Source organism: Pseudomonas sp. S2_A02 (assembly GCF_054668495.1).
This window is the reverse complement of record NZ_CP162776.1, coordinates 5,113,648-5,228,990: the sequence shown is the minus strand read 5'-3', so window position 1 is coordinate 5,228,990 and position 115,343 is coordinate 5,113,648. Positions and strand designations below refer to the sequence as shown.

Sequence of the window (115,343 nt, the reverse complement as noted above, 5' to 3'; positions counted from 1 at the left end):
AGGCAAAGGTGCACGGTTCAACCGTAATCGAAGGCATGATGTTTGTTCTTTTATCAAGTTAAGCTACAAATACCTTTTTTCAAGGCATCACTCAAGGGAAAATGTAGTAATAACCACAACATTTTCGCAAAATACAGATTCCGAGTGGTGGTCAGTCGGAGCCATCAGTAGGATAGGCCACCGTTATGGGCCGCATCAAAGGCCCAATTTGCATTAGCCGAACGCTTATTTGTGCTGCTGACCTAAGGAACATGTAATGGACCGCGTGCGAAATTTACTGGAACAGATCCAGAGTCGCCTTGAAGACCTGAACAAGGCAGAACGCAAAGTCGCCGAAGTGATCCTGCTCAACCCAGAGCAGGCCACCCGGTTCAGCATCGCCGCCCTCGCCCAAGCCTCTAAGGTCAGCGAGCCGACAGTCAACCGTTTCTGTCGTTCGTTCGGTGTCAGCGGCTACCCGGAACTGAAACTGCAACTGGCCCAGAGCCTGGCCAGTGGCGCGGCGTATGTCAGCCGGGCGGTTGAAGCCGATGACAATCCGGAAGCGTATACGAAAAAGATTTTCGGCAGCGCCATCGCCTCTTTGGACAGTGCGTTGCAGGCGCTTGACCCGAACCTGATCAGCCGTGCCGTCGACCTGTTGATCCAGGCCCGGCAGATCCACTTCTTCGGCCTCGGTGCCTCGGCCCCGGTGGCGCTGGATGCGCAGCACAAATTCTTCCGCTTCAATCTGGCGGTGACCGCTCATGCCGACGTGCTGATGCAGCGCATGATTGCCTCGGTGGCTCATACCGGTGAGTTGTTCGTGATCATTTCCTACACCGGTCGCACCCGCGAACTGGTGGAAGTGGCGCGCATTGCCCGGGAAAACGGCGCCTCGGTGCTGGGCCTGACGGCCGAGGGTTCGCCGCTGGCCAAGGCCAGTACCTTGAGCCTGAACATCCCGTTGCCGGAAGACACCGATATCTATATGCCGATGACGTCACGGATCATTCAGCTGACCGTGCTCGATGTGCTCGCCACCGGCATGACCCTGCGCCGGGGCGTGGATTTCCAGCCGCATTTGCGCAAGATCAAGGAAAGCCTGAATGCCAGTCGGTATCCGGTTGGCGATGAGTTTAATTAACCCATGCCGATCGTTCCCACGCTCTGCGTGGGAATGCCTCTAGGGACGCTCCGCGTCCAGTGACGCGGAGCGTCACGGGCTGCATTCCCACGCCGGAGCGTGGGAACAATCATCACGCCCCCACCCGCGCCTGCAAACTCAAATGCGCCCGCTCCCCCGGCGGCAGGCACAGGCTGTCGGTCCCGCCGCTGGCCGCTTCCACGCAGACAAACTCTAAAACCTCGTTCCAGCTCACGCCCAGCAACGGCCGCGAGCCCGGATGCCAGACCACCGTGTCTGCATGGTCACCGGTGTCGATGCACAACTCGCGCTGCCAGGCGTGGTCCTTGAGCTGCAATTCACCGTCATGCTGGAACACTCGCTGACAACCGCCGTCGACCCGCAACTCGCCTTCTTGCTGGCAAACCTGGCGGCTCAACTGGTCGTAACCGTGCGCGCCGTCGAGCCCAGACAGCGCTACCTCGCCCACGTCGCCAATACGCCAATAGGCGTGCAACGCCTGGCTCAACTGGCACGGCATGTCGTCCTGATGCTCGGTGCTCAGATGCAAATCCATGCGTTCACCCAGGTGCGCGTGCAAGTCCACTTGCCAGTCGCACAGCTGTAACTGCCAGTGCAGGTGCACGCCATCGTCATCACTGCTGCTGTCGAGCAGTTTCCAGTCGAGCAAACGCGCCCAGCCATGGGACGGCCAGGCGTTTTCGCTCGGATGACGGCCATACCACGGCCAACACACCGGCACGCCGCCGCGAATCGCACCGACATGCGGCCACTTCGCCGCGCACCACAGCCAGGGTTTCTGACCCTTTGGCTGGAAGTGCAGCAATTGCGCGCCCTGCCGACTGAACACCGCCTGACACAACGGATGGTCGATCACCAGCACATCGCGCATCTGATAGCGCTCCCACGCAAACACCGGACGTTCGCGCAAGGATTTGAAGAAGCGTTGTAGCGGATGCTCAAGCATGTGCCACGGTCCTGAAAATCATTTTTCTACCTGATCGTTCCCACGCTCTGCGTGGGAATGCATCCCGTGACGCTCTGCGTCACATACGATGGACGCAGAGCGTCCAGAGCGGCGTTACCACGCAGAGCGTGGGAACGATCTGTCCAAGGGGTGTGCTGCCCCCAAAAAAGCGGACAGCCTTGGCCGTCCGCAAATATGCGCACATAGAGAGGAGCTTATCGCAACAGCGTTAGAACACCGACTGAATTTTCAGGCCGGCGACCAGCGCGTTATCAACTTCATCCACACCGCCCGGGTGAGTGATGTATTGCAGGTTAGGACGTACGGTCAGCCAGTTGGTAACGTGGAAGCCGTAGTTGATCTCGTAGTTGTACTCGGTGGTACGCAGCGGCGAGAACAGCGGATCTTCGTAGTCGCTGACACCATTGGCGGCGTTGACCAACTCGGCGTTTTTCTTCACGTCATCGTTGACATGGATACGGGAGAAACCGATCCCGACGTCGTCTTTTGGACGAGCATCAAACGGGCCTTTGTACACAAACATCAGCGACTGGTAGTTGTCGACGAAGTTGGTGTCCTTGTCGTGGAAGGTGGCGTTGGCCGCGATGTTCAAACCGCGAGAAGCGTCGCCATTATGGGTCGTGAGTTGCTGCTGCGCGACGAACCAGTAGCCGTGCTTGCTGTTGTGGCTGCGATAGGCGTTACGAGTGGTCGCTGCATCATCACCGTTGTCATCTTTACGGACGTCATCGGCATCGGCTGTGCTCTTGTAGTAACCGACGCGGTATTCGCCCGGCAGGTTGTTGACCTTCGGCGACCAGACCAGTTCGACCGGCAAGACGGTGCCCTTGGTACCACTGCCGCTGAGCTTGAAGCCGTTACCGTGCTCCAGTTGCGATGGGTTCTGGTTGTACGCGCCGATCTGCGCATAGAACTCAGGCGTGATGTTGTACTTCACGCGAACCGCCGCCTGCATGACCGGCCAGTTGTACCAGATACCCGTCGCCCAGTTACCCGCTTGTGAACCGCAGAACGCCAGGTTCTGGAACTCGCAAGGGAAGGTGTTGAAGTCTTCGCCTTCGCCGAAGTAACCAGCCTTGACGTCCAGTTTACCGTCAAGGAACTGGTGCTTGATCCACAATTGGGTCAGACGGACCATGTGGCCACGGCCGTAGACTTCCTGGGAGGAACTCAAGGTGCCGGCACGCGGGTCGCCGACACGGTCATTGGAGATGTTCTGACCGTTACGGTTGGTGAGCTGGATCTTGGCCTGGGTGTTATCCCAGCCCCAGAGTTTTTCCAGGTCCAGCGCCACGCCCAAGCCAAACTGGTCGGCGTAACGCGCCGTCTTGTCGTCGTTGTAGCCGCCATGCAGGTTGGCGCCCACTTCACCGACGTAGTCGGCCTTGATGTCGATACCCTGTTCGATCAGCTTGGTCCGCTCGCCGCCCCAATCACCGGTCATCCACTGCGAGTCGGCACTGAACGCGTCAGCCGCGTGTACGCTACCGGCCATAGTCATCACCGCAAGAGCCGACAACTGGCAGATAAGCTGAGCGTTGTTCTTCTTCTTCATCCCTACATCCTCGTCTTTATTGTTATTAACTGTTTTTATCTAACGCGGTTTACATCGATTGCGGCAGATGTCCCCATCTGCCGCGAATCCCCCCTGTGGGAGCGGGCTTGCTCGCGAAGGCGGTGTGTCAGTCGACATCAGTGTTGAATGTCAGACCGCTTTCGCGAGCAAGCCCGCTCCACATTTGATCTTTATCTGCCTTTGAACTGCGCGACGTTAGCGCTGTGAGCTTCGGTTTTTGGCAGGCCGGCCACCCCCAGGCGTTCACCGGTCTTGGCATCGAACAACAGCACTTTCGAAGGATCGAATTGCAGGGTCAGGGTCTCGCCCACGGCCGGCGCGACGTCCGGTGCCAGGCGGCAGCAGACTTTGGTGTCGTTGAGATTGACGAACACCAGGGTGTCGGGACCGGTCGGTTCGGTGACTTGCACTTCGGCACGAATGGTCGGCAAACCATTCGGCTCGCTGCCCGCCAGCACGATCTGCTCCGGGCGCATGCCGAGGATCACTTCGCGGTCTTCGAGCCCGGCGTCCTGCATGCCCAGCGGCAATTCGCAGCGCGCCTGACCGCTGTCGAGCAGCGCTACCAACCGACCTTCCTTACGCTGCAATCGCAGAGGGATGAAGTTCATTGGCGGCGAACCGATAAAGCTCGCCACGAACAGGTTGGCCGGGTTGTTGTAGATGTCTTTCGGCGTGCCGAATTGCTGAATGATCCCGTCCTTCATCACCGCCACTTTGTCGCCCAGGGTCATGGCTTCGATCTGGTCGTGGGTCACGTAGACCGTGGTGGTTTTCAGGCGCTGGTGCATCAGTTTCATTTCGGTGCGCATCTCGACCCGCAGCTTGGCGTCGAGGTTGGACAGCGGTTCGTCGAACAGGTAAATCTTCGGCCGCCGCGCCAGCGCCCGGCCCATGGCCACGCGCTGTTGTTGGCCGCCGGAGAGCTGACCCGGTTTGCGACTCAGCAGGTGTTCGATTTGCAGCAGCTTGGCCACGCGAGCGACTTCTTCGTCGATTTCGGCGGTGGGCATTTTGCGAATCTTCAGGCCGAACGCAATGTTGTCGCGCACGCTCATGGTCGGGTACAGCGCGTAAGACTGGAACACCATGGCGATGTCGCGATCTTTCGGGCTCATGCCGCTGATGTCGGCGTCGTCCACCAGGATCGCCCCGCCGCTGATGTTTTCCAGACCAGCGATGCAGTTCATCAAGGTGGATTTACCACAGCCCGATGGACCGACCAGGATCAGGAACTCACCGTCATTGATCTTCAGTTCGATGTTTTTCAGGGTGTCCGGCAAACCGGCACCGTAGGTCTTGTTGACGTTGCGTAATTCGAGAGTTGCCATGTTCTACCCCTTGACCGCGCCGGACGTCAGCCCACGCAGGAAATACTTGCCAGCGAATATGTAGACCAGCAGTGTCGGCAGCCCGGCGATCATCGCGGCGGCCATATCAACGTTGTATTCCTTGGCCCCGGTGCTGGTGTTGACCAGGTTGTTCAGGGCCACGGTAATCGGCTGGGCATCGCCACTGGCGAAGACCACGCCGAACAGGAAGTCATTCCAGATTTGCGTGAACTGCCAGATCAGGCAGACCATCACGATCGGAATCGACATCGGCAGCAGGATCTTCCAGAAAATCGTGAAGAAGCCCGCACCATCCAGCCGCGCCGCCTTGACCAGCGCATCTGGAATGCTCACGTAGTAGTTGCGGAAGAACAGCGTGGTGAACGCCAGGCCGTAGACCACGTGCACCAGCACCAGGCCCGTGGTGGTGTTGGCCAAACCGATCTTGCCGAGGGTGAACGAGGCTGGCAGCAGCACGGTCTGGAACGGCAGGAAGCAGCCGAACAACAACAGGCCGAAGAACAGTTGCGAACCACGGAAGCGCCACATCGACAGCACGTACCCATTCATGGCACCGATGAAAGTAGAGATCAGTACCGCCGGCACGGTGATTTTCACCGAGTTCCAGAAGTAGCTGCCGACACTGTCCCAGGCCTTGATCCAGCCGATGCCATCAATCACTTGCGGCCAGCTCAACAGGTTGCCGGTGCGGATGTCTTCCGGCGATTTGAAACTGGTCAGCAGCATCACCACCAGCGGCACCAGATAGATCGCCGCGGCCAGCAACAGGGTTGCGTAAATGGCGATGCGGCTGAAGCTGATGCCCGACTTGCCAAGTTGATTACTCATGGCGTTTGCCTCGCAATTCGGAGTACAGGTACGGCACCAGAATCGCCAGGATCGCGCCGAGCATCATCATGGCGCTCGCCGAACCAATGCCCATCTGGCCACGGCTGAAAGTGAAGGAGTACATGAACATCGCCGGCAGGTCGGACGAGTAACCCGGACCACCCGCAGTCATTGCTGCCACCAGGTCGAAGCTCTTGATCGCGATGTGCGCCAGGATCATGAAGGCGCTGAAGAACACCGGGCGCAGGCTTGGCAATACGATCTTCAGGTAGATGGTCGGCAGGCTCGCACCGTCGACTTGCGCCGCGCGGATGATCGATTGATCGACGCCACGCAGGCCGGCCAGGAACATCGCCATCACAAACCCGGAGGCTTGCCACACGGCGGCGATCACCAGGCAATACACCACGCGATCCTGATCCACCAGCCAGTCGAGACGGAAGCCTTCCCAGCCCCAGTCGCGCAGCATCTTGTCCAGACCCAGGCCTGGGTTGAGCAGCCATTTCCACGCGGTACCGGTAACGATCATCGAGAGCGCCATCGGGTACAGGTAAACGGTGCGGATGAAGCCTTCCTTGCGAATGCGCTGATCCAGCAGTACGGCGAGGAACACGCCCAGCACCAGGCTGATGCCGATGAACATGCCGCCGAACACCGCGAGGTTCTTGCTCGCGACCCACCAGCGATCGTTGTCCATCAGGCGAATGTATTGCTGCAGGCCGACCCACTTGTAGCTCGGCATGAAGCTGGAATTGGTGAAGGACAGAACAAATGTCCAGATGATGTAACCGTAAAAACCAACCAGGACGATCAGCATGCTTGGCGCCAAAACCAGCTTGGGGAGCCAGCGCTGCAATGCGTCGAACGGTGAGGCTTTGCTGAAAACCGCCACAGAGCTCATCGGGATAATCCAGGTGAAGAGAAAAGAAATCGGCACGGCGCCCCCTTGTGGGAGCGGGCTTCTGTGGGAGCTGGCTTGCCTGCGATGGCATCAACTCGGTTTGAAATTAAACCGAGTCGCCTGCATCGTGGGCAAGCCCGACTCCCACATAAACCCATTCCCACAGGGGACACGCGGTGTCAGGAGTTACTGGGCAGCTTTGACGGCCGACGCCAGTTGCTTGCTGGCCGTCGCCGGGTCAGCGTTCTTGTCGTTCATGAAGTTGGTGACCACATCGAAGATCGCGCCCTGCACGGCCAGGGAGGTGGCCATGTTGTGCGCCATGCTTGGTTGCAGGCCGCCAGTCTTCTCGTCAGCCAGGAAATCCTTGGCGGACGCTTGAGCGCAAGAATCGAAGCCCAGCGCGCTCATGTCGTTAAGCATGTCGGTACGCACCGGGATCGAGCCTTTGTTGATGCTGAAGACTTTCTGGAAGTCTTTGCCCAGAGCGACCTTGGCCAGGTCTTGTTGGGCGGCGATGTCGCCTTTGCGATCGGCTTTGAGCTTGAATACAGCCATCGAGTCGATGTTGTAGGTGAAGGCTTTTTCGGTGCCCGGGAACGGCACGCACTGGTAGTCCTTGCCTGCGACTTTCTTCGCGGCGGTCCATTCGCTCTTGGCCCAGTCGCCCATCATCTGCATGCCGGCCTTGCCGTTGATGACGTCGGCGGCCGCGATGTTCCAGTCACGACCGGCGCGGTTCGGGTCCATATAGCCGGTGATTTTTTTCAGCTCGGTGAAGGCCTTGGCCATCTCGGGGCCCGAGAGGGTTTTCTGATCCAGGTCGACCAGCGCTTTCTTGTAACCGTCTGCGCCCATGACCGAGAGCACCACATCTTCAAACACAGTGCTGTCCTGCCAAGGCTGGCCACCGTGAGCGAGCGCGATGAAGCCGGCGGCTTTGAGCTTGTCGCCAGCGGCATAGAATTCTTCGAGGGTGGTCGGTGCTTTTTCGATCCCGGCTTTCTTGAAGACTTCCGGGTTGATCCACAGCCAGTTGACGCGGTGGATGTTCACCGGCACGGCGACGTAATCGCCTTCGTATTTCACGGTGTCGGAGACTTTCTTGATCAGCAGGTTATCCCAGCCTTCGGACTTGGAAACCTCTTTGAGGGTGTCGGTGCTGAGCAGGCCTGTGCTGCCCCACTCCTGGATGTCCGGCCCCTTGATCTGGGCAACGCCCGGCGGGTTACCGGCCACGGCGCGGCTTTTGAGTACGGTCATGGCTGTGGAGCCGCCACCGCCGGCGACTGCGCCGTCTTTCCAGGTGAAGCCGTCTTTTTCGACTTGAGCCTTGAGTACATCGACGGCCGCTTTTTCACCACCAGACGTCCACCAGTGAACGACTTCCACCGAACCTTTGGCATCGGCGGCAAGGGCACTGACGGGGAATGCAGCAACGGGAAGCAGTGAAGCGAGAGAAATGACAGTAGCGAGGCGAGAAATCGCATTCATCTAGTAGTACCTTTCTTGTTGTTATGCATGCAAGTCTGGTGCTTGCGCTGCATAGGATTCTAAACAGGGGATGCCCCTTCGCAGGTAACGAAGGGACGCGTGAATGTCACCACATGGTTACACAGCAACGCTCTGCGACAATTGCGCCAGCGCCGTGGCCATGCTCGGGGCCAGCGGCAGGCGTGGGATCAAAACGGCTTGCCAGGCGTGATACAGGTCGGGTTTGCCGGCCCAGATATCGGCACTCGGACGGTTCAGCGGATCGAGTTCGTGATGCCAGCTGCCATCGCAGCGGTCAATGAAGTGACTGTCACAAAATTCCCAGAACAGTCGGTACCAGTGCTCGTATTGCTCGTCACCGGTGCGTTTGAGCAGCGCACTGGCGGCGGCGCTGGCTTCGCAATGAGTCCAGTGCAGGCGATGACGAACCACTGCGCGATTATCCCAGTCGAGGGTGTAGACAATGCCCGGCGCACCGTCGACATCCCAGCCGTGACGGCAATTGTGCTCGAAGAGTTTTTGCGCATCGGTGGCGAGCCAGCCCGGCGTGAGTATCCCGGCCTGTACACGCGCTGCTTCAAGATGCAGCAACAGCCGCGCCCATTCGAAACCATGGCCCGGCGTGGTGCCGTAAGGGCGAAAACCGTCGGCCGGATTGTCGTGGTTGTATTCGCGCAGCGGCTGCCAGTCGCGGTCGAAATGCTCGACCACCAGATAGTCATTGGCCGCGGCGTGATCGTGAATGACGCGCTCGACGATGCGCTGGGCGCGAATCAGCCAGCGGTTGTCCTCGGTGACATCGGCCAGGGCGAGAAAGGCTTCGGTAGCGTGCATGTTGCTGTTCGCGCCGCGATAGGCTTCCTCGTCACTCCAATCGCGGTTGAAGGATTCGCGCATGGCGCCCTCCTCCTCGCACCAGAAATGCGTGTCGATGATATGGATCGCATCATCGAGCAAGGCTTGTGCACCGGGGCGTTGAGCGACCACTGCAGAACTCGCGGCCAACGCCACGAACGCATGCAGGTAAGCGGCTTTGCCGGTATTGCCATCGCGGTGTTCGGGCGTGGCGAACCAGCCTCCGTGTTTGGCATCACGTAGCGGCCCACTGAGGGCCTGGATGCCGTGATCCACCAGCTCGGCAAAACCCGGCATACCCTGGATGTGGGCCATGGCGAAGCTGTGGGTCATGCGGGCGGTGTTCATGGTTTCGGCTTGCGCGTTCGCCGGCAGGCGACCCTTTTCATCGAGGTTGCCGAAACCTTCGGCACGCTTTGAAGCCTTGGCGAATCCCAGCAGGCGCAGGCCTTCAGCGGCGAGCCATTGCTGATGGGCAGGCGCGTTCAGCCAACTGCTGAAGGCGGGTTGGAAGGTGTCCATGGGAGTACCTTTTTTGTTGTTATGACTGGGGGCAGTCTAAACAACGAGCGGTGACGGGCAGGTAACGAAGGGGGCGAGTTATGTCACCGAGTTGTGACATTTGCCTTGGAGAATGCGTTGATTGATCTGACGCCATCGCGGGCAAGCCCGCTCCCACAAGGTTATGCACATACCTTGAAAATGCAGGTAATCCTGTGGGAGCGGGCTTGCCCGCGATGAACGATAACGCGGTCTTTAGTCAACACTGCGCGGCAACTGCAACGTCACCCGCAACCCGCCTTCACGCAGGTTTTGCAGGCTGACTTCACCGCCATGGCTGTGGGCAATGTTGCGCGCGATCCCCAGCCCCAAGCCATAACCCTGCTGCTGCCCGGCCAAGCGGAAGTGCGGCTCGAACACTTGCTCCAACCGCTGCTCCGGTACGCCCGGCCCTTCATCGTCGACATGCAGGACAAACGCGCTCTCGTCATCATCGATATGCAAATGCGCGTTCTGCCCATACTTCAAGGCGTTGTCGATCAGGTTGCCGATGCAACGCTTGAGCGCCAATGGCTTACCGGGATACGGCGCCAGCGCGCGCCCCTGCTGGGTCACGCGGCCATTGCCGTTGGGCGCCAGATACGGTTCCACCAGACAGTCGAGCACATGGTTGAGGTCCACCGGTTCGATGTTTTCATGGATGTCAGTGTCTTTCACGCATTGCAACGCGCCTTTGACCAGCAACTCCAGCTCATCCAGATCACGGCCGAACTTGGCTTGCAGCTTTTCGTCTTCAAGCAATTCGACCCGCAGTCGCAGCCGGGTAATCGGCGTGCGCAAGTCATGGGAAATCGCGCTGAACAATTGGCTGCGTTCGGTCAGGTAACGGCTGATGCGCTCACGCATCGCATTGAAGGCGCGGCCCACTTCCACCACTTCACTGCCGCCGCCCTCGGCCACCGGTTCGACTTCGGCACCGAGAGACATATCCCGCGCCGCTCGCGCCAGTCGCTTGAGCGGTCGGCTCTGCCAGTGCACCAACAGGCCGATGAACAGCAGCAGGAAACCGCTGGTGAGCACGATGAACCAGACCTGCTGCGCCGGCAGGCCTTGTTCTTCAAGGCTGGTGTAGGGCTCCGGCAACAGTGAGGCGATGTACAGCCATTCACCCGGTGCCATCTGGATTTGCGTGACCAACACCGGCGGGTTCACCGGTTCCAGGGTCAACGCGTAATGCGCCCAGGAGCGCGGCAACTCATCGAGTTTCAGGCCACCGTTGAAAATCCGCAGGTCTTCGGGGCTGACGAACGTCACTGAGATATCGATGTCCTGACCCAGCGACTCGCGCAGCACTTCACCCACCGCTTTGAGCACCGCTTCTTTGCGCGGGGTGATCGGCAGCACTTCCATGCCCAAGGGTTTGTCGTTGAGCGTCACCACGAATCGGGTGCCACCCATGCTGCGCAATTGATCAAGCACCAGCGGTCGAAACGCCACCGGCAACGAGCGGAAATAACTGACGCTGGCCGTCATCGAATGGGCCAGGCTGCGGGCACTGGTGACCAGGCCTTCAAGCTGCGTGGCGCGCAATTGCGAAACCCAGATCACGCTCGACAGCGCCTGGGCGAACAGCACCGCCAGCAGGGTCAGCAACAACATTCGTCCGAGCAGCGAGCGCGGCACCGGCACCCGCCCGGCGAGCTTGCGCAGGAACTCAGTGACCATTGCTGGCAACCACGTTGGCTGCCAATTGGTAGCCACTGCCACGCACGGTGCGGATCAGCCGTGGCGGTTTTTCGGTGTCACGCAGGCGCTGGCGCAAACGGCTGACCGCCATGTCGACGATGCGATCCAGCGGCATCAAGTCACGGCCACGGGTGGCGTTGCCGATGGTGTCGCGGTCGAGGATTTCCTGAGGGTGATCGAGGAACAGTTTCAGCAGCGCAAAATCGGCGCCTGAGAGAATCACTTCCTCGCCGTCGATGTGGAACAGTCGATGGCTGACCATGTCCAGACGCCAGTCGTCGAAAGCCAGCACTTCGCTGCCGGAACGCTCCTGGCCGAACTGCGCGCGGCGCAACAAGGCTTTGATGCGCGCCTGCAATTCACGGGGGCTGAAGGGTTTGCCAAGGTAGTCGTCGGCGCCCAGTTCCAGGCCGATGACGCGGTCGGCCTCGTCGGAGCTGGCGGTGAGCATGATAATCGGCACCTGGGCCTGACGCGGGTGCTGACGGATCCAGCGACAGAGGCTGAAACCGTCTTCGTCCGGCAGCATCACGTCGAGAATCACCAGATCGCTCGGTGCCTCGTTCAAGGCCTGACGAAAACCTGCTCCATCAGGCGTGGTGCGCACCTGGAAACCGGCCCGGGTCAGGTAGGTGTCCAGCAACTCGCGTATCTCTTGATCGTCATCGACCAACAAAATCGACTTGTTGACTGAGCTCACGGGGCGGCGTCCTTGTTGTTTGAATTGGGCGGATTATGCCTGATCGTGCGTAAATTCGATCGTTCCCACGCTCTGCGTGGGAATGCTTCAAGGGACGCTCCGCGTCCAGTGACGCGGAGCGTCACGGGCTGCATTCCCACGCAGAGCGTGGGAACGATCATTACTGCGCCTGATCCAGAGCCACACCCGCGCCCACCAACCCGGAATACGGCGCCGTCACCAGCCACACCGGAATGCCTTTGAAGTAATCGCTCATGCAACCCTTGTCGGCGAAGCACCGGGCGAAACCACTTTCAATGAAGAAATCGGCAAACCGTGGAATCACGCCGCCAACGATGTACACACCACCCCGTGCACCGGTGGTCAGCACGTTGTTGCCGGCCACGCGACCGAGCCAGCAGCAGAACTGCTCGAGCACTTCCAGGGCAATCGGATCGCCCGCCAGCCCGGCCGCCGTAATCGACTCAGGCGTGTCGAGCACAGGCGTGTGACCGTCCACCGCGCAGATCGCCCGGTAGACTCGCGGCAAACCACTGCCGCTCAATGCCGTTTCAGCACTGACATGGCCGATCTCGTTGAAGATGTGCTGCCACAGTTGGGTTTCTCGCGGGCTGCTCAGCGGCAGGTCGACGTGACCGCCCTCCCCCGGCAACGGGGCAAAACGGCCCTCGCCCAGATCGAGCAATGTGCCCACGCCCAGGCCAGTACCCGGGCCGATCACTACCGCCGGCCGCAACGGTTCCGGCGTGCCTTCGCAGACCACCCGAAACTCGCCCGGTTGCAAGCGGGTCATGCCTAGCGCCATTGCCGAAAAATCGTTGATCAACAGCAGTTGATCCACCTGCAAGGTCTTGCAGAAACCCTTGCGACTGAGCCGCCAGTGATTGTTGGTGAACTTGAATTCATCGCCGCTCACGGGGCCTGCCACCGACAGGCACACCGAACCGATCGAACCCGGCGCCAGACCGAGCCCGCTCAGGTAAAGCGCAATGGCTTCCTCCGGGCTGGCGTGGTCTGCCGTCGCCAGCACCTGGACCGATTCCAGCTGCTGGTTTTTCCACAACGCGAAACGTGCGTTGGTGCCACCGATGTCACCGACCAAAGCCAGTTTCAATTAAGCGTCTCCAGGGCAGAAGTAAAGGCGCTGGCGCCCTGCTCTGCGGAGCTGAAGGCCATGCGCATGAAACCAAACAGTTCGCGACCGCTGCCAATGTTGTTGCCCAACAGGCCCTTGGCAGGTTCGCGCGCTGCGAATTCTTCGGCGTCCACCTTAAGCTCCAGGGTGCCTTTGACGCCATCGACGCGGATGATATCGCCCTCTTGCACCCGCGCCAAAGCGCCGCCCACATAAGCTTCGGGGCTGACGTGAATCGCCGCCGGGATTTTCCCCGAGGCGCCGGACATGCGTCCATCAGTCACCAACGCGACTTTGAAGCCGCGATCCTGCAGCACGCCGAGGAACGGCGTCATCTTGTGCAGTTCCGGCATGCCGTTGGAGCGCGGCCCCTGGAAGCGCATCACCGCGACGAAATCCTTCTCCAGCAGACCGGCCTTGAACGCATCGGCCAGGTCCTGTTGATCCTGGAACACCATCGCCGGTGCTTCGACGACCTGGTTTTCCAAAGCGACGGCGGAAACTTTCATCACGCCGCGGCCGAGGTTGCCTTCCATCACGCGCAAGCCACCCTCTGGCGAGAATGCGCGAGCGACCGGACGCAGAATGTTTTCGTCGAGGCTTTCGATCGGACCTTCGCGCCAGACCAGTTCACCGTTATCGAGGAACGGTTCCTTGGTGTAGCGGCTCAGGCCGTGGCCCAGCACGGTGTTGACGTTTTCGTGAAGCAGGCCGGCTTCCAGCAGTTCGCGGATCAGGAACGACATGCCGCCCGCCGCCTGGAAGTGGTTGATGTCGGCTTTGCCGTTCGGGTACACGTGGCTCAGGGTCGGCACCACCTCGGAGAGGTCGGCCATGTCCTGCCAGGTCAGTTGAATGCCCGCGGCCATGGCGATGGCCGGCATGTGCAGCGTGTGGTTGGTCGAACCGCCGGTGGCGTGCAGGGCCACGATGGAGTTGACCAGCGAACGCTCGTCGACGATTTCGCCGATCGGCATGAAGTCGCCGTTCTGCTTGGTCAAGCGGGTGACCTGGTGCGCCGCTTCACGGGTCAAGGCATCGCGCAACGGGGTGTTCGGGTTGACGAACGAGGCGCCCGGCAAGTGCAGGCCCATGACTTCCATCAGCAACTGGTTGGTGTTGGCGGTGCCGTAGAAAGTGCAGGTGCCAGGGCTGTGATAGGACTTCATCTCCGATTCCAGCAGCTCTTCGCGAGTCGCCTTGCCTTCGGCGTAACGCTGACGCACATCGGCTTTCTGCTTGTTGGAAATGCCCGAAACCATCGGCCCGCCCGGCACGAAAATCGTCGGCAGATGACCGAACCGCAACGCGCCCATCATCAGGCCCGGCACGATCTTGTCGCAGATGCCGAGCATCAGCGCACCATCGAACATGTTGTGGGACAGCGCTACAGCGGTGGACAGCGCGATCACTTCGCGGCTCGGCAGGCTCAGTTCCATGCCGGGCTCGCCCTGGGTCACGCCATCGCACATCGCGGGGGTGCCACCGGCGAACTGGCCGACGGAGCCGATTTCGCGCAGGGCTTTTTTGATCTGTTCCGGGAAGACTTCGTACGGCTGGTGCGCCGAGAGCATGTCGTTATATGACGAAACTATTGCGATGTTGGCGGAGTTCATCATCCGCAGGCTGTGCTTGTCGTCGCTGCCACACCCGGCCACGCCATGGGCGAAGTTGGCGCATTGCAGCTTGCCGCGCATCGGGCCGTCGCTGGCGGCGCCGCGGATCAATGCAAGGTAAGCCTCACGCGTGGTGCGGCTGCGGGCGATAAGCCGTTCGGTGACCTCAAGGACGCGGGGATGCATGTGTAGAACTCCAGGCTAACGGATGTGGCGACCTGATTGTCTATGCTGATCAAGCACCGCTGTGATTGGGATGACAGACGGTTTTCTTGATCATTCGGACCAGTTGATTCAGGTCACTCGTTGTAGATAAAACAAAATATTGCCACTAAAAAGGCTTGTTTTCTATTTTTTTGCGAATAATCTTGTAATTCCAACAACAAAACGACGGCGGCGCTGTAAATGACTCTTCGAATTGCAATCAATGGTTTTGGCCGTATCGGCCGTAATGTCCTGCGCGCACTGTATACCCAAGGTTATCGTCAGGATCTGCAGATCGTAGCGATCAACGATCTGGGCGACAGCTCGATGAATGCCCATCTGCTCAAGTACGACACCGTTCACGGCACATTCGATGCCGATGTCCAGCACGATCAGGAAAGCCTGACCGTCAACGGCGACCGTATTTCGGTCAGCGCCATTCGCAACCCGGCCGAACTGCCTTGGGCCGCGGAAAAGGTCGATGTCGTGTTCGAATGCACCGGTCTGTTCACCGACCGTGCCAAAGCCGCCGCGCATATTACGGCCGGCGCGCGCAAAGTGATCATCTCGGCCCCGGCCAAAGGCGCTGACGCCACCGTGGTATATGGGGTTAACCACGACATTCTGCGCCAATCGCACCAGATCATTTCCAACGCCTCGTGCACCACCAACTGCCTGGCCCCAGTGGCCCAGGTGCTGCATCGCGAGCTAGGCATCGAAAGCGGTCTGATGACCACCATCCATGCCTACACCAACGATCAGAACCTGACCGACGTCTACCACACCGACCCGTACCGCGCCCGTTCCGCCACCCAGAACATGATCCCGAGCAAGACCGGCGCCGCTGAAGCGGTAGGCCTGGTGCTGCCGGAACTGGCGGGCAAACTGACCGGCATGGCGGTGCGTGTACCGGTGATCAATGTGTCGCTGGTGGACCTGACCGTGCAGCTCAAGCGCGAAGCGTCGGCCGATGAAGTCAACGCGATGCTCAAACAAGCCAGCCAGCACTCGAAGATCCTGGGTTACAACACCCTGCCGCTGGTTTCCAGCGACTTCAACCACAACCCGCTGTCGTCGATCTTCGACGCCAACCACACCAAGTCCAGCGGCAAGCTGCTCAAAGTGCTGGCCTGGTACGACAACGAATGGGGCTTCTCCAACCGCATGCTCGATAACTGCCTGGCGCTCTGCAACGCCGAGTAAGCGTCTCACTCTACGTTGAGCGCGGTGAAACGCCGAAAAATGCGTCGTCCCAGGCGCATTCTCGGCAGGAGAAGCAAGCGATGATCGGTATCAGCTTTACGCAAAAAACCCTGGCCGCGCGCAAGCGTATCGCCCTGGTTGCCCACGACCACTGCAAAGTATTTTTGCTGGATTGGGCCGAGCGGCAGAAAGACAAACTCGCGCAACATGAACTGGTCGCCACCGGCACGACGGGGTTGTTGTTGCAACAACGCCTCGACCTGCCGGTGGAAAGCATGATCAGCGGTCCGCTGGGCGGTGATCAGCAACTGGGCGCGCGTATCGCCGAGCAGCGGGTCGACATGCTGGTGTTCTTCTGGGACCCGTTCGAACCGCAGCCCCATGACCCGGATATCAAGGCGCTGCTGCGGGTCGCGGCGGTGTGGAACATCCCGGTGGCCTGCAACGAATGCAGCGCCGATTACCTGCTCAGCAGCCCGTTGATGGATCAGGCTCACGAACACCGCATCCCGGATTACGCGACCTATCTGCTGGGGCGTGGGTAAAGCGTGACCCGTTCCGGGCGTAGCAACAATCACAAATCCTGTGGGAGCTGGCTTGCCTGCGATGGCGGTGTGTCAGCCGAATCTCTATTGGCTGATACACCGCCATCGCAGACAAGCCAGCTCCCACAGGGTCAAGTATTCGGCCGGCGATCGGCGTTTTCATCTAATCGAGCGGTATTTTGATCTATGCTCGGGCTCTCGTTCCGGAGGGCCTTCGATGACTGATTTACTCACGTCCATTCAAGCCACACTCGGCTTGCCGCACACCCCAATCCCGTTCAAATCGAGCGGCGCCCTGCCCTCGGCGTTTGCCGTCACTGACCTTGCCTGCGCGAGCATTGCCGCTGCCGGTCAGGCTGTCAGTGAGTTACTGCAACAACACACCGGCCGTTTGCCTGCCCTTGAAGTCGACCGCCGCCTGGCGTCGTTCTGGTTCGCAACGTCGATCCGCCCCGTGGGCTGGAGCGTCCCGCCGTTGTGGGACCCGGTTGCCGGTGACTATGCGACCAAGGACGGCTGGATCCGCCTGCACACCAACGCGCCTCATCATCGTGCCGCTGCTGAAAGCGTGCTCGGCGCCTGTGTCGACCGCGCCGCGATGGCGAGCAAGGTTGCGCAATGGGTGAAAAGTGATCTGGAGCAGGCCGTTGTTGATGCCGGTGGATGTGCGGCCGAAATGCGCAGCTGGGCGCAATGGCAAGCGCATCCCCAAGGTTTGGCGGTGAACGCCGAGCCGTTGATTCAGTTCAGCGCCGACAACAGCCAAAACCTCAAACCGTGGAGGGGTTCGGTGGCGCAACCGCTGGCCGGGATCAAGGTGCTGGACCTCACGCGCGTGCTCGCGGGGCCCATCGCCAGCCGCTTTCTCGCAGGGCTCGGCGCCGATGTTTTGCGCATCGACCCACCAACCTGGAACGAACCGGGCGTGGTGCCGGAAGTCACTTTGGGCAAACGTTGTGCGCGTCTGGATCTGCACGACAAGACTGATCGCGCGGTGTTCGAAAGCCTGCTCAAGGACGCCGATATCTTGCTCCACGGCTACCGCGCCGACGCATTGGAAAGGTTGGGCTACGGCGTCGCCGTGCGTCGAAAACTGGCGCCGGGCCTGATTGATGTGTGCCTCAACGCCTACGGTTGGAGCGGCCCCTGGCAGAACCGTCGAGGGTTCGACAGTTTGGTACAGATGAGCAGCGGGATTGCCGAAGCAGGGATGCAGTGGAAGAAGGCAAACAAACCGACACCGCTGCCGGTACAGGCGCTAGATCACGCCACCGGGTATTTGATGGCAGCTGCGGCAATCAAGTTATTGGGACGTGGCGGGTCGGCCAGGTTGTCGTTGGCGCGGACCGCCAAGTTGCTGATTGAACATGGCGCGGGGACCGATGAGGCGTTGCGGGCGGAGGATGACAACGATCAAGGGATGTTGGTTGAGCAGACACCTTGGGGGCCGGCCCATCGGCTGCAGGTGCCACTGAAAATCACCGGAACTCCGTTGCAGTGGGCACTGCCGGCCGGGGAATTGGGTTCCCATCGCGCGCAGTGGTGGTGACTGTTCTGCCCCCTTCGCGAGCAAGCCCTCTCCCACATGTGATCGCATTCCTTCAAGGAAACTCGGTCAACTGTGGGAGCGGGCTTGCTCGCGAAGGGAGCCGAAAAGTCACTACACATCTCAGCTCAGCTCAATCCGGTCGGCTCAGCGATGTCCAAAGCACCTGCGCCGCATACCCTCGCCAGGGCCGCCAAGCCTCGGCCCGTGCCCACAACTCCCGAGCCGTCACCGCTCGACCTTCCAGCGCCGCCAGCGAATTGATCAACCCCACATCCCCACTCGGAAATGCATCCATCTCCCGCAACTGTCGCAAGGCAATGTATTGCGCCGTCCAGTCACCAATCCCGTGCAATGCCAGCAACCGCGCCACACCGCCTTCCCTCGGCTCAAACAACAAGGGATCATCCAGCAACGCCTGAGCCACGCCGGACAAGGTCCGACCGCGACTTTTCGGCATCCCCAACATTGCCAGATCCGCAGCTGCCAATGTGGCAGCATCAGGAAACACATGACTCAACCCCGGCATCGGCGACTGCAATGGCTGTCCATATTGCACCACCAGTCTCCCCGCCAACTTAATCGCCGCGACCACGCTAATCTGCTGCCCCAACACCGCACGAATGGCCAACTCCAGCCCATCCCAAGCCCCGGGCACTCGCAGCCCCGGACGGGCGGCAATCAAGCGCGCCATTAACGGATCAACCGCCAGTTGTCGATGAATGGCTGGCAAATTTGCGTCCAGATCAAACATCCGCCGTAGCCGCGCGACAATCTCCGGCACTGCCGCTGAATCAGGAAAATCCAGCGTCACTTCCAGCACATCGCCCGTCCCTGGCCTGACCGAAATCACCCCGTGAACACCGTTCAAGCCGATGCTGCGCGAGTACACCCCATCGACCACGGTTTCCATCCCGACCACCGCCCGCGCCGACAAGAAGCTCTGCATCGCCGACCAGTCATAAGGCGGTTGATACGCCAGCAATAACCTCACAACGACAACAATCCGCTATACAAGCCATAGGCCGCCAACCCCGCCCCGGCAACCACACAGCTGAAAATCCCCTTCTCCACCAACGTAAACAGCGGCTCGCCCTGTTCCCGCTTGGCCTTTGCAAACAGAATCACCCCCGGTGCATACAACAACGCCGAGAGCAGCAGGTATTTCACCCCGCCGGCGTACAACAACCAAACCGCGTAACACAGGGCAATGCCGCCGATCAGCAAGTCTTTCGTGCGCTCGGCCGAAGCATGCTCATAGGTTTCCCCTCGACCGCTCAACAACACCGCATACGCCGCCGACCACAGATACGGCACCAGAATCATTGATGAAGCGAGGTAAATCAGGCTGGTGTAAGTGCCGGCGGAAAACAGCGTAATCAGCAGAAAAATCTGGATCATCACGTTGGTCAGCCACAGCGCATTGACCGGCACATGGTTGGCGTTTTCCTTTTGCAGGAACGCCGGCATGGTCTTGTCCCTGGCCGTGGCGAAGAGGATTTCGGCGCACAGCAGCGCCCACGACAACAACGCCCCCAGCAGCGAAACAGCCAGACCGACGCTTATCAGCACCGCGCCCCAATGACCGACCACGTGTTCCAGCACCGCGGCCAGCGACGGGTTCTGCAACGTGGCCAATTCCGGTTGGCTCATGATCCCAAGAGATAACACATTCACCAGCACCAGCAATGCCAACACACTGATAAAACCGATGACCGTCGCCCGGCCCACGTCCGAACGTTTCTGCGCCTTCGCCGAATACACGCTGGCGCCTTCAATGCCGATGAACACGAACACGGTGACCAGCATCATGTTGCGCACCTGATCCATCACACCGCCGAAATTCGGGTTGCTGCGGCCCCAGATGTCACGGGTAAAGATGTCCGCCTTGAAGGCCACGGCGGCGATGACGATGAACATAATCAGCGGCACGATCTTGGCCACGGTGGTCAGTTGATTGATGAACGCCGCTTCCTTGATCCCGCGCAGCACCAGAAAATGCACCGCCCACAGCAGCACCGACGCGCAGCCGATGGCGATTGGCGTGTTGCCCTGGCCGAAGACCGGAAAGAAATAACCGAGGGTACTGAACAGCAATACGAAATAACCGACATTGCCCAGCCAGGCGCTGATCCAGTATCCCCAGGCAGACGAGAACCCCATGTAATTGCCGAATCCGGCCTTGGCGTAGGCGTACACCCCGGAGTCCAGTTCGGGTTTGCGATTGGCCAGGGTCTGAAAGACGAAGGCCAGGGTCAGCATGCCCACGGCAGTGATCGCCCAACCAATCAATATCGCCCCGGCATCGGCTCGCGCCGCCATGTTTTGCGGTAAGGAAAATATCCCGCCACCAATCATCGATCCCACCACCAAAGCGATCAGCGCACTCAGGCGAAGCTTTTGCGTCGGTTGCGACATTCGTGCCTCTCCATTTCCCCGCTGCACTATCGCCGCGAGACCATCACATAGTCGGTTTTTAACTAAATAGATAAAGCGTAATAACGTCTATCAATTAACGCCAATGCTGTCTTTTTATAACTGATCACGCTATCGAACCTATTTGGAAATAGCGGTTTTATCGGAAAATCCTAATAATTCCATGCCCCTGCAAAATCAATGACCAATACTTGCCAAAACAAGAAAACAAACTAGCGTGTAAATCTCAACTGATACGCTTTATTTCTTTCACTTTTTAACCGAGGCCTCTGGAAAGGGCTTTCCGGGATTTAGCCTTATGCCTGCCAAAGAGGCATAAGTCTTTAGTTAACAATGGAATGTGACCATGAATTGATCTAAGTCAGATGATTGAACAGCTAACGAAATTAACCTGTTGTTTCTCTTCTCCTGCATTGGAGTCATGCAATGTCTGAATCCCCCGGAAAACTGAAACTCGGCGCACTGGTTGCTCTGGTTGTCGGCTCGATGATTGGTGGCGGGATTTTTTCCTTGCCCCAGAACATGGCCGCCAGTGCCGACGTCGGCGCCGTTCTTATCGGTTGGGCAATTACCGCGGTGGGCATGTTGACCCTGGCCTTCGTGTTCCAGACCCTCGCTAATCGAAAACCTGATCTGGATGGTGGTGTTTACGCCTACGCCAAGGCCGGTTTCGGCGATTACATGGGTTTCTCGTCTGCATGGGGTTACTGGATCAGTGCCTGGCTGGGCAACGTCGGTTACTTCGTTCTGTTGTTCAGCACCCTCGGCTACTTCTTCCCCATTTTTGGGGAGGGCAATACTGTAGCTGCCGTGATCGGTGCGTCGGTGCTGCTCTGGGGTGTGCATTTCCTGGTATTGCGCGGCATCAAGGAAGCGGCGTTCATCAACCTGGTGACCACCGTCGCCAAAATCGTACCGTTGCTGCTGTTTGTCCTGATCGCTGTTTTCGCGTTCAAACTGGACATCTTCACCGCCGACATCTGGGGCGTGAAAAACCCGGACCTGGGCAGCGTGATGAACCAGGTGCGCAACATGATGCTGGTCACTGTGTGGGTGTTCATCGGTATCGAAGGCGCAAGCATTTTCTCGGCCCGTGCGGAAAAACGCAGCGATGTGGGTAAAGCCACCGTCATCGGTTTCATCACCGTGCTGCTGTTCCTGGTGCTGGTGAACGTGCTGTCGCTGGGCATCATGACCCAACCGGAATTGGCGAAACTGCAGAACCCGTCCATGGCCGCGGTGCTGGAACATGTGGTCGGTCATTGGGGCGCAGTGCTGATCAGCGTTGGCCTGATCATCTCATTGCTCGGTGCTCTGCTGTCATGGGTGTTGCTGTGTGCGGAGATCATGTTCGCCGCCGCCAAGGACCACACCATGCCGGCCTTTTTGCGCCGCGAAAACGCCAATCATGTGCCGGTCAATGCGCTGTGGCTGACCAACGCCATGGTCCAGTTGTTCCTGATCATCACGCTGTTCTCGGCCAGCACTTACCTGTCGCTGATCTACCTCGCCACCTCAATGATTCTGGTGCCATACCTGTGGTCGGCGGCTTACGCGCTACTGTTGGCGGTACGCGGCGAAAGTTATGAAAACGCTATAGCCGAGCGCAGGAAAGACCTGTTCATCGGCGCCGTCGCGTTGATTTACGCGGTCTGGCTGATCTATGCCGGTGGCGTCAAATACCTGCTGCTCTCCGCCCTGCTCTATGCGCCCGGCGTGATCCTGTTCGCCAAGGCCAAGCTTGAAGTCAACAAACCGGTTTTCACCAACGTCGAGAAGCTGATTTTCGCAGCAGTCGTCGTGGGCGCCCTGGTGGCAGCTTACGGGCTGTATGACGGCTTCCTGACTCTGTAACACCTCACCCATTTGTCATCTGGAGGATCACTGTAATGACCACCGAAAAAGTTAAGTACGGCGTCCATTCCGAAGCCGGCAAACTGCGCAAAGTCATGGTTTGCTCCCCAGGCCTGGCCCACCAGCGGCTGACCCCGAACAACTGCGACGAACTGCTTTTCGATGATGTGCTGTGGGTTGCCCAAGCCAAGCGTGACCATTTCGACTTCGTCACCAAGATGCGTGAACGCAACATCGACGTACTGGAAATGCACAACCTGCTGACCGACATCGTTGCCATCCCTGAAGCGCTGGACTGGATTCTGGAACGCAAGATCACCGCCAACTCGGTCGGCCTTGGGCTGGTCAACGAAACCGGTTCCTGGCTGCGTAGCCTGGAGCCGAGGAAAATTGCCGAATTCCTGATTGGCGGTGTCTCCGCCGATGACCTGCCGGACAGCTTCGGCGGCAAGACCATTCAGATGTTCCGCGAATTTCTCGGTCACTCCAGCTTCATTCTGCCGCCGCTGCCCAACACCCAGTTCACCCGCGACACCACCTGCTGGATCTACGGTGGCGTGACGCTCAACCCGATGTACTGGCCGGCGCGCCGTCAGGAAACGTTGTTGGCCACGGCCATCTACAAATTCCATCCGCAATTCACCAACGCCGACTTCCAGATCTGGTACGGCGATCCGGATCAGGACCATGGCAGCGCCACCCTTGAGGGCGGCGATGTGATGCCGATCGGCAACGGCGTGGTATTGATCGGCATGGGCGAGCGTTCGTCCCGCCAGGCCATCGGTCAATTGGCGGTCAATCTGTTCAAGAACAAAGCGGTCGAACGTGTGATTGTCGCCGGCCTGCCGAAGTCCCGCGCAGCGATGCACCTGGACACCGTGTTCAGCTTCTGCGACCGCGACCTTGTGACCATTTTCCCGGAAGTGGTGAACCAGATCGTCGCTTTCAGCGTACGCCCTGATGAAAGCAAACCGGGCGGCGTCGATATCCGCCGCGAAGAAACCAGCTTCCTCGACACCGTGGCCAAGGCCCTCAACCTGAAAGCGTTGCGCGTCGTCGAAACCGGCGGCAACAGCTTCGCCGCCGAACGCGAGCAATGGGACGACGGCAACAACGTGGTGGCCGTGGAGCCCGGTGTGGTGATCGGTTATGACCGCAACACCTACACCAACACCCTGCTGCGCAAGGCTGGCATCGAGGTCATCACCATCAGCGCCGGTGAACTCGGTCGCGGGCGTGGCGGCGGCCACTGCATGACCTGCCCGATCATTCGCGACCCTATCGACTATTAACTTTCAAACCCTGGCCGCCGCTTATCCAGCGCGGCCCGGGGGATAACCGATACCAAAGGAGATCCAATCATGGCTTTTAATATGCGCAACCGCAGCCTGCTGAGTTTGATGCACCACACCACTCGCGAGCTGAACTACCTGCTGGACTTGTCCCGTGACCTCAAACGCGCCAAGTACACCGGCACCGAGCGTCCACACCTGCAAGGCAAAAACATCGCGCTGATCTTCGAAAAAACCTCGACCCGCACCCGTTGCGCCTTCGAAGTCGCGGCCCACGATCAGGGCGCGCACGTCACCTACATCGACCCGGTGTCGTCGCAGATCGGCCACAAAGAAAGCATGAAAGACACCGCCCGCGTGCTCGGGCGGATGTTCGATGCCATCGAGTACCGTGGCTTTGAACAGGAGATTGTCGAAGAGCTGGCGAAGTTCGCCGGCGTGCCGGTGTTCAACGGTTTGACCGCTGAATTCCACCCGACGCAAATGATCGCCGACACCCTGACCATGCGCGAACACAGCGACAAGCCGCTGCACGACATCAGCTACGCCTACCTCGGCGATGCCCGCTACAACATGGGCAATTCACTATTGATGATCGGCGCCAAACTCGGCATGGACGTGCGCATCGCCGCACCGAAAGCGCTGTGGCCACATCAGGACTTCATCGATCAGTGCAAAGCCTTCGCCGAGGAAAGCGGCGCGCGCATCACCATCACCGAAGACCCGAAAGAAGCGGTCAAGGGCGTGGACTTCATCCACACCGACATCTGGGTGTCGATGGGCGAGCCGGTGGAGGCGTGGGACGAGCGCATCGAGCAACTGCTGCCCTACCAGGTCAACGCCGACATGATGAAAGCCTCGGGCAACCCGCGCGTGAAATTCATGCACTGCCTGCCGGCGTTCCACAACAGCGAAACCAAGGTCGGCAAAGACATCGCCGCGCGCTATCCGCACCTGGCCAACGGCGTCGAAGTGACGGAAGAAGTCTTCGAATCGCCGGCCAACATCGCCTTCGAGCAAGCGGAAAACCGCATGCACACCATCAAGGCGATTCTGGTGTCGGCGTTGGCGGATATCTAAAGACCGATCCGGTTCCTCCTGCAGGAACAAAGCCCCTGTGGGAGCTGGCTTGCCTGCGATGGCATCGCCTCGGTCTGTCAGATACACCGAGGTGATGCCATCGCAGGCAAGCCAGCTCCCACATTGACCGAGTTCCAACCGGGGCCGAATCGCCCGCAACCTCTGTTTAGAAGGACTGCATTATGCGTATCGTCGTTGCTTTGGGCGGTAACGCCCTGCTCCGCCGGGGTGAACCCATGACCGCGGACAATCAGCGCGCCAACATCCGGATCGCCACCGAACAGATCGCCAAGGTTTATTCCGGCAACCAACTGGTGATTGCCCACGGTAATGGCCCGCAGGTCGGCCTGCTGTCGCTGCAAGCGGCGGCCTACACCCAGGTTTCCGCTTATCCGCTGGACGTGCTCGGTGCCGAAACCGAAGGCATGATCGGCTACATCATTGAACAGGAACTGGGCAATCTGCTGGACTTCGAAGTCCCGTTCGCCACCCTGCTGACCCAGGTCGAAGTCGACGCCAACGACCCGGCGTTCCAGGCCCCCAGCAAACCCATCGGCCCTGTCTACACCAAGGCTGAAGCGGAAAAACTCGCTGCCGAAAAAGGCTGGGCGATTGCTCCGGACGGCGACAAGTTCCGCCGCGTGGTGGCCAGCCCAAGACCGAAACGCATCTTCGAAATCCGCCCGATCAAGTGGCTGTTGGAAAAAGGCAGCATCGTGATTTGTGCCGGTGGTGGCGGCATCCCTACGATGTACGGTGCCAGCGGTAAACTGCAGGGCGTGGAAGCGGTGATCGACAAAGACCTGTGCTCGGCGCTGCTGGCCGAACAGCTTGAAAGCGATCTATTGGTGATCGCCACCGACGTCAGCGCGGCGTTCATCGACTTCGGCAAACCCACCCAGAAAGCCATCGCCCAGGCCCATCCGGATGACATGGAAAAACTCGGCTTCGCGGCCGGCTCCATGGGACCAAAGGTCCAGGCGGCCTGCGAGTTCGCCCGCCATACTGGAAAAACCGCAGTGATCGGCTCACTCTCGGACATCGAAGCGATCGTCCAGGGCAAGGCCGGCACACGTATCAGCACGGCGACACCTGGCATAACTTACTTGTAAGGAGAGACGTCAATGGCAACGTTTGAGCCCGGTCATCTGCACATCGAGCGCCACGCGCTGACCCCGGATGATGTCAGTTACAACGTCCGCCTCGACTATGAGGTCATGCAGGATCCCAAGAAAGGCAAAGGGATACAGTTCACCCTGCACGGCAGCATGCAGGGCAAGGACATGTCGGAGACCTTCTTTCTACCCAAGGAGGAGGCTTACAACTTCGCCAACAATGTGACGAAAATCGCCGAGAAGTACGGAATCCCGAAGGCACACAGCCAGATCGGCTCGGTTCACAAGCATTACGATTTAATGTTTGAAGACATCCGGAAGCAGTTGGACATGAAATCCGGCGACCCGGTAAACCTCGAGAACTTTGAGTAAACCCGCCCTGCACCGGGCACACATTTCATGTACGCCATCAATCAACTGTGGGAGCGAGCCTGCTCGCGATGACGATCTGACCATCAACATGAACGTTGATTGATAGACCGCATTCGCGAGCAGGCTCGCTCCCACATTTGGTTCTGTGGTGACGTGAAGTCCTGCGCAGGATTTCACCATTGGCCCGCCCCAAGGCATACTTGCCACCCTCCGCACTCCAGAACCCAACCGCCCCATGCGTATCCACGTCAGCTTCATCGACCGCGTCGGCATCACCCAGGAAGTCCTGGCCCTGCTCGGTGGGCGCAATCTCAATCTGGATGCGGTGGAAATGGTGCCGCCCAACGTCTACATCGACGCCCCGACCTTGAGCCCGGCAGTGCTCGAAGAGCTGCGCGACGCGCTGTTCAGCGTGCACGGCGTGCAAGCGGTGACGGTGGTCGACATCCTTCCCGGCCAGCGCCGTCACTTGCAACTCGATGCGTTGCTCGCCGCCATGACCGACCCGGTGCTGGCTCTGGACAGCGCTGGCAAGGTGCTGCTGGCCAACCCGGCGCTGATTGCCCTGTACGGCCGCGAACCGGCGGGTGAAAGCATCAGCGAGCTGTTTGCCGACCCGGCGCTGCTCGACACGTTGCTGGAAAACGGCTTCCGCCTGCCGCTGCGCGAGATCACCGTCAACGGCCAGACCCTGCTGCTGGACGCCACGCCGATCACCGATGCCGGCGCCCTGCTGACCCTGTATCAACCGAACCGCATCGGTGAACGCCTCTCGGCGCTGCACCACGACCACGCCGAAGGTTTCGATGCCTTGCTCGGCGAATCCCCGGCCATCCGTACGCTCAAGGCTCGCGCCCAGCGAGTCGCAGCCCTCGATGCACCGTTGCTGATCCAGGGCGAAACCGGCACCGGTAAAGAACTGGTGGCCCGCGCCTGCCACGCCATCAGCGCCCGCCACAGTTCGCCGTTCCTGGCCTTGAACTGCGCGGCACTGCCGGAAAACCTCGCTGAAAGCGAACTGTTCGGCTACGCCCCCGGCGCCTTCACTGGTGCGCAACGGGGCGGTAAACCGGGGCTGATGGAACTGGCCAACCAGGGCACGGTATTTCTCGACGAGATCGGTGAAATGTCGCCGTACTTGCAGGCGAAATTACTGCGCTTTCTCAACGACGGCAGCTTCCGACGGGTCGGTGGCGATCGCGAAGTGAAGGTCAACGTGCGGATCCTCAGCGCGACCCACCGCGACCTGGAAAAAATGGTTAGCGAAGGCGCCTTCCGCGAAGATCTGTTCTATCGCCTCAACGTGCTGAACGTCGAAGTCCCGCCCCTGCGCGAACGTGGTCAGGACATTTTGCTGCTGGCGCGCTACTTCATGCAGCAGGCCTGCGCGCAGATCCAGCGCCCGGTCTGTCGCCTGGCCCCCGGCACCTACCCGGCGCTGTTGGGCAATCGTTGGCCGGGTAATGTGCGGCAATTGCAGAACGTGATCTTCCGTGCCGCGGCGATTTGCGAAAGCAGCCTGGTGGACATCGGCGACCTCGATATCGCCGGCACCTCCGTGGCGCGCCAGAGCGACAGCGAGGTCGACAGCCTTGAACAGGCCATGGAAGAGTTCGAGAAAACCCTGCTGGAAAAGCTCTACGTCAGCTACCCCTCGACCCGCCAACTGGCCAGCCGCCTGCAAACCTCCCACACCGCGATTGCCCATCGGTTGCGTAAGTACGGCATACCCAATAAGCCGTAAGACTTGTGGCTGAAACACAAATCCTCTCAACGCCACAAAACCCTGTGGGAGCGGGCTTGCCCGCGATGGCTATCTAACATTCGGCAGAGGTTGAATGTAATGGCCTCATCGCGGGCAAGCCCGCTCCCACAGGTTCTGCGCTGTTTTCAAAATCGTCTTTAAAAGCGACCTCCATCTGTACTGAAAGCGCTACAGTGGAATGATATCGCTACACCCTCTCCCGATCACCGCTGTCGCAAGGCTTTGATCCACCTCAGCTTTTTTATTCAGTCCGCGCTGTAGCGATTTCGCTACAGCCAGCTTTTTCAAGTCTTTCATAAAAACAAATAACTTATTGATTTATAAAGAATAAATAACATTGGCCGCGTTTTTGCTTAGTAACCACCCATAAAGCAGGGCTTTTTGCCCAAGCATTCAATCGCGCCCACCAGACGAGTCTGGCCCCCTTAGGAGTTTCCATGAGCGAGTTGCGTTTTACTGAAGATCACGAATGGCTGCGCACCGAAGCTGACGGCACCGTCACAGTCGGCATCACTGCTTTCGCACAGAACGCCCTGGGCGACGTGGTTTTCGTACAACTGCCTGAGCTGCAGTCCTACGACAAAGGCGCTGAAGCCGCCACCGTGGAATCGGTAAAAGCCGCTAGCGGCGTGTACATGCCACTCGACGGCGAAGTGCTGGAAGTGAATCCGGCGCTGGACAGCAGCCCTGAACTGGTCAACGAAGATCCGCTGGGCGAAGGCTGGTTCTTCCGCTTCCAGCCAAGCGACGCCTCGGCTGTCGGCCAACTGCTGGATCAAGACGCTTACGACCGTCTGATCAAAGCCAACGCTGAAGCCTGAGGAGCGCTGACATGACTCAAGTCAATCTGACGACCGCCAACGAATTCATCGCGCGCCACATCGGCCCGCGTTCCGGCGACGAGCAAGCCATGCTCAACAGCCTGGGTTTTGACTCCCTGGAAGCCCTGAGCGCCAGCGTCATTCCCGACAGCATCAAAGGCACCAGCGTCCTCGGCCTGGAAGACGGCCTGAGTGAAGCGGATGCCCTGGCGCTGATCAAATCCATCGCCGGTAAAAACCAGCTGTTCAAAACCTACATCGGCCAGGGCTACTACGGCACTCACACGCCATCGCCGATCCTGCGCAACCTGTTGGAAAACCCGGCCTGGTACACCGCTTACACCCCATACCAACCAGAAATTTCCCAGGGCCGTCTCGAAGCGCTGCTGAACTTCCAGACCCTGATCAGCGACCTGACCGGCCTGCCGATCGCCAACGCCTCGCTGCTCGACGAAGCCACCGCCGCTGCCGAAGCCATGACCTTCTGCAAACGCCTGAGCAAGAACAAAGGCAGCCACGCGTTCTTCGCCTCGGTGCATTGCCACCCGCAAACCCTCGACGTGCTGCGCACCCGTGCCGAGCCGCTGGGCATCGACGTGGTGGTCGGCGATGAGCGCGAACTGAGCGACGTGACGCCATTCTTCGGTGCTTTGCTGCAATACCCGGCCAGCAACGGTGACGTGTTCGACTACCGCGAACTGACCGAACGCTTCCACGCGGCTAATGCGCTGGTCGCAGTCGCGGCTGACCTGCTGGCGCTGACCGTGCTGACTCCGCCAGGCGAATTCGGCGCTGACGTGGCCATTGGCAGCGCGCAACGCTTCGGCGTGCCGCTGGGCTTCGGTGGTCCGCACGCGGCCTATTTCTCCACCAAGGACGCGTTCAAGCGTGACATGCCGGGCCGTCTTGTCGGCGTTTCCGTGGACCGTTTCGGCAAGCCGGCCCTGCGCCTGGCCATGCAGACCCGCGAGCAACATATCCGTCGCGAGAAAGCCACCAGCAACATCTGCACCGCCCAAGTGCTGCTGGCCAACATCGCCAGCATGTACGCCGTGTACCACGGCCCGAAAGGCCTGACGCAAATCGCCAAGCGCATTCATCACCTGACCGCGATCCTCGCCCAAGGCTTGAGCGCATTGGGCCTGACCGTCGAGCAAACCAGCTTCTTCGACACGCTGACGCTCAAGACCGGCGCGCAAACAGCTGCCTTGCACGACAAGGCGCGTACTCAGCAGATCAACCTGCGTGTTGTAGATGGCGAGCGTCTGGGCCTGTCCCTGGACGAAACCACTTCGCAAGCTGATGTGGAAACCCTGTGGACCCTGCTGGCCGACGGCAAGGCGCTGCCAGACTTCGCCGCATTGGCCGCAAGCATTGAAAGCACGATCCCGGCCGCGCTGGTGCGCCAATCGCCGATCCTCAGCCACCCGGTGTTCAACCGTTATCATTCGGAAACCGAGTTGATGCGCTACCTGCGCAAGCTCGCCGACAAGGACCTGGCCCTCGATCGCACCATGATCCCGCTGGGTTCCTGCACCATGAAACTCAACGCCGCCAGCGAAATGATCCCGGTGACCTGGGCCGAATTCGGTGCCCTGCACCCATTCGCCCCGGCCGAGCAAAGCGCCGGTTATCAGCAGCTGACCGATGAACTGGAAGCGATGCTCTGTGCCGCCACCGGTTACGACTCGATCTCCCTGCAACCGAACGCCGGTTCCCAAGGTGAATACGCGGGCCTGCTGGCGATCCGTGCGTACCACCAGAGCCGTGGCGAAGACCGTCGCGACATCTGCCTGATCCCGTCGTCCGCTCACGGTACCAACCCGGCCACCGCCAACATGGCTGGCATGCGTGTGGTCGTGACCGCCTGCGATGCCCGCGGCAACGTCGACATCGAAGACCTGCGCACCAAGGCCATCGAGCACCGCGAACACCTCGCGGCATTGATGATCACTTATCCGTCGACCCACGGCGTGTTCGAAGAAGGTATCCGCGAAATCTGCGGGATCATTCACGACAACGGCGGCCAGGTGTACATCGACGGCGCCAACATGAACGCCATGGTCGGCCTCTGCGCACCGGGCAAGTTCGGCGGCGACGTGTCCCACCTGAACCTGCACAAGACCTTCTGCATTCCACACGGCGGTGGCGGCCCGGGCGTCGGCCCAATTGGCGTCAAGTCGCACCTGACCCCATTCCTGCCGGGCCACGCCCAGATGGAACGCAAGGAAGGCGCGGTCTGCGCGGCACCGTTCGGCAGCGCGAGCATTCTGCCGATCACTTGGATGTACATTCGAATGATGGGTGGCGCGGGTCTCAAGCGTGCTTCGCAATTGGCGATCCTGAATGCCAACTACATTTCCCGTCGCCTCGAAGAGCATTACCCAGTGTTGTACACCGGCAGCAACGGCCTGGTGGCGCACGAATGCATCCTCGACCTGCGTCCGTTGAAAGACAGCAGCGGCATCAGTGTCGATGACGTCGCCAAGCGCCTGATCGACTTCGGTTTCCACGCCCCGACCATGTCGTTCCCGGTGGCCGGCACGTTGATGATCGAACCGACCGAAAGCGAATCCAAGGAAGAACTGGACCGCTTCTGCGACGCCATGATCCGCATCCGCGAAGAAATCCGCGCGGTGGAAAACGGCACGCTGGACAAGGACGACAACCCGCTGAAAAACGCACCGCACACCGCCGCGGAAATCGTCGGCGAGTGGACTCACCCGTACAGCCGCGAGCAAGCGGTGTATCCGGTTGCGTCGCTGATCGAAGGCAAGTACTGGCCACCGGTCGGCCGCGTCGACAACGTCTTCGGCGATCGCAACCTGGTTTGCGCCTGCCCGTCGATCGAAAGCTACGCTTAAATCTGCGTGGGGCGGTTAATCCGCCCCACTCAAGAACACCGCATATCCCCTTGTGGGAGCGGGCTTGCTCGCGAAAGCGGTGGGTCAGACAACATTGATAGTGACTGATCCACCGCTTTCGCAAGCAAGCCCGCTCCCACAGGGATTTGTGCCAAGCCTCAACTTCCGCCAATTCCTATAACAAGAAACCGGAGAACAACCATGTCGTTAAGCGTGTTCGACCTGTTCAAGATTGGCATCGGCCCCTCCAGCTCCCACACCGTCGGCCCGATGCGTGCCGCTGCGCGTTTCGCCGAAGGTCTGCGCCGTGAAGGGCTGCTGGCCGCAACCACCTGCCTCAAAGTCGAGCTCTACGGCTCGCTCGGCGCCACCGGCAAAGGCCACGGCAGCGACAAGGCTGTGTTGCTGGGCCTGGAAGGCGAACACCCGGATACCGTAGACACCGAAACCGTCGCCGCTCGCCTGCAAGAGATTCGCGGCAACGGTCGCTTGAACCTGCTCGGCGAACACAGCATTGCGTTCAACGAGAAAGAACACCTGGCGATGATTCGCAAACCGTTGGCCTATCACCCCAACGGCATGATCTTCCGCGCGTTCGATGCCGCGGGTCTGCAAATCCGCAGCCGCGAGTACTACTCGGTAGGTGGCGGCTTCGTGGTCGATGAAGACGCCGCCGGCGCCGATCGCATCGTCGAAGACGCCACACCGCTGACCTTCCCGTTCAAAAGCGCCAAGGACCTGCTCGGTCATTGCAGCACCTACGGTTTATCCATCAGCCAAGTGATGTTGACCAACGAAAGTGCCTGGCGCCCCGAAGCGGAAACCCGTGCTGGCTTGCTGAAGATCTGGCAAGTGATGCAAGACTGCGTCACCGCCGGTTGCCGCAACGAAGGCATCCTTCCTGGTGGACTGAAGGTCAAACGTCGGGCCGCGGCGCTGCATCGGCAACTGTGCAACAACCCGGAATCGTCGCTGCGCGATCCGCTGTCAGTGCTGGACTGGGTCAACCTATACGCTCTGGCGGTCAACGAAGAAAACGCCAACGGCGGACGCGTGGTTACGGCGCCCACCAATGGTGCAGCCGGAATCATTCCGGCGGTGTTGCATTACTACATGCGCTTCATCCCAGGCGCCAACGAAGATGGCGTCGTGCGCTTTCTATTGACGGCCGCCGCGATCGGCATTCTGTACAAGGAAAACGCCTCGATCTCCGGCGCCGAAGTCGGCTGTCAGGGCGAGGTCGGCGTCGCCTGCTCCATGGCCGCCGGCGCCTTGTGTGAAGTACTGGGCGGCACGGTGCAGCAGGTGGAAAACGCCGCCGAAATCGGCATGGAGCACAACCTCGGCCTGACCTGCGACCCGATTGGCGGGCTGGTGCAAGTGCCTTGCATCGAGCGCAACGCCATGGGTTCGGTCAAGGCCATCAATGCGGTGCGCATGGCCTTGCGCGGCGACGGTCAGCACTTCGTCTCCCTCGACAAAGTCATCCGCACCATGCGCCAGACCGGCGCCGACATGAAAAGCAAATACAAGGAAACCGCCCGTGGCGGTTTGGCGGTCAACATTATCGAGTGCTGATGCGCGCATCAGCACTATTTTCAGGAGCTGGATATGTCCACCGAACAATTGTTGAAAACCCCGTTGCACGCACTGCACCTCGAACTCGGCGCCCGCATGGTGCCGTTTGCCGGCTACGACATGCCGGTGCAATACCCCTTGGGCGTGATGAAAGAACACCAGCACACCCGTGATCAAGCCGGGCTGTTCGATGTTTCGCACATGGGCCAGATCCGCCTGACCGGCGCCAACGCGGCCAAAGCTCTGGAAACCCTGGTGCCGGTGGACATCATCGACTTGCCAGTGGGCATGCAGCGCTACGCGATGTTCACCAACGAGACCGGCGGCATCCTCGACGACCTGATGGTCGCCAACCTCGGTAACGACGAACTGTTCCTGGTGGTCAACGCGGCCTGCAAGGACCAAGACCTGGCGCATCTGCGCAAGCACATCGGCGACCAGTGCACCATCGAGCCACTGTTCGAAGAGCGCGCGTTGCTCGCGCTGCAAGGCCCGGCCGCCGTCACTGTGCTCGCACGCCTGGCGCCTGAAGTTGCGAAGATGACCTTCATGCAATTCGCCCGCGTGAAGCTGTTGGGCGTGGACTGCTTTGTCAGCCGTTCGGGCTACACCGGTGAAGACGGTTTCGAAATCTCCGTACCAGCGGCCAACGCCGAGGCTCTGGCGCGCGCCCTGCTGGCCGAACCGGAAGTGGCCGCTATCGGCCTCGGCGCTCGCGACTCCCTGCGCCTGGAAGCCGGTCTGTGCCTCTACGGCCACGACATGAACACCGAAACCAGCCCAATCGAAGCGAGCCTGTTGTGGGCCATCTCCAAGCCTCGTCGTGCCGATGGCGCGCGGGCCGGCGGCTTCCCTGGCGCTGAAACCGTGTTCGCCCAGCAGCAAGCGGGTGTCAGCCGCAAACGCGTTGGCCTGCTGCCGCAGGAACGTACGCCAGTGCGCGAAGGTGCGGAAATCGTCAACGAAGCCGGCGAAATCATCGGCAGCGTATGCAGCGGCGGTTTCGGTCCAACCCTCGGAGGTCCTTTGGCCATGGGTTACCTCGACAGCGCTTACATCGGTCTGGATACGCCAGTTTGGGCAATTGTTCGTGGGAAAAAGGTGCCTTTGCTTGTAAGCAAAATGCCATTTGTTCCACAACGCTACTATCGCGGTTGATTGACTGTTTCTATAAGTAACGCGGCTGCGTTAACAATGCACTAATCTGTAACGCAGCCGCCATAAAACAGTGCGTACGTTTCGTTTATGAACGTTACTTATAACGATCGAAAACAACTGAACAACTCTATCGAATAAGCCTGCGTTAGTGCCCCCCTTGATTGTCACAACCCGAGGAAATCCGGGCCTTCGCAGGGCTTGTTTTTTCTCCCGTAGTTGGCGTAGAGTTTGCTCACTGTGTTTGCATGGGTCGCTTGGAATCGTGACCTGGGCAGTAGCCTACAAGTTAGCTACATCCCGTTCGACGTCTTCTTACTCTCCTGCAACCAGCCCCAGTACTCTTTCATCGGAAGGAGACTGTCATTCATTTTTGCGTCAAAGGAAATAAGAAATGTCCCAACGTCAGAGCGGTACCGTCAAGTGGTTTAACGACGAGAAAGGTTTTGGTTTTATCACTCCAGAAAGCGGTCCGGATCTGTTCGTACATTTCCGCGCTATTCAGGGCAACGGCTTCAAGAGCCTGAAAGAAGGCCAGAAAGTGACTTTCGTTGCTGTGCAAGGCCAGAAAGGCATGCAGGCTGACGAAGTACAAGCAGAAGCCTGATCTTCTGTAACGAAAAAGCCCCTGATACTGATATCAGGGGCTTTTTTGTGCGCGTAAATCCGTAAAATGGCTTCTTTTTCCGCTCAGAGGCTGCCATGTCGAAACACCTGCTCAACCCACGGGGCGACTTCCCCGCCGTCGGCCTGGGTCGTCGCCTGGCAGCGATGTTCTACGACTTCCTGTTATGCACCGCCCTGCTGATCGTCACCAGCGGCGTTTATAAAATGACCCAGATGGCGATCATCGGCGAAGAAAAAATGCGCGCCCTGACCGAAGCCGGCGCGCTGGATGGTGATCCATTGCTGTCGACGGTGCTGCTGTTCGTGCTGTTCGGCTTCTTCGCCAAGTTCTGGACTTGGTCGGGGCAGACACTGGGCATGCAGGTCTGGGGCATTCGCGTGCAAAACGCCGATGGCTCATCCATCAGCCTGTGGCAGGCGCTGCTGCGCTTTGTGCTGTCGATCGCGTCCTGGCTATGTATCGGGCTGGGTTTCTTCTGGTCGCTGCTCGACAAGCAGAAGCGCAGCTGGCATGACATCTACTCCAATACCCAGCTTGTACGCATTCCGAAGAAAACCAAGTAACTGTGGCGAGGGAGCTTGCTCCCGCTGGGGTGCGAAGCGCCCCCAAATGCGGCTGCTGCGCAACCGAGCGGGAGCAAGCTCCCTCGCCACATTAGCTCTCGCCACAGTAAGTGTCAGGCGTTGCCCGCCAACTTCATTCGCGCCGCCTGCGTGAAATCAAGCATCCGCTTCAACGGCCGCACCGCCTGCGGAATCAATGCTGGATCAACAAAGATCTCGTTGGTCCCTTCACGCAAGCTCTTCAGCGTGCGCTCAAGCGTATTCATCGCCATCCACGGGCAATGCGCGCAACTTCGGCACGCTGCGCCGTTACCGGCCGTTGGCGCTTCGATAAAGACCTTGTCCGGGCACAGCTGCTGCATCTTGTAGAAGATGCCGCGGTCGGTGGCGACGATCAGGGTCTTGTTCGGCAGACTTTGCGCGGCAGCGATCAGTTGACTGGTGGAACCCACCGCGTCGGCCAATTCGATGACGGCGGTCGGCGACTCCGGGTGCACCAGAATGGCCGCGTCCGGGTACAGCGCCTTCATGTCTTCGAGCTGCTTGGCCTTGAACTCTTCGTGGACGATGCAGGCACCGTCCCACAGCAGCATGTCGGCGCCGGTCTTGCGCTGGATGTAAGTGCCAAGGTGCTTGTCCGGGGCCCAGATGATGGTTTCGCCGTTATCCATCAGGCTTTCGACGATTTCCAGCGCACAGCTGGAAGTCACCACCCAGTCCGCACGTGCCTTGACCGCCGCCGAAGTGTTGGCATACACAACCACCGTACGTTCCGGGTGCTGATCACAGAACGCCGAGAATTCGTCCACCGGGCAACCCAGGTCCAGCGAGCAAGTCGCTTCCAGGGTCGGCATCAGCACACGTTTTTCAGGGTTGAGGATTTTCGCGGTTTCGCCCATGAACTTCACACCGGCGACCACCACGGTCTTGGCCGGGTGGGCATTGCCGAAGCGGGCCATCTCCAGAGAGTCGGAGACGCAGCCACCGGTTTCTTCGGCCAGGGCCTGAATGACCGGATCGCAATAGAAGTGGGCAACCAGCACCGCGTCCTGAGCCTTGAGCTCGGCAGCGATGGCAGTACGGTAATAAGCCTCTTCCTCGGCGGTCAGCGGTTTGGGCTGCTTGGCATCGAGGTGGGCTTGAACCAGAAGGCGTTCGGAAATCTGCGTCATGTTCGCAAGACCTGCAGGCGCTTTCGCGCGAAAGTCGAGTATACACCCGGCTCCGGACCCTTCAGGGTACCGCCGGGAGAGTGAGTGTTCATCAGGCGTGGACAGCGTTGAAGCTGCGCAAGGCTACAGAATATCCCGTGGATGCAAAAGATGATTCTGACCTGCGCCACACGGACTGAGCCGAGCTCAAATCGCGGGCAAAAAAAAACCCGGAAATCCTCACTTACGTGGGCCTTCCAGATTTTTTAAAATGGTGGGTCGTGTGGGATTCGAACCTACGACCAATTGGTTAAAAGCCAACTGCTCTACCAACTGAGCTAACGACCCGCTGTGTGGTGGCGCGTATAATACTGATTTTTAAGGACTATTCAACACCTAATTTTAAATAAATCAAAAATAAGGTGTTGGGTCAGTCACACCGGCCGCCGCGAAGCCTTCTGCACGCAGGCGGCAGCTGTCGCATTTACCGCAGGCACGGCCATTATCGTCTGCTTGATAGCAGGAAACGGTCAGCCCGTAATCGACGCCAAGCTTCACGCCTGCCTGAACGATCTGCGCCTTGCTCAGGTTCTGCAGTGGCGCCTGGATGCGGAAGCCCTGCCCTTCTACCCCAGCCTTGGTCGCCAGGTTAGCCATGCGCTCGAAGGCTTCGATGAACTCGGGGCGGCAATCCGGGTAACCGGAGTAATCCACCGCGTTGACGCCGATAAAGATGTCACGCGCGCCCAGCACTTCGGCCCAGCCCAGCGCCAGAGACAGAAACACGGTGTTGCGCGCCGGCACGTAAGTCACCGGGATACCTTCACCCGGCGTTTCCGGCACATCGATGCTAGGGTCGGTCAGGGCCGAGCCGCCGATACCATTCAGGTTCAGGCCGATCACCTTGTGCTCGACCACACCAAGGCCTTGGGCGACACGTGCGGCGGCGTGCAATTCGGCGTGAGAGCGCTGACCGTAATCGAAGCTCATGGTGTAGCAGCTGTAGCCTTCGGCACGGGCCATAGCCACGACAGTCGCGGAGTCGAGGCCGCCGGACAGCAAGATGACCGCACGTTTTTCTGCAGTGTTCGTTTGTTCAGTCATTTCAGCGCCCCGGCTCGTCATTCCAAAGATATTTATGCAGCTGCAATTGCAGACGCACAGGCAGATTGTCCGCCACCACCCAGTCCGCCAGATCACGCGCGTTCAGGTCATGGTGACTCGGCGAGAACAGGACTTCGCCAGCACGTTGATCCAGACCGTACTGAATCAGCTTGGACACGGCCCAGTCGTAGTCTTCCCGCGAGCAGATGACAAACTTTACCTGGTCGTTAGGGGTGAGCAGCTCGATGTTCTCGTAGCGGTTGCGGTGTGCTTCTTTCGAACCCGGGGTTTTCAGGTCGACGACGCGACTGACCCGTGGATCGACCGCCGAGATGTCCAGCGCGCCACTGGTTTCCAGGGACACTTCGTAGCCGGCGTCACACAACTGCTTGAGCAAGGGAATGGCATTCGGTTGCGCCAGGGGTTCGCCTCCCGTGACACACACATAACGCGGGCGAAAACCGGCCACTTGCTCGAGGATGTCATCGAGCGTGCGAATGGTGCCGCCAGTGAACGCGTAGGCGCTGTCGCAGTATTGGCAACGCAATGGGCAACCGGTCAGGCGCACAAAAACAGTGGGCAGCCCGGCAGTCCGCGTTTCACCCTGCAACGAGTAGAAAACTTCGGTGATTCTCAATGTGTCTTGCATAGTCGCCACGGGCGTAACAGCTAAACAGGCTGTCCGCCTCCGTCAGGCACTTCAAGGAACCTCGCCAACGCGCAGATCCCAAAAAGCGTGTTTCATAAAAAGGGCGTGAATTCTAACGAAAAAACCCGCGACAAGCGCGGGTTTCTTCGAAACGGGTCAAGCAGCCTTTACATTTTTTGCAGATCACGCTGGGCCAACTGAGCGGCGGAAGTGCCCGGATATTGGGACACGACCTGCTGCAGAATGCCTTTGACCCTGTCGGTATGACCGAGACGACGCTCTACATCAGCGAGCTTGTACAGCGAATCAGGCACTTTAGGGTGCTTGGGGTACAGCTGCGAAACCTTGGCAAATGCCTGACCTGCACCTTGCAGATCGCCTTTGGCCAAGTTCACTTCACCCAACCAGTACTGAGCGTTGCCCGCGTATTGGCTGCTCGGGTATTTGCGCAGGAATGCGGCGAAAGCCTGGCTGGCCTTGTCGAAATCCTTGGCTTTGATCAGGTCGAAGGCTGCATCGTAATACAGTTTTTCCTTCGCCGGATCTGCCGGTTCGCCACCCGCGGCAGGCGCTTGTGTGGAAGTGGCAGCGGCTGCCGCTCCGGCACCTGCGCCGGCTGCAGCACCGGGGGCATTCAAATTGCCACCGGTGGAAGAATTATCAGGAGTCGCGGCTGGTGCAACGCCGGTTCCTATGCGCCGATCAAGATCCTGATATCGCTCCAGGTTCTCTTGCTTCATGCGCGCTACATCATTTTGCAGAACTTCGATCACACCCTGTTGGCGCGAGATCTGCTCCTGCATCGATTGCAGTTGGTTGAACAGCTCGCCCTGTGCCGAGACAGGGGCCGAAACCCTCCCCCGGCATAGGCGCCGTTCGTACCGTAACCCGCAGGCGGATAACTACTCCCGCTATTGTTATAGCCGGAGTTGTCCTCGACCACAGGAACCGCAGCCCACACCGCAAGCGGTGCGAGGCTGAGAGCCAAAACAGTTACAGCACGACGGCACGTTCGCATGACGAATTACTTACGCAGTTCGACGCGACGGTTTTGAGCCCAGGACTGCTCGTCGTTGCCGGTAGCAACTGGACGCTCTTCGCCGTAGGAAACCAGTTCCAGCTGAGCTGGGGAAACACCTTGCAGTACCAGGTAGCGCTGAACGGCTTTCGCACGACGCTCGCCCAGTGCCATGTTGTACTCACGAGTACCACGTTCGTCGGTGTTGCCTTCCAGAACAACGCGAGCGCCGTTTGCTTTCAGGTCTTTGGCGTGAACGTCCAGAGCGCGCATGGCTTCTGGCTTCAGGTCCGAGCTATCGTATTCGAAGTAGAAGGTGGTGATTGCGCGCAGAGCAGCTTCTTCGCTCAGGGAGCCGTCAACAGCACCAGTGTTAGCGCCGTAACCAGCGTTTGGATCAACAGCGCCTTCACCGGCGTTGTCGCCGCCTTTGGACGAGCAACCTACAGCTACAGCCATGGCCAGAGCCAGCGCAGCAAATTTACCAAACTTCAGCATTTCCATCGTGAAACTCCTAATGAACCCCAGTGTGTTAAGTACAACGTGTAGCGCCGCGTCAGTTCAGGTAAGGGGACCAGGACGGTTCTCTGACTTCGCCTTGTGCGGTAGGAAGCGGGAGCCTCACGCGTCCATTAATGGACACGAGCATCAAGACTCCCCGGCCCTGCTGGCGGGTGGCGTAGATTACCATGGTGCCGTTGGGCGCAACAGTAGGCGACTCGTCCAGAGTGCTATCAGTGAGGATCTTTACACTACCTCGCTGCAAATCCTGGGCCGCCACCTTGAAATTAGTGAAGCCTTCCTGACGATGGATCATCACCAGGGTCTTTTCATCAGCCGACAGTTTAGGGTTGGCGTTGTAGTTACCGATGAAGGTCACACGCTCCGCACCACCACCGCTTGCGCTGGTCTTGTAGATCTGTGGCTTGCCGCCACGGTCGGAGGTGAAGTAAATGGTCGAACCATCCTTACCCCAGAACGGTTCGGTGTTGATACCTTGACCGTTGGTGACGCGACTGATCTGACGCGAACCCAGGTTCATCACATAGATGTCCGGGTTGCCATCTTTCGACAATACGAATGCCAGACGCTGACCATCCGGCGACCATGCTGGCGCACCATTCAGGCCTTCGAAGTTGGTGATCTGCTCACGGCGACCGGTGTCGATGTTCTGCATGAAAATGCGCGGACGCTTCTGCTCGAACGACACATAGGCAATGCGCTTGCCATCCGGTGCAAAACGCGGCGACAGGATCGGCTCGCGCGATTGCAGCAGGGTCACGGCACGGGCACCGTCATAGTCCGAACGTTGCAGCGTGTAGCGAGTGTTCTTCTCGGAGAACCGCTCGGCTGTCACGTACAGCAGACGTGTCGAGAACGCACCTTTGATACCGGTGAGTTTCTCGAACGACTGGTCGGAGATGTAGTGCGCCATGTCGCGCAGTTGATCGACGCTGCCCGACACGCTGCCGGTCAGCACTTGCTGCTCGGTGGCGACGTTGAACAGTGCGTATTGAACCTGCAGGCGACCGCCCGCTGGAACGATACTGCCGACCATAATGTACTGGGCACCAACAGCCTTCCAGTCACGGTAAATGATTTCGCTCGCCTGGCTTGGCTGGCTGATCATGTTCTGTTTTGGAATCGGCGAGTAGTAACCCGAGTTGCGCAGGTCGTTACCGATGATTTCGGCCATGTCGTCCGGCAGCACGCTGCCACCCTGGTTGCCGAACGGAACGACTGCAATCGGGGTGGCCCGATCACTGCCGCTGGTGACCAGAATGTTTTTTTCATCTGCCGCCGCTATCCCTGCCAGGCAGCAGATAACGACAAGCATTCCTCGAAGAAGGTTTCTCACAAGGCTAGATCCTCAGGTGTGAATGTCATCTTGAATGAACGATACGGAGCGAAATCACTCGGCTTCATTCCCTGCATTTCTGTCAAACGTCCAATGTTCTTGACCGCCGCTACAGCGGAAGCGTCAAACGGACCATCGCCGCTGGACTTGGCCACGCCAACCGAAGTCACCGTACCGTCCGGCAACATGCCGATTTGCAACACGACCGTCATGCCTTTGCGTGCCGAAGGTGGACGAGCCCAGCCTTCCGCTGCACGAGCACGAATCAGATCATCGAAACTGCCGGCGACTTCGTCACCCTGCTCATCGGCCAAGGCCTGCTGACGCTGCGGCGTGTCGGAAAGCAAATCTGCCAGGGCCTGAGCCTTTTTCTCATCGACGGATTTACGTGCCGCTTCCTGCGATTTTTTCTTCGCGGCATCGGCAGCAGCTTTCTTCTTCGCGTCTTCGGCGACTTTCTTCTTCGCCTCTTCAGCTTCAGATTTCTTCTTGGCGTCTTCGGCGGCTTTCTTCTTCGCGTCTTCGACGATCTTTTTCTTCGCTTCTTCAGCGGCCGCTTTCTTGGCCTCTTCTTCAGCAGCTTTCTTGGCTTCTTCTTCAGATTTCTTCTTGGCTATATCAGCCAATTGTTTCTCTTCGGCCTTTTTGGCTTCGGCGGTCTTCTTGGCTTCATCGGCTTTCTTGGCTTCATCAGCCTTTTTTGCCTCTTCCGCTTTCTTCGTCTCGTCGGCCTTCTTGGATTCTTCGGCTTTTTGAGCCGCATCTTCCTTCTTTTGTTCCGCGGCCTTGATCGCTTCCTGCTCGATCTTTTTCTGTTCCATCTGTTCGACTTCGGTCTGGCGCGCAGCGGATTTCTGCGCTTCACCCGCAATCTTCTGATTGGTCTGGGTGGTCGCCCGACTTTTCGATTTCAACTGGTACAGGGTCGCCTGGACGATCGGCTTGGCCGGCGGCAGCTCCGGTGTGAAGGCGAAACTGACAAACAGCATGCCGAAAACCAGCACGTGCAAGACAATCGCCCAGACACTAGGCCAGAAGTAGCTTTCCGAGGCGGACGGCTCTCGCATTTGCTGCATCAGGGTGCCTCGGTAATCAAGCCAACATTACCGACCCCGGCTTTCTGCAACCCGCCCATCGCGCCCATGACGGAGCCGTAATCGACAGTCTTGTCGCCGCGAATGAATACCTGGGTACGCTTGCCGCCTTCAGTACCGGCGCGAATGATCTTGGTCACCGCGTCGGTCATTTGCGGCAAGGTCATGGCCTTGTCCTGCTGCTTTTCGGTGTCGACTTCGCTGCCAAGGTTCCAGTAGTAGGTCTTGTCAGCCTTGATCGAAATGGTCAGGACCTGGGTGTTGTTGTCCTGCGGCAAGGCTTCGCTGGAAACCTTGGGCAGATCAACTTTCACGCCCTGATTGAGCATCGGCGCGGTCACCATGAAGATGACCAGCAGTACCAGCATCACGTCGATGTAAGGCACCACGTTCATCTCGGCAACCGGCTTGCGCTTTTTGCGAGCTCGAGCGATTAAAGCCATTGGAAATTACCTGCTTATTCTTCGCTGGTGTGCACTTTGCGGTGCAGGATCGCCTGGAATTCATCGGCGAAGGTGTAGTAACGGCCCAGCAGGGTTTCGCTGCGGGCAGCAAAACGGTTGTACGCGATAACGGCCGGGATGGCAGCGAACAGACCGATCGCGGTAGCGATCAGTGCTTCGGCAATACCGGGGGCCACGGTGGCCAGGGTCGCTTGCTGGGCAGTTGCCAAGCCACGGAAGGAGTTCATGATGCCCCAGACCGTACCGAACAGACCGATGTACGGGCTGACGGAACCGACGGTGGCGAGGAACGGCAGGCTCTGCTCGAGCTTTTCTTCCTCACGGGAGATGGCTACGCGCATGGCACGGGCCACGCCTTCCATGACCGCTTCCGGGTCAACGCCTGACTGCTGACGCAGACGGGAGAATTCCTTGAAGCCAGCACGGAAGATCTGCTCGACGCCCGAATCCGGATCAGGGTTGCTGCCGGCCTGACGGTAGAGTTTGGACAGGTCGATACCCGACCAGAAGCGCTCTTCAAAGCTCTCCAGGGCACGTCGACCGGCACGCAGCAAGTTGCTGCGCTGAAAGATCATGATCCATGAGGTCACCGATGCGGCTACCAGGATCAGCATTACCAGTTGCACCACGATACTGGCATTGCTGACCAGGCTCCACATGGAGGAATGGTCGACGACGTTAGCTTCCACGCTTTATCTCCTGCTTTGAGTGTGTACCCGCGCCGCTCACGTCGGCAAAGGCCGCACGTAGAGCTTCGGGAATGGCCCGGGGTTTTAAACTGTTAGTGCGCACACAGGCCACCAGAAACTGCCCTTCGCAGAGCAGCACATTATCCGTAGCCCGCCTGACCTGCTGTTTGAAGCGCAGGCTGACCCGGTTCAATTCAATAACTTCAGCGCTTACCAGCAGTTCATCGTCCAGTCGCGCCGGCGCGTGGTAACGCGCTTCGCTGGAATGCACGACGAACAACAGGTCCTCCCCTGCCAGCGCCGACTGGGCAAAGCCCAGCTCCCGGAGCCGCTCGGTTCGAGCCCGTTCCATAAACTTGAGGTAATTGACGTAATACACGATGCCGCCCGCATCGGTGTCCTCGTAATAAACGCGACAACGATGTGCGAACGGCTCAAGCCCGTTTTGCGCGCGCATACTCTAGTGCTTACTCCTCAGGTTGCCAATCCGGCCAGGCAACTGTTTTTCATTGATTCGCGGCTTTCTGGCGAAAGTACGGTCCTGGGACAGCACAAACCCCGAATAAATCAGCGCGCAAAGGTTACTAATCGTCCACGGCATCGATGAACTCGTCTACCACGGGCATCTCGCCTAATCGTGACGGGATGTTTAAACCGAAGTGCAGGTACGCATGCCGAGTGACCACCCGCCCCCGCGGAGTGCGCATGATATAGCCCTGCTGGATCAAATACGGCTCCAGCACGTCTTCAATGGTGTGACGCTCTTCGCTGATCGCCGCCGCCAGACTGTCCACCCCCACCGGCCCACCGTCGAATTTCTCGATCATGGTCAGCAGCAGGCGTCGGTCCTGATGATCAAAGCCTCGCTCGTCGACATCCAGCAGGTTCAGTGCCAGGTCGGCGATCGGCTTGGTGATGTGGCCCTTGGCGCGGACCTCGGCAAAATCCCGGACCCGACGCAGCAAGCGGTTGGCGATCCGCGGCGTGCCACGGGCACGGCGGGCGATTTCGAAGGCGCCTTCCGGGTCCAGCGGCAAACCGAGAATGTTCGCCGAACGGCTGACAATCGTCGCCAGGTCGGCGGTGTTGTAGAACTCCAGGCGCTGGACAATCCCGAAACGGTCGCGCAACGGGTTGGTCAGCATGCCGGCCCGGGTGGTTGCGCCAACCAGGGTGAATGGCGGCAGATCGAGTTTGATCGAGCGCGCGGCCGGCCCTTCGCCAATCATGATGTCGAGCTGGAAATCTTCCATGGCCGGGTACAGCACTTCTTCGACGATCGGCGATAACCGATGGATCTCGTCGATAAACAACACGTCATGGGGTTCAAGGTTGGTCAGCAACGCCGCCAGATCACCCGGACGCTCGAGGACCGGCCCCGAGGTGCTTTTGATCGACACGCCCATTTCCTGCGCAATGATGTTGGCCAGGGTGGTTTTACCCAAGCCCGGCGGGCCGAATATCAGCGTGTGGTCCAGGGATTCGTTGCGCCCACGCGCAGCCTGGATGAACAACTCCATTTGCTCGCGAACGGTTGGCTGGCCAATGTACTCGGCCAGGCTGACAGGACGAATCGCCCGGTCCTGGACTTCCTCGCGGTCACGGGGACCACCCGTGGCGGCGATCAGACGATCAGCTTCAATCACTTAGATCATTCCCTTAAGGGCACGACGAATCATGTCTTCACTGCTCAAACCTTTCTCCTTGATCGCGGAAATCGCCTTGCTGGCTTCCTGCGGCTTGTAGCCCAGGGATATCAGCGCGCTGACCGCGTCATTTTCGGCGGTGGCGACCGGAGGCGCATCTGGCCCACCCGGCTGGTTTGGCACCAACGCGAACATCGCCGGCACGGTTTCCCACGCCTTGAAGCGGTCCTTGAGTTCCACCAGCAAACGTTCGGCGGTCTTCTTGCCCACGCCCGGCACCTTGGTCAACGCCGAAGTGTCCTGGGACTGCACGCAACGAACCAGCTCGTCGACTTCCAGGCTCGACATCAAGGCCAGCGCCAGTTTCGGCCCTACACCATTGAGACGGATCAACTCGCGAAAAAAGTCTCGCTCGCGCTTGCCAAAGAAGCCATAGAGTAACTGCGCGTCTTCGCGTACGACCAAATGGGTGTGCAAGGTCAGCGGTTCACCGACCGACGGCAAGCGATAAAGCGTGGTCATCGGTACTTCCAGCTCATACCCCAGACCGTTTACATCCAGAATCAGGTGCGGCGGCTGTTTCTCAGCCAAAGTGCCGCGCAAGCGTCCAATCACGTTTCAGATCCTTGAGCCTTGGCCAGATCAGTGCTGGCGACTGACAGAACAAGGGTTTTGCACCGACAACACAGGCGCAAAACCCTCATTCCATAAAAAATGATTGCTGATGCTATCAGAGACGCAGGCGCCCGCCACGACTGCGTGCTGCACCCAGACCATGAGGCAACAGACTGGAACGGGTGTGCGCGTGGCAAATCGCGATGGCCAGGGCATCCGAAGCATCGATTTGCGGCTTGCTGGTCAATTTCAGCATGTGCATGACCATCATTTGCACTTGTTCCTTGTTCGCCCCGCCGGTGCCGGTCACCGCCTGTTTGACCTGGGTCGCGGTGTATTCGGCGATTTCCAGGCTTTCCTCGGCACCGGCCACAATGGCTGCGCCGCGGGCCTGACCGAGCTTGAGTGCGGAGTCGGCATTGCGCGCCATGAAGACTTTTTCAATGCCCATGGTCACCGGGCCGTAGGTCTGAATGACTTCACGCACACCCCGATAGACGATTTGCAGGCGCTCGTGCAACTCGCCGGAGCCCGTGCGAATGCAGCCCGACGCCACGTACACGCAACCACGCCCGGTATCGCGTACCACGCCATAACCGGTGATACGCGAACCGGGGTCGATACCAAGAATTAAAGTCATAACGCCTGCGGGTTAGGTAAGAGCACGATATTCATTACAGCGAATAACAAATGTGGGAGCTGGCTTGCCTGCGATGGCGTAGGCACATCAAACAATGATGTAGCCTGACACGCCGCCATCGCAGGCAAGCCAGCTCCCACACTGAATCTTAGTCGCCCTTATCCGAGCTGTGCGGCCACCGACTCTGGAATGTCGGCGTTGGAATACACGTTCTGCACGTCATCCAGGTCTTCTAGCATGTCGATCAGCTTCAGAACCTTCTCGGCGCCTTCCAGGTCCAGTTCGGCACTGGTGGTCGGCAGCATGACGATTTCCGCATCATCGCCCTTGAAGCCGACAGCCTCCAAAGCGTTGCGCACGGAATAGAAGCCGGCGAACGAGGTAAACACGTCGATCGAACCGTCTTCGTGGGTCACCACGTCATCGGCGTCGGCCTCCATGGCCGCTTCCATCAGCGCATCCTCATCCACGCCTGGCGCGAAGGAAATCTGCCCCTTGCGCTCGAACAGGTAGGCCACCGAACCGTCGGTGCCTAGGTTGCCGCCGCACTTGCTGAACGCATGGCGAACAGCGGCTGCGGTACGGTTGCGGTTGTCGGTCATGCATTCGACCATCACCGCCACACCGCCCGGGCCGTAACCTTCATAGGTCAGCTCGACCATGTCGTCGGTATCGGCGGCGCCGGCACCGCGAGCAACCGCGCGATCGATGATGTCGCGGCTCATGTTCGCGCCCAGCGCTTTATCCAGCGCCAGACGCAGACGCGGGTTGGAGCCTGGATCACCGCCGCCCTGACGGGCGGCAACCGTCAGTTCACGAATCCACTTGGTGAAAATCTTGCCCTTCTTGGCATCCTGACGTTCTTTGCGGTGCTTGATGTTCGCCCACTTGGAATGACCCGCCATAACTCGCTCCGAATTATCTTTGAAACATTGCCCGCCACGCCATGATGCGCCGGCCAGCAAAAAAAAATCTCGACCCTGTCTATAAAAGAAGGGGCGCATCCGCAGATGCGCCCCTTAGGTCAGCCTTACTCAGCCTTTGGTGTTTCGCGCAGACGAATGTGCAATTCGCGCAATGCCTTGGCATCCACCAGCCCTGGTGCCTGAGTCATGACGCAGGCAGCGCTCTGGGTTTTCGGGAAGGCGATCACTTCACGGATCGACTGGGCGCCGGTCATCAGCATCACCAGACGGTCCAGACCGAAGGCCAGACCACCGTGCGGCGGCGCGCCGTATTTCAGGGCGTCGAGCAGGAAGCCGAACTTCTCTTCCTGTTCCGCTTCGCTGATACCCAGCAGACGGAACACCGACTGTTGCATTTCCTTGCGGTGGATACGGATCGAACCGCCACCCAGTTCGGTACCGTTCAGGACCATGTCGTAGGCACGGGACAGCGCGGTTGCCGGGTTGGCTTCCAGTTCTTGCGGGGTGCACTTCGGCGCGGTGAACGGGTGGTGCAACGCGGTGAAGCTGCCGTCGTCGTTCTCTTCGAACATCGGGAAGTCGACAACCCACATCGGAGCCCATTCGCAGGTCAGCAGGTTCAGATCGTGACCAACCTTGATCCGCAGCGCGCCCAGGGCTTCGCTGACGATCTTGGCTTTGTCGGCACCGAAGAACACGATGTCGCCGTCAACCGCGCCAACGCGATCAAGGATCACATTGAGATTGGCTTCAGGGATGTTCTTGACGATCGGCGATTGCAGACCTTCAACGCCTTTGGCGCGCTCGTTGACCTTGATGTATGCCAGGCCCTTGGCACCGTAGATACCGACAAACTTGGTGTAGTCGTCGATCTGCTTGCGCGGCATGCTTGCCGCACCTGGGACGCGCAGAGCGGCAACGCGGCATTTCGGGTCGTTGGCAGGGCCGCTGAACACCTTGAAGTCGACTTCTTTCAATTGATCGGCAACGTCAACCAGTTCCAGCGGGTTACGCAGGTCCGGCTTGTCGGAACCGTAACGACGCATGGCCTCTTCGAAGGTCATGTGCGGGAAATCACCGAATTCCAGGTCCAGCACTTCCTTGAACAGGTTGCGGATCATTTGTTCGGTGATGCCCATGATCTCTTTTTCATCGAGGAAACTGGTCTCGATGTCGATCTGGGTGAATTCCGGCTGACGGTCGGCACGCAGGTCTTCGTCGCGGAAGCACTTGGCGATCTGGTAGTAACGGTCGAAGCCGGCGACCATCAGCAGTTGCTTGAACAGCTGCGGCGATTGCGGCAAGGCGAAGAAGGAACCGGCGTGGGTACGGCTTGGCACCAGATAGTCGCGCGCGCCTTCTGGCGTGGCGCGGGTCAGAATCGGCGTCTCGACATCGAGGAAGCCGTTCTCGTCCAGGAAGCGACGGATGCTGGTGGTCATGCGCGAACGCAGACGCAGCTTCTCGAGCATTTCCGGGCGACGCAGGTCGAGGAAGCGATAACGCAGGCGGGTTTCTTCGCCGACGTCGGAGAACTCGTTCAGCGGGAACGGCGGGGTTTCCGCTTCGTTCAACACTTCCAGCTCATAGCCCAGCACTTCGATCATGCCCGACGCCATGTTGGCGTTGGTGGCACCGGCCGGACGCAGGCGAACCTTGCCCGTGATCTTGACCACGTATTCGCTGCGCACGCGATCGGCGGCGGCGAAGGATTCAGCGCGGTCCGGGTCGAACACCACCTGGGCCAGACCGTCACGATCACGGATATCGAGGAAAATCACCCCACCGTGGTCACGGCGACGGTGAACCCATCCGCAAAGGGTAATTTCCTGGCCTTCCAGGCTTTCGTTCAGTTGGCCGCAATAATGGCTGCGCATCATGGTCGTGGTTTCACTTCTCGTAATTCGAAATTCGGTTGGAGGTCTTGCCGCACCCTCGCACTTAAACAAGGTGCCAGATGATGCAAGAGCTCGCGCGTGTCATTCAGCCCGGGCGCTAGACCCTAGTCAGCTTTGTCGCCACCGGCCAGATTCTTCTTGGAACCGGTCTTGAAATCGGTTTCGTACCAGCCGGTGCCGCTGAGCCGGAAGCCCGGCATGGACAGCATCTTTTTCAGCTCTGGCGCCTGGCAGGCAGGGCAGTCGACCAGCGGTGCTGCGCTGATCTTTTGAATGGCTTCCAACTGATGACCACAGGAAGCACATTGATAGTCGTACATCGGCATGGGGGTTGTCTCGGCGATCAGATTGCTACCGCGCATGCTGGGCTTTGCGGCAAAGGGCGGGATTATATCCATTAAATGCAGCCTGTGCAGCCGTAAGACTGCACAGACCGACACTCGACCCGATCAACCGCCAATCGCTAAGCCATGACGAGGCAACTTCCCTCCTTCAGGCTGTGCACGACGCAGACAACCCGCACCAGCCCGGTGAAGTTCTTCACCCCGCCATGACGCAAATGCACTTCGCGATCCACGCGGGACAACAGCGCACTGACCGAGCAGCAATTGACCTTGGCCATATCACCCAAAATATCCCAATAGACCTGCTCCAGCCGCAAGCAGGTCGCAAAGCCATTCAAACGCACAGACCGGGACAATGGCTGGGCCAGGCCCATATCGAATTCGCTGACTAATGAATCAATCCTTACGTCCTTGAGTGGACCGACCCTCCCCTCGTTTCGCCTGTCTTCATGAACCATTCCGTTGACACTCCTTTGCCATCCTTGCTGCTTATAAGAGTCCTATTCCGTTTCCTTATAAAAGCGCAGGCGCACAGGCATATCCAGATGACTTTATGACCATCAACGTAGGATAAGCCAACAACGGAAGGGAGATCATGGAGCACGTCCTAGGCCGGACGTTTTCCCACAATAACTGACGCAACATCACTCAGTGAAAAGGTAAAAGATCCGAGGAACACTGCGCGCGAACAGCACTCAGCAGGCGTCATTCGCATACCGGCCAGTGGAAAGCACCGCTGGACTGCCTGATTTGAGTAGCCGCGGGCTTTGCTGTTAAATAGGCAGTGTGTCGCTATCGCCTATTTTCCGGGGATTGCGCATAGGCTGATACCGGGTACGTGTCCAACGCCTCTTATTGTTCTGAAGCGAACCGTGCTCCATCAGCTCTTCCTTGTGATCCGTCTTAACGTGAGTTAATCAAAATGTTGAAAATCGTCCACCTGCTAATGGGCGCAGCAGCCCTGCTGCTGTCCTTCATCCCTAGCCTGCGATCCGAAGCGCTACCTTACCTGCAACAACCTGATGCGCTGTACCTGGCCTTTTTCGGCCTGCTCAACCTCACCCTTGCACCTGTTATCCCTTACTGGAACAAAGGCCCGCGTCATCAACTGCAAAACCTGGTCAGCGCCCTGCTGGTTCTGGCTGTCGTGCTGCAAACCCTGACGCTGATCGCTCCGATGCCTGTCATCGCCGGTCAACCTGCCGTTCTGTTCAGTCTGGTCGCTGCCCTGATCGCCATTCTTCTGCACCTGGCCGTCAGCTTCTACAAATCTTCACCGGCCGCCGCCTCGCCAAGCTATGACATGAGCAACCGCGATACTGGCACCGTTAAATGGTTCAACACCTCCAAAGGCTTCGGCTTTATTTCCCGTGATTCCGGTGATGATATTTTTGTGCACTTCCGGGCAATTCGCGGTGAAGGCCACCGTGTTCTGGTCGAAGGCCAGCGCGTGGAGTTCTCTGTCATGAACCGTGACAAAGGCCTGCAAGCCGAAGATGTGATCGCCGCGCTGCCGCGTCGCTGATTCAAGGCTAAAAAAACCGCGAACAGCCCGGGCTGTTCGCGGTTTTTTTATGACCTGCTTTTCTCTAATGTGGCTCAGTAATGCGGCGGCGGGGCCTCTTCTTCGAAGGACTCGAACTGACCGACCATTTCCTCCTGCCGCTTGAGCAGCGCCATCATTTGTAGTTGCAGACGCTCAACCGCATGTTGCTGCGCAGCCAGCACATCATTCAACGTCTGGATGGTGTCATCCTGAAACGCCAGCTGGCTTTCCAAATCGGTAACGCGCTCTTCCAGGCTCATGACTCAACCCTCCAGAAACGTGAAATCATCGGTCAACACCAGGCGCAGCCGTTCACGAATCGTCGCGATCTGCTCTGGACTGTAGGGTAAAGCCTGCTGCTTGCCCCAGACCGGAGCAGGCCAGGCGGCGTCCTCACGCTTGCGCACAATCACATGCATGTGCAACTGACTGACTACATTACCCAAGGCCGCGACGTTCAACTTGTCCGCATCGAATGAGTCCTTGAGCATTTCCGCCAGCGCGGTCGTTTCCTGCCACAGCTGCTGCTGATCTGCGACATCTAACTGAAATATCTCACTGATATCCTCGCGGCGTGGCACGAGGATGAACCACGGGTAGTTCGAATCATTGGACAACAGCAACCGACAGAGCGGGAAATCGCCGATCGGCAAGGTGTCTTGTTGAAGTCGTGGATCTAAAGCGAACACAGCGCGCACTCCCCTCTGGTGATCTTTTTTCAGCTTAGCGCCCATACCAAAAGACGGCGGCACCAAGCGACAGGACGGCAGCATACCTGCGAATGCCACGCGCTTCACAACGACTTGCCGCCTGCAGCGTCGCCCCGACATGAGCCATCTTGATCCGGCATGCACCATGACAGAACCAGCCATCGTACAAAAAAAGCCGAAATGACCGATAAACAACGGGCTGCTCGATTCGACCACAAAGCGACACTGTGTGAATTCGGTACAGCAATTGAAATTTTTGCACCAAAACCGCACAACGCGTCTACGCTCAGTGCGTCAGCATCCGCTAACTACTCACTGGCGGGGTGAACCGGTAACGTTTTTGGTTGTCGCCCCCATCAGTTCGATGTGGTAAACACGATGCGAAGCATGGCGTCAAGCCCAAGTAACACGAGCTTGAACCCCCCGGTTTTATGGGGTTTTTACAGCAGCAGGCAGGCCTTTGAAAAAAAACAGCAACAGAATTCCGATTTGTGCACGCTTGTTGCATTCACACCTATATCGTCTATAAGGCGTCCGCTGGAAGTGGAAGCCTTAAGGCCAATAAAAACAGTGGCAGGATTGCCCGATGGAGATTCAAGTGCAGGACCAGGGACTCTTTTTTACCGATGCGCAAGCCATGGAAAACAACGCTAAAGTTGTCAGTCCGATTGCGTCGGGATTGTGAATTTGCGACATCTACCCAGCCATTTGCGACAGGGTCGTAAAGAAGCTGAAAGGTTAGATGCGCAAGTATCGCCAACATGGTCGGCGTGATATAAGTTTGCGCCGACACAAAAGAAAGAGCCGCCCGGATAATAAAACAGGCGGGACGGCAGTACTCTTCTAAAAACCAAAGGAGCAAATCACGATGCGCGTGATGAAGTGGAGCATGATCGCACTGGCAGTTGCTGCAGCAGCCAGTACTCAATTGGCTACGGCCGCACCTTTCGTAAGTGACCAGGCTGAAGCCAAAGGTTTTGTTGAAGACGCCAAGTTCGACTTGCTGCTTCGCAACTATTACTTCAACCGTGACAAGAAAGACCGCGCAGTCGACGACAAAGACTGGACCCAGGGTTTCCACGGTGTATTCAGCTCTGGCTACACCCAAGGTACTGTAGGCGTCGGCGTTGATGCGTTCGGTTACCTGGGTATCAAGCTGGACGGCGAAGACAAGTACTCCGGTTCGGGCAACCTGAGCCGCGATTCCCAAGGCCGTAACCACGACGACTTCGGTAAAGCCGGTGGAGCTGTCAAACTTCGTGTCTCCAAGACTGAACTGAAGTTCGGTGAGATGCAGCCAAGCACCTCTCCAGTGTTCGCCGTCGGTGGCTCCCGCCTGCTGCCTCAAACCGCTACCGGTTTCCAACTGCAGAGCAGCGAAATCACCAACTTGGACCTGGAAGCCGGTCACTTCTACTCGTCCTCCAGCCAGGACGAGATGAACAGCGACGGTGAGTTGCACTCCCAGTACGCGAGCTTTCCTGATGACGGTCAACCTGTAACCGGCAGGACCATGGACTATGCCGGTGGCAAATACGGCATCAACGACAACCTGAGCGTTTCGCTCTACGGTTCCAAGTTCAAAGACATCTGGAACCAGTACTACGCCAACGTGAACTACACCATTCCAATGGGTGGCACTCAGTCGGTCAACCTGGACGGCAACATCTACCGCACCACCGATTCCGGTAGCGCCAAAGCGGGCGACATCAGTAACACCACGTACTCGCTGGCAGCCGCTTATTCGTTCCTGAAGGCTCACACCGTTACTCTCGCCTTCCAGAAAGTTAACGGCGACACCCCGTTCGACTACGTCGGTGTAGGCGATAACAACCGTGGCGGCGACTCGATCTTCCTCGCCAACTCCATCCAGTACTCTGACTTCAACGCTCCAAACGAAAAATCTGTACAAGTTCGTTATGACCTGAAGATGGCTGAGTACGGCGTTCCTGGTTTGAGCTTCATGACCCGTTACGCTAAAGGTTGGGATATCGACGGCACCAAAATGGATGCCGATAGCCCATACCGCCTGTACGGCTACGGCGAAGATGGCAAGCACCACGAAACCAACCTCGAAGCCAAATACGTAGTTCAGGCAGGCCCTGCGAAAGATCTGTCCTTCCGCATTCGTCAGGCATGGCACCGCGCCAATACCGACCAAGCTGAAGGCGATATCAACGAGTTCCGCCTGATCGTCGACTACCCAATTTCGGTTCTGTAATTGCCGAAAGCTAGTTTGCGGTAATCAAAAAAAGGCCCATCTTCGGATGGGCCTTTTTTTATTTGGCTACAGCATTGTGTTTAACGGATCGGGCTCTTGCAGAGCAAATCTGACCGAAAGGTCAAACATGCATCGAAGACCAATCATTACACCGTTGCCGATTCTTGAACCACTCGAATAACCCGCTGCGGAAACGGAATATCGATACCGGCCGTTTTCAGTCGATCACGGGATTGTTCGTTAAACATGAACATCACATTCCAATAGTCGGCGGTCTTTACCCACACCCGCAGGGAAACAGTGATCGAACTGTCACCCAGCGTAGAAATTACGGCTTCCGGTGCCGGCTCAGCCAATACACGCGGATCCTTGGCCAGGTTCAGCAACACTTCGCGGGCCTTCTGCAAGTCCGCCTCGTAATCCACACCCACATCAAACACCACCTTACGGGTCGGTTGACGGTTGGTGTTGGTGATGATGCCGTTCGACAGGTTACCGTTAGGCACGATGATGGTTTTGTTATCGCCGGTGCGCAGTACCGTGTGGAAGATCTGAATGCTGTCGACAGTACCGGCTACACCTTGGGCTTCGATCCAGTCACCAATACGGAACGGGCGGAACAACAGAATCAGCACGCCGCCGGCGAAGTTCGCCAGGCTGCCCTGCAAGGCCAGACCGATCGCCAGGCCGGCAGCACCGATGGCCGCGACGAACGAGGTGGTTTCCACACCGATCATCGACGCCACGCTGACGATCAGCAGAACCTTTAGAATGATGTTCGCCAGGCTGCTGATGAAACCTTGCAGCGCCAGGTCGGCATTACGCAACGCCAGCAGGCCGCCAAGCTTTTGCGTGACTTTGTTGATCAGCCACCAGCCGACGGCCAGTGTGATCACCGCCAATAGCACGCGGCTGCCGTATTCCATGATCATCGGAATCCAGGCTTGGGATGCCTTGACCAGATTGTCCACTTCAGCATTCAAATCCATCTTTTTCTCCTGATTTCCGGCTACCCGGCACGCAAAAAATGAGCGGCAGAAAGACCAAACCCGTGAGGGCTCAATCGTTTCTGCCGTTGCTTGGGCCTCGGACGTCGAAAACGCCAAGAGGTTCCCGCTTGAAAAGTCAGTCGCGGAAGTTGTTGAACTGCAACGGCATGTCGAATGTCTTGGCGCGCAGGGCTGCAATCGCTTCCTGCAAATCGTCACGTTTCTTGCCGGTGATGCGCACTTGCTCGCCCTGAATGGCGGCCTGGACCTTGAGCTTGGCGTCTTTGACGTGAGCGACGATTTTCTTCGCCAGCTCTTTGTCGATCCCTTCCTTGAGGACCGCTTCCTGCTTCATCAACTTGCCCGACGCGTAGGCATCCTTGACTTCCAGGCACTGCACGTCGATCTTGCGCTTGACCAGGGCCAGCTTGAGGATCTCGATCATCGCTTCGAGCTGGAAATCAGCTTCCGCGGTCAGGTTGACGGTCAGGTCCTTTTCCTTGAACTCGAAGGTGCCCTTGCCTTTCAGGTCATAGCGACGATCGAGTTCCTTGACGGCGTTCTCGACCGCGTTGGTGACTTCGTGTTTGTCCAGTTCGGATACCACGTCGAACGACGGCATGTAATCTCTCCAATAAAAAGGCACGCTCGATAATGATGGAGCGCGCTTGGCTTGCGGTTAAAATCCGGCTCATTATAACGGGTCTTTTCCAACCGATACTGCGAGCCTCACATGCCAGCGACAAACCGGGCAAAAAGCTGATGTCTACCCCTTGGCATATCTTGGGCGCCGGCAGCCTCGGCACCCTTTGGGCCACACGTCTGGCACGGGCTGATGTGCCGGTCAGGCTGATCGTGCGGGACGCGACGCGCTTGCAAGCCTATCAGGCGGCGGGCGGGTTGACGCTGGTCGAACACGGTGAAGCACAGCTGTATCCGGTGCCCGGCGAAACAGCCGACAACGACGAGCCCATCAGCCGTTTGCTAGTGGCCTGCAAAGCCTACGACGCAGAGAAAGCCGTCGCCCGGCTCGCCCACCGCCTGACACCAAATGCCGAACTGATCCTGTTGCAGAACGGCCTCGGTAGTCAGGACGCGGTTGCCGCGCAGGTGCCTCAGGCGCGCTGCATCTTCGCCTCCAGCACCGAAGGCGCGTTTCGCGATGGCGATTGGCGTGTGGTGTTCGCCGGTCATGGCTACACCTGGCTGGGGGATGCCGGCCACCCGGTGGCGCCGATCTGGCTGGAGGACTTGAGCGCCGCCGGTATTCCTCATGAGTGGAGCACGGACATCCTCACAAGGCTGTGGCGAAAACTGGCGCTCAATTGTGCGATCAACCCGCTGACCGTGCTGCACGAATGCCGCAACGGCGGTTTGCAGCAACATCATTGCGAAGTCGCCACCCTCTGCGCCGAGCTCACCGAACTGCTGGAGCGCTGCGGCCAGCCGGCAGCGGCGCAAAACCTCCAGGATGAAGTCGAACGGGTGATCCAGGCCACTGCCGCCAATTTCTCCTCGATGTACCAGGACGTCGCGAATCGGCGCCGCACTGAAATCAGCTACCTGTTGGGTCATGCCTGCAAAGTCGCGTCGCGGCACCAGTTGAACCTGCCCCACCTCAGTCAATTGCAGCAGCGCTTGATCGCCCATCTGCACAGCCTTGGATTGCCCAGCGACTGAGCAGCGGCTACGCTGGCCACTTGTTCCTTTTCAGCGATGAACCTGATGCCATTGCGCCAGCGCCTTGAAAATCTTCCAGTCGGCCAGAAACTGCTGGCCGCCCTGCTGGTGCTGCTGACCACCGTTTTGCTGGTCGCCAACCTGACCTTTATCAGCGCCGCGTATTACATCTCCCAGGAAAGCATGGCTCCCCAGGCCTTGCAGACCATCGGCCGACTGGTGTCCAACCCGAGCCTGGTCTCCGACGCCTTGAAGTCGCCGCAAACCGCCGAGCGCCTGCTCAACGAACTCAACAGCTATACACCGTTGCGTGCGGCTGCGCTCTATGACGGTAAAGGTGTGCTTCTGGCGCAGTTGCAGCAGGGAGACAAGCTCCATCTGCCGGAGCACTTTCGGCACCTCGAAGCCTGGCAAGCCATGGAGTTTCGCAGCAACCAAGTGATCACCCTGCCCCGCCCCGGCACTGCGCCTGGGCATTTGTTGCTGGTGGCCAGCAGCGAGTTGCCGATGGCGTTCTACACCGGGACCCTGACCGCCAGCCTGGGGATTCTGATTTTCAGCGTGCTGTTGTGGCTGGTGATCGCCCGGCAGATCAAACGCCTGATTACCCGGCCGATCCATCAGCTCGAAGAGTTATCCCGGCAAGTGACCCGGGAAGAGAACTACGCCCTGCGCGCCTCTCGCGGCAACCACGACGAAATCGGCAGTCTCGCCGAAGCGTTCAACACCATGCTCTCGCGCATCGAGGCCCGGGAGCAACAACTCAAGCGCGCTCGCGACGACTCCCAGGCTGCTTACGACCAGGCCCAAGGGCTGGCCGAAGAAACCCGTCACACCAACCGCAAGCTGGAACTGGAAGTTCAGGTGCGCAGCAAGATCGAGAAAAAACTCACCGGTTTCCAGAACTACCTCAACAGCATCATCGATTCCATGCCGTCGGCACTGATCGCCCTCGACGAGCAGCTCTACGTGACCCAGTGGAATCAGGAGGCCAGCGCCCTGTCCGGCACACGTCTCGACGAAGCCCTGAACCAGCCGATCTTCCTCGCCTTCGAACCGCTCAAGCCGTTCCTGCCGCAACTCAGGCAAACCGTCGAGCAGCACACCGTGGCGAAGATCGAACGCGTTACCTGGCTCAAGGACGATGAACCCAAGCATTACGCCCTGACGTTCTACCCTTTGATGGGCGGTGCCGGGCGCGGCGTGGTGATCCGGATCGACGACATCACCCAGCGTCTGTCCCTGGAAGAAATGATGGTGCAGTCGGAAAAAATGCTCTCGGTCGGCGGACTCGCTGCCGGTATGGCTCACGAAATCAATAATCCGCTGGGTGCGATCCTGCACAACGTGCAGAACATTCGTCGACGCCTGTCACCCGACTTGCCGAAAAACCTCGAACAGGCCGAACAACTCGGCATCGAGCTGGAAACGGTCAACCAGTACCTTCAAGCTCGTGAAGTCCCGAAGCTGCTCGATGGCATTCAACAGGCCGGCGCCCGGGCGGCAAAAATTGTGACGCACATGCTCAGCTTCAGCCGCCGCAGTACCCGGCAGATGGCCCCGTGCGATTTGCCGGCGTTGATCGATCAAGCGGTGGAAATCGCCGGCAACGACTTCGACCTGGCCATCGGCTTCGACTTCAAGGGTCAGGCGATCATTCGGCAGTTCGATCCGGCACTGGGCCCGGTGCCCGGCACCGCCAATGAGCTGGAACAAGTGCTGCTCAACCTGCTGAAAAACGCCGCGCAAGCCATTCACCAGCGCCCGGACGACCGCGAACCGGGGCGGATCATTCTGCGTACAAAACTGAACCCGCCATGGGCAGAAATCCAGGTCGAGGACAACGGCATAGGCATGAGCGAGAACGTGCGCAAACGCACGTTCGAGCCGTTCTTCACCACCAAGGAAATCGGTCAGGGCACCGGCCTTGGGCTCTCCGTCTCGTACTTCATCATCACCAACAACCACAAAGGCCAGATGGAAGTGCAATCGACACCGGGCCAAGGCACCTGTTTCACCTTGCGCCTGCCGTTGTCGGGCACTCCGGTGGTTTCTCAAGAACTCAATCAGCTGTCGAGGTAACCATGGGCTTTCGCTTGTCGAAGATTTACACCCGCACTGGCGACAAAGGCGAAACCGGGCTCGGCGATGGCCGCCGGGTGCCCAAGGACCACCCGCGCATCGAGGCCATTGGCGAAGTCGATACACTGAACAGCCAGGTGGGTGTGTTGTTGGCCGGGTTGGCGACGGAAAGTAACGCGTATCCGGGGTTGAACGAAGTGATCGAGGTGTTGGCGCCCTGCCAGCATCGGTTGTTCGACTTGGGCGGTGAACTGGCGATGCCGGTTTATCAGGCACTGAACACGGCAGAAGTCGAACGCCTGGAAGCGGCGATTGACGTGTGGAATGAAGAGTTGGGGCCGCTGGAGAATTTCATTCTGCCCGGCGGTTCGGCGCTGATTGCTCAGGCTCACGTATGCCGCTGTCTGGCGCGCAGTGCCGAACGGCGGTGTCAGCAGTTGAATGCGATCGAGCCGCTGGCCGGGGTTGGCCTGGCGTATATCAATCGGTTGTCGGACTTGTTGTTTGTGGCGGCACGGTTGATTGCCAAGCGTCAGGGGATTGCTGAAATTTTGTGGCAAGCGGCAGAGAAACCCTCTAACTGATCGTTCCCACGCTCCGCGTGGGAATGCAGCAAGGGACGCTCCGCGTCCCAAGAGCGGACGCAGAGCGTCCGGGGAAGCATTCCCACGCGGAGCGTGGGAATGATCAGGTACTAGGCCTCAGGCCAAAACGCCCGAATCCCCGCCACACCCTGCGCTCCCGCTTCCCAGGCTTTCTGCCGCTCTGCCGGACCCACCCCACCGAGCAAGAACACCGGCTTGCTGAAGCCCTCGATCAAAGTCGAAGCCTGCTCCCAACCCAATGGCAGCGCCTCCGGATGAGTCTGCGTCGGCTGCACCGGCGACAGGGTCACAAAGTCCACGCCCATCTGCTCGGCCAGCGCCAGTTCTTCAGCGTTGTGGCAAGACGCTGCCAACCAGCGCGACGCCGGTAGCGGACGCCCGGCTGCGGCGTACTTGCGCAACTGTGCCGACGTGATGTGCCAACCGGCGGACGGGAAGTCCCCCAGCCACTCAAACGGCCCCTTGATCATCAACTGAGCCTTCCCCGCACACAGCCCCGCCGCATCCACCGCCAGATCGCGGTATTGCGGGTCGTAGCCGTTGGGCGCGCGCAATTGAATCAACTTGATGCCGCCAGCGATGGCTTTCTGGATACCGCGCAGCAAGGCCGGGGTTTCCAGGCCCTCCGGGGTGATCAAGTATTCGCCGGGCAAGCGTGCAGCGGCAACGATCGGCTGGTTGGCGGCCGGAAATTCGTAGTCCACCAGTTCACGCGCGGTCACCCAGGCCAAAGGCTGACCTTCGGCGCCATGGGGTTCGCCGGTAAACGCCGAGACTTCCCAGACATCCAGCAACACCTGCTTGTCCGGGTAGTCGTGGCGGACTTTGATCATCGGTCGCGCGGTATTGACCACGATGCCCAATTCTTCGTGAAGCTCGCGAGCCAGGGCCGTTTCGACGGATTCATCATCCTCGACCTTGCCACCGGGGAACTCCCACAGACCGCCCTGATGCTGGGTGTCGGCACGACGGGCAATGAGGATCTTGCCGCTGCTATCGCGGATAACCGCGGCTGCTACATGGACTCGTTTCACCGCTCTATTTCCTCCAGACCCGCCTTCCGCCAAGCCTTGAAGGCTGGCCATTGGTAGATGGTTTCGACATAGGCCGCGTCGGCCTCGGGCAGTTTTACCTGATAGGTGCGCAGGCGTACGGCGATCGGTGCAAAAAACGCATCGGCCAGGGTCGCGCCGCCAAACAGGAACGGGCCGGTTTCAGTCGAGGTGACACGACATTCAGCCCACAACGCCAGCATGCGCTCGATTTCAGCCTGAACCTCAGGCGGGGTCGGCGACAGCGGCGCATCGTGGCTCAGGTCGAACGGAAAATTGCTGCGCATGGCGAAAAAACCGCTGTGCATCTGCGCGCACGCCGAACGCGCCTGGGCACGGGCGGCAGTGTCTTGGGGCCACAGGCCGGCATCGGGAAATTGTTCGGCCAGGTATTCGGCAATCGCCAGGGAATCGGCGACGGTGCCGTGTTCGGTTTTCAGCAGTGGGACTTTCCCGGTCGGCGAATGCTTGAGCAGGCGCTCGCGAGTGTCCGGCTGGTTCAGCTTGATCAGTTCTTCGGTGTAGGACGCGCCGGTCAGGTCGAGGGCCAGTGCGGCGCGCAGGGACCAGGAGGAATACAGTTTGTCGCCGATGATCAGGTGGAGGCTCATGTTCGGGCGCCTTTTCATGAGGGGAATAGACCAGGATCTCGAGTGTCTGTTCGTCCGTCATCGCGGGCAAGCCCGCTCCCACAGGGTTTAGTGTCAACCGGCAATCTTGTGGCTGACTCGATCAATGTGGGAGCGGGCTTGCCCGCGATAGGGTCGACGTAGTCTTACGTACGGTACTCAGCGTTGATCTTCACGTATTCGTGGGACAGGTCAGTCGTCCAGATGGTTTCGCTGCAATCACCGCGACCCAGCTCGATGCGGATGGTGATTTCTTCCTGCTGCATCACCGCCGCGCCCTGGGCTTCGGTGTAGGTGGCAGAGCGAGCGCCACGGCTGGCGATGCACACGTCGCCGAGGAACACGTCGATCTTGCTCACGTCCAGGTTCGGTACGCCGGCACGGCCCACGGCGGCCAGAATGCGGCCCCAGTTCGGGTCGGAGGCGAACAACGCGGTCTTGATCAGCGGTGAGTGGGCCACGGTGTAACCGACGTCCAGGCACTCCTGGTGATTGCCGCCGCCGTTGACTTCAACGGTAACGAACTTGGTCGCACCTTCGCCGTCGCGCACGATGGCCTGGGCCACGTCCATGCAGACTTCGAACACCGCTTGTTTCAGCAACGCGAACAGCGGACCGCTGGCTTCGGTGATTTCCGGCAGTGCAGCCTGACCGGTGGCGATCAGCATGCAGCAGTCGTTGGTCGAGGTGTCGCCGTCGATGGTGATGCGGTTGAACGACTTGTTCGCGCCGTCCAGCAGCAGGTTTTGCAGCACATCGCGTGAGACTTTGGCGTCGGTGGCGATGTAGCCGAGCATGGTCGCCATGTTCGGGCGGATCATGCCCGCGCCTTTGCTGATGCCGGTGACGGTGATGGTCACGCCGTCATGCTGGAACTGGCGGCTGGCACCCTTTGGCAGGGTGTCAGTGGTCATGATGCCGGTAGCGGCGGCTTCCCAGTTATTCACCGACAGATCGTCGAGGGCGGCTTGCAGCGCGCCTTCGATTTTTTCGACCGGCAGCGGCTCACCGATCACACCGGTGGAGTACGGCAGCACCAGGCTTGCATCGACACCGGTCAGCTCAGCCAGTTTGGCGCACGTGCGCTCGGCGGCTGCCAGGCCTGGTTCGCCAGTGCCGGCGTTGGCATTGCCGGTGTTGGTCAGCAGGTAACGCACCGGGCCTTGCACACGTTGCTTGGCCAGGATAACGGGAGCGGCGCAAAAGGCGTTCAGGGTGAACACGCCCGCCACTGTGGAACCTTCGGCGCAGCGCATGACCACGACATCCTTGCGCCCCGGGCGCTTGATGCCGGCCGAGGCGATACCGAGTTCAAAACCGGCAACCGGGTGCAACGTTGGCAAAGGACCAAGACCAACAGCCATGAATGCGCTCCTTAAAAAGTAGTGTCTGCACCGTCATTACCCCGTTCTTTTAACGTGGCGCGGTGGTTTAAATGGCAAAACGCCGCGACGGCATAAGCCGGTCGCGGCGCGGGTATTTCAGCGTATGAAACGGGTTTACTGGATCTGCCCGTGGCAATGCTTGTACTTCTTGCCCGAACCGCAGTAGCACAGCTCGTTACGGCCCAGCTTCTGCTCGTTGCGTACCGGTGCGGTGGCGAGGGCTACATCGACCTCTTCACCCAACACTTCCGGTTGCTCCAGGCCAGGTGCTTCGTCGTGCTGGAACTGCATGCGCGCAGCCAGTGCCTCGGCTTCCTGACGCAGGCGAGCTTCTTCTTCGATCGGGTCTTCGCGGCGAACCTGAACGTGCGACAGCACGCGGATCGAGTCGCGCTTGATCGAATCCAGCAACTCGGAGAACAAGGTGAAGGACTCGCGCTTGTACTCCTGCTTCGGGTTCTTCTGCGCATAACCACGCAAGTGGATGCCGTGACGCAGGTGATCCATGGTCGACAGGTGGTCTTTCCACAGGTCATCCAGTACACGCAGAACGATTTGCTTCTCGAAGGAGCGCAGTGCTTCGGCACCGGCCTGGTCTTCTTTCTCGTTGTACGCCGCGATCAGCTCGTTCATCAGCTTCTCGCGCAGGGTTTCTTCGTAGAGGTGATCGTCTTCGTCCAGCCACTGCTGGATCGGCAGCGCCACACCGAAGTCGCTCTGCAACGCCGCTTCCAGACCGGCCACGTCCCACTGCTCTGGCAGCGATTGCGGTGGAATGTGCGCGCTGACGGTTGCGTTGAGCACGTCCTGACGGAAATCGGCGATGGTTTCGCCAATATTGTCGGCGGCCAACAAACTGTTACGCATGTGATAGATCACTTTACGTTGTTCGTTGTTGACGTCGTCGAACTCAAGCAGTTGTTTACGAATGTCGAAGTTACGGCCTTCAACCTTGCGCTGAGCTTTCTCGATGGCGTTGGTCACCATGCGGTGCTCGATCGCCTCACCGGACTGCATGCCCAGCGCCTTCATGAAGTTCTTCACCCGGTCAGAGGCGAAGATGCGCATCAGGCTGTCTTCCAGCGACAGGTAGAAACGGCTGGAACCGGCGTCGCCCTGACGACCGGCACGACCGCGCAACTGGTTGTCGATACGGCGCGATTCGTGACGCTCGGAAGCGATCACCTGCAAACCGCCCGACTCCAGCACTTGCTGGTGACGTTTCTGCCAGTCGGCCTTGATCTGGGCAATCTGCTCAGGGGTCGGGTCTTCCAGCGAAGCCACTTCCACTTCCCAGTTACCGCCCAACAGAATGTCGGTACCACGACCGGCCATGTTGGTGGCGATGGTCAGTGCGCCCGGACGACCGGCCTGAGCAATGATTTCGGCTTCTTTTTCGTGGAACTTGGCGTTCAGAACCTTGTGTTCGATGCCTTCCTTCACGAGCAGGCTGGACATGTGCTCGGACGTTTCGATGGTGGCAGTACCCACCAGCACCGGACGGCCCTGAGTCATGCACTCCTTGATGTCGTTGATGATCGCCGCGTATTTCTCTTCGGCGGTCAGGAACACCAGGTCGTTGTAGTCTTTACGCGCCAACGGTTTGTTCGGCGGGATGACCATGACCTGCAGACCGTAGATCTGGTGGAATTCGAACGCTTCGGTGTCCGCGGTACCGGTCATGCCGGACAGCTTGTTGTACAGACGGAAGTAGTTCTGGAACGTGGTCGAGGCCAGGGTCTGGCTCTCGGCCTGAATGTTCAGGTGTTCCTTGGCTTCGATAGCCTGGTGCAGGCCTTCGGACAAACGGCGACCCGGCATGGTACGGCCGGTGTGTTCGTCGACCAGCACGACCTGGCCGTCCTGCACGATGTATTCGACGTTGCGATTGAACAGTTTGTGCGCGCGCAGGCCGGCATAAACGTGGGTCAGCAGACCGAGGTTATGCGCCGAATACAGGCTCTCGCCTTCAGCCAGCAGGCCGACGCGGGTCAGCATGTCTTCGATGAACTGGTGACCGGCTTCGTTGAGCTCGACCTGACGGGTCTTCTCGTCCACGGTGTAGTGGCCAGCCTTGGTGACTTCGCCTTCGACTTCTTCGACGTGCAATTCCAGCTGCGGGATCAGTTTGTTGATCTCGATGTACAGCTTGGAGCTGTCCTCGGCCTGACCGGAGATGATCAGCGGGGTACGGGCTTCGTCGATGAGGATGGAGTCGACTTCGTCGATCACGGCAAAGTTGAGTTCGCGCTGGAATTTTTCTTCCATGCTGAACGCCATGTTGTCGCGCAGGTAGTCGAAACCGAATTCGTTGTTGGTGCCATAGGTGATGTCGGCGGCGTAAGCCAGACGCTTCTCTTCTGGCGGCTGGAATGGGGTGACCACGCCGACCGTCATGCCGAGGAATTCGTAGAGCGGACGCATCCAGTTGGCGTCACGGCGGGCCAGGTAGTCGTTCACCGTCACAACGTGCACGCCCTTGCCGGACAGCGCATTGAGGTAAACGCCCAGTGTTGCCACCAGGGTCTTGCCTTCACCGGTACGCATTTCCGCGATCATGCCTTCATGCAAGGTCATGCCGCCGATCAGCTGGACATCGAAGTGGCGCATACCCATGACGCGCTTGCCGGCTTCGCGGGCGACCGCAAAGGCTTCGGGCAGCAGTTTGTCGAGGGTTTCCCCTTTGGCGAGGCGGGCCTTGAACTCGTCGGTCTTGGCACGCAATTGATCGTCCGAAAGGGCTACCATTTGCTCTTCGAAGGCATTGACGAGCTGCACCGTCTTGAGCATGCGTTTGACTTCACGCTCGTTCTTGCTTCCAAAAAGTTTCTTTAACAAAGGCGCAAACATATCGGCAGGATCTTCCACACTAAAGGGATGGAGGGCGGCCCCGTGAGTCGCCCGTGCAGCCCTCATGGCCGCATGCGAACGAGCATTCTACCCGGAAACGATGGTGAGGAAAGTGGCGTTATTCCACGATGCATGCACTGCGCTGTAACGGGGCTCACTTAAAATAAGGGCTTTTTGCTGAACTTCAACCCATCGAGGGCTCAAGTTACTCGTTGATTTAATGGGTAAAGCGCTCGCAAAGCAATGGGTCGGGGGCAACGGGTGCTTTCTGTTACCATGGCCGTTCTGTTACTTCAGGTGTTCGATCATGGCATTTCGCCCTCTCACGGCCAGAGCACCCGCCGTTCTGCTTCGCGAAGCCAAACCGCTGAAAGCCATTTTTGGCCACGCTCAACGCCTGGGTCATCTACAACGTCTGGTGGAAAGTCAGTTGCAGCCGGCTGCCCGCGAGCATTGCCATGTGGCGTCGTGGCGTGAAGGCAGTTTATTGCTGATTGTCACCGACGGCCACTGGGCCACTCGCCTGCGTTATCAGCAAAAGCGTCTGCAACGCCAGCTACAGCTGTTCGACGAGTTCGCCAGCCTGACGCGAATTCTGTTCAAGGTTCAACCGCCTACCGTTCAGCAAGGGGCTGTGGGGCATACGATAAATTTGTCGACCGATGCGGCGGCAACCATTCAGGCGACGGCTGACGGAATTACCGACCCGAACCTGCGGGCGGCCCTCGAACGCCTGGCGGCGCACGCCAAACCCAAAATCTGAAATTGACACATATCCTGTAGGAGCGATTGTGTCCATTCAGGTTTTTAGCGGCGTTTGCTGCCACCGAGCAATGACCCCATCAACCCGCGTACCAATTGTCGGCCCAATTGATTTGCCGCCTGTCGCATGGCTGATTTCAACGCCTGGCCTGCCGCCGTGCCGAGGAATTCCCCGGCCTGTTCGGTGAAACTCGGCTCTTCAGGTGCAGGTTTGCCCGGCGCGGCTTCGGGATCCGGCGCCAGGCCTTTGCGCCCCATCAGCACTTCATAAGCCGATTCGCGATCGACCGGTTTGTCATAGCGCCCCTTGAACGGCGAACCGGCGATCAGCACGGTGCGTTCGGTCTCGGTCAGCGGCCCGATCCGCGATTGCGGCGGTGCAACCAATACACGCTGGACCATCCCCGGCGTGCCCTTGTCCTGCAAGGTGCCAACCAGCGCCTCGCCGATCCCCAGCTCCGTCAATACCGACAAGGCGTCGAACGCCGGGTTCGGCCGGAAGCCGTCGGCCACCGCGCGCAGGGATTTCTGTTCTTTGGCGGTAAATGCACGCAAACCGTGCTGAATGCGCAGGCCCAACTGAGCCAGCACATCATCCGGCAAATCGCCCGGCGATTGAGTGACGAAATACACCCCCACACCTTTCGAGCGAATCAGTCGCACCACTTGCTCCAGACGCTCCTGCAACGCCTTGGGCGTACCGGCGAACAACAAGTGCGCCTCGTCGAAAAACAGCGCCAGCAGCGGTTTCTCGGCATCGCCACGCTCCGGCAATTGCTCGAACAGTTCGGCCAGCAACCACAGCAGGAACGTCGCATAGACCTTCGGCGCTTCGTGCACCAGACGACTGGCATCGAGCAAATGAATGCGCCCGCGACCATCCACGGCCGGTTGCAACATGTCTTCCAGTTGCAGCGCCGGTTCGCCGAACAACGCTTCGGCGCCCTGCTGTTCGAGCGTCGCCAGACGGCGCAACAGCGCCTGACTGGAACCGGTGGTCATCAACGCGGCGTCATCCCCCAGCAATTCGGGGTTGTCGCGCAGGTGATTGAGCAGCGCCTTCAAATCCTTCAAATCCAGGAGCAACAGCCCTTCGCGGTCGGCCACCTTGAACGCGGCATAGAGTGCCGACTGCTGACTGTCGGTCAGCTCCAGCAGGCTGCCGAGCAGCAACGGGCCCATTTCGCTCAAGGTGGTGCGCAGCGGATGACCGGACTGACCGTTAATGTCCCACAGGGTTACCGGATACGCCTGAGGCTTATGGTTCAGCCAAGGCATGCCGGCGATCCGCTCGGCGACTTTGCCTTGGGGATTGCCGGCAGCGCCCAGGCCGCAGAGGTCGCCCTTGATGTCCGCTGCGAATACCGCAACGCCGGCATCGCTGAAGGCTTCGGCCAGGCGCTGCAAAGTGACGGTTTTACCGGTCCCGGTAGCGCCCGCCACCAAGCCGTGACGGTTCGCCAGGCGCATGGCCTGGGCGACGGACTGGCCCGCGAGATCGGCGCCGATAACGAGTTGCGATGAGTCAGGCATTTTGTCACCCATGATTAATCTTTGATCCTTCACGGCCGATATAAAAGACTGAAAAGCGTCGGTAATCCCCCTAAGGAGAGGACGGAAATATCAGCTTGATTTCAACATTGCCCGTTTTGCGTGCCTTTATAAAAGCACGCCCTGAATAATAAGACCTTAGCGGAACCCCAAGCCATGAACAAAAATCTGCGCTTCAGTCATAAAATCCTGCTTGCCGCCGCCCTCATCGTTATTGCTGCCTTCGCCTCGTTCACACTGTACAACGACTATTTACAGCGCAATGCCATCCGCGAGGATCTGGACAACTACCTCAATGAGATGGGCGACGTCACCGCCAACAACATTCAGACCTGGCTGACAGGTCGCATCCTGTTGATCGAGGGCCTCGCGCAGAATATTGCCCTCAACCCAGAACAATCCAACGTCGCCAACCTGCTTGAACAGAAGGCTCTGGAGTCGACCTTCATGGCCAGGTACCTGGGCGATGCCAGCGGCACTTTCATCAACCGCCCGGACTCCAAGATGCCGGACGGCTATGACCCCAGGGTTCGCCCTTGGTACAAAGGCGCGGAAAACAGCAATGGCTCGACGCTGACCGAACCTTATATAGATGCGGCGACCGGTCAGACCATCATCTCCATCGCCACCGCCTCGAAGAAAGCCGGGCAAAGCGTGGGAGTGGTAGGCGGCGACTTGAGCCTGCAAACCCTGATCGACACCTTGACCGCGCGTGACTTCGGCGGCATGGGCTATGCCTTCCTGGTCAGCGCCGACGGCAAGATCCTGGTCCATCCGGATAAATCCATGGTGATGAAGTCCCTCAACGAGGCTTACCCGAAGAATACCCCACGCATCAGCGGCGGCATCAGTGAAGTCGAGGTCGATGGCAAGCCCCGTATCGTCACCTTCACCCCGATCAAAGGCCTTCCATCGGTCAATTGGTACATCGGTCTGTCGGTGGATAAAGACAAAGCCTTCTCGATGCTCAGCGAATTCCGCGCCTCGGCGGTGATTGCGACCGTGATTGCCGTGGCAATCATCATCGCCCTGCTCGGCATGTTGATCCGCATCCTGATCCAGCCGCTGCACGTCATGACCCGCGCCATGGAAGACATCGCCGACGGTGAAGGCGACCTGACCAAGCGCCTGACCATCCTGAATCAGGACGAGTTCGGCATCCTTGGCACGGCGTTCAACCGTTTCGTGGAACGGGTTCATACGTCGATCCGCGAAGTGTCCTCGGCCACCGGCCAAGTCAACGAAGTGGCCCTGCGTGTGGTGGCCGCCTCGAACTCGTCGATGTTCAATTCCGACCAGCAAGCCTCGCGCACCAGCAGCGTGGCCGCGGCAATCAACCAGCTCGGTGCCGCCGCCCAGGAAATCGCCCGCAACGCCGCGCAAGCGTCGAATCAAGCCAGCGACGCGCGCAGCTTGGCCGAAGACGGCCAGCAAGTGGTGGATCGCAGTATTGCCGCGATGAATCAGCTGTCGAGCATGCTCAGCGCCTCAAGCACCAACATCGAATCGCTGAACAGCAAAACCGTGAACATCGGGCAGATTCTCGAAGTGATCACCAGCATCTCCCAGCAAACCAACCTGCTGGCGCTGAACGCCGCTATTGAAGCGGCGCGGGCCGGTGAAGCCGGGCGCGGTTTTGCCGTGGTGGCCGACGAGGTGCGCAACCTGGCGCACCGCACGCAAGAGTCGGCGCAACAAGTGCAGACCATGATCGAGGAGTTGCAAGTCGGCGCCCGCGAATCCGTCAGCACCATGAGCGACAGCCAGCGCCATAGCCAGGACAGCGTGGAAATCGCCAACCTGGCCGGCGAGCGTCTGAACAGCGTGACGTTGCGCATCGGCGAAATCGACGGCATGAACCAGTCCGTGGCCACAGCGACCGAGGAACAGACGGCGGTGGTTGAGTCGATCAACGTGGATATTACCGAGATCAACACACTGAACCAGGAAGGCGTGGAGAATTTGCAATCGACCTTGCGTGCGTGCTCGGACCTTGAGCAGCAGGCTTCGCGATTGAAGCAGTTGGTGGGTAGTTTCCGCATCTAAGTCGCTCTCACCGGCCTCTTCGCGGGCAAGCCCGCTCCCACAGTGATCTCTGTCGTACACAAAATTTGTGTTCATCGAAGATCATTGTGGGAGCGGAGCTTGCCCGCGATGGCGATCTGCAAAACCCCGCAAAACCCCGCTGACACCCTCCGCCGCACAACCCCAATCGAACATCTATCCTTCATATAGGTCAACCAAAGGGAGAACAACGGTCCCGGAGGGATGTTCATCGTGCATATCGCTGACATAACCATGTTCTACGCCCCTGCCAGCGGTGGCGTGCGCACTTATCTGGATGCCAAACACCGCCGCCTGGGTAACAAGCCAGGCATTCGTCACAGCGTGCTGATCCCTGGGGCACATTTAAGTGAGCAGGATGGCATTTACACGGTTCCGGCCCCTGCCCTGCCCTTTGGCAAGGGTTATCGCTTCCCCCTCCGTCTCGCGCCATGGCGCAATGTTCTGCAGGTTTTGCAGCCCGATCTGATTGAAGTCGGCGACCCTTACCTGACCGCCTGGGCTGCTTTGGACGCCAAGCGACAACTCGATGTGCCAGTGATCGGCTTTTATCATTCGGACCTGCCGCTGTTGGTCAGCAATCGCATGGGCAATTGGGTTACCCCCAATATCGAAGCATATGTCAGCAAACTCTATGGCAACTTCGACCGGGTTCTGGCGCCGAGTCAAATCATGGCCGATAAACTGATCGGGTTGGGCGTGAAGAACGTTTTCGTACAACCGCTGGGCGTCGACCTGCAAACGTTCAACCCCAGTAAACGGGATCCAGGTTTGCGGGCTGAATTGGACATCGATGAAAACACTCATCTGCTGATCTTCGCCGGCCGTGGATCCAAGGAAAAAAACCTGCCGGTGCTGCTCAAATGCATGAAACGCCTGGGTCGTCGCTATCACCTGTTACTGGTGGGCTCTGTCAATGCCGACTCTGGTACCGCGCAATGTCACCGTCCTCGATGAGTTCTACCCGGCGGCGCAAGTCGCGCGTTTGATGGCCAGTGCCGATGCGCTGGTGCATGCCGGTGATCAGGAAACCTTTGGCCTGGTGGTCCTCGAAGCCATGGCCAGCGGCATTCCGGTGGTGGCTGTGGCGGCCGGGGCTTTTCAGGAAATTGTCACCGATCAATGCGGCCTGCTGTGCGCGCCGAATAATCCAGCGGCGATGGCCAACGCGGTGCGCGAACTGTTCAGTCAGGGCAGCGCCGCGCTGGGCAAACAAGCCCGCAGCCATGTCGAGCAGCATTACGCCTGGGATATCGTGGTCGACAGCCTGCTGGGGCACTATCACGCCGTACTCGGCACTCAATGGCCACTGACCGCTAATGGTTGAGCCCATGAACGCGCCCAGCCTGTTACTGGTATTGCACGACGTTGCGCCGCAAACCTGGCCCGATTACCAAGCCTTCGTCGAAGCCGTCGACGCACTGGGTGAGGTGCCGATCACCTGGCTGGTGGTGCCCGATTTCCACAAGCATAACGACCTGGACGCGTATCCGGCGTTTCGACGGTTGCTGACCCGCCGCGTCGCTCGCGGCGACGAACTGGCACTGCACGGTTACTTCCATTGCGATGAAGGACCGATCCCCATCACTCCCAGAGACTGGTTCATGCGCCGTATCTACACCCATGAAGGCGAGTTCTACGGCCTGTCACAGGAAACCGCCCTCACCCGCCTGCGTGCCGGAATCGAGGTGTTCCACCGTTACAACTGGCCATTGCAAGGTTTCGTCGCTCCGGCCTGGTTGATGAGCGAAGGCACCCGCCAAGCCTTGCGCCAGGTACCGCTGCGCTACACCAGCGACTCAAAGCATCTGTATCGATTGCCGGATTTCACCGCGATCGATGCCCCGTGCCTGGTCTGGAGTGCGCGCAGCGCCTTGCGCCGGGGTCTGTCGAAAATCGTCAGCGATCAGCTTGAACAACGCTGGCGCCAAGCGCCAGTGATTCGTCTCGGCCTGCACCCGGTGGACATGCGCCATGAGTTCTCGCGTCACTACTGGCTGCAAACCCTCAAGCGCTTGCTTGACGAGGGTCGTGTGCCGATGACCAAGGCCAACTGGCTGACACAGCAACGTGACCCCATCGGTCGCGCCGCATGAGCCGCGGGATTCTGCTGGTCGTCGCCCTGCTCGCTGCGGTGCTCATCCCGTCGTTGCTGGGTGGTGGAGAGACATGGTCGCGGTTGCAAAGCTTTCCGCTGAAATGGCTGCTGATCATGTTCGGCATGATCCTGCTCTGCTGGATGCTCAACACCCAGCGCTTGCGCCTGCTGCTGGGGGATCAGCGCGACAAGGTCAGTCGCTTCAAAAGTCTCGCGGTGGTGATGTCCGCCGAGTTCGCCTACTGCGCCACCCCCGGCGGCAGTGGCGGACCGCTGACCATCATGGCCTTGTTGGCACGCCACGGCGTACGACCGGCCAGGGGCAGCGCCGTGTTTGCCATGGATCAGTTGAGCGATCTGCTGTTTTTTCTCTGCGCGCTGAGCGCGATTCTGATTTATGCACTGTTCCAGCACCTCAGTCAGCGCATGGAATGGCTACTGACCGTCAGCGCCATCTCGATGTTCGGCGGGTTGTTTAGTTGCGTATTGGCAGCTCGCTGCCACCGCTCGCTGATTCGTCTAAGTGGTCGGTTGCTCGCTCGTCTCAATGTCAAAGGCACCACCCGGATGCGCTGGGCGCGAAAGATCCTGCACTTCCTGGCGGCGTTCACCGACACACTGAAGTTGCCCTTTCAGACGTTGATCACAGTGTTTGTACTGACCTGCCTGCATTGGCTCTTGCGCTATAGCGTGCTGTATCTGGCATTGCGTGGGCTGGGCGTGGACTTGCAGTGGGCCTGGTGCTTTCTGATCCAGATGCTGTCGCTGAGTGCCGGGCAGTTCAGCCTGTTGCCGGGCGGTGCCGGGGCGGCGGAATTGACGTCGGCGGCGCTGCTGGCGCCCATGGTCGGGAAATCCACCGCGGCGGCGGCGATTCTGATCTGGCGGACAGTGACCTATTACTTCTATCTGGTGGTCGGTGGCCCGGTGTTTTTGCTGATGCTTGGGCGGCCATTGCTCAAGAAGTTGATGAAGTTCAAGCAGGCTTAAAAGATCACAACCTTAAAAGATCGCCCTGCAACTGCTCCCACAACTCGGCGGCACCGGGAAACTCCGTGCCGTCTTCGGGGCTCAGGTCATCCGGGTCATAGCGACTCAAACAGCCCTCACCCAATGTGGCGGGCGCCTTGGAAGTGGCTTTATCCAGTGGATCGGTCATGGTCATGTTCTCTCTTCACCTGGATCGTTCCCACGCTCTGCGTGGGAATGATCCGCAGGCCATCAGAACACGACAGTTTTATTGCCGTGTACCAACACCCGGTCTTCCAGGTGATAACGCAGACCACGGGCCAGCACCATTTTCTCGACGTCACGGCCAAAGCGCACCATGTCTTCAATACTGTCGCTGTGACTCACGCGCACTACGTCTTGCTCGATGATCGGACCAGCGTCCAGCTCTTCGGTTACGTAGTGGCAGGTGGCGCCGATCAACTTCACACCGCGCATCGAAGCCTGGTGATACGGCTTGGCGCCGACAAACGACGGCAAGAAGCTGTGATGAATATTGATGACCTTATGGGCATATTCGCTGCACAACTCAGGCGGCAGAATCTGCATGTAACGTGCAAGGACCACCACTTCGGCCTCGTGCTGTTTGACCAGGCGCGAGACTTCGGCGAAGGCCGGTTCCTTGTTCTGTGGGTTGACCGGGACATGGTAGTAAGGAATACCGTGCCACTCGACCATGCTGCGCAAATCATCATGGTTGGAAATCACGCAGGCGATTTCACAGTCCAGTTCATCGCTGTGCCAGCGGTGCAGCAAGTCGGCCAGGCAGTGGGATTCACGGCTGGCCATCAACACCACGCGTTTCTTCTGCTCGGTGTCGGTGATGCGCCAGTCCATCGAGAACTCTTCGGCAATCGGTGCAAACGCTTCGCGAAAAGCTTCGATACCGAAAGGCAACGAATCGGCACGAATTTCGTGACGCATGAAGAACCAGCCACTGAGATTATCCGAGTGATGGCTCGCTTCAGTGATCCAGCCGTTATGTGACGCCAGAAAGTTACTGACTTTAGCAACGATGCCGACGCGGTCCGGGCAAGCAATCACCAGCCGAAAAGTGCGCATGAGGGTCAAACTCCAGAACTTCGCAAAGGCCGCCATTCTAGCGATTGCGCAGCAAAACTGCAGTATTGATGACGTATGGCTTTTCCCGCAGGGCCGGTACAGGTTCTGGAAGCACCAGGCTGCCCCACGCGATGGTGTTCTTGCGGGCAATCTTCAAGAGGTCAACTGTGAATATTTGTGACGCTATTTAACTGTCTCTCCAATGTGCGTCCTATTCCTCAACTAATTTAAATAAAACTCTGGTTAAATGTTTACTTGATGAAACACCCTGACTATTATTGTCGCACTGTCACCTGCCATCCAGCGCCCAACATAAGGTAGTCCTCATGTCCTTGATCAACGAATATCGCGCCACCGAAGAAGCTATCAAAGAGCTGCAAGCCCGTTTGAAGAATCTGTCCCAAGACGACAAACTGCAAACCGAGCTGGAATTCGAAGGCAAACTGCGTACCCTGATGGGCGAATACTCCAAATCCCTGCGTGACATCATCGCGCTTTTGGATCCAGAGTCCAAAACCAAGGCTCCACGTGGCGGCGCAGTAAAAACTACCGGCACCAAACGTGCTCGCAAAGTTAAACAATACAAAAACCCGCACAACGGCGAAGTCATCGAAACCAAAGGTGGCAACCACAAAACTCTGAAAGAGTGGAAAGCCAAGTGGGGCGGTGATGTGGTTGAAGGCTGGGCTACCCTGCTGGGCTAAGCCGCAAGCGTGTCGCAGCCTGATCGCGACTCAAAAGAACGCCAGCGAATGCTGGCGTTTTTTTATGTCTGGAATTCAAGCGGCAATCATTTTCGTTTTCAAAGACTCAAACGTTTGCGTAATACCTGGACATGATTCTGCCATTCATCCAGAACCATTCGCTGAAACGATGTAGCACTAGTCATCGATTGAGCAGCCGCCTCCAGAAAACTATCCAGCGTATTTGGCGCGCCCCACTCGGGTGCACACAAACGTTTCTGACAGAATATTCGCCAGCGTTCTTGCTCTTCCACGCTCAACGTATCGGGAAAGTTGCGTGCGCGATAACGAAACAATAATTCTGGCAAGCGTTCATCATCGAAAGGCCACAGTTCTTGTGCTAATTGCGCTGGGTCGGCGGTTCTGACTTGCTCACATAGACGGCGGTCCCGATCACCGATAAAACCGTCGTATAACTGTTGCTCGGGGTCTTGGCTCGAAGAGAAATCGTCGCGGGAGTAAATGTCTGACACTTTATCTCGCCAAACTTGTTGTGCGTCACTTAGCCGCAGCGCCCGCTCCTGATAAAGCGCCATATCCAGTCCCAAACGCTGCTGATCGTCAGGACGAAGTACCGATAACGGCGCCACTACCGGGCACTTGTTGATGTGTATCAGCTTGAGCGGCACCGGCAGTTCACCTTCGGCCAAATCATCGCGGCGGGTATAAAGCCGCTGACGCAAGGTTTCGGCATCCAGATCGAGAAGCCCCTGAGGGTCCAGGTGCAAGTCACAGACAATCAGCGCGTTGCGATTGCGGGGATGCCAGGCCAACGGCAGCACCACACCCACATAGTTGCGGGCCGCCGAAAGCGCCCGGAAATATGCACCATCGGCTGCAACAGCCGAATTTGATCCATGACCTTTTGTTTGCCGCGCAATTGAAACAGCCAGTCATACAACTTCGGCTGTTTTTCCCGAATCAGACGCGCCAGGGCGATGGTGGCGCGAACATCCGACAGCGCCTCGTGTGCATGCCCGTGATCGATGCCATTGGCCGCGGTCAGGCGTTCGAGTTTGAGCGTGACTCGCCCTTCGTCGTCCTTGGGCCAGACGAGGCCATCGGGACGCAAGGCATAAGCCGCGCGCACCACATCGATCAGGTCCCAGCGACTGTTGCCGCCCTGCCACTCCCGTGCGTAGGGGTCGAAAAAGTTTCGATACAGGCTGTAACGGGTCATCTCGTCGTCGAAACGCAACGTGTTGTACCCGGCCCCACAAGTGCCGGGCGCCGCGAGCTGGGCATGCACCCGTGTCATGAAATCGGCTTCGCTCAAACCTTGCTCGGCCAGACGCGCGGGCGTAATACCGGTGATCGCGCACGCCGCCGGATGAGGCAGGATGTCGTCGCTGGGCTGGCAATAAAGGTTGACCGGTTCGTCTATTTCATTGAGATCGAAGTCGGTGCGAATCCCCGCCACTTGCAGCGGGCGGTCGCAACGGGGGTTGATGCCAGTGGTTTCATAGTCGTACCAGAAGATCGAGGTCACGGGTTGTTCCTGAACTGAAGACCGGCGAAGTCTAGGCGCACATATACCGCCCCGACCAGAATCTTGTCATTCAATCATCTCTGACCACGCACCGTGCAATACATAGTTATGTCGTTTTCCCCCAAGAGGCTGCTAGCATCGAACGGAAATCGAATCCGGACCAGGCCACATCAAGGTTGCCCATGCTCGAGACCACAGCACTGCCAGGGAAAGCGACGCTGGCCCGGCCACTGGACACGCGGTATCACGTCGAAACGCCCGAAGGCATCGACTTGCCGCTGCGCCCGGCCGGGTTGATGGTGCGGGCGCTGGCGTTCGCCATTGACCTGGGCCTGCGTGGGTTAATTCTGGGCCTGCTGTTTATTATGTTGGCGTTTCTCGGAAAACTTGGCGCCGGGCTTGGCTCGATTCTGCTGTTCGTGGTGAGCTGGTGGTACATGGTGCTGTTCGAGATGCTTAATCAGGGCCGCTCGCCGGGCAAGCAATGGATGGGGTTGCGCGTGGTGCATGACGATGGCACGCCGATCGGCTGGTCCGCGTCCTTGCTGCGCAACCTGCTGCGATTTGTCGACATGCTGCCGTTCGGCTACTTTCTCGGGGCGATCAGCTGCCTGCAACATCCCACCTTCAAACGCCTCGGCGACCTGGCTGCCGGTACGCTGGTGATCTACCGCGAACAACCACTCACCCGACCGCAGTTGCCTGATGTCTCGCCGCGGCGCGCAGCCTTCGCGCTGACGCTGAGCGAGCAACGCGCCATCCTCGGGTTTGCCGAACGCCAGGGTGAACTCTCCGAGGCACGGGCCAACGAGCTCGCCGCGATACTCGCGCAACCGTTACAGGTATCTGCGCCACAGGCGAGGGCCGAACTCAACGGCATCGCCCGTGGACTGTTGGGCCCCACATGAAGCAAAGCCTTTTCGAAAGTCGCCACAGTGCCGAATGGGAGCAGTTTGCACTCATGCTTGAACGGCTGGAACGCGGCAAGGACGCCTCAGGAATCGCCAGTTTTCCCAGCGATTATCGACGGATCTGCCAACACCTGGCCCTGGCTCAGGAGCGCGGCTACAGCAGTTTCCTGATCGACTCATTGCAGCAACAGGTCCTGCGCGGACATCAACAGCTTTATCGGCATCGCAGTCGACTGGGTGCCAACGTGTTGAGTTTCATCCTCGCCGATTTCCCGCGACTGGTGCGTGAGCAGTGGCGTTTCGTTTTTGCCGCCAGCCTGATGTTTTTTGGCAGCCTGATCGGCTTCGCATTGTTGGTGTATCTGTTCCCGGAGCTGGTCTACAACCTGATCCCCGCCGAGCAGGTCAGTGAGATGCAAAGCATGTACGATCCCGTCGCCGGTCATCTGGGGCGCTTGGCAGATCGGGCAGCCAGCGAAGACTGGGTGATGTTCGGTTACTACATCATGCACAACATCGGCATCGCTTTTCAGACCTTCGCCAGTGGTTTGCTGTTTGGCTTGGGTAGCGCGTTTTTCCTGTTCTTCAACGGTTTGATGATCGGAGCAGTGGCCGGGCACCTGACGCACATTGGTTACGGGCAAACCTTCTGGTCGTTCGTGATTGGCCATGGCGCTTTCGAACTGAGCGCCATTGCCCTGGCCGGCGCCGCAGGACTGCAACTGGGCTGGGCCTTGATCGCGCCGGGGCGTTTGCCCCGCGCCGAAGCCCTGCAACTGGCAGCGCGCAAGAGCGTGTTGCTGATTTGCGGGGTCATGCTGTTTCTGCTGATTGCGGCGTTTATCGAAGCCTACTGGTCGTCGCGGACCGGGCTCGCGCCGCTGACCAAATACCTGGTCGGCGCGGCGCTCTGGTGCCTGGTGGCGACTTATCTGCTGTTCGCCGGACGGACGCGCCATGCGTCTGAGTGATGCCAGTGTGGTGATCCGTCCGCGCACGACCTGGGAAGCCATGGATCTGGGGGTACTGCTGAGCCAGCGCCACCGACGCCTGTTGATGACCAGTTGGGCGATCGTGACCTTGCCGATCTTCGCCCTGCTCACCTTGCTGCTGTGGGATTCACCCTCCCTCGCCGTGTTCCTGTTCTGGTGGCTCAAACCGGCGTTCGATCGGCTGCCGCTGTACATCCTGTCCAAAGCCATGTTCGGTGAAACCCCCACGCTGAAGCAGGCCCTGCGCCAATGGCCACGCCTGCTCAAGCCACAACTGCTGGCCAGCCTGACCTGGCGCCGCCTGAGCCTGAGCCGCAGTTTTCTGATGCCGGTGGTGCAACTCGAAGGCCTGGGGGGCGAAGCACGCCAACAACGTTTACGCGTGTTGCTCCAGCGCAACGCGGGTGCCGCGCAGTGGCTGACGATCATCGGCGTGCATCTGGAAACCGCGCTGTGGATCGGCTTGATGGTGCTGTTCTACATGCTTTTGCCGCAACAGGTCGAACTCGACTGGGGCTGGCAGACCTTGATCGCCGCCGCCACTCAAGACTGGCGCTGGCTGGAACACCTGACCAATACCTTTTACGTTCTGGTGCTGATTGTCTGGGAACCGATTTATGTGGCCTGCGGTTTCAGCCTTTATCTGAACCGGCGCACGCGACTGGAAGCCTGGGATATCGAGCTGGTGTTTCGCCGAATGCGTCAACGCTTGACCAGCGCGGTTGTCACGCTGCTGCTGGCCGCGATCCTGCTGGTGCCGACGGCGCAAAGCGTCTGGGCTGCCGAACCGGTTATTTCACCGGACTCTGCGCGCCTGCTGGACCAGCCACTGACCAGCCAGGCGTCCCGGGACAGCATCAAGGCCATCCTCGATCAGCCACCATTCAAGAACAAGGAAACGGTAACGCGCTATCGCTTTGGCGAAGACAAACCCGCCTCCGACACTGCCGACGATGGTCAAACGCCCGCATGGCTGAAGGCTCTATTCAGCTTGCTGGAAAGCCAACGCTTCGGCGTATTGGCCAACCTGATCGAGGTATTGCTGTGGGGCGCAGTGATCGGCGCTATTGGGTTATTGATCTGGCGTTACCGCGACTGGTTGCAGGCGTTCGTCAGCCGCCGACCTACGTTAAATCGTAAAGTCGCGCGGCCATTACCGCAGCAGGCGTTCGGCCTGGACCTCAACCGCGAAACCCTGCCCGCCGACATCGCAGCCAGCGCCGAAAGCCTCTGGCAGACAAATCCCCGTGAAGCCCTCGGGTTGCTCTATCGCGCCCTGCTCAGCCACTTGCTGCACGACTTCAACATGGCGCTCAAACCCGCCGACACCGAAGGCGAAGTTCTTCAACGCGTCGAACAACTGCAACAACCTGCCTTGCTGGCCTTCAGTAAAAACCTCACCGGGCACTGGCAGAACATGGCGTATGGGCATCGATTGCCCCCGCGCATTTGCAACAGGAACTTTGTGATGGCTGGCGCATGTTGTTCGGCCCGGGAGCGGTCCGTTGAACCGGCGCTTGTGGCTTTCAGTCGGTGCGTTCATCGCCCTGCTAGTGTGTGCACTGGGTGTTTACCTGTATTTCAAGGCCATACCCTATCCAGCAGAAATCGATCACGGCCCATCGCCCGAAGCCCAGGCCAACCCCTATCTGGCAGCCGAGCATTTTCTGCGTAAACAGGGCCTGACCGTCAATCACGCCAACAGCCTCGACATCCTGCCGACCCTCGAACCTCATCAGCGCAGTTTGTTGTTGCTGGGCGATCGATCGAGGATGTCGCCGCGACAGGTGAATCAGGTGTTGAACTGGACCCGGGCCGGTGGACGTCTTTTATTCGTCGCCGAAGCCCTGTGGGATGAAAAGACCGGTCAGAGCAATGACCTGCTGCTCGACCGGGTGCAACTGCACCAATCCCTGAGCAAAGACCTCAAGGAACCGCCACCCGATCTCAATGACGACCCCTACCCCAAGCTGACCAAGCTCTACCTGGAAAACGAAGAGGCGCCGGCCTACTTCAGCTTCGATACCGCGTTCCACCTCGACGATCCGAAAAACCTAGCCCAGGCTTGGGCCAACAGTGGCAAAGCCACGCACATGATGCAGCTAAGCCACGGGCTCGGTTCGATCACCGTGGTCACCGACGCCGACCTCTGGAAAACCCCGGCCATCGACCAGTACGACAACGCCTGGCTACTGTGGTACCTGACGGCCGACACAGACGTGACGCTGCTGTTCAATACCGATCACGACAGCTTGCTGACCTTGCTGTGGCGCTACTTTCCACAAGCCTTGGTGACCCTGATCGCCTTGATCGTTTTCGGGTTCTGGCATGTTGGCGTGCGCAACGGCCCGTTGCTGGAACCGGCCACGAGAGCCCGCCGCCAGCTTCAGGAACACCTGCGTGCCAGCGCCGGTTTCATGCTCCGTCACAACGGTCAGCACAGCCTGTTGCAAGCCTTGCAACAAGACATCCTGCGGCGTGTCCGTCACCGTCATCCCGGTTTTGAACAACTCGGCGTTGCCGAACAGTGGCTGGTGCTCGCACGCCTGACCGGCCAACCCACACGCGCCATCAGCCAGGCCATGAGCCCGCGACCGAAGCAGCGGCTGCCCAGCGCTGAATTCAGCCGTCAGGTCGCCCACCTGCAAACCTTGAGGAACGCCTTATGAGTGAACAGATCGAGCCCGGCACACAGCCCCACGCCGTCCAGCAGCGCCAGCGCGCCAGTCAGTTGGCCCAAGCGATAAGGACGGAACTGCAAAAAGCCGTGATCGGACAGAACATCGTCATCGACGATGTGCTTACCGCCCTGATCGCTGGCGGCCATGTGCTGCTCGAAGGTGTGCCGGGATTGGGCAAGACGTTGTTGGTGCGCGCCCTCGCTCGCTGCTTCGGCGGTGAATTCGCACGCATCCAGTTCACCCCGGACCTGATGCCCAGCGATGTCACCGGGCACGCGGTGTACGACTTGCAAACCGAGCAATTCAAACTGCGCAAAGGCCCGCTATTCACCAACCTGCTACTGGCTGACGAGATCAACCGTGCCCCGGCGAAAACCCAGGCGGCGTTGCTCGAAGCCATGCAGGAACGCCAAGTCACCCTCGAAGGCCGCGCCCTGCCCATCGCGCAACCGTTCATGGTGCTCGCCACGCAAAACCCCATCGAACAGGAAGGCACTTATCCGTTGCCGGAAGCCGAGCTCGACCGCTTCATGCTCAAGGTGCGCATGGATTACCCCGATGCCGAGCAGGAATTGAACATGGTGCGCCAGGTCAGCCGCTCGACCCGGGCCGACATGCTCGACGTGCAACCATTGCGCACGGTGTTGCAAGCCAAGGACGTGCTGGCCTTGCAACGCATTGCCAGCGATCTGCCGCTGGACGATCAAGTGCTTGATTACGCCATACGTCTGGCCCGCACCACCCGAACCTGGCCGGGGTTGACCCTGGGCGCCGGGCCACGTGCGTCAATCGCGCTGGTACGTTGCGCTCGTGCCCGGGCCTTGTTGCGTGGTGGCGAGTTCGTGATTCCCGATGACATCAAAGGTTGCGCGCTGGCCGTTCTGCGTCATCGTGTGCGAATTGCCCCGGAGCTGGACATCGAAGGGCTGGAAGTCGATCAGGTGCTCAGGCAGTTACTCGATCAAGTGCCGGCGCCGCGTCTGTGAAACCCGCTACTTCGGCAAACGATACTCCTGTGGCGAGGGGGCTTGCCCCCGTTCGGCTGCGAAGCAGTCGCAATACAGGTAAACGCGTTTTACCTGACACTCTGTGTCGGCTGGTTCCAGGGCTGCTTCGCCCCCCAGCGGGAGCAAGCTCCCTCGCCACAAAAGGTATACGCCGATGAAACCCACGCGCCTGCAGCTGATCTGGCTCGCAGTCCTGCTGGCCATCGGCATCGTGCTCGGCGCATTGCGGGCGCTGGACATCGCGGTCCCATCGAGCCTTTTGGCGATCAACTGGGGATTACTGTTAGCGCTGCTGGCCTCGGCGATACTCGACGCCATCCGCCTCAAACGCCTGCCCTCTCCACACGTACAACGACAAATGCCCGGCAGCCTGGCGCTCGGCCGATGGGGTGAAGTGCGACTGGAGGTCGAGCACGATTTTGCCCAACCGCTGAACATACAGATATTCGACCATGTGCCGCATGGCCTGGACTTCGAACACCTTCCGTTGTCCGTCGAACTGCAACCCGGCCAACAGAGCCAGATCGGCTATCGCCTGCGCCCACTCAAGCGCGGCCACTTCACCTTCGAACACTGTGAAATCAGCCTGCCAAGCCCAATGGGCCTGTGGTCGGACAAACGTCTGTTGAATGTGCTCGACAACACCCGCGTCTACCCCGACTTCGCCCGCCTCTACGGTGGACAATTGCGAGCTGTGGATAACTGGCTCAACCAGATTGGTGTACGCCAGCTCCAACGACGCGGCCAGGGGCAGGAATTCCATCAATTACGCGAATTTCGCGAAGGCGACAGCCTGCGCCAGATCGACTGGAAAGCCACCGCCCGCCACCGCACCCCCATCGCCCGCGAGTACGAAGACGAGCGCGACCAGCAAATCATCTTCCTGCTCGACTGCGGCCGACGCATGCGCAGCCAGGACGGCGAAATGTCGCATTTCGACCACGCCTTGAACGCCTGCCTGCTGCTCGCCTACACCGCCTTGCGCCAAGGCGATGCCGTCGGCCTGAGCACCTTCGCCAGCAACCAGCCCCGCTACCTCGCCCCGGCCAAAGGCAGCGGCCAGCTTAACTTGCTGCTCAACACCGTCTACGATCTGGACAGCAGCCAGCGCCCGGCCGACTATCTGGCTGCTGCCAACCAGCTACTGACCCGGCAAAAACGCCGGGCGCTGGTGGTGTTGGTGACCAACCTGCGGGATGAGGACGATGAAGATTTGCTCACCGCCGTCAAACGCCTGGGCAAGCAACATCGAGTGTTGGTGGCGAGCCTGCGGGAGGAAAGGCTCGACAGTCTGCGGCAAACGCCAGTGCAGGACTTGACGGAGGCGCTGGCTTATTGCGGGGCGGTGGAATATTTGAATGTGCGGGCCGAATTTCATAAGCGGCTGACTATTCATGACATCTCCGTTCTGGATTCATGTCCCAGCGAACTGGGCACTGCGTTGGTGACGCGGTACATAACATTGAAAAAGACCAAAACCTTATAAGCCGCCACCCAGACTTACTTATTAAAAAGCATTATTGAAGAACCACAGGCAAACATCAGACATAGTCTTTATTGTATGGATTATAAACCTTCAAGCGACGAATACTCTGCTGACTTATCGTTGTAGCGAACTCCCCTTTAGCATCAGTCCGTTTATTTTCTTCACCACCAGGATACTCCAGAATAACTTTCACACCACTTATTACCTTTTCCGTAAACGCAGATTTTACCCGAATGTGATAACTGGTCCATTCGATATCTGGCCATTGATGATGTGATGTTTGCCATCGCTCAGCTGTTAACAAATTATGCCCCAGCGACATAGTTAATGGCGAAGAGACCACCCACGAATCCACCAATCCCAGTTGCAAGGAAAAATCTCCGTCTTCAGTAGTACTGAGGCAATTCACTTCCCATGTCAGTCCCTCAACCGTTAACTGCCGGACGTTTTCCAACGCGGGAGTGATCACCACACCGAGACTTTCCGCGGATTTCCCGCCCCATAGCAGTTTTACTTCCTTATTCAAAAAATAGCTGGAAGGTTTGGGCCGCACGGTAAACGTGTGCGTGGCACCATGGCAGGGATAGGCGGTACTCGTTTCGAAAGTAACCGGAAACTCGTCGAATATAACGTCTACTTCTTGCGCGATATTAACTATTTCCCCCGGCAATAGCGGTGAATCCGGCAAAGTTGAACCAATTGGAAACTTAAATTTCAAACCAAAAGGACCGCTAGGCGCCTGGTCGGTGAAAATAGACCAGTTCAAGGAGGTGGTTCCCTCTGCCATCTCGCAATATTGTCCAAGGGGCGGATCAAAAACCAGACCTTGCCCTTCTACACCTTCTTGATATTCCAAAGCAAGAAAGGCATCTGGGTCGCCAATAAAAGTGCTGTCTTCATAGTCCAACTTCAGTTCGCAACGTTGTCCCGCGACTAAATTCAGCGTCACCTCGCCCCACTTTACCCTATTGCCATTAACGTAAGGTTTGAAATGCAGACGCCAAGTAGGAGAATAAAATATTAAATCGGACATATTCACCCCCCATTCAAATTAAATAAATTGTAATTTCCATCCAGCAAACCCACCCGACAGGATAGGCTCGCGGCGAGCTAAACACCTTATCTCATTGAAAAAAGCGTTTATTGCTTAGTGAAAACAGAAGTGAATGTCATACGATGCTTCCATCGTATTTATTGAAAATTTTCATTTCGATAATAGTATCGTCGTAAACATCCGCCTGAGCCTCACCCTGTGAATTGGTGTTGTTGTAGCTCGTGTTATCGTTACGCCTGACAGTTACTTGAACACCAGGTGAGGGCTTATTCAAAAACACGGAGATCGCACGAATATGATGCGAATACCATGTAATATCTGGCCATCTATCATGCTCCTCACTCCAACGCTCAGCTCTCACCAAGTTATGCCCTAACGACATAGCTAATGGCGGAGATACTCCCTCCCAACCCACCAACATCAACTGCAAGGAAAAATCCCCAACATTTGTAGTGTCGAGACAATCCAGTTCCCACGTCACCCCCCCTTGCGTCAGCAACTGGTCGTTCTCCAATGGAGGCGTGACTACCACACCGAGACTATCCCCGCCCCATATCAGTTTTATAGGCTTATCCAATAACTGGCTGGAAGGTTTAGGCCGCACGCTGAACGTGTGCCTCGCACCAAGACAGGGATAAGCGACAGCATTCTCTTCGAAATCAAGCGGAAACTCTTCGAATACAACGTCCACTTCTTGCGCGATATTAATCACCTCTCCCGGCAATAGCGGTGAATCCGGCAAAGTTGAACCAATTGGAAACTTAAATTTCAAACCAAAAGGACCGCTAGGCGCCTGGTCGGTAATAATAAGCCAACTCAAGGAAGTGGTCCCCTCTGCCATCTCGCAATATTGTCCAAGGGGCGGATCAAAAACCAGACCTTGCCCTTCTACACCTTCTTGATATTCCAAAGCAAGAAAGGCATCTGGGTCGCCAATAAAAGTACTGTCTTCATAGTCCAGCTTCAGTTCGCAACGTTGTCCCGCGACTAAATTCAGCGTCACCTCGCCCCACTTTACCCTCTTGCCATTAACGTAAGGTTTGAAATGCAGACGCCAAGTAGGAGAGTCAGATTCGTTCTCAGCTTCAGTTTCAGTTTCATTTATTGACATAGACATATCTCGCACCCACTCAAGTTAGATAAATTGGTAGTCCTATCCAGCAAACCTACACAACAAAGTACACTGGCAGTGGGTAAAACATCTTCTCATGGAACCAGAAGGGAATATCAAACAACATTTTCATCGTATCAATTAACAATTCAACAGATGGTTCGCTTTTAGCGATGCAACCTCTCGCTATTAAACTACGATTCAGAAGACGTATAGATCAGTTCAAACTCCAGACGCTGCACCACCCATCCGGCATACCCACCCGATACGGTAGCTTTTAGAAGTCCCTTTCTTACCCCCGACATTTTGAACTCCACCCGCGCCATACCGTCAGCATCTGTTCTCGTCGGAGCAATCAATCTATCGGGGTAATCCCACTTCACTTCAACGTCCTGCAAAGGCTTGCCGGTCATGGCCGACACCACGGCAATGTCCGCTGAAACCCATTCACCCTCCTGACCACTTGGCTTCGGACTGGTGAGCGACTCTATTTTCCGAGGCTCAATCAATGTGTACCGAAATGAAACCGAGTCCCAGTGGTGTTCATCCCCTGTCTTGGCAATCACTTCAGACTCTCTCGGGATCTTCGGGGTAAATTGAATCTTCGCCACGCCGTAGAAATTGGTAACCGTAGATACGCGTCCCACACCCGGCCCTTCCCAATAAACAGGCAGCCCGGCAACAGGCTCACCCAGTCGGGAGACAGCGGTAACAGCAGCCTCGAATTTCCCCCCCAATTAATCGTCTGCAGAACACGGTTGTCGGCAGACAATGTGACGCCCCTGAAGGGTGCGCCCAATGACACGGGTTGGCTCGGCGACAGCGACAGCAATCGTGTGGCCGCCAGGAGAAGCGAGAAACTGCCGTCCGTCACATCGCTGGATATGAGGGTAACGGGCAGATCTTTGTCAAAGTCACGGAAATCACCCAACGGAACGGGCTCTATCGCCATGCTTAATGCATTGGGCCCGGTCCCCGTCAGCCCCAAAGCCACCCGTTGACCACGAAGATAACTTTCCTCATTAGCCGACAACGTGAGATCGAATTCACCGTTATGACGAGGAAGCAGGAAAGACGCTCCCCACTCGCCATCGCCGTCATCCGATTGAACCCTGAGGTCCAGCCACGGATCGCGTTGCAGGGCATTCACTTCGACGGTCTGCACAGTCACGCTGTCGTCATAAGGGTTAACGACTTGGGCCTGGACAGAGATAAGCCCTGCGCGCAACGGTTCGTAATCAAGCCTGGCCCAGCCGTCTTGATCGGTCACCAAGTCACTCAGCGCTTCCTCCTGATCACTCCATGCCACCGTTTTACCGGCAACGGGCGCATCGCTGAACCAGGACCGGAATTGGACTTCCAGATGGACGCTCTCCTCCTTGTCCAGTACGGGATCAATTGCGACCGGGCGCCGCTCACCCGGCTTGAGTTTATTGTGGTCAATGCTCAACGCTACGGGTGCCGCGGGCCTGGACTTCCCGCTTTGCTCCGTCAGCAAAATATTGTATTCAGCCTTTTGCGGTACATCACGGCAGTCGATGCTCAGCTGCACGCCCCCCGCGGTGATGACCTGCCCCGTGGTTTTGTCTGGGGTGATGACCAGCCCGGGCGGCGGCTCCGCGCCGGACCAATGCAATTCCAGGCCCAGTAAGGGGCTGAATGCGTGAGGCAGCACTCGCAGGGTGTGAACGGCTCCCAGACACGGGTACAAAGTTTTCTCGGCCATCATTGAAGGCAGTTGATCGAACAGCAGCGTGGCTTCGTCTTTGATGCTTTCGCCCAACAGACGACCTGAAAGCTCGCGCTTCTCTTCCAGATAACCGCTGGTCACTTCCAGTTCGAACAAACCGATGTCTGAAGCGTCAGAAGTGACCGTCCACTCCAGCCCCTCTTTCGTCAGGGGACGAGGAGCTCCCAGTGCCGGGACAAATACCAATCCCGGTAGGGGATCCGTCCCGCCACGCCAATTCAAGGTAACCGGCTGACCGATAAACGGGCTTTCATCGTTCGTGGGGGCGATCCGGAATTTATGAGTACTGCCACTGCGACAAACCACGCCCCACTTATTTCTATCGATCACCTGCGTATCCAGCGAGCACTCGATATGGTCTTTCCAGCCGCTGGTGGACCGTGAGATGACCGTGAACGAATGTTCCAGCGGCACGCCGCCATCAGGTAGTTGAACCTGCGCGATTATCTCGTATGTCTGCGCATGGGTCGGTGTATGGAATACGCTGGCCCAACCGCCTGCGCCCGTCAGCGTTGTGACCTGGTCATCGCCAATGATCCAGTCGATGGATATATTGAGCGCCGGCTCATCTTTCTTGGTCAGCACTTGCAGCATGCAATGAACGCTATCGCCCTCATCCACCAAGGGTGACTTGTTGGCTTCTCGCCAATCACCGATTTTGAATGTATTGCGCGCCAGCGACATGGCGTTACTGCGGGAATCACGCAGCAAGTGAGGGCTCGATAGAAACAAACCGAATCGCGCGTCCAGCTTGTCGCCGCAAAGCAGCGTCCACGCCAGCTCGATGCTGTCGGCTACAATCAATTCGTCAAAATCAGGATCGAGAGTGACGTCCAGCTCTCCGGGCAAGTGTCCACCCTCGCTCCAGTGCACCGCGATCGACTCATCCCGCAAAGGGCTGTCCTCAGGCAGAACCACTGTGAATGGATACGAGCTGGCCCGGTCGGGATAACCAGTTTTTCTCCCCAGATTGCAGCCGGCCCGTCTTCGAACCGGACCTGTACCGCTTTAAAGGGGTCGAACTCAAGGACGCGAATATCGAACGACTGCTGGACGCTGGCATCCTGGTAATAGGGGCTCGACACCGTAGCCCTGATCACCTGTTCCCCTTTAAGGGTGGGCGTAAAATCGAAAGAGGCTTTGCCCTCCCTGTCGCTCTCGCCGCGATACAGAATCTCCTGGCCCAAACTCCAAGTCACCTCCTGGCCCGGGACGGGTTGGCCGGTGTAATACGACACCACCTGAACCTGCAGCGGCACCGTCTGCTTGTATTCCAGAACAGGCCAGAAACCGGCCTCTTGAACAACGTTCATTTCCAGCCGATGGTGACCGAGGGAAACATCCATCGTGTAGGGTTGCGCCGTGTACTGGCTGTGAAGCGACAGCGAGAACAGAAAAGGCGCATCCCCCTTCAGCACCGGGCAGTCGAGACGCCAGGCCAGATCCAGCGACTGGTTCTCACCCAACTGTGGCTCAATGAGGATGGCTTCCTGCGGATTGTCCACGGTCCACAACGCCGCCGGTAAGGCGGCCCATGGGCTATCCGGCAACGGCTCGAAGCGTAGTTGATGGGCAGTTTCACCCTCGGCGCCCATGCACAAATAAAGCGTCTGCCCGGTTTCGAACGACTGGTCATCATTAATCATTCGCTGCAACTGCAACGGCGCAAGCACCAAATGCAGCTCGATCAACGTCACGATCACTTCTTGGTCAGGGACATTGGAGGGGTCTTTCACCTGGGAAAACATGACCTTCAACTGGTCACCTTGCTGCAGGTCAAGGTCGAGGAACATTTCATGTTCAACAAGAGCCAATTCCAACGGTTCAGCCCCGTTTTGATGAAGCGGCTGGGCCTGCAGTCTGACTTCGACCTTTAGATCATTACGTGTGTTGACTACAGAGGCCATGCCATACGTTGCACCACGAACTTCATAGAAAAACGTGAGGCGGTACCGCGCATCGTTCCCTTTCCCACTGAACGGTACATCAATCATTTGATGCGCCGCAGCCTCGTTTTCCATGGACAAATAGTTGAAATAATCCCCTAGCCACCAAGCACCTCTAACGTTGAATTGCGTGCCCTCCCACCATTTGTCGGCCTGACTAAGATCGCCATCGACTACCAGGTTGGTGTTGGCATTAGGCGCACGATCATTCATGGCGGCTTACCTTTGCAGAGGTTTCAGTTCCAGGATTTTTGTTCCCTACCAGCTCCTCCACCTTCGCTGCAAACTTCGCATCTGCGACTTTGGCGGTATAGCGAACCTTGAGCACGATATCGGTCAACGCCGCCAACTGCGCTTCCTGTTGCGGCCGTTCGTGCCAGGGAAATTTCAGTTGCCAGCGGGAAACGGCCCCAGTGTTTTCAAAGGGATTGAGCAAACCTTCATCGGCTTTGAACGTCGTCAACCCCATATCGTCCAGCCCACTGGACAATGCCACCTGCTGGCCACTGCCCAGATTGATCAGCACGTCCGAGGGGGCTACTGAGTCGCCGGGTGAATGCAGGTATTCCAGGGACGCGATCGACGGTTGGGTGGCGGTATAACTGCCTACTTGCGTCAGAATGGCCCGGGTATCTTCGAAGGGCCCTTTTATCAACGGCAGCGTGACCTCTATGGCGCTGATCTGGCGGCAATAATGATTGGTGTAATCACGGTCAAACAGCAGTTGGCCCAGTGAGAAGCTCAAGGTGCCGCCCTGCTGGAGTTCGTCGAGCGCCTCCGTCCATGAACCGGGCTCTTGCTCGTACGAGCTGTCGTCAAACAACTGACGTAACGAAACGGTCTTGACCAGCTCAAGGCGCCGTTCGTAGCGTTGCAGGTAATTGGCCTCCATGCGCAGCAGGTCCAGACGCAAAGAGTCGCCCGCCGTCAGGCCATGGCGATGATCGAGCCAGACGTCCGGCCGAATCGTTGCGGTATCGAACTCGCAGGTTTCCGCTCGCAGCGCCGCCTGGGCACTCAGACACAAGCTGACAACGGCATCGCAGGCCTGGAAGTGCAGGGTTTTAAGCTGCCCCAAGTGCCAGCGATACAGCTCCAGGTTACTGGCTCGTTTTTTTAGAAACTCGAACAGATTCAACGCCTGGGCATTGGCCTTCAGGGTTTGTTCAAGGCCAGCCTGGGCTGCGGCGATGGAGCATTGCTGAGCCTCGATTTGCGCATCGATGGCATTGATTTCCACCCCGGCCTGATCACGGGCCAGCCGCCATTCCTGCCGGCGGCGCCGATAGTTTTCCGACGTCTGGGATTTCTCGGCATCCTTGAGAAGGATATCAGCGGCAATCTGGATGCCCAAACCCACGGCTTGGGGAATGCTGCCCGGTCGATGCCCACCGTTTGCCCCCACCCCAAAGATATTCGGGAAGGCATCGATGACTGAACCTGCCACGAAAAACCCGGTACTGGTGGCCGACAAAGTCTTAACCGTATCGAGCTCGGCCATGACGCTGTATTCGCCCGATGAAATGTTCTCCCGCTCCAGCTCCTCGTAGTGCGAACGGCGCTCCTCGGCCATCGTCCTGCTTCGTTGCAAGGCGCTCAGGCTGGCACGCTGTTGCGCGTTGGTTTCCTCGTGGACTTTTTGTGCAAAATCCCCAAGTTCCACCAAGTGCCGTTGCTGGACCTCTTCCAGCTCTGCGCGATCGGCCTGCTCCAGCAGACGCATCACCTGGTTGCCGAATTCCTGTAACAACTGCACAGAACGCAACGCCGTATCGAACAGCACTCGCCAGCGGAATGCCGCCACGCGTAACTGGCCTCCCATAAACCGCGCGGCACCCGTGCCACCGGCCGCCAGGCTGTTCAATAGCTGACTGGGGTCTACCGGGGGGCTGAAGAACGGAATCGACAAGGGTTTGCCATCGATCGTGAGGTTATGGCGCAGGTTAAACATCCGGCTGGCCGGCAGGTCAAACAGCTCCAGCAACCGAGGGCTGATCGGTAACTTGAACGATTTGGTGCCGCATGCGAATGGAGCCTCGAAGTGCTTGGCACTTAGGGGTAATTGAGTTGGGTCCACAGCAAGCGCTTCTTCGAAGGCTTGCAGGTTCGGCTTATCGACGATCTCCTTGATCAGCTCCTTCAGAGCGGTCGACGTCCATTTGCTCACCGTCTGCTTGATGGGCGCAGACCCCATCAATGTTTTTGCACGCGTGTAGTGCAATTTGGCAACGGCAAGGCTGTCTCGGGTCAGTTGACGATAGTGCCAATCGCCCCAGGCCATGATGTTGCTGACATAGTCGAGAAAAATCACCGTTTTGTAATGCCGGGGCGATGAGTAGGCAATCGCGTCCGGGTCAGTCGGTGCCTTCACCTCGTAGGCGATATTGGCCTGGTCGACATTTAACGGGCGGCAGCGCCAATACTGAGGTTTAGGGTTGGGCACGCCGGGGAGGTCGGCCGGAGCCTGCGGGTCGAACAGGTAATGTAACCACTGCTGGGCCTCGAGAAAGCGTTCTTCATCACGTAACCGGCACGCCACCAGATGAGGCAGGTGGAAGAACAGTTCCCAGAAAAACAAACCGTTGCAACCGTCGAAAGGGCCATTGGGTTCGCTCCCCTCGGGCAATGGTGGCTCTCCAGGGAACTGGGTGGTCCAGTCAAGCACCGCGGCCATGGACACATGGGTACGAAACACCAGCTCGCCACCGATCAGCGTATTCATGCGCACGTACTTGAGTTTGATCGGCTGACTGAAATTCAGAAACTGCGCGCCTTTTTCATTGGTTTTCAGCAATGTCGGCAGCAGCTTGACTTCAGGAACGCTTTGGACGCGAAGCTCATAGGTCTTAGTGCCGAAATCCGCCACCCCCAAAGTGACGGTAATGTTGGTATTGGCCAATGACTGCCGCTTGATTTCTAGCCAGGGCGTAGACCATCCCCCGCTCCCGGAGTGGCTGCCGGAATACTCTGCAGAATCACCTCCCGCAGCGTATTCGACTTTCAATGCAACCGTTTTGCTAGTTACGCCCCCGCCGGGCACCCGGGAACAATGTCCCTGTACAAACACGTGATCTTCTGTGCCTCGACGAACAACGTAGGCCTTTAATACGTAGTGCGCCGTCAGACTGCCCGGCGTGGTGACTTCTGAAGTTAAAGAGGGAAAGTCCTTGGGCGCTATCGAATGCTGGAGGGTGAACGAATTATCGAACTGCTCCTGCGCAAGATAATCCATCAGAGAGCTTTCATCTGGCACCTTGCGAAACAGCGAATCGCGGGTTTCGTAGATTTCCACCGGGTTGTTGCCCACCGTCGTCCCGCGACCATTGGTCACGTGCACCGCCAGGCGTCCATCGGGGTCGGCCTTGTCGAACACATCACGTAGCGCCACCGCTACCATCCTCAAGCCTGGCGAGACGTCCTCTTTATATTCCGACCGGTGCAAGTTGACGGGTGCCGACCATTGCCCGTTCAAGGCAATGAACGCCACGCTGAGTTCCAACTCATAGGGTTTTTGCAGTTTGTTGTCTGCGTTGAACAATGCCTCATGCCACGTCGCCCATACCAGGCACAACCGGCCGCCCCAGAACACCGGACGGCTGTCCAGCACCTTACCTTCGGCGCCAATGTCGGCCTGTTGCCACTCACTCCAGGCGGTCGGGTTCACGGCCACGGACGAACCGTCGAGCTCTATATCCGCTTTGCGCCAGAAATAACGGTGCGGCTCGATGCGCTCGCGGCCAATGAAGTAATAAACGGCGTCAAGCGGATTTGCGGTACTCATGTAACCATTGAGCACTTCCAGGTTGCAGGTTTCTTCGAACACCCGAAGGTATTCCTGCACACCACGTTGTACCGAATCGGTCGTCAGGCGAGTTTGATTGAGGTTGCTTTCAAGCACCTTGAACAGGCTGGTCTTGCGAATACGCGCATAAGGCGTGATGTAGTCTTCGGGCGTGCATTTAAGCAACTGGCTGGCGGCCCAGACGGGGTAATTATGGGCAATGTCCCAGTCTTCCAGATCCTTGGCGGGGAACTCTCGTCCGACGTAACCCGGCTCCAGTTTCTGGTAGACCGCGTGAATGTATTGCTGAAAACAGCTCACCGCCTCAGCCACCTTAGAGGTCATGACCTGATCGCTGTCGGCAGGATCGGTGCGCAACCATTCGAATAAATTATCCAGCGAGACAATACGTGAATGATCTTCCTCGTTCGCGTCGAGGTCTTTGAGGCCGATGCAAAATTCGATCAGCGCATCACGCCGTAATGCCTTGAGCGCACCCATCTGCAGCGTAATCATGTCAATCTCCTTGTCGATGTCGAGCGTCAATGGCTGGACAATGGCTCATGCCATGCTAAGAGGTGAATCAGCGAATTCGTCGGGGCGGGGTATGAACTCGATCGACCTGAATGTCGTGCTATTGCCATTGGCGATGATTATGGCTTTTACTCTGACGTTCCCGGGTTCGTCGCTGGTGAACATGACCTCAGCCAGGCCGGCCCGGTTTGTATGTGTCACGATCTCAGGGATACTCGGCGAATTGAATTCCCAGAGCACCGACTGATCGGCCGCCAGGTTGCGGTAACGGTCCACAACCGTGAGAAACAACGAGACCGGCGTCCCCACCATCGGCTTGGTCGGCACGGGTGACTCGCGGGTAGGGCCAAGTGTGCTCACATCAAAGCCAATCTCTACCGTCGGGCCCGCCAGCTGCTTGCCCAGGTCATGCTGATAGAACGTCATCGCACTGCCCATGACCGTACCGGCATACAACTTCACGGTTGCCACGCCATAGTCGTCAGTGGGCGTCATCAACGTTTCGAGCTGCCCCAGCGTCGGTCGCCAGTGCACGTTGACTCCTCTCAGCGCTTTACCAGCACGGTTTTGGACGGTGATGGTATAGGTCGCAAACTCGTCAGGTTTGTTCGCGATCAAACGTTCAGGCTTAACCGTAACGGTCATCTGCACATCCTGCCCCACCGAGCCGATGTCATCAGCGATAAGCGGATTTCCCGGCTGGGTCAGGCTGGCCGTGACCCGATCGGCCACAGCCTTGTACTGCTCGTAGCTGCCATCCAGAGGCAGCGTGCCGATCGCCAGGATCGCCTCGGCGTCCATGCCGCTGCGCAAGGCGAACGCCCGGACACGCAACAACACATCAAGCTGGGCCACGGTTCGAATCAGCCCTTCATCCGGGCTCACCCGAAAGCGCACGCCAAAACCTCCCGGGTACTCCAGGTGAACAGTTCAGCCAGTAACTTCGCCGCCGCGTTTTGGACAAGGGTCTTGCCGTCCGCTACAAGGCTTGCCGGTAGCGCACCGACGCGCTGGAAATAACTCACCAGTTGCTCTTCCGGTTTGGCGCTCAGCGCCAGCGCCCGCTTGTAGACGCTGAGGTTGTACAGCGTGGCGAGTGAAAAGGCCGGGGCTGTTTGTCCATGTGGCGTTTGTTCGCGGTTTTCTTCCAGGTGATACTTCAAAAAGATGGTGCTGAGTTCCAACGTGCGGACAATGGAACTGCGCCGCAGAAACTCCGCCAAAATGACCCAAAACGCGTCCTCGGGATGATCAGGCTCCTGACGCCGGGAGACAGCCATTCCATCGAGCGTGGAAGCCGACAAGACCCGAGCCAGCACCTGGTACACCGAGGCACCCGACCAGGTCAGCACCAAAAGCGTGATATCCGAAGTCAGGCCGGAATACCCCGACAGGCCTTCCTGGACCACGCTGTGCTGGCCACTGCGGCAACGCAGCAGCACATCGAGAATTTTTTCTGTCAGTACTGCCTGCTCGCCTTCATCAAGATCCGGCAGAGTTGCCTTTACCGCCCTGTCAATCGTCTCCCGGGCATGGGTCTTGTAAGGCCGCGCCGCCGTTTCTTCAAAATGCAGCACGAGCCCTTTTTCATCCACCAATGCCATGAGCACCTCCAGCCATGGCCGGTTGTTCGGCAGAAGCGGCGCACCACCCATGCTCAACAATTGCTCGGTAAACAGCGCCGCAACAATCTGACTCCTCAACTGTTCAGCCAGCGCGAACTCGACCTGCGAAGGCAACGCGGGGGCGATGGCCGTCGGTACATGCTGGGCGACCCAGTGCACCGTCAGGCCGGCGTCCAGACACCAACGCACACTGTCCACCAACGCCTGAATGACGCTGAGCACATCGGTGTAGTTAGGCCCCTTTTGCCCGGCGATGATCCGCGGTGCGCCTGCCAGACTGAACAGCAGGCTGTTATCGCCACCCATTATCTGCAGCAGCGCCACGGCCTCGATCGGCGTGATCCCGATCAGGCGCGGCAGCTTTGCCATCCGGTAAAAACTGGAAAGAATGGGCACGCTGCGGCGCAACACGGTCACCTTATGGGCCTGCGCGATCACTTGCGCCAGGTAAAGATAGGTTTCCAGCTCGATGCCCAGCGCGCTGCGTATCTGGCTGATCGTCAGCATGTCGGCTTCTGTCTGCGGGATGATCGCAAACTCACCGTCGTCGATCTTCAAGGGACGCGTAAACAGGGTGTTCTCATTGAACACACGGTCGAATTGAGCGGCCTCGATGCCTCGTCCAAAGACAGAAATGTGATGGATAAACACTGAAAAATCTTCGGCGGTGCACGCGAAGTGTTCCCTTAATTCCTGAAACAACCCCAGCGCGCGGATCGTATGGGGGTTATCCAGTACTTCGGTGGCGCAGGTGCGTTCTCAGCCTCCATCGCAGCGACGAGCAACCTGTCGACTTGGTGGGTGGGCAATCCCAGCCATTTGTCCAGGCGCAACTTGCGGTTTATCCGATCGATGCGGGGGTGGTCGAGGTCCTCAAACAGGTTGAATACACTTGCTACGGTGGAATAGATAATGGAAATGGCAGGCGAAACACCTGCGTTGATAAAAACCGAGCCTGAATGCGCACTGCTAACAGATTCGCTACTGTCCGGAACGTAATTTGGCGACAAGGTTGTGGCGAAATCCTTGATCGATAGAAGCGCTTCCATCCCTTGCTGATTCAGCTGAGTTCTGTTGTTGAAATAACTCACCTGAGATGACAGACACTTGTACTGCACCTTCACCAGACCGAAGTTCGCCTTGAAATAGGCTTCTTGTGTTTCCAAAGAAAAAGAGGGTTCGATCAACAGTGTTCTCTGCTCGACACTGAATCGTGCCGCCAGTGAGAGAGCCGCATCCGACTCCTTACTCCGAAGCGGCGGGTAAAGAAAATACGGAGACTTGGGGTCACAGAGCTGCCTTACGCTGCCGACCGATTCCAGATGCTCCCGCGCAAGGTAATTCAGCGTCACCCAGGGCCGATGAAACGGCAGCCCATTGGGGTAACGGCTGCGACTCAAGGCTTTATCGATGTCGAGCTGGCCGCTTTCAGTTTTGATGAATGTTTCCATCACGTGGGTGACGACCTCTACCGAGGGCACGCTGTCATGGACCGTGTTGATATCGACAGGCAATTCGTCGAGGTCCGTGCGGCGATTCTTTAACGGCAATCCTTGTTCGTCCGTGCTCCCGAGCCGATATCCGGCCCAATAGCCCAGGGAGGCCAAATAAGCCGCCGGCGAATGAATGGCTTCAATGGATTGCGGTGAGCACAGCATTTCGTAGGCAGGCTTGAACAAACTGGCATAGGTCGGCCCGTGATCCCCGGCAGGCCATCTTGATCGTTCCGGGTCTACCGGGGCAGGGCCGGTTTGTTGGTGGTGGATATACTGACGCAGCACAGAGGTCGCCAGCGGATTGAGCCGCGTCAGAAACGCCTGTGCCTTGTCACGGTTCATCCCGTAGTCGGCCATCAGCCTGTCGACACCCTTTTCCGCCAAGGCACACACCGAGCCCTGCGTGTCGAAAAACTGGTTGAGCTCAGGCAACGCCTCACGTTCGGACGCATCGAAAAGTCTCTCATAATACTGTCTGGCCAGGCTGTTGGGCGTATCCATGATCCTGATGCTCCGGCGTAGGTGAAACGGTCACAATGAATAATGTCTGGAATAAAGATGCGCTGGCCAAGCTGGGGCGTCTACTGTCAGAACTGACAGTAGAGACGACCGTTCATCGGACTTCAGGCGCCCGGATGGGCAGTTTTTTCTGCGACGGTAATCACTTCGAATCGAGGGCTGTCGGCCATGGCGGATGTCTGCGCGCCCACTGATGTTTGTGCCCGAACCCAATGCTCGTAGGGTGACAAGGCTTGCGACGGTGTCGCTTCCCAGGCTTTGCCGGTGAAGCTGGATTCGCCCAGTTTTATCTCCGGATTAAACCAGGCAAGCAGCACAACAGCACTTCCCACCTCGGCCGTACCGGCGAACACCGGTTGAGGCAATACCCATTGGCCAGATCGGGGGGCTGTAAACAACGGTGGATCGGTTCGCAGTTCGAGGGCACGCGCCTCAGTCCACCCGGACAGGTGCTCTCCATAACTCTGCTGAGCGAACAACGCTGCCTGGCCGGCCGGCCGGTCAATCGGCAGGCGCAGCGACCAGGTGCCATCCTCTTGCACCTCAGCGGTACCCAAGGGCACTTCGGTGGCATCGGCGAAGGCGAGGCTGACCGTATCGCCCGGATAGCCAAAGCCAAACACCGCCATGTGTGCCTCGATGGCTTCGCCGCTGGCCGGACTTTCGATAAACGGTTTGGCGGGCACTACCGCCAGCACCAGCGCTTCGCGTACAGACTTGTGATCCCTGAAATACTGTTGGAAGGTCAAGGTATGAGCGCCCACTGGCAAAACGGCGTCGTACTCCCAATGACCGGTGTTCCACACCACCCGAACAGTCCATGGATCAGGCGCATCGTCCAGCCACACATGCACAAACGCCGCATCCGAACCTTTTGGACGAGCCCCACGCCCCTGGATTGTGAATTTTCGCGCGACCTTATCGTCCGGCAGCGGTGTTTGCACGACAGGCGCCAACAATACGACCTCCAGGCGGGCAGGCTGGCTGTGTTCGGAGTGCGTTTGGTTGAACGTCTGTCGCGCATAAACATCACTGGGTCCAAATGCCAGTTCGTCAATGGTTACCGCCCATTTGTCCCCCGTCACGGGCGCCTCGCCCAGCAACGACTCGGTGTGGTATCCATAGATTTTCAACATCGCGCCGGGCACGCCGCCATGGCCTTCGATCACCGAATCCTGGTGGCCTACCGGCGCCGTTAACGGCGTGATGACAGGTTTTATCACCGCCACCCTGAACAGCTTGCTCGCCGGGTTGGATGTTTGTCCGCCAAATGTCTGGGTGGCCGTGACGGTATGCTCGCCTGGCAGCGAGAGTTGCGGCCGGGTGAACGTCCATTTCCCCGCATTATCGCTGGTCGCGGAGCCGGGTAGCCCGCCGTCGCTGAACTCGAACTTGACCACCGCGCCAGGCCAGCAGGTGCCTGAGAAAATCGGAAACAAACCGTTTTCGTCAATGGTGTCGATCGTTGGGAGCCGGGGCCGAATGGCCACGAATATCGGATCGGTCCAGGCAGATGCCAGTTCCGGGCTTCCGCTTGCCTGGAACAGCTGCCTCGCCTTCACTGAATGGTTACCGGGAGCCCAAGCTTGCGACGCCTCAGTCGACCATTGGCCCGATATCACGGGAGCTTTCGGCACAGTTGATGTGCCACCCAATACCTCGACCTGGGTGGCAGGCTGGTTATCCCAATGATGGCCAGTCCCGGAAAACCTCGGCCGCTGATCCTCATCCACATGAAACGTGAGCGTGGGCTTCGGAACGCTTATCGAAAAAGAAAGGGGAGCGGTAGCCTCGGAATAGATCTTCTCGCCAGCCGATGCCCCACGCACCCATTGGCGCGCCTGACAGGTGTAATTGCCCGGCAGCCAGTTGTCGGAGGTGTGGGTCCAGGACGAAGTTTGCACAGGCAATTCGATCGGAAGCCGGCTAGGGGGGTGAAGGTGATTTCAATATAGGCCGGCACTTCCCCCACATACCCCCCGTTGCCGGAGAATGTCACGGTGTTGTCGTCGGCGGGACGGGCGGTGAATGAGCTGACTTTTGGGGGGCGGATTTTGAAATGGCGAGTAGTTCCGCGTCCGGAATGGACACTGCCCATTACCTGCTCGGCAACAAGCGAAATCGGCCCCGGCGGAACATTGACCGTGACACTCCAGCTGCCGTTTGTGTTGGTGACCAGCTGCGAGCCATAGCTTGGAGAGAACTGCAGGTCTTTGTATACAAAGATCGTTGCACCCGCGACGCCGCCGGTGCCGGTAATGGTGAAAGACTCATTCTGCTCGCTGCCGGAGGCCGGCGTACCCCAGAGTGGTCTGCTGTCCACCGTGAAGGTGATAGGATCCGAATTCCTTTGAGGTTCCCCGACAGATTTATATTGCGCTTCAATAGTCAATTCACCGCTGGGTAACAACAGCCTTGGCAATAGGGGAAGCGTCCATTTATCGATATTAAAATTTTTCCGGTCAGACAGTACTGCCCTATTATCCCTGTTAACGACAACGATCTCAGTACTTGGATCGCAAGTTCCTGCAAAAGTCAAAGCTTCAACTCGCACTTGTTGACCATTGCGTGGTTCCGTGATGACCGTGAGCATAAGCAATCTTATAGTAACTGGATCTGCCGCCTCGGATACTTTACCTTTAAACACTTGCCGGCAAGTAAGTGTAATAGTACCTGGAAGCATATTAGTGGCCGGAATCTTCCATTTACCTTCTGAGTCTGCGAGTGCACTACCATGAATGCTTCCAACATTGTGTTTATACAAGGTAACTTGCGCACCTGGAACTGCACCGGTTCCTTCTATAATGGGATTGAGTCCGATAAAAGATCCACTGCTGGTAATCACCGGTTTTCGTACGATGTAAAAGGAGGCAACAGCCAAATCAGAAGGAAACCCCGCAATTCTATACCAGGTCTCTATACTAACCCTAATACCGGAGGCATCAGGTATCGACAAGTCATAATAGCGACCGGTGTGCCTACCTTGATACTTAACATTTCCAACCGATGCAAACCACTCACCCGAGCCTGCACCTTCGATTGACATTCGAACGTCTAAAGGCAATGTTTGCGCAGAGCCGTTAAAATCCGTAGGGAAAACGGGGGCTGGGGCCGCCTGTATTTCAAGGCTGGAGGAGTTGTCTATAACATCTGTAAAAAAGGGCATCACCTCCCCTTCGATTAGGTCTTTCTCTTCGGGGGCCTCGTCACGCAAATTTTCACCGAATTCGCTTTTGTCATTTGACATAACTTATATCCTTTTGTTAACCATCTGCCGTTGATCAATCCAAGGCTTTCTTTTTACTCCGCCGGCTTATGCACCTTGGCGTTGCCCCGTAACTTGATCCGCGTCGCTGCCAATCAGCGATTGGGTTTAGTCGCCCGGAGATAACTGAAGGTGCACTTCTGACGGTCAGCCCCCCCACCCTGCGCGTTCAGTTATTTAAAAATTTCACTTTCGTTATTAAAAAATCCCCTCCGATGGTCATTAATTGGAAGGGCGAATAGTATAAGTCCGTAACGCGCCCCGGCCAGAACGGTAGTTACCCAAGACCTGTTCGGCGACGACTGAAACAGTACCGGAAGGCACCCTGACCGTTACCGTCCAGGTGCCGTCGCCCCCCACGAGGCCCGAGCCGTATTCATCACCCGCCAGGTCTTTGTATATATGAACGGTGGCGCCGCTTGCGCCTTTATTGCCCTTTATCTCGAAGTTCTGGCTCTGCGTCGAGCCGGGCTCGGGAGATGTAATAACAGGCTTTTCCAAACCCAGGGTGTAAGCGCGCGGGTTTGTATAACCGTCCGTAAAACCTGCCAGGCGCAAGTAAGCTTTTGCCGTAAATGGACCCGCGGGGAGCGTGGCCGTCAAAGGTGCCTCCCAAGTGCCCTGTGGTGTCACGGTAACGTTCGCACTCAAGGCAATTGACGGATTGTCTGCATTGACTATGCGTATTGTGGTTCCCGGTGCAGCCTCGCCCTTGAAGACAATGTTTTGGGGGATAAGAGGTCCAGCGGGGGGCCCGGTCAGGCGGGCTCGATAGACCGTTATTACCTCGGAAGGAAAGCTACCACCGCTGGTGAGAACTTGCCGGGCCCGAAAACTCATGGGGCTTTCGCCGGCTGGAAAAGAGGTAAGGCCGAGCCATGTGCCGTTCGGATCTATACCCGCAGCGGTCGGCCGCACTCCTTCAGGACTGATAATGTCGATATATATCGTGGCCGCCCCAAATGCCCCTCCGGTCCCTTCAACAGTGAATCGCTCATCGATGAGGTTCTGGATTGGGTTAATAATCGGCGTCCTATGGATATTCTCGTCTGGCGAATTTTGTCCACTTTCGTGAGTCGTAATTTCAACTTCCTTTAAGGCCTTTGCAGGTTCGTCCTGAGTAACATCCTTGTTATTTTCCATGGCCGCTCTCCTGGCCCCATCGGGCGCATTGGCAAGATTGATAACTAAGTGAACACCTTCCCCTGTTGTTTGCACACCTGTTAGATCTGACAGTCCCGACGAATGGTATTCGTCATACTGGGGAGTGACCAAGGTGACTACAGCGCCTTGCGTAACGGACTACAGATCCGCCAGAATCCGCCGGCTTGTGCGCCTTGGCTTTGCCCCGTAACGTGATCCGCGTCGCTGCCAATCAGCGATCGGGTTTAGTCGCCCGGTTTTGTACGATGTGTATAAGCGTCATCCAGTCGGGTAATCCCTATCCCCGCACTCGATGGTGGCTGTTCGCAGGGCGCCTTTGGGCGCGCCGGTTCTCGTACTCACCGGTCGACTAACCTGCTTACAGCCGCCACCCCCTTCGTTTAGTCGCGAGCCGTGTGGCAGCCCCAACGACGAGTACGAAAATATGTTCAAAGCCACACCCAACCCACCCGAAACCAACCCGGTTTCCCCCTACGCCACCCTCAATTCAAAAAAACTCCACGCCGCCGCCGAAAAGGCCCTCGACCACTACCTCAAACCCGATATCGAATCGCTGCGCTCATCCCAGGACCGTGCCATGAAAATGTTCACCGTCGTACCTGATGCAAACCCCGAAGCCCTCATCATCCAGACCTATGAAACCTTTTCGTCGGTCAGCATTCTGCTGCTCGACCTGGCAGAAAGCCTGGACGACACACAGCGGCATCTGGCGATGGCGATTTATCAGATGAGTGAGATGGGGTTGATGCTGGCGGAGAGGTCGCTGGATATCGAGCGGGCGATTAAGCCGGCCTAGCCTTTAAGTATTGGCCGTCTGGTCTGACGCCATCGCGGGCAAGCCCGCTCCCACAGGGATCTTCGGTGAACACACAATAAGTGAACACCGCCGAAACTGTGGGAGCGATTGTGAAGCCGCCGCAGCCTTCAGGCCGAAGCAGGCAACGGCTGAAAACTGAAGTACTGCTTCAGTGCCTCGACCAATTGCCCATATTCCGGCGGTGCCCGTTGCAGGCTGAAGCCGGCGTCATAGTGGTGAGGGGTTGCGTCTTCGTGGCACCACAGGCAGCAGGCATTGAGGTCGATCACCTGCTGACAATGGCCGTCCATGGGGATTTTCAGGCGCAGATCAAAATCGGCGCCCACCATTATTGGCAACTGGCTGATCAGCATCAGCCCGTCCCCGGACAGATTGCCCAGAAAGCCAATGGGCTTGTCGGTGACGCTGTTGAACACTTTGAGAAAATACGGCAGTTGATGCCGCTCGATCCGGCGGTCAGTGAACATGCTGATTTCGCTACGCAAGGCCCTTGAGCAGGGCCGCACTAATGCTTCGGAACGTGCCTGTTTCTATCTATATAGATAGAGGCGCGCTCTCCCCGATCCTGGTGCGACAGTCCATCCATCCGCTGTCGCTTACTGCTGCCGATCACAGGTGTTACCTCGAATTAGAAACAAGGCTCTAAACCGATCTATTCGACTATAGCTCACCGCCGCCGGTCAGCCAGCCTTTGAATGCCCCTTCAATCAGAACAGGGTCGGGCTCACGACTGCCGCGCTGCGGGTCGGGTAATGCCCCAGGCTCTGCAAGGTTTCCAGGCGGGCACGAGCGCGATACGCGTATTCGCTCTGCGGGTACGAGGCGATGATGAACTGGTAAGTCTGGACCGCGTCGACGAACATTTTCTCCCGTTCCAGGCACTGGCCGCGCATCATCGACACTTCCGGCCACACATAAGGCCGCGCGCGGCTGGCGCGCTCGACCTTGGACAGTTCGAGCATCACTTGCTCGCAGTTGCCACGGTCATAGGCGCTGTAGGCGTTATTCAAATGATGGTTCATCGACCAACGGGTGCAGCCCACAACACTGAGGGCAAGAACGGCAATGAGCACGAATCGCATGGGGGGATCTCCTGTCTTGCGCTCTGTATCGACCCGGGAGGAAAAATCTTCAGTCCAAAAGACGCCTGTGTGGCAAGGAAGATGCACTGTAGGAGCACAGCTTGCTGGCGATGGCGTATTTGAGATCGCCTCGCCAGCAAGCTGTGCTCCTGCAAAGTTTTCAAGAATGTTCATTTCGAAAAAGAAACGAATAAGTAGTGCAAACGAACAATGACTACACCCAAAGACCATAGTAGCCTCTGCGTGCGCTTGAACTCAGGAGTCTATGCATGTCCGTCCGTCGCACCAAAATCGTCGCTACCCTTGGCCCGGCCAGTAACTCGCCGGAAGTTCTCGAACAGCTGATTCTGGCTGGCCTGGACGTCGCCCGCCTGAACTTCTCCCACGGCACCCCCGACGAGCACAAGGCTCGCGCGAAGCTGGTGCGTGACCTCGCTGCCAAGCACGGCCGCTTCGTCGCCCTGCTGGGTGACCTGCAAGGCCCGAAAATTCGTATCGCCAAATTCGCCAACAAGAAGATCGAGCTGAAGATCGGTGATCAATTCACCTTCTCCACCAGCCATCCGTTGACCGAAGGCAACCAGCAAGTGGTCGGCATCGACTACCCGGACCTGGTGAAAGACTGCGGCGTGGGCGACGAGCTGCTGCTCGACGACGGCCGCGTGGTCATGCGCGTTGATACCGCCACCGCCACCGAACTGCATTGCACCGTGACCATCGGCGGCCCGCTGTCGGACCACAAAGGCATCAACCGTCGTGGTGGCGGCCTGACCGCACCGGCCCTGACCGAGAAAGACAAGGCCGACATCAAGCTCGCCGCCGAAATGGAAGTCGACTACCTCGCGGTATCCTTCCCGCGTGATGCCGCCGACATGAACTACGCCCGTCAACTGCGCGACGAGGCCGGCGGCACTGCCTGGCTGGTGGCGAAGATCGAACGCGCCGAAGCCGTGGCCGACGACGAAACCCTCGACGGCCTGATCCAGGCGTCCGACGCGGTGATGGTTGCCCGTGGTGACTTGGGTGTGGAAATCGGCGACGCCGAGCTGGTGGGCATTCAGAAGAAAATCATTCTGCACGCACGCCGCCACAACAAGGCAGTGATCGTCGCGACCCAGATGATGGAGTCGATGATCCAGAACCCGATGCCGACCCGCGCCGAAGTGTCCGACGTAGCCAACGCCGTGCTCGACTACACCGACGCCGTGATGCTCTCGGCCGAAAGTGCTGCCGGTCTGTACCCGCTGGAAGCCGTGCAAGCCATGGCGCGCATCTGCATCGGCGCTGAAAAGCATCCGACCAGCAAGACCTCCAGCCACCGCATCGGCAAGGTCTTCGAAAGCTGCGACCAGAGCATCGCACTGGCAGCCATGTATACCGCCAACCACTTCCCGGGTGTAAAGGCGATCATTGCGCTGACCGAAAGTGGCTACACGCCGTTGATCATGTCGCGCATTCGTTCCTCGGTGCCGATCTACGCGTTCTCCCCGCACCGCGAAACCCAGGCCCGCGCGGCCATGTTTCGTGGCGTCTACACCGTACCGTTCGACCCGGCATCGCTGCCGCCTGAGCAAGTCAGCCAGGCCGCGATCGACGAGTTGCTCAAACGCGGCGTTGTGGAGAAAGGCGACTGGGTCATCCTGACCAAGGGCGACAGCTACCACACCACCGGCGGCACCAACGGGATGAAAATCCTGCACGTTGGCGACAAGATGGTCTGAGTGATCGAGCGCTGAAAAACAAAAGCCCCGCCATGTGAATGGCGGGGCTTTTTGGTGATCGTTCCCACGCTCCGCGTGGGAATGCCTCAACGGACGCTCCGCGTTCGGCTTTTGGGACGCAGAGCGTCCCGGGCTGCATTCCCACGCAGAGCGTGGGAACGATCGGCTAGTGTTTGCTGATAAACCCGGACAACGCCACCATCTCCCACATTGGCCAATACCGCTTCACCACTGCCCAACGCTTCAGTCGCTATCCCCCACGCGGCCGCCTGTTCACCGCTGAATTCCTCGCCGAGCAAGCTCGCTCGCCACAGAAATCAACGCTCAACCACGAGGTAGAAACACATCCGCCAGCAGTTGGTTGCGCGGCAAACCGGCCAGGTACAAGCGCCGGGCAAAGGCGTCGACGCTGTCGGGGGCCCCGCAGACTAAGGCCAGGGTTTGCCGCGAAACAAGGCGCAGTTGTGCCAAAGCCGCGGGCAACTCGGCCGCCGTCCATAGCTCGACCGTCAAGTTCTCACGGCCGTCGGCCATGGCTTGCAGGGGTTTGGCCAGATAATGCTCACCCGCATCATGGGCCAGGTGAATGACACGGATGGCGCCTTGGTGATCCTGACGCAATGCTTCGCGCAAAATACCGAACAACGGTCCCAGACCGGTGCCGGCCGCCAATAACCACAGCGGTCGGGTGTGCCAGTCCGGATCGTAATGAAGTGCCCCACCGCGCAACTCGCCGAGGCGGATCGGATCGCCGATTTTCAAGCACCGCGCCGCATCACTGAATTCCCCCGGTTGGCGGCAATCGAGGTGAAACTCCAGAAAGCGGTCTTCTTCCGGCAGACTGGCCAGGGAATACGGCCGCGCAATCTGCCCTGCCCACAACACCAGATGCTGCCCCGCCTGATAGCGCAACGGTCGCTCGCAGGTCAAGCGTAAACGCAAGACGCTGGGGCTCAGCCAATCGCTGGCGGCCACTTGCGCGGCAAGGCCATCACGCAGCGGATCAAAGGTTTCGACTTGTAGATCGTCGACCACCTGGCACTGACAAGCCAGCCGCCAACCCTGCTGACGCTGCTCATGGCTCAAGGCATCGGGACGACTGTCGCTGGGCAAGCCCTCGACACATTTAACCAGGCACGCATGGCAACTGCCCGCCCGGCAGCTATAGGGCACCGACACGCCGTTCTGATTCAAGGCGTCGAGCAGGTTGCTCCCCGCAGCCACCGTCCATTGGCGTTCGCCGACCCGTAACTCAGGCATCGACATTCTCCCAGGCCGCCGCGCAACGGTTACGGCCGTCACGCTTGGCGCGATACAGCGCCTGATCGGCGCGGTGCAAGGCGTCATCCAGATCGTCGCCAAGCGTCAATAACGTCATGCCCGCCGACAGGCTGAGGTTGCGCACATTGAGGCCGATCATCTCCACATCCATAAAGGCAACGCGCAACCGTTCGCAGCAAGCGGTCAGACGTTCGGGATCACAATCGGGCAACAGCACCACGAACTCTTCACCGCCATAGCGGGCCAGAATATCGCCATCGCGCAGGCAGGCAGTGGCCACCCCGGCGAACGCTTGCAACACCTGATCGCCGGCGGCATGGCCGTGAACATCGTTGATGCGTTTGAAGTGATCGAGGTCGATCAACGCCAGGCCATGCACCACGTCGGCTTCCATGGCATTCAACTCCCGGGAGGCCAGGCGCAGGAAATGTCGGCGGTTAAACAGCCCGGTGAGTTCGTCGGTCGCCACCAGGCCTTCGAGCTGGCGCATCATTCCGCGCAGGGTGTCCTGATGCGCCTGCAAGGCGAACCGCCGCTGACGCATACGCTGGCGCGACAGCTGGACGTAACGGGCGTAAAGCACCATCCACACGAGCACCACAAACAGTACACACACCTGCAACAGCGCCAGTGTCGGGTTGGGTAGCTGGAAGTGGTAGCCCTCCCACAAGGTGATGACGCTGAAACTGAAGAACACTAGAAACGCGCAACGGGTGAAAGCCGTGCGCGACAAATGAAACAATCCGAATAACAGAATCAGCAGATAAAACACCAGAAACGTGCCGCGCGCCTCGTCCAGATTAGCGATGAGCCAGGTTTGCCATCCCAGCCCCAGCAGTATTTGCACTTCAGTCAGGCTCGGGTCGGAAAAGCGCAGGTTGCGGCCGCTGGAGAACACCGCGAACAACACCGCCTGGCTGAATACCACCAACGCGCTGCCGATCGCCATGCCGGTGACGGACTCTTGGTAGTGACCAGTGAAAAACGCCAGCCACAGCAGCAGCAAAGCCAGGGCGTAGGTGCCAGCTGCGAGGGCAAAACGTTTAAGCAAAAGCCGCTGGATGGCGTTATGGGTCAATCGTTGATTCACCGTGGGAAAGGGGGCTGTCGGAGTGTCCTACTCTACAGGCCGGATGCCACTTTAGTGGCGAGTCTGATAAATGACTATTCAATTTTTAGAGGCAGAAAACTGGCGTCAAAGCCATGACCCAAGCTCAAGATAATCCTGTGGCGAGGGAGCTTGCTCCCGCTGGGCTGCGAAGCGGCCCTCTGCCTTCTTTCAGTTGAACTGCGATAAATCTATTACGACTGCTTCGCAGCCGAACGGGAGCAAGCTCCCTCGCCACAAAAGCCCTTCACCCATATTCATCTGTGGGCGGTATGCGACCAACGTTTGATTGTCAACGGATGTGCCCGCCATCGAGGCGCGGTATACTGCCGCGCCTTTTTAGCGTCGCGCCAGCATGCCCGGCGTGCCTTGAAAGGTGCTTGCAACCGACCGATGCACCCAAGCTGCAAGCACCTTATTGAATGTTCCCGTCTTTTAGAGGAGCGCGACTCATGACCGTGATCAAGCAAGACGACCTGATTCAGAGCGTTGCCGACGCCCTGCAATTCATTTCCTACTACCATCCCGTGGATTTCATCCAGGCGATGCACGAGGCCTACCTGCGTGAAGAATCGCCGGCAGCCCGCGATTCCATGGCACAGATCCTGATCAACTCGCGCATGTGCGCTACCGGCCACCGCCCGATCTGCCAGGACACCGGTATCGTTACCGTGTTCGTGCGCGTGGGCATGGACGTTCGTTGGGATGGCGCCACCATGGGCCTGGACGACATGATCAACGAAGGCGTGCGCCGGGCTTACAACCTGCCGGAAAACGTCCTGCGTGCCTCGATCCTCGCCGACCCGGCGGGCGCTCGTAAAAACACCAAGGACAACACCCCGGCCGTTATTCACTACTCCATCGTTCCGGGTAACACCGTGGAAGTGGACGTGGCAGCCAAGGGCGGCGGCTCCGAGAACAAGTCGAAAATGGCCATGCTCAACCCGTCCGACTCGATCGTCGACTGGGTGCTGAAGACCGTTCCTGAAATGGGCGCCGGCTGGTGCCCACCGGGCATGCTCGGCATCGGCATCGGCGGCACCGCCGAGAAAGCCGCTGTCATGGCCAAGGAAGTGTTGATGGAATCCATCGACATCCACGAGCTGAAGAAGCGCGGCCCGTCCAACCGTATCGAAGAGATGCGTCTGGAACTGTTCGAGAAGGTCAACCAACTGGGCATCGGCGCCCAGGGCTTGGGTGGCCTGACCACCGTGCTCGACGTGAAGATCATGGATTACCCGACCCACGCCGCTTCGTTGCCGGTGTGCATGATCCCGAACTGCGCCGCCACCCGTCACGCGCACTTCGTGCTCGACGGTTCTGGCCCTGCCTCCCTGGAAGCGCCACCGCTGGACGCTTACCCGGAAATCGTTTGGGAAGCCGGCCCATCGGCTCGTCGCGTCAACCTCGACACCCTGACGCCTGAAGAAGTGCAGAGCTGGAAACCGGGCGAAACTGTCCTGCTCAATGGCAAAATGCTCACCGGTCGCGACGCTGCGCACAAGCGCATGGTCGAGATGCTGAACAAGGGTGAAACCCTGCCGGTGGACCTCAAGGGGCGCTTCATCTACTACGTCGGCCCGGTTGATCCGGTGCGTGAAGAAGTGGTTGGCCCTGCCGGTCCGACCACTGCCACGCGGATGGACAAGTTCACCCGTCAGATCCTCGAGCAAACCGGCCTGTTGGGCATGATCGGCAAATCCGAGCGCGGCCCGACCGCGATCGAAGCGATCAAGGACCACAAAGCCGTTTACCTGATGGCTGTCGGCGGCGCGGCTTACCTGGTGGCGCAAGCCATCAAGAAATCCCGCGTGGTGGCTTTCGCCGAACTGGGCATGGAAGCGATCTACGAGTTCGACGTCAAAGACATGCCTGTGACCGTTGCGGTCGACAGCAAGGGCGAGTCGGTACACATCACCGGTCCTGCGATCTGGCAGAAAAAGATCAGTGAAAGCCTGGCGGTGGAAGTGCAGTAAGCGCCTCCCCTGCTACCGAAAAGGCCGGGCCGTCTACCCAGACGATCCGGCTTTTTTTTGGATATCGATTTCGATCTAAGCAGCCTCGTCGATCAACCCATTCGTTCTAGAAAAAGCCGCCCTACCTGTCAGATCTGACAGGTTACGTTTCACTCCCATCTTGATAGCGTTAATCCACCCACGCCCACCGCGTGCGCACTGGATAAAACCATGGCCGATCAAGACCTCAGCATCACGACGCCGTCCATCGCGAAAAGCTCATCGATCGCCACGATTGGCAAGAGCTGGAGCTCAGTGGGTCCAACGGGGGCGGCGTCATTCGAGCTGCCAATACCGGTTTCCTCCGGGCGGGGCTGGGACCCGCAACTGTCACTGACTTACAGGAGTCAGGCCGGTAACGGGCCATACGGCATCGGTTGGAGCCTGGCGCTCAGCCAGATCAGCCGCCGAACCAACAAGGGCGTGCCGCGTTATACCGAGCATGACGAGATCCTCGGCCACGACGGCGAAGTCTGGATGCCTGAGCTGGAGGACGATGGCACGATCAGGTCCCGTACCGAAAGCACCTACAACGGCGTGAACGTCGGCCCGCACACCGTGGTGCGTTACTGGCCACGGGTCGAAAACGACTTTGCCCTCAGAGAACGCTGGCAAGCGGTAACTCAACCATCGGAAGCGGAAAAGCCAACGTTCTGGCTTGTGCACGGCGCCGATGGCTCATTGCATGTGTATGGAAAAACCGCAGCTTCGCGCCGGGCAGATCCCGATCCTGATCAACCGCTACACGTGAGTGCCTGGCTGCTCTGCGAAAGCATGAATACCCATGGCGAGCACATTTGTTTCGACTATAAAGCCGATGATCAAGGCCCCGACCCGATTCATGACTACCGTGCTCAGCGTTACCTGCGCGCAGTGTTCTACGGCAACTTCACGGCAAGCACGGATCTGTACGCCTGGACGGAGGAAAACCCGGCCAATCTGGACTGGCATTTTCATCTGCTGTTCGACTATGGCGAGCGCAGCAAATCGCTGACAGAAAAACCCGAGTATGACGGCGATACCCTGCAACCCTGGTTGACGCGCCCGGATCCCTTTTCGACCTATGGGCAGGGCTTTGAAGTGGGCACCCGTCGGCTCTGCCAGCAAGTGTTGATGTTTCATGATTTTCCTGACGAGTTCGGCGTCGAGCCGGTACTGGTACGACGCCTGCTGCTGGAGTACACGAAAAGCACACCTGCCTGGACCTTCAGCCGGATCACGGCGGCACACTATCAGGCGTACGACGCCAGCGGCGCCGTGGAAAACACCCCACCGGTGGAGTTCGATTACTCGCCTTTCGAGATGAATAAGACGCCCTCCCCGTTACTTGAACTGGACACCATGCCGGGCATCGAGGACGGCCAGTACCAGTGCGTCGACCTGTACGGTGAGGGTGTGCCGGGTTTCCTCTGCCGTTATGACCAGAGCTGGTATTACCGTGAACCGCTTCGCGCCGCATCGGGGCCTGATGACATAGGCTATGGGCCCTGGACAGCGCTGGATAAAATACCGGTCGCGAACGGCAACAAACCCGTGCATCAGGTACTGACCGACCTGACCGGTGACGGACGTCTGGACTGGATCACCGCCCAACCGGGCATGAGCGGTTTCTACACGCTGAATGCCGATCGCAGCTGGGCAGAATTCATACCGTTTACCGCATTCCCGCTGGAATTTTTCCATACCCTTTCGCAATTGGGTGATCTGTCCGGCGATGGGCTCAGTTCGCTGGCAATGATCGGCCCGCGTTCCGTGCGCCTGTACGCCAATTGCCGCGAAGAAGGTTTTGCACGGGCTGAAGAAGTCGACCATAAGCCGGATGACGATCGGCTACCGCTGTTCAGCAACTCCCCCAGCGAACTGGTCATGCTGGGTAACCTGCTGGGCAGCGACATGACCGAGCTGTGCCGCATCCGGCATAACGAAATCAAATGCTGGCCCAATCTGGGGCACGGCAGGTTCGGTGAGGGGCAGGTGATCAGCGCCTTGCCGTTCGAGTACGACGAATTCGATTCGGCACGGGTACGAATCGCCGACCTCGATGGCTCCGGTGCACCCGCCCTGATCTATCTGAAATCCGATGCGTTCGAGATTTACCTGAATCATGGAGGTAATGGGCTGAAACAGATCCCGGTGACTATGCCGTGGCCCGAGGGCGTGCGCTATGATGGATTGTGCCAGGTCACCTTCGCCGACCTGCAAGGCCTGGGCTGTGCCAGTCTGATCCTGACGGTGCCGCACATGAAACCGCAGCACTGGCGTTACGATTTTGTGCCGGCCAAACCCTACCTGTTGACGGCCAGCAACAACAACATGGGGTGCAGCGCCCGGGTGGTCTATCGCAGTTCGGCGCAGGAATGGCTGGATGAAAAACCGGCCGAGAACCCGGTGTGTCACTTGCCATTTCCCGTCCAGGTGGTCAGCCAACAGTTGCAACTGGACGAGGTCACGGGCAACTTACTGACTCAATCGCTCAATTATCGCCAAGGCGTTTACGACGGCCAGGAACGCGAGTTCCGCGGTTTCGGTCAGTTGCAACAAACCGACAGCGAAACCGCCACCGGCAACGACGATCCCGGTTTCACGGCGCCGGTGCGGGTATGCACCTGGTTCCACACCGGTCAATCCATGGACAGACCACGGGATGGCTATTTCAATCGCGACGCAGAGGCCTGTCCGCTGGGCCATACCTTGTTCAGCCGCTATCACGCCGATGATGAATGCGATCAGCCGGTTACACCGCCCGACGCCGCCACGGAGTCTGAAATCGCTCGGGCGCTGGTCGGCTCGATCGCCAGAGCCGAAATATGGGCTGCGGGCGACGACCCGGCCACGGCTCAGCCGTATTCAGTGGAGGAACACCGCTACCTGGTTCGCGAAATACTCCCCCGGGGGAAATTTGCCGCTGCGATACTGCTGCCCTTGGCGCTGGAAAAGATCGGCTACCAGTACGAACGTTTTGTCGACGACCCGCTGTGCCAGCATGACGTGACTCTTTGCTGGAACGGCTACGGCTTACCCAGCCATGCCGTGAGCGTCAATTATGCCCGTCGCCGCACCGAGTCAGACACGCCCCCTTTTACCGATCCCGATGAACAACAGTGGTGGCGGGACGCCCATGACGATGCGCAACAGTTGTACTACCTGAACGAAACCCGCGTTCGTTTCATTGATCTGGACAAAGATCCGCAGCACTGGCGGCTGGGGTTGCCGTGGCAGCAACGCGCCAATGCGCTGGTTTTGCCCAAAGGTTCGTTGCCTGCGGGGCTCGCACCGAATCAGGTTTCGTATGAACAACTGACGCAGCATCAGGGTTCACCCGAGTGGAATAGCCAGCGAGTGCTGACGATGCAGTCGGTGCAGCGTTACCTCAAGACCGCCGATCAGTCGCTTCTGCCCGATGGCGAAGCTGATTTCAAAGCCCTGGCCGGCCCGTCAGAGGTGGCACAAATGGACAAAACCGCGCTGGATGCTTACAGCAAGCTGCCACCGCCCTTCGACATCCGGGACGAACTGACTCGCATCGGTTATACGCCCATGACATTGCTGTTCGAAACGCCGTCCTCGACAGACGACTTGTGGTCAGCCCACTACGGTTTCGCCAAGTACGACGGACTCGATGGTTTTTACAGAGTGCGCGAACACCACGAGACCGCCAGCCACGGAGTGACCAAGGCCGAATACGATCCCTATTGTCTGGCAATCATCAGCGTCGAACTGCCGGATGGCTGCACGACCCGGGTCGAATATGACTACCAAGCGTTGCAACCGGTGCGCATCATCGATGCCAACGAAAATGTTCAGGAAGCGATTTACGAACCGTCCGGGCAGCCCCTTGCGATCAGTTTTTACGGCACCGAAAATGGCAGCGCCGTTGGCTTCAAGCCGCTGAGCGATTTCGTGCGCCCGGAGGATCATCGTCCGGATCCGGCCATCGAGAACCCGGTGGAGGCCATACAAAAAGCGGCCAGTACGTTGCGTAAGGACTTGTTCAGCTGGATGGGCCAGGTGCCGTTTTCCGTCAGCCCCGAACAGCTCGCCGAATGGGTCGCGAACGGTGATGTCCTGCCCAGCGGGCATATTTGCGCCAGCGCTCGCCAACGGTTGCAGCAAAGCACCGACCTGACCTTGTCGGAACAAGCGTTGAATGAGCTCATCGAAACAGTTCATCGCGAACCGGTGCACAGCGTCATCCTCAGCGCCGACCGTTATCCCGATGATCCTGTACCTCCACAGATCCAGATTATCAAAGCCTGTGTGGACGGGTTCGGTCGGGCGCTGCAAACCCAGCAGCTAGTCGAGCCCGGCATGGCCTACGCGGTGGACGCTGACGGCAAACTGATCATCGAGAATGGCCAGTTTCTCGAGGTGTTCGCCGACCCGCGCTGGCGCATCAGCGAACGGGTCGAGTACAACAATAAAGGCCTGGCGGTTCGACAGTTCCGGCCGTTTTTCGCCGATACCCATGGCTACGTCGACGACCACTCCCTGCATGAACTGGGCTATTTCGATCAACTGTTCTATGACGTGTCGGGACGGCCGATCAAGCTGATCAACGCCAAAGGGTATTTCTCTCGCGAGACCTGGCACCCGTGGTACCACATCAGCGAAGACTTCAATGACACCGCTGAGCCGCCACCACCGACACAACCTCGGACGTTGCACTGATGACCGCCAATATCCATCGGCGCACGCCGTCACTCTCGGTGAATGACGGTCGTGGCCTGCCGATTCGCCAGATTGCGTATCTGCGCACCGTCGCCGGTGAAACGGCTACCGCCCTAATAACCCGCCAACAGCACGATGCGGCCGGGCGCTTGGTGGCACAGCGGGATCCGCGCCTGTCCAGGCCCAACCTCACGACCCTCTATAGCCTGTCCGGCGAGCCGCTGAAAATCGACAGCGTCGATGCCGGCTGGCGCCTGAGCCTACCGGGGCTGGCTGGGGAAATGCTGGAGGGCTGGAATGCGCGCGGCAGTCATTGGCGCACTACCTACGATGACCAGATACGCGTGGTGGCCCTCGAGGAAAACGCCCAACCGAACGTTGACACCTTCACCTACGCCGATGCCTCGGCCGATGCCGGTCACAACCTGCGTGGCCAGTTGCTTGAACAGCTGGATCCGTCTGGCAGCTTGTACCTCGACAGCTACGGCCTGCTCGGTCAGCCGCTGCGCGAAACCCGCACCTTTCATGACGCCAAGGCGCTTAGCAGCCACCGCACCTACAGTCCCCTAGGTGCCGTTCTGGAACAGATCGATGCCGGCGAACACCGCCAGCAGTCGAGCTACGACCTTGCCGGGCAGCTCAAACAGGTGCAGTTGCAGATCAACGAGCAACTCGACTGGCAGGCGGTTTTGCGGGGCGCGCAGTACAATGCGGGCGGGCAGATCGTCGAGCAGAAGACGGGCAACGACATCATCAGCACTTGGGTTTATGACCCGGCCAATGCCCGCCTGCATCGGCAATCGGCACAGCACAACCAGCAGTCGCCCCTTCAAGATTTCGAATACGAATACGATCCGATGGGCAATAT

The 115,343-nt window shown here is 58.5% G+C and carries 90 protein-coding genes, 1 tRNA gene and 7 pseudogenes (2 of these 98 only partly in view); 39 read left to right on the top strand and 59 right to left on the bottom strand.

All coding sequences use genetic code 11. The features are described from left to right. Positions 1-37: pseudogene (gene zwf / locus AB4O41_RS23875) on the bottom strand (glucose-6-phosphate dehydrogenase) (it extends 1,434 nt beyond the left edge of the window). Between the two features lie 228 nt (positions 38-265). On the opposite strand from zwf, the gene AB4O41_RS23870 reads away from it, so the two are divergent. Next, on the top strand, positions 266-1,126 hold the full coding sequence (locus AB4O41_RS23870) for a MurR/RpiR family transcriptional regulator (protein ID WP_460148412.1): 861 nt from the start codon (positions 266-268) through the stop codon (positions 1,124-1,126). Positions 1,127-1,238: 112 nt separating this feature from the next. Here the strand turns inward: AB4O41_RS23870 and AB4O41_RS23865 are convergent, their stop codons facing one another. From AB4O41_RS23865 to edd, 11 genes are all read right to left on the bottom strand, one after another. Beyond that, the gene (locus AB4O41_RS23865) at positions 1,239-2,093 is read right to left on the bottom strand and encodes a D-hexose-6-phosphate mutarotase (protein WP_460144918.1); all 855 of its coding nucleotides are present in this window, start codon (positions 2,091-2,093) and stop codon (positions 1,239-1,241) included. Positions 2,094-2,322: 229 nt separating this feature from the next. After that, positions 2,323-3,669: a carbohydrate porin gene (locus tag AB4O41_RS23860; RefSeq protein WP_460144917.1), complete on the bottom strand. Its 1,347-nt coding sequence runs from the start codon at positions 3,667-3,669 to the stop codon at positions 2,323-2,325. Positions 3,670-3,860: 191 nt separating this feature from the next. Continuing rightward, a complete protein-coding gene (locus tag AB4O41_RS23855) occupies positions 3,861-5,021 on the bottom strand; it encodes an ABC transporter ATP-binding protein (protein WP_007902371.1) in 1,161 nt (386 codons plus the stop codon). Positions 5,022-5,024: 3 nt separating this feature from the next. Next, complete coding sequence (locus AB4O41_RS23850) at positions 5,025-5,870, bottom strand: carbohydrate ABC transporter permease (protein WP_237886939.1); 846 nt, start codon at positions 5,868-5,870, stop codon at positions 5,025-5,027. Next, the gene (locus AB4O41_RS23845; RefSeq protein ID WP_007902369.1) at positions 5,863-6,771 is read right to left on the bottom strand and encodes a carbohydrate ABC transporter permease; all 909 of its coding nucleotides are present in this window, start codon (positions 6,769-6,771) and stop codon (positions 5,863-5,865) included. Before AB4O41_RS23845 ends, AB4O41_RS23850 begins: the two co-directional genes overlap by 8 nt. A gap of 186 nt (positions 6,772-6,957) precedes the next feature. Continuing rightward, a complete protein-coding gene (locus AB4O41_RS23840; protein ID WP_007902368.1) occupies positions 6,958-8,265 on the bottom strand; it encodes an ABC transporter substrate-binding protein in 1,308 nt (435 codons plus the stop codon). Positions 8,266-8,382: 117 nt separating this feature from the next. After that, positions 8,383-9,642 carry a D-mannose isomerase gene (locus tag AB4O41_RS23835; protein WP_460144916.1) on the bottom strand — a complete coding sequence of 420 codons (1,260 nt, stop codon included), beginning with the start codon at positions 9,640-9,642 and terminating at the stop codon, positions 8,383-8,385. A 234-nt stretch (positions 9,643-9,876) separates the two neighbouring features. Next, complete coding sequence (locus tag AB4O41_RS23830) at positions 9,877-11,346, bottom strand: ATP-binding protein (RefSeq protein WP_460144915.1); 1,470 nt, start codon at positions 11,344-11,346, stop codon at positions 9,877-9,879. After that, complete coding sequence (locus AB4O41_RS23825) at positions 11,336-12,067, bottom strand: response regulator (protein WP_007903365.1); 732 nt, start codon at positions 12,065-12,067, stop codon at positions 11,336-11,338. The genes AB4O41_RS23830 and AB4O41_RS23825 overlap by 11 nt, the downstream gene beginning before the upstream one ends. A 160-nt stretch (positions 12,068-12,227) precedes the next feature. Continuing rightward, the gene (locus AB4O41_RS23820) at positions 12,228-13,181 is read right to left on the bottom strand and encodes a glucokinase (RefSeq protein ID WP_460144914.1); all 954 of its coding nucleotides are present in this window, start codon (positions 13,179-13,181) and stop codon (positions 12,228-12,230) included. Further along, entirely contained in the window at positions 13,178-15,004 is a 1,827-nt protein-coding gene (gene edd / locus AB4O41_RS23815) for a phosphogluconate dehydratase (protein ID WP_218397901.1), read from the bottom strand. The genes AB4O41_RS23820 and edd overlap by 4 nt, the downstream gene beginning before the upstream one ends. Positions 15,005-15,223: 219 nt before the next feature. Between edd and gap the strand changes: the two genes are divergently transcribed. The 3 genes from gap (at position 15,224) to AB4O41_RS23800 (ending at position 18,319) form a co-directional block, all read left to right on the top strand. After that, positions 15,224-16,225, top strand: a complete 1,002-nt coding sequence (gap, locus tag AB4O41_RS23810; RefSeq protein ID WP_008013978.1) for a type I glyceraldehyde-3-phosphate dehydrogenase — start codon at positions 15,224-15,226, stop codon at positions 16,223-16,225. Positions 16,226-16,305: 80 nt separating this feature from the next. Next, positions 16,306-16,770 carry a methylglyoxal synthase gene (locus AB4O41_RS23805; protein WP_007903352.1) on the top strand — a complete coding sequence of 155 codons (465 nt, stop codon included), beginning with the start codon at positions 16,306-16,308 and terminating at the stop codon, positions 16,768-16,770. A 217-nt stretch (positions 16,771-16,987) separates the two neighbouring features. Further along, positions 16,988-18,319 (top strand): CoA transferase, encoded by a 1,332-nt coding sequence (locus AB4O41_RS23800; protein WP_460144913.1) that lies wholly within the window; start codon positions 16,988-16,990, stop codon positions 18,317-18,319. A 130-nt stretch (positions 18,320-18,449) separates the two neighbouring features. On the opposite strand, the gene AB4O41_RS23795 is transcribed toward AB4O41_RS23800, so the two are convergent. After that, entirely contained in the window at positions 18,450-19,310 is an 861-nt protein-coding gene (locus AB4O41_RS23795) for a DNA-3-methyladenine glycosylase family protein (RefSeq protein WP_460144912.1), read from the bottom strand. Then, entirely contained in the window at positions 19,307-20,734 is a 1,428-nt protein-coding gene (gene arcD / locus AB4O41_RS23790; protein ID WP_460144911.1) for an arginine-ornithine antiporter, read from the bottom strand. The genes AB4O41_RS23795 and arcD (AB4O41_RS23790) overlap by 4 nt, the downstream gene beginning before the upstream one ends. Before the next feature lie 444 nt (positions 20,735-21,178). Here arcD (AB4O41_RS23790) and arcD (AB4O41_RS23785) point away from each other — a divergent pair, with 444 nt between their 5' ends. From arcD (AB4O41_RS23785) to AB4O41_RS23730, 12 genes are all read left to right on the top strand, one after another. Then, a complete protein-coding gene (gene arcD, locus AB4O41_RS23785) occupies positions 21,179-22,606 on the top strand; it encodes an arginine-ornithine antiporter (protein WP_460144910.1) in 1,428 nt (475 codons plus the stop codon). 35 nt (positions 22,607-22,641) lie between these two features. After that, complete coding sequence (arcA, locus tag AB4O41_RS23780) at positions 22,642-23,898, top strand: arginine deiminase (RefSeq protein ID WP_038981971.1); 1,257 nt, start codon at positions 22,642-22,644, stop codon at positions 23,896-23,898. Positions 23,899-23,967: 69 nt separating this feature from the next. After that, positions 23,968-24,978: an ornithine carbamoyltransferase gene (locus AB4O41_RS23775; protein ID WP_008005440.1), complete on the top strand. Its 1,011-nt coding sequence runs from the start codon at positions 23,968-23,970 to the stop codon at positions 24,976-24,978. Positions 24,979-25,160: 182 nt separating this feature from the next. Next, on the top strand, positions 25,161-26,090 hold the full coding sequence (gene arcC, locus AB4O41_RS23770; RefSeq protein WP_460144909.1) for a carbamate kinase: 930 nt from the start codon (positions 25,161-25,163) through the stop codon (positions 26,088-26,090). Between the two features lie 12 nt (positions 26,091-26,102). Next, positions 26,103-26,465 (top strand): DUF5064 family protein, encoded by a 363-nt coding sequence (locus tag AB4O41_RS23765; RefSeq protein WP_460144908.1) that lies wholly within the window; start codon positions 26,103-26,105, stop codon positions 26,463-26,465. A gap of 235 nt (positions 26,466-26,700) precedes the next feature. Then, complete coding sequence (locus AB4O41_RS23760) at positions 26,701-28,209, top strand: sigma-54-dependent transcriptional regulator (protein ID WP_460144907.1); 1,509 nt, start codon at positions 26,701-26,703, stop codon at positions 28,207-28,209. 458 nt (positions 28,210-28,667) lie between these two features. After that, positions 28,668-29,051 (top strand): glycine cleavage system protein GcvH, encoded by a 384-nt coding sequence (gene gcvH, locus AB4O41_RS23755; RefSeq protein ID WP_460144906.1) that lies wholly within the window; start codon positions 28,668-28,670, stop codon positions 29,049-29,051. 11 nt (positions 29,052-29,062) lie between these two features. Further along, complete coding sequence (gene gcvP, locus AB4O41_RS23750; protein WP_460144905.1) at positions 29,063-31,915, top strand: aminomethyl-transferring glycine dehydrogenase; 2,853 nt, start codon at positions 29,063-29,065, stop codon at positions 31,913-31,915. A gap of 201 nt (positions 31,916-32,116) precedes the next feature. Beyond that, positions 32,117-33,493, top strand: coding sequence for an L-serine ammonia-lyase (locus AB4O41_RS23745; RefSeq protein WP_460144904.1), 1,377 nt, complete (start codon positions 32,117-32,119; stop codon positions 33,491-33,493). A gap of 33 nt (positions 33,494-33,526) precedes the next feature. Beyond that, the gene (gene gcvT, locus AB4O41_RS23740) at positions 33,527-34,651 is read left to right on the top strand and encodes a glycine cleavage system aminomethyltransferase GcvT (protein ID WP_460144903.1); all 1,125 of its coding nucleotides are present in this window, start codon (positions 33,527-33,529) and stop codon (positions 34,649-34,651) included. Positions 34,652-35,042: 391 nt separating this feature from the next. Then, positions 35,043-35,255 (top strand): cold-shock protein, encoded by a 213-nt coding sequence (locus AB4O41_RS23735; protein ID WP_003175786.1) that lies wholly within the window; start codon positions 35,043-35,045, stop codon positions 35,253-35,255. Positions 35,256-35,350: 95 nt separating this feature from the next. Then, entirely contained in the window at positions 35,351-35,839 is a 489-nt protein-coding gene (locus AB4O41_RS23730; RefSeq protein ID WP_460144902.1) for an RDD family protein, read from the top strand. Positions 35,840-35,952: 113 nt separating this feature from the next. On the opposite strand, the gene nadA is transcribed toward AB4O41_RS23730, so the two are convergent. From nadA to AB4O41_RS23640, 18 genes and pseudogenes are all read right to left on the bottom strand, one after another. Then, positions 35,953-37,011: a quinolinate synthase NadA gene (gene nadA, locus AB4O41_RS23725; RefSeq protein WP_008072916.1), complete on the bottom strand. Its 1,059-nt coding sequence runs from the start codon at positions 37,009-37,011 to the stop codon at positions 35,953-35,955. A gap of 251 nt (positions 37,012-37,262) precedes the next feature. Next, positions 37,263-37,338 (bottom strand) — tRNA-Lys (locus AB4O41_RS23720). Positions 37,339-37,401: 63 nt separating this feature from the next. Then, positions 37,402-38,094, bottom strand: coding sequence for a 7-cyano-7-deazaguanine synthase QueC (queC, locus tag AB4O41_RS23715; RefSeq protein ID WP_460144901.1), 693 nt, complete (start codon positions 38,092-38,094; stop codon positions 37,402-37,404). A 1-nt stretch (position 38,095) separates the two neighbouring features. Then, positions 38,096-38,743, bottom strand: a complete 648-nt coding sequence (queE, locus tag AB4O41_RS23710; RefSeq protein WP_008072914.1) for a 7-carboxy-7-deazaguanine synthase QueE — start codon at positions 38,741-38,743, stop codon at positions 38,096-38,098. A 167-nt stretch (positions 38,744-38,910) separates the two neighbouring features. Next, positions 38,911-39,761 (bottom strand): annotated as a pseudogene (gene ybgF, locus AB4O41_RS23705) (tol-pal system protein YbgF). A gap of 6 nt (positions 39,762-39,767) precedes the next feature. Next, the gene (gene pal / locus AB4O41_RS23700; protein WP_003178634.1) at positions 39,768-40,265 is read right to left on the bottom strand and encodes a peptidoglycan-associated lipoprotein Pal; all 498 of its coding nucleotides are present in this window, start codon (positions 40,263-40,265) and stop codon (positions 39,768-39,770) included. A gap of 52 nt (positions 40,266-40,317) precedes the next feature. Beyond that, the gene (gene tolB / locus AB4O41_RS23695; protein WP_460144900.1) at positions 40,318-41,619 is read right to left on the bottom strand and encodes a Tol-Pal system beta propeller repeat protein TolB; all 1,302 of its coding nucleotides are present in this window, start codon (positions 41,617-41,619) and stop codon (positions 40,318-40,320) included. Next, positions 41,616-42,695 carry a cell envelope integrity protein TolA gene (gene tolA, locus AB4O41_RS23690; RefSeq protein ID WP_447793810.1) on the bottom strand — a complete coding sequence of 360 codons (1,080 nt, stop codon included), beginning with the start codon at positions 42,693-42,695 and terminating at the stop codon, positions 41,616-41,618. Before tolA ends, tolB begins: the two co-directional genes overlap by 4 nt. Beyond that, a complete protein-coding gene (gene tolR, locus AB4O41_RS23685; protein WP_161807482.1) occupies positions 42,695-43,147 on the bottom strand; it encodes a protein TolR in 453 nt (150 codons plus the stop codon). The genes tolA and tolR overlap by 1 nt, the downstream gene beginning before the upstream one ends. Before the next feature lie 23 nt (positions 43,148-43,170). Further along, positions 43,171-43,866: a protein TolQ gene (gene tolQ / locus AB4O41_RS23680; RefSeq protein WP_007897030.1), complete on the bottom strand. Its 696-nt coding sequence runs from the start codon at positions 43,864-43,866 to the stop codon at positions 43,171-43,173. Beyond that, on the bottom strand, positions 43,856-44,323 hold the full coding sequence (gene ybgC, locus AB4O41_RS23675; protein ID WP_007933231.1) for a tol-pal system-associated acyl-CoA thioesterase: 468 nt from the start codon (positions 44,321-44,323) through the stop codon (positions 43,856-43,858). Before ybgC ends, tolQ begins: the two co-directional genes overlap by 11 nt. A 127-nt stretch (positions 44,324-44,450) precedes the next feature. After that, positions 44,451-45,512, bottom strand: coding sequence for a Holliday junction branch migration DNA helicase RuvB (ruvB, locus tag AB4O41_RS23670; RefSeq protein WP_460144899.1), 1,062 nt, complete (start codon positions 45,510-45,512; stop codon positions 44,451-44,453). After that, entirely contained in the window at positions 45,513-46,127 is a 615-nt protein-coding gene (gene ruvA, locus AB4O41_RS23665) for a Holliday junction branch migration protein RuvA (RefSeq protein WP_038981959.1), read from the bottom strand. Between the two features lie 115 nt (positions 46,128-46,242). After that, positions 46,243-46,767: a crossover junction endodeoxyribonuclease RuvC gene (gene ruvC / locus AB4O41_RS23660; protein ID WP_038981958.1), complete on the bottom strand. Its 525-nt coding sequence runs from the start codon at positions 46,765-46,767 to the stop codon at positions 46,243-46,245. Between the two features lie 158 nt (positions 46,768-46,925). After that, complete coding sequence (locus tag AB4O41_RS23655; protein WP_460144898.1) at positions 46,926-47,672, bottom strand: YebC/PmpR family DNA-binding transcriptional regulator; 747 nt, start codon at positions 47,670-47,672, stop codon at positions 46,926-46,928. 125 nt (positions 47,673-47,797) lie between these two features. Then, entirely contained in the window at positions 47,798-49,573 is a 1,776-nt protein-coding gene (gene aspS, locus AB4O41_RS23650) for an aspartate--tRNA ligase (protein WP_367372676.1), read from the bottom strand. A gap of 122 nt (positions 49,574-49,695) precedes the next feature. Then, positions 49,696-49,917, bottom strand: a complete 222-nt coding sequence (locus tag AB4O41_RS23645; RefSeq protein ID WP_010457489.1) for an FmdB family zinc ribbon protein — start codon at positions 49,915-49,917, stop codon at positions 49,696-49,698. Between the two features lie 137 nt (positions 49,918-50,054). Further along, the gene (locus AB4O41_RS23640; RefSeq protein ID WP_460144897.1) at positions 50,055-50,393 is read right to left on the bottom strand and encodes a ribbon-helix-helix domain-containing protein; all 339 of its coding nucleotides are present in this window, start codon (positions 50,391-50,393) and stop codon (positions 50,055-50,057) included. Positions 50,394-50,857: 464 nt separating this feature from the next. On the opposite strand from AB4O41_RS23640, the gene AB4O41_RS23635 reads away from it, so the two are divergent. After that, complete coding sequence (locus AB4O41_RS23635; RefSeq protein WP_460144896.1) at positions 50,858-51,460, top strand: cold-shock protein; 603 nt, start codon at positions 50,858-50,860, stop codon at positions 51,458-51,460. 74 nt (positions 51,461-51,534) lie between these two features. Here the strand turns inward: AB4O41_RS23635 and AB4O41_RS23630 are convergent, their stop codons facing one another. Then, the gene (locus tag AB4O41_RS23630; RefSeq protein WP_253550924.1) at positions 51,535-51,741 is read right to left on the bottom strand and encodes a SlyX family protein; all 207 of its coding nucleotides are present in this window, start codon (positions 51,739-51,741) and stop codon (positions 51,535-51,537) included. Between the two features lie 3 nt (positions 51,742-51,744). After that, on the bottom strand, positions 51,745-52,170 hold the full coding sequence (locus AB4O41_RS23625) for an HIT family protein (RefSeq protein WP_007897048.1): 426 nt from the start codon (positions 52,168-52,170) through the stop codon (positions 51,745-51,747). 889 nt (positions 52,171-53,059) lie between these two features. Between AB4O41_RS23625 and AB4O41_RS23620 the strand changes: the two genes are divergently transcribed. Continuing rightward, positions 53,060-54,412: an OprD family porin gene (locus tag AB4O41_RS23620; RefSeq protein ID WP_460144895.1), complete on the top strand. Its 1,353-nt coding sequence runs from the start codon at positions 53,060-53,062 to the stop codon at positions 54,410-54,412. 146 nt (positions 54,413-54,558) lie between these two features. Here the strand turns inward: AB4O41_RS23620 and AB4O41_RS23615 are convergent, their stop codons facing one another. Together AB4O41_RS23615 and AB4O41_RS23610 are read right to left on the bottom strand one after the other, a co-directional pair. Continuing rightward, positions 54,559-55,401 (bottom strand): mechanosensitive ion channel family protein, encoded by an 843-nt coding sequence (locus AB4O41_RS23615; RefSeq protein ID WP_123357937.1) that lies wholly within the window; start codon positions 55,399-55,401, stop codon positions 54,559-54,561. A 136-nt stretch (positions 55,402-55,537) separates the two neighbouring features. Next, positions 55,538-56,023, bottom strand: a complete 486-nt coding sequence (locus AB4O41_RS23610) for a YajQ family cyclic di-GMP-binding protein (protein ID WP_007906601.1) — start codon at positions 56,021-56,023, stop codon at positions 55,538-55,540. Positions 56,024-56,163: 140 nt separating this feature from the next. Here AB4O41_RS23610 and AB4O41_RS23605 point away from each other — a divergent pair, with 140 nt between their 5' ends. Genes AB4O41_RS23605 through AB4O41_RS23595 form a run of 3 tightly spaced genes read left to right on the top strand, consistent with a single transcriptional unit; the run spans position 56,164 to position 59,747 of the window. Further along, complete coding sequence (locus AB4O41_RS23605; RefSeq protein WP_460144894.1) at positions 56,164-57,081, top strand: putative 2-dehydropantoate 2-reductase; 918 nt, start codon at positions 56,164-56,166, stop codon at positions 57,079-57,081. 45 nt (positions 57,082-57,126) lie between these two features. Next, positions 57,127-59,163, top strand: a complete 2,037-nt coding sequence (locus tag AB4O41_RS23600) for a sensor histidine kinase (protein ID WP_460144893.1) — start codon at positions 57,127-57,129, stop codon at positions 59,161-59,163. 2 nt (positions 59,164-59,165) lie between these two features. Then, on the top strand, positions 59,166-59,747 hold the full coding sequence (locus AB4O41_RS23595) for a cob(I)yrinic acid a,c-diamide adenosyltransferase (RefSeq protein WP_460144892.1): 582 nt from the start codon (positions 59,166-59,168) through the stop codon (positions 59,745-59,747). A 110-nt stretch (positions 59,748-59,857) separates the two neighbouring features. Here the strand turns inward: AB4O41_RS23595 and AB4O41_RS23590 are convergent, their stop codons facing one another. The 4 genes from AB4O41_RS23590 to secA all read right to left on the bottom strand — a co-directional run bounded on the left by AB4O41_RS23590 (position 59,858) and on the right by secA (position 65,684). Continuing rightward, entirely contained in the window at positions 59,858-60,802 is a 945-nt protein-coding gene (locus AB4O41_RS23590; protein ID WP_460144891.1) for a Nudix family hydrolase, read from the bottom strand. Beyond that, positions 60,799-61,431 (bottom strand): glutathione S-transferase family protein, encoded by a 633-nt coding sequence (locus tag AB4O41_RS23585; RefSeq protein WP_460144890.1) that lies wholly within the window; start codon positions 61,429-61,431, stop codon positions 60,799-60,801. The genes AB4O41_RS23590 and AB4O41_RS23585 overlap by 4 nt, the downstream gene beginning before the upstream one ends. A gap of 164 nt (positions 61,432-61,595) precedes the next feature. After that, complete coding sequence (gene argJ, locus AB4O41_RS23580; protein ID WP_008015216.1) at positions 61,596-62,813, bottom strand: bifunctional glutamate N-acetyltransferase/amino-acid acetyltransferase ArgJ; 1,218 nt, start codon at positions 62,811-62,813, stop codon at positions 61,596-61,598. A gap of 135 nt (positions 62,814-62,948) precedes the next feature. Beyond that, positions 62,949-65,684 (bottom strand): preprotein translocase subunit SecA, encoded by a 2,736-nt coding sequence (gene secA, locus AB4O41_RS23575; protein ID WP_460144889.1) that lies wholly within the window; start codon positions 65,682-65,684, stop codon positions 62,949-62,951. Between the two features lie 307 nt (positions 65,685-65,991). Here secA and AB4O41_RS23570 point away from each other — a divergent pair, with 307 nt between their 5' ends. Beyond that, positions 65,992-66,447: a DUF721 domain-containing protein gene (locus AB4O41_RS23570; protein WP_460144888.1), complete on the top strand. Its 456-nt coding sequence runs from the start codon at positions 65,992-65,994 to the stop codon at positions 66,445-66,447. Between the two features lie 44 nt (positions 66,448-66,491). On the opposite strand, the gene AB4O41_RS23565 is transcribed toward AB4O41_RS23570, so the two are convergent. Beyond that, a complete protein-coding gene (locus AB4O41_RS23565; protein WP_460144887.1) occupies positions 66,492-67,979 on the bottom strand; it encodes a helicase HerA-like domain-containing protein in 1,488 nt (495 codons plus the stop codon). A 174-nt stretch (positions 67,980-68,153) separates the two neighbouring features. On the opposite strand from AB4O41_RS23565, the pseudogene AB4O41_RS23560 reads away from it, so the two are divergent. From AB4O41_RS23560 to AB4O41_RS23540, 5 genes and pseudogenes are all read left to right on the top strand, one after another. Next, positions 68,154-69,137, top strand: a pseudogene (locus tag AB4O41_RS23560) (cache domain-containing protein); the annotation flags it as partial. A gap of 141 nt (positions 69,138-69,278) precedes the next feature. Then, positions 69,279-70,043, top strand: a complete 765-nt coding sequence (locus tag AB4O41_RS23555) for a methyl-accepting chemotaxis protein (protein ID WP_425439644.1) — start codon at positions 69,279-69,281, stop codon at positions 70,041-70,043. 222 nt (positions 70,044-70,265) lie between these two features. After that, positions 70,266-71,388, top strand: a pseudogene (locus AB4O41_RS23550) (glycosyltransferase family 4 protein). Beyond that, positions 71,381-72,157, top strand: coding sequence for a DUF2334 domain-containing protein (locus AB4O41_RS23545; protein ID WP_460144886.1), 777 nt, complete (start codon positions 71,381-71,383; stop codon positions 72,155-72,157). Before AB4O41_RS23550 ends, AB4O41_RS23545 begins: the two are co-directional and overlap by 8 nt. Then, the gene (locus AB4O41_RS23540) at positions 72,154-73,149 is read left to right on the top strand and encodes a lysylphosphatidylglycerol synthase transmembrane domain-containing protein (protein ID WP_460144885.1); all 996 of its coding nucleotides are present in this window, start codon (positions 72,154-72,156) and stop codon (positions 73,147-73,149) included. The genes AB4O41_RS23545 and AB4O41_RS23540 overlap by 4 nt, the downstream gene beginning before the upstream one ends. Positions 73,150-73,153: 4 nt before the next feature. Here the strand turns inward: AB4O41_RS23540 and AB4O41_RS23535 are convergent, their stop codons facing one another. Then, positions 73,154-73,324, bottom strand: a complete 171-nt coding sequence (locus AB4O41_RS23535; protein ID WP_460148457.1) for a hypothetical protein — start codon at positions 73,322-73,324, stop codon at positions 73,154-73,156. A 56-nt stretch (positions 73,325-73,380) separates the two neighbouring features. Further along, on the bottom strand, positions 73,381-74,229 hold the full coding sequence (purU, locus tag AB4O41_RS23530) for a formyltetrahydrofolate deformylase (RefSeq protein WP_007903852.1): 849 nt from the start codon (positions 74,227-74,229) through the stop codon (positions 73,381-73,383). Positions 74,230-74,555: 326 nt separating this feature from the next. Between purU and mvaT the strand changes: the two genes are divergently transcribed. Further along, positions 74,556-74,933, top strand: a complete 378-nt coding sequence (gene mvaT, locus AB4O41_RS23525) for a histone-like nucleoid-structuring protein MvaT (RefSeq protein ID WP_007933316.1) — start codon at positions 74,556-74,558, stop codon at positions 74,931-74,933. Positions 74,934-75,031: 98 nt separating this feature from the next. Here mvaT and sbcB read toward each other — a convergent pair. Beyond that, positions 75,032-76,461: pseudogene (gene sbcB, locus AB4O41_RS23520) on the bottom strand (exodeoxyribonuclease I). Positions 76,462-76,643: 182 nt separating this feature from the next. On the opposite strand from sbcB, the gene AB4O41_RS23515 reads away from it, so the two are divergent. The 6 genes and pseudogenes from AB4O41_RS23515 (at position 76,644) to AB4O41_RS23490 (ending at position 83,538) form a co-directional block, all read left to right on the top strand. Further along, complete coding sequence (locus tag AB4O41_RS23515; protein ID WP_460144884.1) at positions 76,644-77,369, top strand: RDD family protein; 726 nt, start codon at positions 76,644-76,646, stop codon at positions 77,367-77,369. Continuing rightward, positions 77,366-78,343, top strand: a complete 978-nt coding sequence (locus AB4O41_RS23510) for a stage II sporulation protein M (protein ID WP_460144883.1) — start codon at positions 77,366-77,368, stop codon at positions 78,341-78,343. Before AB4O41_RS23515 ends, AB4O41_RS23510 begins: the two co-directional genes overlap by 4 nt. After that, a pseudogene (locus tag AB4O41_RS23505) lies at positions 78,330-79,873 on the top strand (DUF4129 domain-containing protein). Before AB4O41_RS23510 ends, AB4O41_RS23505 begins: the two are co-directional and overlap by 14 nt. Next, on the top strand, positions 79,870-81,033 hold the full coding sequence (locus tag AB4O41_RS23500; RefSeq protein WP_460144882.1) for a DUF4350 domain-containing protein: 1,164 nt from the start codon (positions 79,870-79,872) through the stop codon (positions 81,031-81,033). Before AB4O41_RS23505 ends, AB4O41_RS23500 begins: the two are co-directional and overlap by 4 nt. Next, on the top strand, positions 81,030-82,031 hold the full coding sequence (locus AB4O41_RS23495; RefSeq protein ID WP_460144881.1) for an AAA family ATPase: 1,002 nt from the start codon (positions 81,030-81,032) through the stop codon (positions 82,029-82,031). The genes AB4O41_RS23500 and AB4O41_RS23495 overlap by 4 nt, the downstream gene beginning before the upstream one ends. Before the next feature lie 175 nt (positions 82,032-82,206). Beyond that, on the top strand, positions 82,207-83,538 hold the full coding sequence (locus AB4O41_RS23490) for a DUF58 domain-containing protein (RefSeq protein ID WP_460144880.1): 1,332 nt from the start codon (positions 82,207-82,209) through the stop codon (positions 83,536-83,538). A gap of 55 nt (positions 83,539-83,593) precedes the next feature. On the opposite strand, the gene AB4O41_RS23485 is transcribed toward AB4O41_RS23490, so the two are convergent. The 11 genes from AB4O41_RS23485 to AB4O41_RS23435 all read right to left on the bottom strand — a co-directional run bounded on the left by AB4O41_RS23485 (position 83,594) and on the right by AB4O41_RS23435 (position 101,762). Further along, positions 83,594-84,571: a hypothetical protein gene (locus AB4O41_RS23485; protein WP_460144879.1), complete on the bottom strand. Its 978-nt coding sequence runs from the start codon at positions 84,569-84,571 to the stop codon at positions 83,594-83,596. A gap of 136 nt (positions 84,572-84,707) precedes the next feature. Further along, positions 84,708-85,703 (bottom strand): hypothetical protein, encoded by a 996-nt coding sequence (locus tag AB4O41_RS23480; RefSeq protein ID WP_460144878.1) that lies wholly within the window; start codon positions 85,701-85,703, stop codon positions 84,708-84,710. A 194-nt stretch (positions 85,704-85,897) separates the two neighbouring features. Beyond that, positions 85,898-86,269, bottom strand: coding sequence for a hypothetical protein (locus AB4O41_RS23475; RefSeq protein ID WP_460144877.1), 372 nt, complete (start codon positions 86,267-86,269; stop codon positions 85,898-85,900). Then, on the bottom strand, positions 86,266-88,302 hold the full coding sequence (locus tag AB4O41_RS23470) for a hypothetical protein (RefSeq protein WP_460144876.1): 2,037 nt from the start codon (positions 88,300-88,302) through the stop codon (positions 86,266-86,268). Before AB4O41_RS23470 ends, AB4O41_RS23475 begins: the two co-directional genes overlap by 4 nt. After that, a complete protein-coding gene (locus tag AB4O41_RS23465) occupies positions 88,254-89,612 on the bottom strand; it encodes an Ig-like domain-containing protein (RefSeq protein ID WP_460144875.1) in 1,359 nt (452 codons plus the stop codon). The genes AB4O41_RS23470 and AB4O41_RS23465 overlap by 49 nt, the downstream gene beginning before the upstream one ends. Next, positions 89,605-93,696 carry a Tc toxin subunit A-related protein gene (locus AB4O41_RS23460; RefSeq protein WP_460144874.1) on the bottom strand — a complete coding sequence of 1,364 codons (4,092 nt, stop codon included), beginning with the start codon at positions 93,694-93,696 and terminating at the stop codon, positions 89,605-89,607. Before AB4O41_RS23460 ends, AB4O41_RS23465 begins: the two co-directional genes overlap by 8 nt. A gap of 45 nt (positions 93,697-93,741) precedes the next feature. Next, positions 93,742-94,611, bottom strand: coding sequence for an Ig-like domain-containing protein (locus AB4O41_RS23455; RefSeq protein ID WP_460144873.1), 870 nt, complete (start codon positions 94,609-94,611; stop codon positions 93,742-93,744). Further along, the gene (locus AB4O41_RS23450) at positions 94,596-95,990 is read right to left on the bottom strand and encodes a hypothetical protein (RefSeq protein ID WP_460144872.1); all 1,395 of its coding nucleotides are present in this window, start codon (positions 95,988-95,990) and stop codon (positions 94,596-94,598) included. Before AB4O41_RS23450 ends, AB4O41_RS23455 begins: the two co-directional genes overlap by 16 nt. A gap of 35 nt (positions 95,991-96,025) precedes the next feature. Then, complete coding sequence (locus tag AB4O41_RS23445; protein WP_460144871.1) at positions 96,026-97,336, bottom strand: Tc toxin subunit A; 1,311 nt, start codon at positions 97,334-97,336, stop codon at positions 96,026-96,028. A gap of 122 nt (positions 97,337-97,458) precedes the next feature. Continuing rightward, on the bottom strand, positions 97,459-99,258 hold the full coding sequence (locus AB4O41_RS23440) for an Ig-like domain-containing protein (RefSeq protein WP_460144870.1): 1,800 nt from the start codon (positions 99,256-99,258) through the stop codon (positions 97,459-97,461). Positions 99,259-100,841: 1,583 nt separating this feature from the next. Then, complete coding sequence (locus AB4O41_RS23435; RefSeq protein WP_460144869.1) at positions 100,842-101,762, bottom strand: hypothetical protein; 921 nt, start codon at positions 101,760-101,762, stop codon at positions 100,842-100,844. 445 nt (positions 101,763-102,207) lie between these two features. Between AB4O41_RS23435 and AB4O41_RS23430 the strand changes: the two genes are divergently transcribed. After that, positions 102,208-102,579, top strand: coding sequence for a DUF6124 family protein (locus AB4O41_RS23430; protein WP_460144868.1), 372 nt, complete (start codon positions 102,208-102,210; stop codon positions 102,577-102,579). 128 nt (positions 102,580-102,707) lie between these two features. On the opposite strand, the gene AB4O41_RS23425 is transcribed toward AB4O41_RS23430, so the two are convergent. Next, entirely contained in the window at positions 102,708-103,067 is a 360-nt protein-coding gene (locus AB4O41_RS23425; RefSeq protein ID WP_460144867.1) for a PilZ domain-containing protein, read from the bottom strand. 240 nt (positions 103,068-103,307) lie between these two features. Further along, positions 103,308-103,682, bottom strand: coding sequence for a tetratricopeptide repeat protein (locus AB4O41_RS23420; RefSeq protein WP_460144866.1), 375 nt, complete (start codon positions 103,680-103,682; stop codon positions 103,308-103,310). Between the two features lie 269 nt (positions 103,683-103,951). Here AB4O41_RS23420 and pyk point away from each other — a divergent pair, with 269 nt between their 5' ends. After that, positions 103,952-105,403 carry a pyruvate kinase gene (pyk, locus tag AB4O41_RS23415; protein ID WP_460144865.1) on the top strand — a complete coding sequence of 484 codons (1,452 nt, stop codon included), beginning with the start codon at positions 103,952-103,954 and terminating at the stop codon, positions 105,401-105,403. Between the two features lie 324 nt (positions 105,404-105,727). On the opposite strand, the gene AB4O41_RS23410 is transcribed toward pyk, so the two are convergent. Then, the gene (locus tag AB4O41_RS23410; protein WP_460144864.1) at positions 105,728-106,663 is read right to left on the bottom strand and encodes an iron-sulfur-binding ferredoxin reductase; all 936 of its coding nucleotides are present in this window, start codon (positions 106,661-106,663) and stop codon (positions 105,728-105,730) included. Then, the gene (locus AB4O41_RS23405) at positions 106,656-107,762 is read right to left on the bottom strand and encodes a GGDEF domain-containing protein (RefSeq protein ID WP_460144863.1); all 1,107 of its coding nucleotides are present in this window, start codon (positions 107,760-107,762) and stop codon (positions 106,656-106,658) included. The genes AB4O41_RS23410 and AB4O41_RS23405 overlap by 8 nt, the downstream gene beginning before the upstream one ends. A gap of 482 nt (positions 107,763-108,244) precedes the next feature. Here AB4O41_RS23405 and AB4O41_RS23400 point away from each other — a divergent pair, with 482 nt between their 5' ends. From AB4O41_RS23400 to AB4O41_RS23390, 3 genes and pseudogenes are all read left to right on the top strand, one after another. Continuing rightward, entirely contained in the window at positions 108,245-109,768 is a 1,524-nt protein-coding gene (locus tag AB4O41_RS23400) for a fumarate hydratase (protein WP_019693298.1), read from the top strand. 210 nt (positions 109,769-109,978) lie between these two features. Continuing rightward, positions 109,979-112,957: pseudogene (locus tag AB4O41_RS23395) on the top strand (SpvB/TcaC N-terminal domain-containing protein); the annotation flags it as partial. A gap of 1,517 nt (positions 112,958-114,474) precedes the next feature. Then, on the top strand, positions 114,475-115,343 hold the start of the coding sequence (locus tag AB4O41_RS23390) for an RHS repeat domain-containing protein (protein ID WP_460144862.1). It continues 1,891 nt past the right edge of the window; only the first 869 of its 2,760 coding nucleotides appear in the window; it begins with the start codon at positions 114,475-114,477; its stop codon lies beyond the right edge, outside the window.

Coding starts and splice junctions, on each gene's coding strand:
- AB4O41_RS23645 (WP_010457489.1), bottom strand. CDS start 49,917: ATGCCGATGTACGACTATCAATGTGCTTCCTGTGGTCATCAGTTGGAA.
- AB4O41_RS23640 (WP_460144897.1), bottom strand. CDS start 50,393: ATGGTTCATGAAGACAGGCGAAACGAGGGGAGGGTCGGTCCACTCAAG.
- queE (WP_008072914.1), bottom strand. CDS start 38,743: ATGCAAGACACATTGAGAATCACCGAAGTTTTCTACTCGTTGCAGGGT.
- AB4O41_RS23510 (WP_460144883.1), top strand. CDS start 77,366: ATGAAGCAAAGCCTTTTCGAAAGTCGCCACAGTGCCGAATGGGAGCAG.
- AB4O41_RS23655 (WP_460144898.1), bottom strand. CDS start 47,672: ATGGCGGGTCATTCCAAGTGGGCGAACATCAAGCACCGCAAAGAACGT.
- AB4O41_RS23845 (WP_007902369.1), bottom strand. CDS start 6,771: ATGAGCTCTGTGGCGGTTTTCAGCAAAGCCTCACCGTTCGACGCATTG.
- AB4O41_RS23585 (WP_460144890.1), bottom strand. CDS start 61,431: ATGAGCCTCCACCTGATCATCGGCGACAAACTGTATTCCTCCTGGTCC.
- AB4O41_RS23570 (WP_460144888.1), top strand. CDS start 65,992: ATGGCATTTCGCCCTCTCACGGCCAGAGCACCCGCCGTTCTGCTTCGC.
- AB4O41_RS23445 (WP_460144871.1), bottom strand. CDS start 97,336: ATGGATACGCCCAACAGCCTGGCCAGACAGTATTATGAGAGACTTTTC.
- secA (WP_460144889.1), bottom strand. CDS start 65,684: ATGTTTGCGCCTTTGTTAAAGAAACTTTTTGGAAGCAAGAACGAGCGT.
- pyk (WP_460144865.1), top strand. CDS start 103,952: ATGTCCGTCCGTCGCACCAAAATCGTCGCTACCCTTGGCCCGGCCAGT.
- gcvP (WP_460144905.1), top strand. CDS start 29,063: ATGACTCAAGTCAATCTGACGACCGCCAACGAATTCATCGCGCGCCAC.
- AB4O41_RS23430 (WP_460144868.1), top strand. CDS start 102,208: ATGTTCAAAGCCACACCCAACCCACCCGAAACCAACCCGGTTTCCCCC.
- AB4O41_RS23730 (WP_460144902.1), top strand. CDS start 35,351: ATGTCGAAACACCTGCTCAACCCACGGGGCGACTTCCCCGCCGTCGGC.
- gap (WP_008013978.1), top strand. CDS start 15,224: ATGACTCTTCGAATTGCAATCAATGGTTTTGGCCGTATCGGCCGTAAT.
- AB4O41_RS23420 (WP_460144866.1), bottom strand. CDS start 103,682: ATGCGATTCGTGCTCATTGCCGTTCTTGCCCTCAGTGTTGTGGGCTGC.
- AB4O41_RS23840 (WP_007902368.1), bottom strand. CDS start 8,265: ATGAATGCGATTTCTCGCCTCGCTACTGTCATTTCTCTCGCTTCACTG.
- tolA (WP_447793810.1), bottom strand. CDS start 42,695: ATGCAGCAAATGCGAGAGCCGTCCGCCTCGGAAAGCTACTTCTGGCCT.
- AB4O41_RS23745 (WP_460144904.1), top strand. CDS start 32,117: ATGTCGTTAAGCGTGTTCGACCTGTTCAAGATTGGCATCGGCCCCTCC.
- ybgC (WP_007933231.1), bottom strand. CDS start 44,323: ATGCGCGCGCAAAACGGGCTTGAGCCGTTCGCACATCGTTGTCGCGTT.
- nadA (WP_008072916.1), bottom strand. CDS start 37,011: ATGACGCAGATTTCCGAACGCCTTCTGGTTCAAGCCCACCTCGATGCC.
- AB4O41_RS23850 (WP_237886939.1), bottom strand. CDS start 5,870: ATGAGTAATCAACTTGGCAAGTCGGGCATCAGCTTCAGCCGCATCGCC.
- AB4O41_RS23630 (WP_253550924.1), bottom strand. CDS start 51,741: ATGAGCCTGGAAGAGCGCGTTACCGATTTGGAAAGCCAGCTGGCGTTT.
- AB4O41_RS23595 (WP_460144892.1), top strand. CDS start 59,166: ATGGGCTTTCGCTTGTCGAAGATTTACACCCGCACTGGCGACAAAGGC.
- AB4O41_RS23515 (WP_460144884.1), top strand. CDS start 76,644: ATGCTCGAGACCACAGCACTGCCAGGGAAAGCGACGCTGGCCCGGCCA.
- arcA (WP_038981971.1), top strand. CDS start 22,642: ATGACCACCGAAAAAGTTAAGTACGGCGTCCATTCCGAAGCCGGCAAA.
- AB4O41_RS23465 (WP_460144875.1), bottom strand. CDS start 89,612: ATGAATGATCGTGCGCCTAATGCCAACACCAACCTGGTAGTCGATGGC.
- AB4O41_RS23535 (WP_460148457.1), bottom strand. CDS start 73,324: ATGACCATGACCGATCCACTGGATAAAGCCACTTCCAAGGCGCCCGCC.
- AB4O41_RS23775 (WP_008005440.1), top strand. CDS start 23,968: ATGGCTTTTAATATGCGCAACCGCAGCCTGCTGAGTTTGATGCACCAC.
- ruvC (WP_038981958.1), bottom strand. CDS start 46,767: ATGACTTTAATTCTTGGTATCGACCCCGGTTCGCGTATCACCGGTTAT.
- arcC (WP_460144909.1), top strand. CDS start 25,161: ATGCGTATCGTCGTTGCTTTGGGCGGTAACGCCCTGCTCCGCCGGGGT.
- AB4O41_RS23495 (WP_460144881.1), top strand. CDS start 81,030: ATGAGTGAACAGATCGAGCCCGGCACACAGCCCCACGCCGTCCAGCAG.
- AB4O41_RS23555 (WP_425439644.1), top strand. CDS start 69,279: ATGTTCAATTCCGACCAGCAAGCCTCGCGCACCAGCAGCGTGGCCGCG.
- AB4O41_RS23855 (WP_007902371.1), bottom strand. CDS start 5,021: ATGGCAACTCTCGAATTACGCAACGTCAACAAGACCTACGGTGCCGGT.
- AB4O41_RS23860 (WP_460144917.1), bottom strand. CDS start 3,669: ATGAAGAAGAAGAACAACGCTCAGCTTATCTGCCAGTTGTCGGCTCTT.
- AB4O41_RS23610 (WP_007906601.1), bottom strand. CDS start 56,023: ATGCCGTCGTTCGACGTGGTATCCGAACTGGACAAACACGAAGTCACC.
- arcD (WP_460144911.1), bottom strand. CDS start 20,734: ATGTCGCAACCGACGCAAAAGCTTCGCCTGAGTGCGCTGATCGCTTTG.
- AB4O41_RS23435 (WP_460144869.1), bottom strand. CDS start 101,762: ATGGAAAATAACAAGGATGTTACTCAGGACGAACCTGCAAAGGCCTTA.
- AB4O41_RS23605 (WP_460144894.1), top strand. CDS start 56,164: ATGTCTACCCCTTGGCATATCTTGGGCGCCGGCAGCCTCGGCACCCTT.
- AB4O41_RS23760 (WP_460144907.1), top strand. CDS start 26,701: ATGCGTATCCACGTCAGCTTCATCGACCGCGTCGGCATCACCCAGGAA.
- arcD (WP_460144910.1), top strand. CDS start 21,179: ATGTCTGAATCCCCCGGAAAACTGAAACTCGGCGCACTGGTTGCTCTG.
- AB4O41_RS23800 (WP_460144913.1), top strand. CDS start 16,988: ATGACTGATTTACTCACGTCCATTCAAGCCACACTCGGCTTGCCGCAC.
- AB4O41_RS23410 (WP_460144864.1), bottom strand. CDS start 106,663: ATGCCTGAGTTACGGGTCGGCGAACGCCAATGGACGGTGGCTGCGGGG.
- AB4O41_RS23460 (WP_460144874.1), bottom strand. CDS start 93,696: ATGATTACGCTGCAGATGGGTGCGCTCAAGGCATTACGGCGTGATGCG.
- gcvT (WP_460144903.1), top strand. CDS start 33,527: ATGTCCACCGAACAATTGTTGAAAACCCCGTTGCACGCACTGCACCTC.
- AB4O41_RS23490 (WP_460144880.1), top strand. CDS start 82,207: ATGAAACCCACGCGCCTGCAGCTGATCTGGCTCGCAGTCCTGCTGGCC.
- aspS (WP_367372676.1), bottom strand. CDS start 49,573: ATGATGCGCAGCCATTATTGCGGCCAACTGAACGAAAGCCTGGAAGGC.
- mvaT (WP_007933316.1), top strand. CDS start 74,556: ATGTCCTTGATCAACGAATATCGCGCCACCGAAGAAGCTATCAAAGAG.
- queC (WP_460144901.1), bottom strand. CDS start 38,094: ATGACTGAACAAACGAACACTGCAGAAAAACGTGCGGTCATCTTGCTG.
- purU (WP_007903852.1), bottom strand. CDS start 74,229: ATGCGCACTTTTCGGCTGGTGATTGCTTGCCCGGACCGCGTCGGCATC.
- gcvH (WP_460144906.1), top strand. CDS start 28,668: ATGAGCGAGTTGCGTTTTACTGAAGATCACGAATGGCTGCGCACCGAA.
- argJ (WP_008015216.1), bottom strand. CDS start 62,813: ATGGCTGTTGGTCTTGGTCCTTTGCCAACGTTGCACCCGGTTGCCGGT.
- AB4O41_RS23765 (WP_460144908.1), top strand. CDS start 26,103: ATGGCAACGTTTGAGCCCGGTCATCTGCACATCGAGCGCCACGCGCTG.
- AB4O41_RS23805 (WP_007903352.1), top strand. CDS start 16,306: ATGATCGGTATCAGCTTTACGCAAAAAACCCTGGCCGCGCGCAAGCGT.
- AB4O41_RS23600 (WP_460144893.1), top strand. CDS start 57,127: ATGCCATTGCGCCAGCGCCTTGAAAATCTTCCAGTCGGCCAGAAACTG.
- AB4O41_RS23620 (WP_460144895.1), top strand. CDS start 53,060: ATGCGCGTGATGAAGTGGAGCATGATCGCACTGGCAGTTGCTGCAGCA.
- edd (WP_218397901.1), bottom strand. CDS start 15,004: ATGCATCCCCGCGTCCTTGAGGTCACCGAACGGCTTATCGCCCGCAGC.
- pal (WP_003178634.1), bottom strand. CDS start 40,265: ATGGAAATGCTGAAGTTTGGTAAATTTGCTGCGCTGGCTCTGGCCATG.
- AB4O41_RS23565 (WP_460144887.1), bottom strand. CDS start 67,979: ATGCCTGACTCATCGCAACTCGTTATCGGCGCCGATCTCGCGGGCCAG.
- AB4O41_RS23835 (WP_460144916.1), bottom strand. CDS start 9,642: ATGGACACCTTCCAACCCGCCTTCAGCAGTTGGCTGAACGCGCCTGCC.
- AB4O41_RS23865 (WP_460144918.1), bottom strand. CDS start 2,093: ATGCTTGAGCATCCGCTACAACGCTTCTTCAAATCCTTGCGCGAACGT.
- AB4O41_RS23545 (WP_460144886.1), top strand. CDS start 71,381: ATGGTTGAGCCCATGAACGCGCCCAGCCTGTTACTGGTATTGCACGAC.
- AB4O41_RS23735 (WP_003175786.1), top strand. CDS start 35,043: ATGTCCCAACGTCAGAGCGGTACCGTCAAGTGGTTTAACGACGAGAAA.
- AB4O41_RS23425 (WP_460144867.1), bottom strand. CDS start 103,067: ATGTTCACTGACCGCCGGATCGAGCGGCATCAACTGCCGTATTTTCTC.
- AB4O41_RS23400 (WP_019693298.1), top strand. CDS start 108,245: ATGACCGTGATCAAGCAAGACGACCTGATTCAGAGCGTTGCCGACGCC.
- AB4O41_RS23485 (WP_460144879.1), bottom strand. CDS start 84,571: ATGTCCGATTTAATATTTTATTCTCCTACTTGGCGTCTGCATTTCAAA.
- AB4O41_RS23635 (WP_460144896.1), top strand. CDS start 50,858: ATGTTGAAAATCGTCCACCTGCTAATGGGCGCAGCAGCCCTGCTGCTG.
- AB4O41_RS23480 (WP_460144878.1), bottom strand. CDS start 85,703: ATGTCAATAAATGAAACTGAAACTGAAGCTGAGAACGAATCTGACTCT.
- AB4O41_RS23830 (WP_460144915.1), bottom strand. CDS start 11,346: ATGGTCACTGAGTTCCTGCGCAAGCTCGCCGGGCGGGTGCCGGTGCCG.
- AB4O41_RS23540 (WP_460144885.1), top strand. CDS start 72,154: ATGAGCCGCGGGATTCTGCTGGTCGTCGCCCTGCTCGCTGCGGTGCTC.
- AB4O41_RS23615 (WP_123357937.1), bottom strand. CDS start 55,401: ATGGATTTGAATGCTGAAGTGGACAATCTGGTCAAGGCATCCCAAGCC.